The 115,343-nt window shown below is 68.3% G+C and carries 102 protein-coding genes, 1 tRNA gene, 2 pseudogenes and 1 riboswitch (2 of these 106 running past the window's edge); of the genes and pseudogenes, 46 read left to right on the forward strand and 59 right to left on the reverse strand.

Annotated elements, in window-relative coordinates:
- Positions 1-550: the 3' portion of a ribose-phosphate diphosphokinase gene (locus BM150_RS01715; protein WP_092923291.1), read on the forward strand. Its footprint begins 437 nt before the window's first position; 550 of the gene's 987 nt are visible here — the last part of the coding sequence; its start codon lies beyond the left edge, outside the window; its stop codon occupies positions 548-550.
- 101 nt (positions 551-651) lie between these two features.
- Here BM150_RS01715 and BM150_RS01720 read toward each other — a convergent pair whose 3' ends face one another.
- Positions 652-1,926: an Nramp family divalent metal transporter gene (locus BM150_RS01720; RefSeq protein ID WP_092922685.1), complete on the reverse strand. Its 1,275-nt coding sequence runs from the start codon at positions 1,924-1,926 to the stop codon at positions 652-654.
- Positions 1,927-2,254: 328 nt separating this feature from the next.
- On the opposite strand from BM150_RS01720, the gene BM150_RS01725 reads away from it, so the two are divergent.
- The 4 genes from BM150_RS01725 to BM150_RS01740 all read left to right on the forward strand — a co-directional run bounded on the left by BM150_RS01725 (position 2,255) and on the right by BM150_RS01740 (position 5,353).
- Entirely contained in the window at positions 2,255-2,884 is a 630-nt protein-coding gene (locus BM150_RS01725) for a 50S ribosomal protein L25/general stress protein Ctc (RefSeq protein WP_092922688.1), read from the forward strand.
- Positions 2,885-3,037: 153 nt separating this feature from the next.
- On the forward strand, positions 3,038-3,628 hold the full coding sequence (gene pth, locus BM150_RS01730; protein WP_092922691.1) for an aminoacyl-tRNA hydrolase: 591 nt from the start codon (positions 3,038-3,040) through the stop codon (positions 3,626-3,628).
- A gap of 392 nt (positions 3,629-4,020) precedes the next feature.
- Positions 4,021-4,701: a hypothetical protein gene (locus BM150_RS01735; RefSeq protein ID WP_092922694.1), complete on the forward strand. Its 681-nt coding sequence runs from the start codon at positions 4,021-4,023 to the stop codon at positions 4,699-4,701.
- A gap of 196 nt (positions 4,702-4,897) precedes the next feature.
- Positions 4,898-5,353 carry a hypothetical protein gene (locus BM150_RS01740; RefSeq protein ID WP_092922697.1) on the forward strand — a complete coding sequence of 152 codons (456 nt, stop codon included), beginning with the start codon at positions 4,898-4,900 and terminating at the stop codon, positions 5,351-5,353.
- Positions 5,354-5,426: 73 nt separating this feature from the next.
- On the opposite strand, the gene BM150_RS01745 is transcribed toward BM150_RS01740, so the two are convergent.
- The 11 genes and pseudogenes from BM150_RS01745 to metG form a co-directional block, all read right to left on the reverse strand.
- Complete coding sequence (locus tag BM150_RS01745; RefSeq protein ID WP_217641295.1) at positions 5,427-7,091, reverse strand: fatty acyl-AMP ligase; 1,665 nt, start codon at positions 7,089-7,091, stop codon at positions 5,427-5,429.
- A 193-nt stretch (positions 7,092-7,284) separates the two neighbouring features.
- Positions 7,285-9,099, reverse strand: a complete 1,815-nt coding sequence (locus tag BM150_RS01755) for an ABC-F family ATP-binding cassette domain-containing protein (protein ID WP_092922703.1) — start codon at positions 9,097-9,099, stop codon at positions 7,285-7,287.
- Positions 9,100-9,322: 223 nt separating this feature from the next.
- Entirely contained in the window at positions 9,323-10,279 is a 957-nt protein-coding gene (locus tag BM150_RS01760; RefSeq protein ID WP_175496650.1) for a 4-(cytidine 5'-diphospho)-2-C-methyl-D-erythritol kinase, read from the reverse strand.
- Between the two features lie 80 nt (positions 10,280-10,359).
- A complete protein-coding gene (locus tag BM150_RS01765) occupies positions 10,360-11,169 on the reverse strand; it encodes a MetQ/NlpA family ABC transporter substrate-binding protein (protein WP_092922709.1) in 810 nt (269 codons plus the stop codon).
- A gap of 223 nt (positions 11,170-11,392) precedes the next feature.
- Positions 11,393-12,079 carry a methionine ABC transporter permease gene (locus tag BM150_RS01770; RefSeq protein ID WP_092922712.1) on the reverse strand — a complete coding sequence of 229 codons (687 nt, stop codon included), beginning with the start codon at positions 12,077-12,079 and terminating at the stop codon, positions 11,393-11,395.
- Positions 12,076-13,095, reverse strand: coding sequence for a methionine ABC transporter ATP-binding protein (locus BM150_RS01775; RefSeq protein WP_092922715.1), 1,020 nt, complete (start codon positions 13,093-13,095; stop codon positions 12,076-12,078). Before BM150_RS01775 ends, BM150_RS01770 begins: the two co-directional genes overlap by 4 nt.
- A gap of 217 nt (positions 13,096-13,312) precedes the next feature.
- Positions 13,313-13,402, reverse strand: a riboswitch (SAM riboswitch).
- 201 nt (positions 13,403-13,603) lie between these two features.
- Positions 13,604-14,482, reverse strand: a complete 879-nt coding sequence (gene rsmA / locus BM150_RS01780) for a 16S rRNA (adenine(1518)-N(6)/adenine(1519)-N(6))-dimethyltransferase RsmA (protein WP_092922718.1) — start codon at positions 14,480-14,482, stop codon at positions 13,604-13,606.
- 373 nt (positions 14,483-14,855) lie between these two features.
- Positions 14,856-16,358: a resuscitation-promoting factor gene (locus BM150_RS24835; protein WP_092922721.1), complete on the reverse strand. Its 1,503-nt coding sequence runs from the start codon at positions 16,356-16,358 to the stop codon at positions 14,856-14,858.
- A gap of 569 nt (positions 16,359-16,927) precedes the next feature.
- A pseudogene (locus BM150_RS01790) lies at positions 16,928-17,179 on the reverse strand (transglycosylase family protein); the annotation flags it as partial.
- 362 nt (positions 17,180-17,541) lie between these two features.
- The gene (locus tag BM150_RS01795) at positions 17,542-18,396 is read right to left on the reverse strand and encodes a TatD family hydrolase (protein WP_175496634.1); all 855 of its coding nucleotides are present in this window, start codon (positions 18,394-18,396) and stop codon (positions 17,542-17,544) included.
- Between the two features lie 130 nt (positions 18,397-18,526).
- The gene (gene metG, locus BM150_RS01800; protein ID WP_092922724.1) at positions 18,527-20,320 is read right to left on the reverse strand and encodes a methionine--tRNA ligase; all 1,794 of its coding nucleotides are present in this window, start codon (positions 20,318-20,320) and stop codon (positions 18,527-18,529) included.
- A gap of 247 nt (positions 20,321-20,567) precedes the next feature.
- Here metG and deoC point away from each other — a divergent pair, with 247 nt between their 5' ends.
- The 3 genes from deoC to BM150_RS01815 are packed head-to-tail and all read left to right on the forward strand — an operon-like array spanning position 20,568 to position 23,879.
- A complete protein-coding gene (deoC, locus tag BM150_RS01805) occupies positions 20,568-21,548 on the forward strand; it encodes a deoxyribose-phosphate aldolase (RefSeq protein WP_092922727.1) in 981 nt (326 codons plus the stop codon).
- Complete coding sequence (locus tag BM150_RS01810; RefSeq protein WP_092922730.1) at positions 21,545-22,993, forward strand: aldehyde dehydrogenase family protein; 1,449 nt, start codon at positions 21,545-21,547, stop codon at positions 22,991-22,993. Before deoC ends, BM150_RS01810 begins: the two co-directional genes overlap by 4 nt.
- Positions 22,986-23,879: an aldehyde dehydrogenase family protein gene (locus tag BM150_RS01815; RefSeq protein WP_092922733.1), complete on the forward strand. Its 894-nt coding sequence runs from the start codon at positions 22,986-22,988 to the stop codon at positions 23,877-23,879. Before BM150_RS01810 ends, BM150_RS01815 begins: the two co-directional genes overlap by 8 nt.
- 69 nt (positions 23,880-23,948) lie before the next feature.
- On the opposite strand, the gene BM150_RS01820 is transcribed toward BM150_RS01815, so the two are convergent.
- Both BM150_RS01820 and BM150_RS01825 read right to left on the reverse strand, forming a co-directional pair.
- Positions 23,949-24,590, reverse strand: a complete 642-nt coding sequence (locus BM150_RS01820) for an HAAS signaling domain-containing protein (RefSeq protein WP_092922736.1) — start codon at positions 24,588-24,590, stop codon at positions 23,949-23,951.
- A complete protein-coding gene (locus BM150_RS01825) occupies positions 24,587-24,940 on the reverse strand; it encodes a PadR family transcriptional regulator (RefSeq protein ID WP_092922739.1) in 354 nt (117 codons plus the stop codon). The genes BM150_RS01820 and BM150_RS01825 overlap by 4 nt, the downstream gene beginning before the upstream one ends.
- 131 nt (positions 24,941-25,071) lie before the next feature.
- Here BM150_RS01825 and BM150_RS01830 point away from each other — a divergent pair, with 131 nt between their 5' ends.
- Genes BM150_RS01830 through BM150_RS01845 form a run of 4 tightly spaced genes read left to right on the forward strand, consistent with a single transcriptional unit; the run spans position 25,072 to position 27,708 of the window.
- The gene (locus tag BM150_RS01830; protein WP_092922742.1) at positions 25,072-25,749 is read left to right on the forward strand and encodes a hypothetical protein; all 678 of its coding nucleotides are present in this window, start codon (positions 25,072-25,074) and stop codon (positions 25,747-25,749) included.
- Positions 25,746-26,066: a transcriptional regulator gene (locus BM150_RS01835; protein WP_092922745.1), complete on the forward strand. Its 321-nt coding sequence runs from the start codon at positions 25,746-25,748 to the stop codon at positions 26,064-26,066. Before BM150_RS01830 ends, BM150_RS01835 begins: the two co-directional genes overlap by 4 nt.
- The gene (locus tag BM150_RS01840; protein WP_092922748.1) at positions 26,063-26,968 is read left to right on the forward strand and encodes an ABC transporter ATP-binding protein; all 906 of its coding nucleotides are present in this window, start codon (positions 26,063-26,065) and stop codon (positions 26,966-26,968) included. Before BM150_RS01835 ends, BM150_RS01840 begins: the two co-directional genes overlap by 4 nt.
- Positions 26,965-27,708 carry an ABC transporter permease gene (locus BM150_RS01845; protein WP_092922751.1) on the forward strand — a complete coding sequence of 248 codons (744 nt, stop codon included), beginning with the start codon at positions 26,965-26,967 and terminating at the stop codon, positions 27,706-27,708. The genes BM150_RS01840 and BM150_RS01845 overlap by 4 nt, the downstream gene beginning before the upstream one ends.
- Before the next feature lie 79 nt (positions 27,709-27,787).
- On the opposite strand, the gene BM150_RS01850 is transcribed toward BM150_RS01845, so the two are convergent.
- On the reverse strand, positions 27,788-28,369 hold the full coding sequence (locus BM150_RS01850; RefSeq protein WP_092922755.1) for an SMI1/KNR4 family protein: 582 nt from the start codon (positions 28,367-28,369) through the stop codon (positions 27,788-27,790).
- Between the two features lie 451 nt (positions 28,370-28,820).
- Between BM150_RS01850 and BM150_RS01855 the strand changes: the two genes are divergently transcribed.
- Entirely contained in the window at positions 28,821-30,077 is a 1,257-nt protein-coding gene (locus BM150_RS01855; RefSeq protein ID WP_092922758.1) for a primosomal protein, read from the forward strand.
- Positions 30,078-30,645: 568 nt separating this feature from the next.
- Positions 30,646-31,836 carry a coiled-coil domain-containing protein gene (locus BM150_RS01860; protein WP_217641297.1) on the forward strand — a complete coding sequence of 397 codons (1,191 nt, stop codon included), beginning with the start codon at positions 30,646-30,648 and terminating at the stop codon, positions 31,834-31,836.
- A 154-nt stretch (positions 31,837-31,990) separates the two neighbouring features.
- Here BM150_RS01860 and BM150_RS01865 read toward each other — a convergent pair whose 3' ends face one another.
- A complete protein-coding gene (locus BM150_RS01865; protein WP_092922761.1) occupies positions 31,991-33,286 on the reverse strand; it encodes a thymidine phosphorylase in 1,296 nt (431 codons plus the stop codon).
- Positions 33,287-33,338: 52 nt separating this feature from the next.
- Positions 33,339-33,731 carry a cytidine deaminase gene (locus BM150_RS01870; protein ID WP_092922764.1) on the reverse strand — a complete coding sequence of 131 codons (393 nt, stop codon included), beginning with the start codon at positions 33,729-33,731 and terminating at the stop codon, positions 33,339-33,341.
- A gap of 450 nt (positions 33,732-34,181) precedes the next feature.
- Here BM150_RS01870 and sdhC point away from each other — a divergent pair, with 450 nt between their 5' ends.
- The 4 genes from sdhC to BM150_RS01890 are packed head-to-tail and all read left to right on the forward strand — an operon-like array spanning position 34,182 to position 37,668.
- Positions 34,182-34,616, forward strand: coding sequence for a succinate dehydrogenase, cytochrome b556 subunit (gene sdhC, locus BM150_RS01875; RefSeq protein ID WP_092922767.1), 435 nt, complete (start codon positions 34,182-34,184; stop codon positions 34,614-34,616).
- A gap of 7 nt (positions 34,617-34,623) precedes the next feature.
- On the forward strand, positions 34,624-35,043 hold the full coding sequence (locus BM150_RS01880; protein ID WP_092625348.1) for a succinate dehydrogenase hydrophobic membrane anchor subunit: 420 nt from the start codon (positions 34,624-34,626) through the stop codon (positions 35,041-35,043).
- Between the two features lie 37 nt (positions 35,044-35,080).
- Positions 35,081-36,871 carry a succinate dehydrogenase flavoprotein subunit gene (gene sdhA / locus BM150_RS01885; RefSeq protein ID WP_092922770.1) on the forward strand — a complete coding sequence of 597 codons (1,791 nt, stop codon included), beginning with the start codon at positions 35,081-35,083 and terminating at the stop codon, positions 36,869-36,871.
- Positions 36,871-37,668: a succinate dehydrogenase iron-sulfur subunit gene (locus BM150_RS01890; RefSeq protein ID WP_092922773.1), complete on the forward strand. Its 798-nt coding sequence runs from the start codon at positions 36,871-36,873 to the stop codon at positions 37,666-37,668. The genes sdhA and BM150_RS01890 overlap by 1 nt, the downstream gene beginning before the upstream one ends.
- A gap of 427 nt (positions 37,669-38,095) precedes the next feature.
- On the opposite strand, the gene BM150_RS01895 is transcribed toward BM150_RS01890, so the two are convergent.
- Positions 38,096-38,326, reverse strand: coding sequence for an SCO4848 family membrane protein (locus tag BM150_RS01895; protein ID WP_092922776.1), 231 nt, complete (start codon positions 38,324-38,326; stop codon positions 38,096-38,098).
- A 165-nt stretch (positions 38,327-38,491) separates the two neighbouring features.
- On the opposite strand from BM150_RS01895, the gene BM150_RS01900 reads away from it, so the two are divergent.
- Positions 38,492-39,760 carry a D-alanyl-D-alanine carboxypeptidase gene (locus tag BM150_RS01900; protein WP_245755192.1) on the forward strand — a complete coding sequence of 423 codons (1,269 nt, stop codon included), beginning with the start codon at positions 38,492-38,494 and terminating at the stop codon, positions 39,758-39,760.
- Between the two features lie 34 nt (positions 39,761-39,794).
- Here BM150_RS01900 and yhjD read toward each other — a convergent pair whose 3' ends face one another.
- From yhjD to BM150_RS01925, 5 genes are all read right to left on the reverse strand, one after another.
- A complete protein-coding gene (gene yhjD / locus BM150_RS01905; protein ID WP_092922779.1) occupies positions 39,795-40,832 on the reverse strand; it encodes an inner membrane protein YhjD in 1,038 nt (345 codons plus the stop codon).
- Between the two features lie 60 nt (positions 40,833-40,892).
- Positions 40,893-41,957, reverse strand: coding sequence for a tryptophan--tRNA ligase (gene trpS / locus BM150_RS01910; RefSeq protein ID WP_217641298.1), 1,065 nt, complete (start codon positions 41,955-41,957; stop codon positions 40,893-40,895).
- A gap of 177 nt (positions 41,958-42,134) precedes the next feature.
- Positions 42,135-42,374: a hypothetical protein gene (locus BM150_RS01915; protein WP_245755193.1), complete on the reverse strand. Its 240-nt coding sequence runs from the start codon at positions 42,372-42,374 to the stop codon at positions 42,135-42,137.
- Between the two features lie 486 nt (positions 42,375-42,860).
- A complete protein-coding gene (locus tag BM150_RS01920; protein ID WP_092922785.1) occupies positions 42,861-43,373 on the reverse strand; it encodes a hypothetical protein in 513 nt (170 codons plus the stop codon).
- 143 nt (positions 43,374-43,516) lie between these two features.
- Positions 43,517-44,242: a hypothetical protein gene (locus BM150_RS01925; protein WP_092922788.1), complete on the reverse strand. Its 726-nt coding sequence runs from the start codon at positions 44,240-44,242 to the stop codon at positions 43,517-43,519.
- A gap of 181 nt (positions 44,243-44,423) precedes the next feature.
- Between BM150_RS01925 and BM150_RS01930 the strand changes: the two genes are divergently transcribed.
- A complete protein-coding gene (locus BM150_RS01930; protein WP_092922791.1) occupies positions 44,424-46,382 on the forward strand; it encodes an ArnT family glycosyltransferase in 1,959 nt (652 codons plus the stop codon).
- Between the two features lie 78 nt (positions 46,383-46,460).
- Here the strand turns inward: BM150_RS01930 and BM150_RS01935 are convergent, their stop codons facing one another.
- Complete coding sequence (locus tag BM150_RS01935; RefSeq protein WP_092923311.1) at positions 46,461-49,046, reverse strand: bifunctional FO biosynthesis protein CofGH; 2,586 nt, start codon at positions 49,044-49,046, stop codon at positions 46,461-46,463.
- A 201-nt stretch (positions 49,047-49,247) separates the two neighbouring features.
- Here BM150_RS01935 and BM150_RS01940 point away from each other — a divergent pair, with 201 nt between their 5' ends.
- Positions 49,248-50,717 (forward strand): S8 family peptidase, encoded by a 1,470-nt coding sequence (locus BM150_RS01940; RefSeq protein ID WP_092922794.1) that lies wholly within the window; start codon positions 49,248-49,250, stop codon positions 50,715-50,717.
- A 625-nt stretch (positions 50,718-51,342) separates the two neighbouring features.
- On the opposite strand, the gene BM150_RS01945 is transcribed toward BM150_RS01940, so the two are convergent.
- Complete coding sequence (locus BM150_RS01945) at positions 51,343-52,260, reverse strand: 1,4-dihydroxy-2-naphthoyl-CoA synthase (RefSeq protein ID WP_092923314.1); 918 nt, start codon at positions 52,258-52,260, stop codon at positions 51,343-51,345.
- A gap of 209 nt (positions 52,261-52,469) precedes the next feature.
- Here BM150_RS01945 and BM150_RS01950 point away from each other — a divergent pair, with 209 nt between their 5' ends.
- Positions 52,470-53,264 carry an alpha/beta fold hydrolase gene (locus BM150_RS01950; protein WP_092922797.1) on the forward strand — a complete coding sequence of 265 codons (795 nt, stop codon included), beginning with the start codon at positions 52,470-52,472 and terminating at the stop codon, positions 53,262-53,264.
- Between the two features lie 4 nt (positions 53,265-53,268).
- Here the strand turns inward: BM150_RS01950 and BM150_RS01955 are convergent, their stop codons facing one another.
- The 3 genes from BM150_RS01955 to BM150_RS01965 form a co-directional block, all read right to left on the reverse strand.
- Positions 53,269-54,048: a helix-turn-helix domain-containing protein gene (locus BM150_RS01955; RefSeq protein ID WP_092922800.1), complete on the reverse strand. Its 780-nt coding sequence runs from the start codon at positions 54,046-54,048 to the stop codon at positions 53,269-53,271.
- Between the two features lie 520 nt (positions 54,049-54,568).
- Positions 54,569-54,760 (reverse strand): hypothetical protein, encoded by a 192-nt coding sequence (locus BM150_RS01960; protein ID WP_092922803.1) that lies wholly within the window; start codon positions 54,758-54,760, stop codon positions 54,569-54,571.
- A gap of 45 nt (positions 54,761-54,805) precedes the next feature.
- Positions 54,806-55,603, reverse strand: coding sequence for an exodeoxyribonuclease III (locus BM150_RS01965; protein WP_092923316.1), 798 nt, complete (start codon positions 55,601-55,603; stop codon positions 54,806-54,808).
- A 233-nt stretch (positions 55,604-55,836) separates the two neighbouring features.
- Here BM150_RS01965 and BM150_RS01970 point away from each other — a divergent pair, with 233 nt between their 5' ends.
- Complete coding sequence (locus BM150_RS01970) at positions 55,837-57,486, forward strand: adenosine deaminase family protein (RefSeq protein WP_092922806.1); 1,650 nt, start codon at positions 55,837-55,839, stop codon at positions 57,484-57,486.
- A 176-nt stretch (positions 57,487-57,662) separates the two neighbouring features.
- Here BM150_RS01970 and BM150_RS01975 read toward each other — a convergent pair whose 3' ends face one another.
- Complete coding sequence (locus BM150_RS01975; RefSeq protein ID WP_092922809.1) at positions 57,663-59,807, reverse strand: MMPL family transporter; 2,145 nt, start codon at positions 59,805-59,807, stop codon at positions 57,663-57,665.
- A gap of 128 nt (positions 59,808-59,935) precedes the next feature.
- Between BM150_RS01975 and BM150_RS01980 the strand changes: the two genes are divergently transcribed.
- Entirely contained in the window at positions 59,936-60,463 is a 528-nt protein-coding gene (locus BM150_RS01980) for a MarR family winged helix-turn-helix transcriptional regulator (RefSeq protein WP_092922812.1), read from the forward strand.
- Between the two features lie 51 nt (positions 60,464-60,514).
- On the opposite strand, the gene BM150_RS01985 is transcribed toward BM150_RS01980, so the two are convergent.
- From BM150_RS01985 to BM150_RS02020, 9 genes are all read right to left on the reverse strand, one after another.
- On the reverse strand, positions 60,515-60,967 hold the full coding sequence (locus tag BM150_RS01985; protein WP_092922815.1) for a hypothetical protein: 453 nt from the start codon (positions 60,965-60,967) through the stop codon (positions 60,515-60,517).
- 31 nt (positions 60,968-60,998) lie between these two features.
- Positions 60,999-61,697, reverse strand: a complete 699-nt coding sequence (locus BM150_RS01990) for a WXG100 family type VII secretion target (protein WP_092922818.1) — start codon at positions 61,695-61,697, stop codon at positions 60,999-61,001.
- Between the two features lie 31 nt (positions 61,698-61,728).
- Positions 61,729-62,058 (reverse strand): hypothetical protein, encoded by a 330-nt coding sequence (locus tag BM150_RS01995; protein WP_092625317.1) that lies wholly within the window; start codon positions 62,056-62,058, stop codon positions 61,729-61,731.
- A gap of 123 nt (positions 62,059-62,181) precedes the next feature.
- Entirely contained in the window at positions 62,182-62,436 is a 255-nt protein-coding gene (locus BM150_RS02000) for a hypothetical protein (RefSeq protein WP_092922821.1), read from the reverse strand.
- Positions 62,437-62,568: 132 nt separating this feature from the next.
- Positions 62,569-63,105, reverse strand: coding sequence for a DUF488 domain-containing protein (locus tag BM150_RS02005; RefSeq protein ID WP_092922824.1), 537 nt, complete (start codon positions 63,103-63,105; stop codon positions 62,569-62,571).
- A gap of 276 nt (positions 63,106-63,381) precedes the next feature.
- Positions 63,382-64,521 carry an NHL repeat-containing protein gene (locus tag BM150_RS02010; RefSeq protein WP_217641301.1) on the reverse strand — a complete coding sequence of 380 codons (1,140 nt, stop codon included), beginning with the start codon at positions 64,519-64,521 and terminating at the stop codon, positions 63,382-63,384.
- Positions 64,522-64,535: 14 nt separating this feature from the next.
- The gene (locus tag BM150_RS24375; RefSeq protein ID WP_217641302.1) at positions 64,536-64,997 is read right to left on the reverse strand and encodes an SMP-30/gluconolactonase/LRE family protein; all 462 of its coding nucleotides are present in this window, start codon (positions 64,995-64,997) and stop codon (positions 64,536-64,538) included.
- Complete coding sequence (locus tag BM150_RS02015) at positions 64,978-66,825, reverse strand: flavin-containing monooxygenase (RefSeq protein ID WP_092922827.1); 1,848 nt, start codon at positions 66,823-66,825, stop codon at positions 64,978-64,980. The genes BM150_RS24375 and BM150_RS02015 overlap by 20 nt, the downstream gene beginning before the upstream one ends.
- Positions 66,826-66,984: 159 nt before the next feature.
- Positions 66,985-67,635: a TetR/AcrR family transcriptional regulator gene (locus BM150_RS02020; RefSeq protein WP_092922830.1), complete on the reverse strand. Its 651-nt coding sequence runs from the start codon at positions 67,633-67,635 to the stop codon at positions 66,985-66,987.
- 423 nt (positions 67,636-68,058) lie between these two features.
- On the opposite strand from BM150_RS02020, the gene BM150_RS02025 reads away from it, so the two are divergent.
- Positions 68,059-69,660, forward strand: a complete 1,602-nt coding sequence (locus BM150_RS02025) for a Na+/H+ antiporter NhaC family protein (protein ID WP_092922833.1) — start codon at positions 68,059-68,061, stop codon at positions 69,658-69,660.
- A 268-nt stretch (positions 69,661-69,928) separates the two neighbouring features.
- Positions 69,929-70,312 (forward strand): DoxX family protein, encoded by a 384-nt coding sequence (locus BM150_RS02030; protein WP_092922836.1) that lies wholly within the window; start codon positions 69,929-69,931, stop codon positions 70,310-70,312.
- 13 nt (positions 70,313-70,325) lie between these two features.
- Here the strand turns inward: BM150_RS02030 and BM150_RS02035 are convergent, their stop codons facing one another.
- A complete protein-coding gene (locus tag BM150_RS02035; RefSeq protein WP_092922839.1) occupies positions 70,326-71,123 on the reverse strand; it encodes a helix-turn-helix domain-containing protein in 798 nt (265 codons plus the stop codon).
- A gap of 49 nt (positions 71,124-71,172) precedes the next feature.
- Between BM150_RS02035 and BM150_RS02040 the strand changes: the two genes are divergently transcribed.
- On the forward strand, positions 71,173-71,604 hold the full coding sequence (locus BM150_RS02040) for a DUF2000 domain-containing protein (RefSeq protein WP_092922842.1): 432 nt from the start codon (positions 71,173-71,175) through the stop codon (positions 71,602-71,604).
- 154 nt (positions 71,605-71,758) lie between these two features.
- Here the strand turns inward: BM150_RS02040 and BM150_RS02045 are convergent, their stop codons facing one another.
- On the reverse strand, positions 71,759-72,625 hold the full coding sequence (locus BM150_RS02045; RefSeq protein ID WP_092922846.1) for an alpha/beta fold hydrolase: 867 nt from the start codon (positions 72,623-72,625) through the stop codon (positions 71,759-71,761).
- Positions 72,626-72,727: 102 nt separating this feature from the next.
- On the opposite strand from BM150_RS02045, the gene BM150_RS02050 reads away from it, so the two are divergent.
- Positions 72,728-73,207: a CGNR zinc finger domain-containing protein gene (locus BM150_RS02050; protein WP_092922849.1), complete on the forward strand. Its 480-nt coding sequence runs from the start codon at positions 72,728-72,730 to the stop codon at positions 73,205-73,207.
- A 49-nt stretch (positions 73,208-73,256) separates the two neighbouring features.
- Here BM150_RS02050 and BM150_RS02055 read toward each other — a convergent pair.
- Positions 73,257-73,331: transfer RNA gene (locus tag BM150_RS02055), tRNA-Val, on the reverse strand.
- A gap of 132 nt (positions 73,332-73,463) precedes the next feature.
- On the opposite strand from BM150_RS02055, the gene BM150_RS02060 reads away from it, so the two are divergent.
- Both BM150_RS02060 and BM150_RS02065 read left to right on the forward strand, forming a co-directional pair.
- Positions 73,464-73,898 (forward strand): acyl-CoA thioesterase, encoded by a 435-nt coding sequence (locus BM150_RS02060; protein ID WP_092922852.1) that lies wholly within the window; start codon positions 73,464-73,466, stop codon positions 73,896-73,898.
- A gap of 301 nt (positions 73,899-74,199) precedes the next feature.
- Positions 74,200-74,403 carry a DUF397 domain-containing protein gene (locus BM150_RS02065; RefSeq protein WP_092922855.1) on the forward strand — a complete coding sequence of 68 codons (204 nt, stop codon included), beginning with the start codon at positions 74,200-74,202 and terminating at the stop codon, positions 74,401-74,403.
- Between the two features lie 249 nt (positions 74,404-74,652).
- On the opposite strand, the gene BM150_RS02070 is transcribed toward BM150_RS02065, so the two are convergent.
- The 4 genes from BM150_RS02070 to BM150_RS02085 all read right to left on the reverse strand — a co-directional run bounded on the left by BM150_RS02070 (position 74,653) and on the right by BM150_RS02085 (position 80,422).
- Positions 74,653-75,552 carry a hypothetical protein gene (locus tag BM150_RS02070; protein WP_092922858.1) on the reverse strand — a complete coding sequence of 300 codons (900 nt, stop codon included), beginning with the start codon at positions 75,550-75,552 and terminating at the stop codon, positions 74,653-74,655.
- A 278-nt stretch (positions 75,553-75,830) separates the two neighbouring features.
- Complete coding sequence (locus tag BM150_RS02075; RefSeq protein WP_092922860.1) at positions 75,831-78,020, reverse strand: MMPL family transporter; 2,190 nt, start codon at positions 78,018-78,020, stop codon at positions 75,831-75,833.
- A 7-nt stretch (positions 78,021-78,027) separates the two neighbouring features.
- Complete coding sequence (locus tag BM150_RS02080; protein WP_245755195.1) at positions 78,028-78,621, reverse strand: TetR/AcrR family transcriptional regulator; 594 nt, start codon at positions 78,619-78,621, stop codon at positions 78,028-78,030.
- 580 nt (positions 78,622-79,201) lie between these two features.
- Positions 79,202-80,422 carry an NADP-dependent isocitrate dehydrogenase gene (locus tag BM150_RS02085; RefSeq protein WP_092922863.1) on the reverse strand — a complete coding sequence of 407 codons (1,221 nt, stop codon included), beginning with the start codon at positions 80,420-80,422 and terminating at the stop codon, positions 79,202-79,204.
- A gap of 290 nt (positions 80,423-80,712) precedes the next feature.
- On the opposite strand from BM150_RS02085, the gene BM150_RS02090 reads away from it, so the two are divergent.
- The 4 genes from BM150_RS02090 to BM150_RS02105 all read left to right on the forward strand — a co-directional run bounded on the left by BM150_RS02090 (position 80,713) and on the right by BM150_RS02105 (position 83,386).
- Positions 80,713-81,543 (forward strand): metal-dependent hydrolase, encoded by an 831-nt coding sequence (locus BM150_RS02090; protein WP_092922866.1) that lies wholly within the window; start codon positions 80,713-80,715, stop codon positions 81,541-81,543.
- A gap of 107 nt (positions 81,544-81,650) precedes the next feature.
- Positions 81,651-82,079 (forward strand): hypothetical protein, encoded by a 429-nt coding sequence (locus tag BM150_RS02095; protein WP_092922869.1) that lies wholly within the window; start codon positions 81,651-81,653, stop codon positions 82,077-82,079.
- Between the two features lie 99 nt (positions 82,080-82,178).
- On the forward strand, positions 82,179-82,373 hold the full coding sequence (locus tag BM150_RS02100; protein ID WP_092922872.1) for a DUF1918 domain-containing protein: 195 nt from the start codon (positions 82,179-82,181) through the stop codon (positions 82,371-82,373).
- Between the two features lie 167 nt (positions 82,374-82,540).
- Positions 82,541-83,386: a DUF4253 domain-containing protein gene (locus tag BM150_RS02105; protein WP_092922875.1), complete on the forward strand. Its 846-nt coding sequence runs from the start codon at positions 82,541-82,543 to the stop codon at positions 83,384-83,386.
- A 214-nt stretch (positions 83,387-83,600) separates the two neighbouring features.
- Here BM150_RS02105 and BM150_RS02110 read toward each other — a convergent pair whose 3' ends face one another.
- From BM150_RS02110 to BM150_RS02120, 3 genes are read right to left on the reverse strand one after another with little or no spacing between them, the layout of a single operon-like run.
- On the reverse strand, positions 83,601-83,894 hold the full coding sequence (locus BM150_RS02110; protein WP_092923320.1) for a DUF3017 domain-containing protein: 294 nt from the start codon (positions 83,892-83,894) through the stop codon (positions 83,601-83,603).
- Between the two features lie 13 nt (positions 83,895-83,907).
- A complete protein-coding gene (locus BM150_RS02115) occupies positions 83,908-84,759 on the reverse strand; it encodes a bifunctional methylenetetrahydrofolate dehydrogenase/methenyltetrahydrofolate cyclohydrolase (protein ID WP_092922878.1) in 852 nt (283 codons plus the stop codon).
- Positions 84,734-85,720 carry a DMT family transporter gene (locus BM150_RS02120; RefSeq protein ID WP_175496653.1) on the reverse strand — a complete coding sequence of 329 codons (987 nt, stop codon included), beginning with the start codon at positions 85,718-85,720 and terminating at the stop codon, positions 84,734-84,736. Before BM150_RS02120 ends, BM150_RS02115 begins: the two co-directional genes overlap by 26 nt.
- Before the next feature lie 443 nt (positions 85,721-86,163).
- On the opposite strand from BM150_RS02120, the gene BM150_RS02125 reads away from it, so the two are divergent.
- Positions 86,164-89,079 carry a glycohydrolase toxin TNT-related protein gene (locus BM150_RS02125; protein WP_092922881.1) on the forward strand — a complete coding sequence of 972 codons (2,916 nt, stop codon included), beginning with the start codon at positions 86,164-86,166 and terminating at the stop codon, positions 89,077-89,079.
- A 160-nt stretch (positions 89,080-89,239) separates the two neighbouring features.
- Here the strand turns inward: BM150_RS02125 and BM150_RS02130 are convergent, their stop codons facing one another.
- A complete protein-coding gene (locus BM150_RS02130) occupies positions 89,240-89,710 on the reverse strand; it encodes a universal stress protein (protein ID WP_245755197.1) in 471 nt (156 codons plus the stop codon).
- 940 nt (positions 89,711-90,650) lie between these two features.
- Here BM150_RS02130 and BM150_RS02140 point away from each other — a divergent pair.
- Positions 90,651-91,568 carry an SDR family oxidoreductase gene (locus tag BM150_RS02140; protein ID WP_092923325.1) on the forward strand — a complete coding sequence of 306 codons (918 nt, stop codon included), beginning with the start codon at positions 90,651-90,653 and terminating at the stop codon, positions 91,566-91,568.
- Positions 91,569-91,630: 62 nt separating this feature from the next.
- Positions 91,631-92,404, forward strand: a complete 774-nt coding sequence (locus tag BM150_RS02145) for a DUF1963 domain-containing protein (protein WP_092922890.1) — start codon at positions 91,631-91,633, stop codon at positions 92,402-92,404.
- A 79-nt stretch (positions 92,405-92,483) separates the two neighbouring features.
- Here BM150_RS02145 and purH read toward each other — a convergent pair whose 3' ends face one another.
- From purH to BM150_RS02175, 7 genes and pseudogenes are all read right to left on the reverse strand, one after another.
- Positions 92,484-94,058, reverse strand: a complete 1,575-nt coding sequence (gene purH, locus BM150_RS02150) for a bifunctional phosphoribosylaminoimidazolecarboxamide formyltransferase/IMP cyclohydrolase (protein WP_342752518.1) — start codon at positions 94,056-94,058, stop codon at positions 92,484-92,486.
- Positions 94,059-94,106: 48 nt separating this feature from the next.
- Positions 94,107-94,649, reverse strand: a pseudogene (gene purN, locus BM150_RS24995) (phosphoribosylglycinamide formyltransferase); the annotation flags it as partial.
- 334 nt (positions 94,650-94,983) lie between these two features.
- Positions 94,984-96,588: a cell division protein PerM gene (locus BM150_RS02155; RefSeq protein WP_092922896.1), complete on the reverse strand. Its 1,605-nt coding sequence runs from the start codon at positions 96,586-96,588 to the stop codon at positions 94,984-94,986.
- A gap of 149 nt (positions 96,589-96,737) precedes the next feature.
- Positions 96,738-97,700, reverse strand: a complete 963-nt coding sequence (locus BM150_RS02160; RefSeq protein WP_092922899.1) for a DUF5336 domain-containing protein — start codon at positions 97,698-97,700, stop codon at positions 96,738-96,740.
- A 221-nt stretch (positions 97,701-97,921) separates the two neighbouring features.
- Positions 97,922-98,806, reverse strand: coding sequence for a succinate--CoA ligase subunit alpha (sucD, locus tag BM150_RS02165; protein WP_092922901.1), 885 nt, complete (start codon positions 98,804-98,806; stop codon positions 97,922-97,924).
- A 13-nt stretch (positions 98,807-98,819) separates the two neighbouring features.
- Positions 98,820-99,986 (reverse strand): ADP-forming succinate--CoA ligase subunit beta, encoded by a 1,167-nt coding sequence (gene sucC, locus BM150_RS02170; RefSeq protein WP_092922904.1) that lies wholly within the window; start codon positions 99,984-99,986, stop codon positions 98,820-98,822.
- A gap of 164 nt (positions 99,987-100,150) precedes the next feature.
- Positions 100,151-101,926, reverse strand: coding sequence for a hypothetical protein (locus tag BM150_RS02175; RefSeq protein ID WP_245755199.1), 1,776 nt, complete (start codon positions 101,924-101,926; stop codon positions 100,151-100,153).
- 568 nt (positions 101,927-102,494) lie between these two features.
- Here BM150_RS02175 and BM150_RS02180 point away from each other — a divergent pair.
- On the forward strand, positions 102,495-103,361 hold the full coding sequence (locus BM150_RS02180) for a M23 family metallopeptidase (protein WP_245755200.1): 867 nt from the start codon (positions 102,495-102,497) through the stop codon (positions 103,359-103,361).
- A 436-nt stretch (positions 103,362-103,797) separates the two neighbouring features.
- Here BM150_RS02180 and BM150_RS02185 read toward each other — a convergent pair whose 3' ends face one another.
- Complete coding sequence (locus BM150_RS02185) at positions 103,798-104,319, reverse strand: GbsR/MarR family transcriptional regulator (protein WP_092922907.1); 522 nt, start codon at positions 104,317-104,319, stop codon at positions 103,798-103,800.
- A gap of 427 nt (positions 104,320-104,746) precedes the next feature.
- On the opposite strand from BM150_RS02185, the gene BM150_RS02190 reads away from it, so the two are divergent.
- The gene (locus BM150_RS02190; RefSeq protein ID WP_092923336.1) at positions 104,747-105,673 is read left to right on the forward strand and encodes an ABC transporter ATP-binding protein; all 927 of its coding nucleotides are present in this window, start codon (positions 104,747-104,749) and stop codon (positions 105,671-105,673) included.
- Complete coding sequence (locus BM150_RS02195; RefSeq protein WP_092922910.1) at positions 105,670-107,265, forward strand: ABC transporter permease; 1,596 nt, start codon at positions 105,670-105,672, stop codon at positions 107,263-107,265. The genes BM150_RS02190 and BM150_RS02195 overlap by 4 nt, the downstream gene beginning before the upstream one ends.
- 51 nt (positions 107,266-107,316) lie before the next feature.
- Here BM150_RS02195 and BM150_RS02200 read toward each other — a convergent pair whose 3' ends face one another.
- Complete coding sequence (locus BM150_RS02200; protein WP_092922913.1) at positions 107,317-109,803, reverse strand: UvrD-helicase domain-containing protein; 2,487 nt, start codon at positions 109,801-109,803, stop codon at positions 107,317-107,319.
- A gap of 280 nt (positions 109,804-110,083) precedes the next feature.
- On the opposite strand from BM150_RS02200, the gene BM150_RS02205 reads away from it, so the two are divergent.
- The gene (locus BM150_RS02205) at positions 110,084-110,392 is read left to right on the forward strand and encodes a chorismate mutase (RefSeq protein WP_092625234.1); all 309 of its coding nucleotides are present in this window, start codon (positions 110,084-110,086) and stop codon (positions 110,390-110,392) included.
- Between the two features lie 76 nt (positions 110,393-110,468).
- On the opposite strand, the gene BM150_RS02210 is transcribed toward BM150_RS02205, so the two are convergent.
- A complete protein-coding gene (locus tag BM150_RS02210) occupies positions 110,469-111,260 on the reverse strand; it encodes a 3-hydroxybutyrate dehydrogenase (protein WP_092922916.1) in 792 nt (263 codons plus the stop codon).
- Between the two features lie 167 nt (positions 111,261-111,427).
- Here BM150_RS02210 and BM150_RS02215 point away from each other — a divergent pair, with 167 nt between their 5' ends.
- From BM150_RS02215 to BM150_RS02240, 5 genes are all read left to right on the forward strand, one after another.
- The gene (locus BM150_RS02215) at positions 111,428-111,745 is read left to right on the forward strand and encodes a hypothetical protein (protein WP_092922919.1); all 318 of its coding nucleotides are present in this window, start codon (positions 111,428-111,430) and stop codon (positions 111,743-111,745) included.
- A 172-nt stretch (positions 111,746-111,917) separates the two neighbouring features.
- The gene (locus BM150_RS02220; RefSeq protein ID WP_092922922.1) at positions 111,918-112,655 is read left to right on the forward strand and encodes a PIG-L deacetylase family protein; all 738 of its coding nucleotides are present in this window, start codon (positions 111,918-111,920) and stop codon (positions 112,653-112,655) included.
- A 106-nt stretch (positions 112,656-112,761) separates the two neighbouring features.
- Positions 112,762-113,904, forward strand: a complete 1,143-nt coding sequence (locus BM150_RS23990; RefSeq protein ID WP_175496636.1) for a hypothetical protein — start codon at positions 112,762-112,764, stop codon at positions 113,902-113,904.
- An 18-nt stretch (positions 113,905-113,922) separates the two neighbouring features.
- On the forward strand, positions 113,923-114,702 hold the full coding sequence (locus BM150_RS02235; RefSeq protein WP_092922932.1) for a hypothetical protein: 780 nt from the start codon (positions 113,923-113,925) through the stop codon (positions 114,700-114,702).
- A 411-nt stretch (positions 114,703-115,113) separates the two neighbouring features.
- Positions 115,114-115,343, forward strand: partial view of a serine/threonine-protein kinase gene (locus BM150_RS02240; protein ID WP_092922935.1) — the 5' portion only. 1,318 nt of this gene lie beyond the right edge of the window; the window shows 230 of its 1,548 coding nt (coding positions 1-230); the start codon lies at positions 115,114-115,116; its stop codon lies beyond the right edge, outside the window.

The raw sequence follows: 115,343 nt of genomic DNA on the forward strand, positions 1-115,343 counted from the left end.
CTTCTTCGACGGCCCGGTGGACCACCTGCTGGCCCAGACCGTGCTCTCCGACTACGTCAGGGACGCCTACTCCGAGGAGCGGATCACGGTCGTCTCCCCGGACTCCGGCCGGGTGCGCGTGGCCGAGAAGTGGGCGGACAACCTGGGCGGCACCCCGCTGGCCTTCATCCACAAGACCCGCGACCCGACCAAGCCCAACGAGGTGGTGGCCAACCGCGTGGTGGGCGACGTGGAGAACCGGCTGTGCGTGCTGGTCGACGACATGATCGACACCGGTGGGACGATCGTGAAGGCCACCGAACAGCTGCTGGAAGCCGGCGCCAAGGACGTGATCATCGCCGCGACGCACGGCGTGCTGTCCGGCCCGGCCGTGGAACGGCTCTCCAACAGCGGAGCCAAGCAGGTGGTGCTGACCAACACTCTGCCGATCCCCGAGGAGAAGCGGTTCGAGAAGCTCACGGTGCTCTCGATCGCTCCGCTGATCGCCAAGGCGGTGCACCAGGTGTTCGAGGACGGCTCGGTGACCGGGCTGTTCAACGGCCAGGCCTGAGCGGCCGCCCCTGCGTGAACCCCCTGCGCGGCCGGGGGCGCGGCGATTTCGCGAGAATTTGACGCGCCCCGAGCACGGCGGACGACCGAGTCGACAAAGCCCTACCAGGAGACGTAGCCGATCAGCTTGTCCGCTGCCAGCACGACGAACAGCACCAGGCACAGTGCCAACACCGTGTTGGACAGCCATCGCGAGCGGTGGGCGGCGGGCATCCGCCCCGAGTTCAGCAGCACCAGCAGCGTCCCGGCCAGGAACGGCATGAACAGCGCGCCCAACACTCCGTAGGCGATCGTGAGCTGGAACGGCTTGTCCAGGAACAACAACGACATCGGGGGAACCGTCAGCCACAGCACGTACCCGCGGAACGGCCAACTGCGCATCCCAGCGGTGCTCCCGGGATCCGAACCGGTTTCCCCGCGTGACCACCAAGTACGCCACCAGTCGGCGAACAGCAGACTCACCCCGTTCCACACGCCCAGCAGGGATGTGAACGTCACCGCCAGGAATCCGACCAGGAACGGCAGCCGCGCCCACTGCCCGTAATCCGCGGCCAGTCGCTGGCCGAGTTCGAGCAGGCCGCGGTCACCATCGGCCATGCCCTGCCCCAGCAGCAGTTCGGATCCCACGATCAGCATCGCCACCACGAAGATGCCGGTGGTGATGTAGCCGACCGCGTTGTCGGTGCGCATGAACGGGATCCAACGCGGGGTGCGCCACCCCTTCGCCATGGTCCAGTAGCCGTAGGCGGCCATCGTGATCGTGCCGCCGACACCTCCCATCAGGCCCAGCACATAGGCCAGTGACCCCTCCGGCAGTCGGGGGACGATTCCGCCGCCGAGCGCGACGAGGTTCGGTCCGACCAGCACGGCTGTTCCCACCACGGCCACGAACATGACGCCGACCAGGATCGTCATCAGCCGTTCCAGCAGCCGGTACCGGCCCAGCCACACCAGAGCCAGGCCGACCACGCCGCAGATCATCCCCCAGTAGCGCACGGACAGCGCCGGGAACAGCGCGTTCAGCGGCAGGCCGGTGGCCGACATGGCGGTAGCGCCGTAGACGAAGCCCCACAGCACGATGTAGACGCCGAAGAATCCGGTGGCCCAGCGTCCGAGCGAGCGCCAACCGGCGAGAATGGTGCTGCCGGACCCGAGGTGCCAGCGTCCCACCGCCTCGCCGATCCCCATCTTGAAAACGGTGCCGAGCAGGATCGCCCAGAACAGCGCGTACCCGAAGCGTGATCCCGCCACCAGCGTGGCGACCAGATCGCCCGCGCCGACGCCGGTGGCGGCTGCCATGATGCCCGGCCCGACGCGCCGGAGCCTGCTGCGCCAGTCCGTGCTCGCTGGCTCACTCGCGGTGGTCTCGGCAGTCATGCGAGCCAACCTAGTATCGCGCGGCCGGGCAGGAAAGATATTGACAGCGAAACCTGTTCGGATCCGCCCCGGCACTTCACCCCGGCCGGTTAACCAGCCGGAACGGTCGCCGCATACAATGGCCTGGTTGCCTCGGCGAGGTCGGGTTCGAGAATCCGGCGTTATCGGCGTGGCGGCTGGTGGTCACCGGTGGCACACCGGTGCACCGCTCCGGCTCCCAGGGTTTCGGCAGAGCGTTCGGCGCCCCGACCGCCAGACCAGTCGCGCGTCGCGCCGCCGCAGGACAGCGACTGATGCACACCATCCCTGAGCCAAGGAGTACGTCACCGTGTCCGAAGTACGTCTCGCAGCGGAACAGCGCAACGAGTTCGGCAAGGGAGCCGCCCGCAGGTACCGCCGTGCGGGCAAGATCCCCGCGGTGCTCTACGGCCACGGTTCCGACCCGAAGCACCTCTCGCTGCCCACCGTGGATTTCGCCCGCGTGGTCCGCGAGAACGGCCGCAACGCCGTGCTGACTCTCGATGTGACGGGCGGCAAGAGCGAGCTCGCCCTGTGCAAGGAGATCACCACTCACCCGACCAAGAACTACATCGAGCACGTGGACCTGCTGCTGGTCAGGCGCGGCGAGAAGGTCACCGTCAACGTGCCGGTCGTGGTCACCGGTGAGGCCGCGCCCGGAACCCTGGTCGCCCAGGACGCGAACGAGATCCAGCTCGAGGTCGAGGCCACCCACATCCCGGAACAGCTGGAGATCTCGATCCAGGGCGCCGAGGCCGGCACCCAGATCCACGCCCCGGACGTGACCCTGCCGCGCGGCGCCACGCTGCAGAGCGGCGAGGACGTCCTGGTCGTAAACATCTCCGAGGCCCCGACCGAGGCCGAGATGGAGTCGGAGATCGACACCAGCGGTGCCGGTGTCGTCGAGGAGTCCTCCGAGGAGGAGACCGCGAACGAGTGATCGCCGATCGGTGACGCTTCGTCGGCTCGGTTTTCATACCCGTTCTCGACGGGCGTGTCGAGGCGTGACAAAGTTCCACCAGGACAACGGGTGTGGCCGCACGGATCGACTCGGGTGGCCACACCCTCTGGTATCGGCTGATCCGAGGATGTCGTGAGTACACGGGACAGTGAAGACGCGGACCGACTCGCACTGATCGTCGGGCTGGGGAATCCGGGACCGCGGTACGCGGGCAACCGACACAACGTGGGGTTCCTGGTGGCCGACGAACTGGCCGAACGTGTCGGCGGCAAGTTCAAACGACACAAGTCCGGCGCCGACGTCGCCGAGGGCAGACTGGACGGCACCCGTGTCGCGCTGGCCAAGTCCCGCTCGCTGATGAACCTGTCCGGCGGCCCCGTGGCGGGAGCCGCCCGGTTCTACAAGGTCGCTCCGGAGTCGGTGATCGTGATCCACGACGAACTGGACCTGGCGTACGGCACCGTTCGTCTCAAGCGGGGCGGTGGGGAGAACGGCCACAACGGGCTCCGCTCCATCAGCAAGTCGCTCGGCACTCGCGACTACCTGCGGGTGCGGTTCGGGGTGGACCGCCCGCCGGGGCGGATGGATCCGGCCGACTACGTGCTGCGCGACTTCTCGCGCACCGAGCGATCCGAACTCGGGTTCTTCGTCGATCGCTGCGCGGACGCGGTGTCGACACTGGCGGCCGAGGGCCTGGAGGCCGCGCAGAACGAATTCCACTGACGGTGTGCCGATTGCGCTACCGGGGTCCCGACTGCGCTGCCGGGGTTACACCGCTGTGCGATCCGAGCCACGCACATTTCACGAGAAATCGACGTCAACCGTGGGCGCACCACCACTCTCGCCGAGCCGGACGATTTCGCGAGAAATTTACGCCCCTCGCGGAACCGTTTCGGATCATCCGAGCGAACCGAACCTCACGTCGCTGCACGGACATCGTTCGTCCGGGGTGAGTCCTGTTCCGGGAGGCTCTCACAGGTAACCGGAAAGGGTCACGAGGGTTCTCGATAGTGGACCACTGCTTGCGGGAGCATCACGCCCTCACCAAGGTCTCGGTTGTCACAGGCGCCGTTCGGACTCGAATGTGAGAATAAATCGTGTTGTGGAATCGTCGTATGTTTCGTCGCGCCAGCGTCGGCATGGCCGGGGTGGTCGCCCTGACCATCGCACCGACCGTACCGGCGGCACTGGCCACGGCCCCGGCGACCCCGCAGATGGAGAAACCGAGCTCGACGAAGATCGTCGAGAAGCTGTCCTTCACCTCGTCCGGCATGGAACTCTCCCTGGGTAACCAGAATTTCGTGATTCCGCTGACAGGATCGGTCATCATGGATGGCGCTCCTCCTGTCACACCGGGGCAAACCACTGCCATCGATATCAGAAATCTGAAAGCGCACTCGGTTTCCCCCGAAGACGCATCTCCCCGGCAGAGTTCTCCGGCTCAGCGGGATCTGGGACGGGTTCGCGTCGAACAGAACGCCGGCGCGAACAGTTCGCTGACCATGACCCAGCAATTCCCGCCGAGATTCGTGCAGAGCATGCTCCTCGACTTGAACATATCGATCGAGAACCCGCCAGAAGGACTGCGGGAACAGGTGGATCCTCGTGGAACACAGCAAGGACCTCTTGTCCTGACCACGAAGAATCCGGCCCAACTGGTAGGCGAACTCAAGCAGTTCCCGCCCCGCGGCGCGGAGTACGAATCGCAGGAACCTGTCGAGCTCGTCCCGGAGGACGACCAGAGTACGACGATAGGCCGTGTTCTCGGCCTCCCCGTGATGGTTGATGTCCTCTGACCCCCACATCACACGGTGGTCCGATCTCCTGCCGTACCGTGGAGATCGGGCCGACGTGCGTATCGGGACCTCCCGAACTCGATCCGCCCGGGACGAGGTTTCCGTAGCGTGCGACCGGGCCCTCCCGAAGCCCGACTCGCACCTCGGTTCGGAAGACCGATGAACCGGTGCGTCGATCAAGGAGCGAGGTCCAACCGTGGAAGACCTCGCGAGCGAGTTCGCGACACTGCTGCTGGGCGGCACTCCGTGGCTGGTCCTCGGCAAGTTCCTGCACTGGCTCGCGACGGGACGGATCTCGCTCGCGCGACGCGGATCCAGCGGGGCGAGGGTCGAGCTCGTGGGCTGGCTGCTGCTGGCGACGCTGGACGCCCACACCGCCGCGCTGTGGTCCGGCATCGCCAACCAGCCCGAAGACGTGTGCGAACCGACCGCGTGGGAGCCGACACCCGGTCTCCGCATCGAGAGCGGTTCCTTCTTCGACTACCCGGTCACAACACGCTGCGTGTGGCCCGACGGGCACACCACGAGTCTGGTTCCCTGGCAACTCAACGCCGCTACCCTGCTGCTTTTCACAGCGACGATCGCGGTCCTCGTGCACACCGCCGTCCGCGCCCACCGCCACCGAGCCGTACGGCGGCACACCGTGCGGTAGACGCGAGTCGCGCGCCGTCCGAGTGGGAATCGACCGACCGGTTCCGTCCGCCGGGCGGACACCGCCGAGAGGGTCAGGACAGCAGCTCGGCACCGGCACCGCGCCGGATCTTGCCGGAAGGCGTCTTGGGCAGCGAACCCGGCGCGACCACGAGCACGGTGGAAGGACGCGCCCCCACCTCGCCGAATATCTTCGCGGCGACTTCCTTGCGCAGTCGGCGTTCCTCGGTCTCGTCGCCCGCGGAGCGGGACTCCACGATCACCGCGAAGTGCTCGCGACGCGTATCGGCTTCCCTGCGCACGGCAGCGGCGTTTCCGGCACGCACACCGGGGACCGCGCAGGCGGCCCGCTCGATGTCGGCGGGGTGCACGTTGCGACCGCCGAGCACGATCACTTCCTTGCGGCGCCCGCACACCACCAGCTGCCCGTCCACCAGGTACCCCTCGTCACCGGTGTCCAGCCAACCGTCCTCGTCGGTGGCCGCGACCGGCCCGTGCACCGTCAGGTAGCCGGGCGTCACGGCCGCGCCACGGATCAGCAGACTCCCCACGCTGCGCTCCGGCAGCGGCGAACCGGACTCGTCGACCACCACGACCTCCATCCCGGGCAGCGGCGGGCCGAGCTTCACGAACCCGCGTGCCCCGGACGTTCCCGCGTCGGTGGGAACGGCCCGCCGGTGCGACCGGAGCTCCTCCGAGTCCACGGTGTCAACACTCATCCCGGAGTTGGCGGGCGCGAACGAGACGGCCAGGGTCGCCTCGGCCATGCCGAAGGCGCACACAACGCTTTCCGGCCGCAGTCCGAATCCGGCTCCCGCCGCGAGGAACCGCTCCACCGTGTCGGGATCCACCGGCTCGGCACCGTTGAGGGCGAACCGCAACGTGGACAGGTCGAACTCACCCCGCTCGGCTCGTTCCATGCCACGTGCCGCGATGGCGTAGGCGAAGTTCGGCGCGGCGGTGACGGTTCCGCCGTACCGCCCGATCAGATCCGGCCACAGCGAGGGCCACGCCAGGAAGTCGGCCGGGGTGACCTTGACCAGCCGCATCCCCAGGGCCATCGGCACGGCCAGACAGCCGACCATGCCCATGTCGTGGAACAGCGGCAGCCACGAGACCGCCACGTCGTGCTCGGGGGACAACCGGGCGGCGGCCGTGATCGCGCGGGTGTTGTGGTGGAGATTGCCGTGCGTGATCCGCACCGCCTTGGGCTCGGCCGAGGAGCCGCTGGTCAATTGCAGCAGCGCGAGGTCGTCCTCGCCGGTGGGAACCTCCTCGGTCGGCGCGGTGTCCGCCCGCGAGAGTTCATCCAGTTCGCGGAACCGGATGCCCTGCTGGGCCAGCACCGAGGCGAACTCGCGGAACGGCTCGCCGAGCAGCACCAGCCTGGCATCGATCATCCGGGTGACGCGCAGTGTGTCGGCGGCCCAGACCTCGAGATCGGTGCGCGGCGTGGGCTGGTGCAGCATCGTCACCGAAGCACCGGCCAGCCAGACCGCCTGCACCGCGGGAACCACGGAATCCGGCCTCGCGGCGAGGACAGCCACCGCGTCACCACGGCGCACCGGCGGGAACTCCGCGGCGGAACGCAGCGCGGCCGACATCCGCAACGCGCGCTCGCGCACCTGCCACCAGCTCCGGCAGCTGGGAGCGTCCGGCTCACCGGTGACCAGTCCGCGAGTGCCGGGACCGTGATCCGCGGCGGCCGCGGCGGCCACCATCTCCGTGAAGTGGCTCACAGCTTCAGCCTACTTCGTGCCGGGACGAATCTCGTTACCTCCGTCGGTGGATCGCGCTGCGAAACTCCGTCCATCCCGCTTCCACCGCCCATCCACGCTTCCACCACGAGGTGTGCGTCGATTTCTCGCGAAACGGACGCACCGACACCGTCCTCGCGGCGTCGATTTCTCGCGAAATCGCCGCGCCCGGGGTTCACTCCAGGCTGTCGGCCAGCTCCATCCAGCGGGACTCGATGTCGTCCTTCTGCTCCCGCAGCTCCCGCAGCTGCGAATTCAGCTGCTGCAGCCGCTCCGGTTCGGTAGCGGCCTCGGCGAGCTGGTTGTGCAGCTCCTCCTCGCGCCCGGAGAGTTTGTCGAGCTGGCGTTCCAGCCGGGAAAGCTCCTTGCGCGCGGCGCGGTCCTCGGCACCGGACAGCCCGTTCGACTTGGCCTTCCCGCCCTGCGCGGCCCCGGTGGAGCCGCCGGAGTCCTGCTGCTGCTTGCCGAGCGCCTGGTCCCCACCCTCCAGCAGCGAGCGTCGCCTGTTCAGGTACTCGTCGATCCCGCCGGGCAGGTGGGTGATGTTGCCGTCGCCGAACAGCGCGACCACGTTGTCGCAGACCCGTTCCACCAGGTAGCGATCGTGCGAGACCACCACCAGGGTGCCGGGCCAGCCGTCCAGCAGGTCCTCCAGCTGCTGCAGGGTGTCGATGTCGAGATCGTTGGTGGGCTCGTCGAGCACGAGCACGTTGGGCTCGTCCATCAACAGCCTCGCCAGCTGCAACCTGCGGCGCTCACCGCCGGAGAGGTCCTCGACCCTGGTCCACTGCCTGCCCTTGCCGAAGCCGAACCGCTCGCCCAGCTGGGAGGCGGTCAGTTCGTACTTGCCGAGCGTGACCTGTTTGGCGACGTCCTCGATAGCCTCCAGCACGCGCCACTTACCGGGCAGGTCGTGCAGCTCCTGGGTGAGGTGGGCCAGCCGGACCGTCTTGCCCTCGACCCGCTTGCCACCGTCCGGTTCCCGCTCCCCTGCCAGCAATCGCAGCAACGTCGTCTTGCCGGAACCGTTCACCCCGACCAGACCGATCCGATCGCCCGGTCCGAGTCGCCAGGTCACGTTGTCCAGCAGCTTGCGCTCGGCGACCCGGAGGTCGACGTCCTCCAGCTCGACGACCGTGTTTCCCAACCGGCGCTTGGCGAACGAGACGAGTTCCACGGTGTCCCTGGGTTCGGGGACGTCGGAGATCAGGGCCTCGGCCGCTTCCACCCGGAACTTGGGTTTGGAGGTCCGGGCCTTGGCTCCGCGTTGCAGCCAGGCGAGTTCCTTGCGCGCCAGGTTGCGACGCTTCTCCTCGGTCTGCTGCGCGATCCTGGCCCGCTCGGCCCTGGCGTAGACCCAGTCGGCGTAACCACCCTCGTACTGCTCCACCCGACCGTCCACGACCTCCCAGGTGCGGTTGCACACCTCGTCGAGGAACCAGCGGTCGTGGGTGACGATCACCAGTGCGCAACGCCGCGACAGCAGGTGGTCGGCCAGCCAGCGCACCCCTTCGACGTCGAGGTGGTTGGTCGGCTCGTCCAGCACGAGCAGGTCGAGCTCGCGCACCAGTGCGGCGGCCAGCGCGACCCGGCGACGCTCCCCACCGGAGAACTCGGCGACCCTGTTGTCCAGGCCGAGCCCGGTGATGCCGAGCCCGTTGAGCACGGAGCGCACCTTGGGATCGGCGGCCCACTCGTGCTCGGCGGTGAAGCCCTGCGGGTCCAGTACCGCGTTGCGCACCGTCGCGTCGGTGGGAAGCTCGGTGCGCTGCGTCACGACCGCGCTGCGCAGGTCGCGGGTGTGGTTGACCCGCCCGGCGTCGGGTTCTTCGATGCCGGTCAGTATCTCCAGCAGGGTCGTCTTGCCACCGCCGTTGAGTCCGACGACCCCGATGCGGTCGGTCTCGGTCACGCCGAGCGAGACTCCGTCCAGCAGCGGCCGGACCCCGTGGCTCTTCTCGACCGATTCCAGGTTGATCAGGTTGGCCATCGAGTGTTGGTCACTCCGTCGACTTCGAGTATGCGCGGAACAGGCCGCGGACGTCGCGTCCGGACCATCGATTTCATTGCGCGGCGGATCTGTGCGCGACCGGGGCGGTGCGGTGCACGACCGGGGCGGTGCGCGAGCGGACAGGTGCTCGGTGGGGAGCACCGGCGGCCGAAGCTCCCGGTACTCGCTTCGCGGCCACGGCCGGCTCACACCCGCCTCGGACTCACGCGTGCACCTGCGGCGGAGTGGGTGGGCGATCGACGTGCTCGTCGCCGACCAGCCGTGCTCCCGGAACGGGTCCCTGCGCCACTCGCACCGTCCGGCAGACCCCGGCACCGGAGAGCTCGGCGGCGACGCGCACCGCCTCATCCCCGTCGGTACACAGGAAGGCGCAGGTCGGCCCGGAGCCGGACACGATTCCGGCCAGCGCTCCCGCGTCCACCCCGGCACGCAGCGTCCGCCGCAGTCCCGGACGCAGCGAGACCGCCGCGGCCTGCAGATCATTGCCCAGCAGCAGGGCGAGTTCGCGGGGATCGCCCGAGGCCAACGCCTCCAGCAGCGGTTCGACCTCGCCCACGCGGTTGTCCGAGTTGCGCCGCAACCGGTCCAGCTCGGTGTACACCTCCGGTGTCCCGAGTCCTTCGCCGTGCAGCGCGATCACCCAGTGATAAGTGTGTCGGGCCAGCACTGGCACCAGCCGCTCACCGCGGCCGGTACCGAGCGCGGTACCGCCCTGCAGGGCGAACGGCACGTCGCTGCCGAGTCGACCCGCTATCTCGGAGAGCTCGTCACGACCGAGTTCGAGCTTCCACAACGCGTTCAGCGCGAACAGCGTGGCGGCGGCGTCGGCACTACCGCCCGCCATGCCGCCCGCGACCGGTACCCCTTTGTTGATCGAGATGTGGACACCGGTCTCGTCGGGATCCCTGCCACTGGCACGGGCGAGTTCGAGCACGGCTCGCCAGGCCAGGTTGTCGGAATCCAACGGCACGCTTTCCGAACCCTCGCCGTGCACCTCGATGCCCGGCTCGTCGGAACTGCGTACCGTGATCTCGTCGGTCAGCGACAGGGCCTGGAAAACGGTCACCAGCTCGTGATAACCGTCCTGGCGACTGTCACCGACCGAGAGATGCAGGTTCACCTTCGCCGGGACCCGGACGGTGATCGGGGTCGGTACCACGGACAGCACACCCCCAGGGTACGTGTTCGTGCCACGCACGTTCAGGTGTGCGTGCGTCCGGGGCCCGGCGGGTCGTGCGATCAGCTCGCGGGGATGACGGACTTGCCGCCGTACTGCTCGTTGATGAAGTCCTTGACCTCCTGGGACCGCAGCATGTCGACGAGCTTGTCGATGCGCGGGTCACCCTGCATCTCGGAGTTGGTGACCACCCCGTTGACGTAGGGGTTGTTCTCGGTCGACTCCAGGGCCAGCGGGTCGTCCAGATTGGCCTTGAGCGCGTAGTTGCCGTTGACCACGGCGAACCGCACGTCCTGCAGCGAGCGCGGGATCTGGGCGGCCTTGAGCTCCTCGATCTGGAGGTTCTTCGGGTTGTTGACGATGTCACGGACGTCGGTCTCCTCGGCCGCGCCCTGCTTGAGCTCGATCAACCCCTTGGACTGGAGCAGTTTGAGCGCCCGCCCCCGGTTGGAGGGATCGTTGGGGATCATGACGCTGGCGCCGTCGGAGACCTCGTCCAGCGAGTCGATCTTCTTGGAGTAGATGCCCAGCGGCTCCAGGTGCACTGGGGCGACCCAGTGCAGGTCACCACCGCGCTCCTCCTTGTACTCCTTGAGGAACGGCTTGTGCTGGTAGTAGTTGGCGTCCAGCGACCCGTTGGCCGTGGCGGCGTTGGGTCTGTTGTAGTCGCTGAACGTCTCGATCTCGATCTCGAGGTCCCGCTCGGCGGCGAGGTTCTCCTTGACGAACTGCAGGATCTCGCCGTGCGGCTGCGCGGTGGCGCCGACCTTGATCGCCGCGTTCGGGTCGTCCTGCGCGGCCGACCCGCCGCCGCAACCCGCTAACGCGAGTGTGCAGGAGGCGAGCACCGCGGCGAGGAGCTTGGTACGCATCGAAGGTCCTTTCGGATCTCGGTTCGGCGGCGTTCACCGCCTCACCGGCCCACGAGGCCGGTCGGTTTCTTCGGTTCTGTCGGATTATTCGGTTCTGTCGGTTTCTTCCGGGCGATTTTCGATCCGGTGGAGGGCTCCCGGTCGAAGGCTCGACGTGTCCGGCCGCGGGAACTCACCGGGAAGGGCGAAAACCGCCGTGTCTCACACCCGGGGAACGGCGGGCTCAGACATTGGTGGCGGCACGCCTGCGGTCGACCAACTTGGTCACCCAGTCGGTGACCAGCTGCATCCCCCATGCCAGGACTCCGAGCAGCACCACCGAGACGTAGAGCACACGGTCGTCGTAGGCGTTGTAACCGTCCAGGATCGCGGTGGCACCCAGTCCGCCGCCCGCGATGGCGCCCGCCATCGCGGCATAGCCGATCAACGCGAGCATGGTCACCCCGACCGCGCCGACCAACGCCGCCCGCGCCTCGCTGAGCAGCACTGTCCACACGATCCGGAACTTGCCCGCTCCGGTGGTGACCGCGGCCTCCACGATCGCGGAGTCCACTTCGCGCAACGCGTTGGAGGTCAACCGCGCGAAGAACGGCACCGCGGCGATGGCAAGCGGCACGATCGCCGCGCTGCTGCCGAAAGCCTGTCCCATCAGCAGCCGTGTCAGCGAACCGACCACCACCAGCAGCACCACGAACGGGATCGAACGCGTCACGTCCACGATCGCGCCCAGCACCCGGTGTAACAGTGGTTTGGGGGTCAGCCCCACGGGTGAGGTCATGTGCAGCCAAACCCCCAACGGCAGACCACCGACCACCCCCACCAGGGTCGACATCAAGACCATGTAGAGGGTCTCGACAGTCGCGGGACGTACCAGTTCCAAGACCTCCGACCAGGGGGTCACGTCACTCACGCGGCAACTCCATCAACGCTCACGGGAGCGCGGCGCACATGCGCATCGCGCTCGATCATCCACTTCAGCGCGGACTCGGAACGTTCACCGGACAGCCCGACACGGAATTTGGCGACGGGCGTGTCCCCGAGCCGCGTCAGTCCACCGCCGAGAATGGACAGCTCCACCCCGAACCGGCTCGAAGCCTCGGGCAACAACGCACCCACGGCCGCGAAACCGACCAGCACCACCTCGGCGACGACGTCGTGCCCGCCGGAGTCGAGCTGCAGCGTGCTCGCCTGGTCGGTCTCGGGCAACAGGGTCGAACCGATCCGGCTGCCCGGCTCGGAAACGAGGTCCAGCACCTTGCCGTGCTCGACCACCCTGCCCTCTTCGAGAACCGCGACGTCATCGGCGATGCGTCGAACCACTGCCATGTCGTGCGTGACCACCAGCACCGTCACACCCAGCTCGGAACGAGCGCGCTCCAGCACGGTCAACACCGAGTCGGTGGTACCGGGGTCCAGCGCCGAAGTCGGCTCGTCCGCGAGCAGCACCGAGGGCTTCGCCGCCAGCGCACGCGCGACCGCGACCCGCTGCCGCTGCCCGCCGGAGAGGTGGTCCGGATAGACCGAGGACTTGTCGGCCAGCCCCACCAGGTCGAGCAGCTCGGCTACCCTGCTGCGGCGCTGGGCGGCAGGCACCTTCGCCGACTCCAGCGGCAGGGCGACGTTGCCGGCCGCCGTGCGCTGCCGCAGCAGCGAATCGCCCTGGGGAACCACACCGATCTGGCGCCGCGCCGCGCGGAGCTTGCTGCCCTCCAGCGAGACGAGATCGGTCCCGTCCACGCGGATGGCTCCGCTGTCGGGCTTCTCCAGCAGGGCGATGCAACGCGCGAGGGTGGACTTACCGGCACCGCTGGTCCCCACGACTCCGCAGACGGAACCGTCCGGCACCTGCAGGCTCACGTCGTCGAGCGCCGCCACGGGGGTGTTGCTCTGGGTGAAGGTCTTGGTCAGGTTTTCGACTGTGATCACGATCGAACTCCGCTTCAGCTCGCCTCGGCCGCGGACGTGCGAGGTCGCACGCGAAGACCGGGTGGAAAGGAACCAGGGGCCAGTACGGGATCAGACGTGGCGCCGACAGGCGGTAGTGGTACGCCGCCCGAGATCGACGACACGACGCTCCGTCAGGCCGAGGCGGATAGCCACGGGCAGCGTCTTGGCGCTTGCGGTGGAACTCAGAGACAAATCAACTCCATCGTTCCTGGCGGTAGCACCTGCCCGATCCGGGTGGTTGCTGCGGCGTCGTCGAGCCAGATCTCTCGGCCGCTCGGGATGGACTCCGCGGAAGAGTAAACATCATCGATTCCGCTGGACGCAAGTTGACATGAGTCACTTTCCACCGTTTGTCGTATTCGTCACTGGCACTCGTGGCGGAACGAAACGAAAAGAATGGTCACAACCGGTGTTCGGCCGAATACGAAAACCGCGACCGGAATCGAGCGACGGTGGGCTCCGGTCGGCGGGAACTTGGAATTGTCGATCAGGATTCGGTTTCCGCGAGCCCGGCCAGAGCGGCGAACTCGGTGATGTGGAGTTGTTCTCCCCTGGCGGCCGGATCGATCCCGGCCGCGCGCAGCAGCCGCTCCGCGCGTTCCGACGAACCCGCCCAACCCGACAGCGCGGAACGCAACGTCTTGCGGCGCTGGGCGAAGGCCGCCTCCACCACGGCGAATACGCGGTCGCGGTCGATCTCGGCTGGCGGCTCGTGGCGGGTGAAAGCCACCAGCCCGGAATCCACGTTCGGCACCGGCCAGAACACGTTGCGCGAGACCGAACCCGCACGCCGCACATCGGCGAACCAGGCGCACTTCGCACTGGGAGCGCCGTAACGGCGACTGCCCGGCCCGGCGGCCATCCGGTCGGCCACCTCGGCCTGCACCATCACCAGACCGTGCCGCAACGAGGGCAGTTCGGCCAGTAACCGCAGCACCACGGGGACCGCCACGTTGTACGGCAGGTTCGCCACGAGTGCCGTCGGCGCGCGTTCGGGACCGCCGAGCTCGGCCGCGCTCAGCCGCAGCGCGTCACCGTTGATCACCCGCAGTCGCTCGGCCAGCGTCGGAGCGTGCTCGGTAACGGTGGCCGAGAGGCGGTCGGCGAGCACGGAATCGATCTCCACAGCGGTCACCGCGCCTGCCGTGCCGAGCAGGGCAAGGGTCAGTGAGCCGATGCCGGGACCCACTTCGAGAACCACGTCCTCGGAGTCGATACCGGCGGTGTCGACGATGCGCCGAACGGTGTTGGGATCGTGTACGAAATTCTGCCCCAGTTTCTTGGTGGGACGAAATTCGAGCCGCTCGGCCAGTCCTCGAACCTCGGCCGGACCGAGCAGGCGGACTGCGGACGGCTGTTGCTCCACACCTTCGAAACTAGCAGGCCGAATTCCCACGACCGCGCCGGGACGGCGGGTGGGCGTCGATTTCTCGCGAAATCGCCGGGAGGCCGGGGCGGCACGGCGGAGGCGGGCGTCAAATTCCCACGAAATCGCCGCGCCACTTCGACGCGGGCCGAACTCCGACCACCCTCGCAGGGCGAACCCCGACCACTCACGCAGGCCGCACTCCGACCACCCTCGCGGTCGGCACCGCCGCGGGTTCCCCCGTACGGCTCTCGCGAGGACGCCGGAGACGTTGTGTAGCTACTACCCGATGTCTCCGGACCCGCAGCGAGAGCCGTACGGGAGGTTCCACCACGCGACCACCCCGGCAAACCGAGGTGGCAACGGTGTCGACTCAGGAAAGGCCGAGCTGGGAGGAGCAGGAGGGCCAGGCCCCGTACCCCCCTCGCGCGTCGCGCACCTTGGTGGCGATGGCGATCTGCTGTTCCCTGGTGGCCTGGTGCGGATACGCGGCGTACTGGTCGCCGCCGTAGGCGTCCCAGGTCGACTTGTTGAACTGGACACCACCGTAGTAACCGTTTCCGGTGTTGATGTGCCAGTTACCGCCGGACTCGCACTCGGCCAGCTTGTCCCAGACACCGCTGTTCGGCGGCTGCTTGCCACCGACGCGCACGACCTTGGGCTCGGCCTCGGTGACCACTTTCTCGCCGACGGTCTCCCGCTTGACCTCTTCGCCGTTGCGGGTGGTCACCCGGGTGAAGACGATCTTCTCCCCGGCAGTGCCCTGCTTTTCGACCCTGCGCTCGCCCTTGAACATCGAGTCGTCGACGATCTCCTTGACCGGCGGCTCGATCTTCTCCCGGACGTTGACGGTCGAGATGCCGGTGCGGTCGATCCGCACCTCGGCACCTTCGCTGATCCGCTGCTCGGAGCCGGGCGTGACCTTGTCGTTGTCGTCGACCTGAAGGCCCTGCTTGCGGAGCAGCTCCTCGATCGTGACGGCGGTGGTGGTCAGCTGCCTGGGCTTGTCGCCGCCGTCGACGATCGTGATGGACTTGGCGGTCTTGACCTCCAGGCTCATGCCCTCCTCGGGCACGGGCATGGTGCGCTTGGCGGAGACCGAGGCGCCGTCGGTGGGAACGCCGAGCTGACGCAGTGCCTGCCCCACCGTGACCGAACGAACCCACTCCTCCCGGGTCTGCCCGTCGACGGTGAGTTCGATCTTCCTGCCGCGGTCGAGCGAGATGGTCTCGCCGTGCTCGACCTTGGAACCGAGCGAGGGGCTGAGGGCGTCGTGCTTGTCGACCTCGATGCCCTCGTCCTCGAGCACCTCGCCCACTGTGGACTCGTAGGTGCTGACCTCGCGTTCCTTGCCGTCCACCTCGACGGTGACCGACTTGTCCATCGCGGCGGCCGCGCCGCCCGCACCGGTGATGGACAGGATCACGGCCGCCACCGCGCCCTTGAGGAAACGTCGTTTCCAGGTGCCGATCGCCTCGGACAGCTCCGGCGAGGGCGCTTCCAGGTCCTCGGAGGAGATCGAGTCGGACAACGGCAACGGCGGCATCACCGTCGTCTCGGCGTTGAGCAGCCTGATCAGCTCGTCGACCTCGAGGTCGGCGTCGGCCATCAGGTCCTCGACGTCGGGGCCGAGGATCTCGTAGAGGTCCTGCGGGGTGATGCTCAGTGCGCCCGGGGGAAAACTCGGGTGATCCTGCGCCGGGTAGGGCGGTATGTTCCCGGTCCGTTCCTCGGGGGGTTCCAGCACGCCGACGGCGGTGTGCCGCTCGCCGGGAACCGCCGGGGTGAACCAGTCCGTCCCGTCGAGTGTGTTCTCCCGGCGGGCGTGCTGCCCGTGGCCCGAGGGCTGCTCACCGAAATAGCCGCGTTCGTTCACAGGGTCGTTACCTCCCGAAGGCGGGAAAGACGCGCCCGAGACGTCCGGAGGGAAACCGCCCCTTCGGCTTCCGACCGGCACGCGCGAGCACGTTACCTTCGTGCTTCGTGTCCGTATCCGACTCCCGTAGCCAGCGCCGCCAGCCGACCGTCGCGCCCGTAATTCGTGTTCCGAGCGGCGAGGGCAGGCTACCCCGACGTACACCGGCGAAGACTGCGGGCGTAATCCGTGACCGTGGTCATCGGTTTACGAGTTCGAGACTCTAGCGTGATGATCCGCGTGCTGCCAAGGATCACGAAATCGCTGTGACCTGAGTTACCGACGCGAAATTGACTTTCCCAGCGCACAGGGCATCGGTGAAATTCACACGATCGAACCGAAATATGTTCGACCATTGGCCGTCACGCGCCATAACGCGCAGATCTCGACACCGCGCGTGATCGTCAGTATCGGGTTCCTCGCACTATCGAGTGTTACCGGTTCCCCGTACAGCGATTACCCGCCCCGCACTGGACTTCCCGCCCCACACGGGGCCGCGGAACGGCTCGCGGCCCCGCCGCGACGTCCCACTAGCGCGGCAGCCCCAGCCTGCGGGCACAGGAGGGCCATGCTCCGTAACCGCCGCGGGCGTCGCGCAACCGACTCGCGACCTCGATCTGCTCGGCGCGCGCGGCTCGGTGGGGATAACGCGCGTAGCGCTCACCGCCGTAGGCGGCCCAAGTGCTGCGGAGGAACTGCAACCCACCGTAGTAACCGTTTCCGGTGTTGATGTGCCAGTTACCGCCCGATTCGCACCGTGCCAACCGGTCCCACACCTTTCCCGGGGCGGTGCGCTGGTGCTCGGCTGCGACGGCGGGGGAACCGGCCCCCATGCTCGCGGTCAGGGCCGCCGCCAACAGGATCGCGCCGCGTGGAACGTGTCGAGTTGTCATGACCACCTTCTCGGCCGTGGTTCCGGGCAGCGGAACGTCCCCGTGGATCCCCTGTGACAGCAGCCCGCCCGAGCGACTCGGCCGAATCCCCCCGGAGGTTCCGAACGGGGTTCACGGCGCGCCGATCGAACCGGCGAGCACCGTCGAACTCCCCATCCCGGCTTCCACTTCGGACGGTAGGAGGACGCGGAGCGACCGCAAGCCGACATCACCTGGGCTGATCGAGAAGGTGGCCGGAGAGTTACCGAGACTCAGCCAGCTGCTACACGATCGAGTTGAAAAACTCGCTCGGTAGTGGCCGTCAGCGCGACCGCCAGTTCCGCGACACTCGTCTCACGCAGTTCGGCAAGGTCACGAACGGTGTAGTTTACGCAGTACGGTTCGTTGGGCCTGCCGCGAAACGGGTGCGGCGTCAGGAACGGCGCGTCGGTCTCGACGAGCATCTGCTCCACCGGCACGAGGGCCGCCGCTTCCCGGAGGCCGCGCGCGTTCGCGTTGCGGAAGGTGGCCGTTCCCGCGAACGAGAGCACGTAACCGGCTGCCACGCAGCGGCGGGCGAAGTCGGCGTCACCGGAGAAGCAGTGGAAGATCACCGTCTCGGGAGCGCCCTCCTCGTCCAGGATGCGCAGGATGTCCTCGTGCGCGTCCCTGTCGTGGATCATGAGCGGCTTGCCGATCCGCTTGGCGAGGTCGATGTGCCAGCGGAAGGCCTCCTGCTGCGGCTCCGGTGGGGAGTAGTCCCAGTAGTAGTCGAGCCCGGTCTCCCCGACCGCGACCACCCTGGGATCACGGACCAGCTCCGCCAGCGTCTCCCGCTCGTACTCGCCGAAGGCCTTGGCCCTGGTGGGGTGCAGCGCGACCGCGGCGTAGACCCGCTCGTCCCAGCCCGCGGCGGAGACCGTCCACTTCGCCGACTCGATGTCGTCGGCCACCGTCACCACCCGGCCGACCCCGGCAGCCTCGGCCCGGTCCACCACGCGGCGAACGTCCGCCGCCTCGACCGCACCACAGGCGTCGAGATGGGTATGCGCGTCCACCACCGGAGCGGGTAGCGCCTCCGGCTCCGGTGGCGGGGTTCGTTTGTCGCCCTTGCTCACTCCGCCCATTATTCCCCTGAGACAGCCGTCACATGGTCGCCCCCGCAGAGAGCCCCGCGGGAATCGACCACGGGGACGACCGGACGGCCGGAACAGGACGTGATGGGTGGCCGGCTCCCGCCCGGACGACGGCACCGGATCAGCTCTGGATCGGCGCCCACTCCGGGCCGGTCTCGGCCAACTCGGGGTCGAGCTTGCCGAACAGCGGCGTCGGCTTGCTCAGCGGTGTGCCGACCCCGATCGGTTTGGACTCCCAGCTGGCCTGCTCGGCGGCGTAGTCGCCGGTCAGGATCGGATAGGAGCGGTCGGAGACGTCCAGGTCGTCGACCTCCCGCAACTGCGGCTGCGCCGCCCACGTTCCCGTACCGCCCAGCAGCTCGTGCACCCGCTGCGCCGAGTGCGGCAGGAAGGGGGTGAGCAGGGTGTTGGCGTCCGAGACCAGCTGCAACGCGGTGTGCAGGATGGTGTCGCGGCGTTCCGGATCGTCCTTGCGCTTCCAGGGTTCCTGCTCGGACAGGTACTTGTTGGCCGCCGAGACGACCCGCATCGCCTCCTGGGTGGCGGCGCGGAACCTGGAGCGCCGCAGGTGCCCGCCGACCACGTCGAAGGCGTCGCGGGCCATCGTCTTGAGCTCCTCGTCGGCCGCCTCCGGAACGCGGGGTTCGGGAACGGCACCCACGTTCTTGGCAGCCAGCGAAACCGCCCGGTTGACCAGGTTCCCCCACTCGTTGGCGAGTTCGAAGTTGATCCTGCGGACGAACTCGTCCCAGGTGAAGTCGACGTCCTGGGTCTCGGGACCGGCCGCCGAGATGAAGTAGCGCAGCGCGTCCGGCCCGAACTCGCGCACGAAGTCGCGCACGTAGATCACCGTTCCCCGGGAAGTGGAGAACTTGGACCCGGTCATGGTCAGGAACTCGCTGGAGGCGATCTCGGTGGGCAGGTTCAACTCGCCGTAGGGACCGGCGTTGCCACCGCGATCCCCGGCTCCGTTGTGCCCCATCAGCAGGGTGGGCCAGATCTGGGCGTGGAAGGTGATGTTGTCCTTGCCCATGAAGTACACCCGCAGCGCCTCCGGGTCGTTCCACCAGGCACGCCATGCCTCGGGATCACCGGAACGCCTGGCCCACTCGACGCTGGCCGAGAAGTAGCCGATCACCGCGTCGAACCAGACGTAGAGTCGTTTCATCGACTGCTCGTCCCAGCCCTCCAGCGGGACCGGAACCCCCCAGTCGAGATCGCGGGTGATCGGCCTGGGCCGCATGTCCTCCACGAGGTTGCGGGTGAAGTTCAGGACGTTGGAACGCCAGTCGGTACGCGTGGACAGCCACTTGCCGAGGGACTCGGTGAAGGCGGGCAGGTCCAGGAAGAGGTGTTCGGTCTCCACGAAGCGCGGCACTTCCCCGTTGATCCGGGAGACCGGGTTGCGCAGTTCGGCCGCGTCGAGCTGGTTGCCGCAGTTGTCGCACTGGTCGCCGCGGGCGCCGTCGTGATCGCAGATCGGGCAGGTGCCCTCGATGTAGCGGTCGGGCAGGGTACGGCCGGTGGAGGGACTGACCGCTCCGGTGGTGGTCTTGGGGATGATGTAGCCGTTGCGGTACAGCGCCAGGAAGATCTGCCGCACCACCTGGTAGTGATTGCCGGTGGTGGTCCGGGTGTAGAGGTCGTAGCTGACCCCGAGCGATCCCATGTCCTCGGCGATCACCCGGTGGTACTTGTCCACCAGCTCACGCGGGGTGATGCCTTCCTTCTCCGCCTGGACCTGGATCGGGGTCCCGTGCTCGTCGCTGCCGGAGACCATGAGCACCTTGTTCCCGGCCATTCGGTGGTACCGCGAGAAGACGTCCGAGGGGACACCGATTCCGGAGACGTGACCGATGTGTCGCGGCCCGTTGGTGTAGGGCCAGGCCACTGCGGTAAGGACGGGGGTACTCATGGTTCACAGCCTACGTAAACCCGCGTCGGGAACTCGAGCGGGTTTGTCGCGTGACGACCTCACCACTTTCCGGAGTCGCGGCAGGGCAACCGGAACGCGCCACCGCCCGGCCCGCTCGGAGCGCCGCCGGGTGCGTCGATCGGGCCAGGCGTCGAGCGTCTCGGTGACGACGCGGAGCCACTGGGCTCGAACGCGGACCGCGCGGTGAACATTGGTCACGGCGGAGCGGCACCGTAGACTGCCCCGCATGGCCGATTCGCCGTCATCCAGCCCACCGAGCACGGGACCACCGGGCGAGCTGACCGAGGCCACCCGCGACGAAGCGGCGTTGACGCGTTTCCTGCGCGGGCTGCCCGGCATCGACGCGGTGGGGCTCGAACAGCGGGCCACCGCGCTGGCGGGGCGCGCCGTCAAGGGAGAGGCCAAGCTGCGCGCCATCGACCGCGCGGTGAGCATGGTGGACCTGACCACGCTGGAGGGTGCGGACAACGCGAGCAAGGTGCGTGCGCTGGCGGCCAAGGCCCGCACACCGGACTCGCGGTTCCCGGACGTCCCCCGGGTCGCCGCACTGTGCGTCTACCCGGATCTGGTCGCCGAGGCGGTGACGGCACTGCGCGGTTCCGGGGTGGGAGTCGCCTCGGTGGCGACCGCGTTCCCCTCGGGCCGCTCCACGCCGCGCGCCAAGCTGGCCGAGGTGGAGCTGGCGGTCGAGTCCGGCGCCGACGAGGTGGACATGGTCATCGACCGCGGTGCTTTCCTCGCGGGCGAGTACGGCCGGGTCTTCGACGAGATCGAACAGGTGCGGGCCGCGTGCGGACCCGCCCACCTGAAGGTGATCCTGGAGACCGGCGAGCTGGGCGGCTACGACAACGTGTGGCGGGCGAGCTGGCTGGCGCTGCTGGCGGGGGCCGACTTCGTCAAGACTTCCACCGGCAAGGTCTCCCCCGCCGCGACCCTGCCGGTGACCCACGTGCTGTTGCGGGCGGTACGCGAGTGGCGGGAGCGAACCGGGCAGACGCGCGGTGTCAAACCGGCGGGCGGAATCCGCACCACCAAGGACGCGATCCGCTACCTCGTGGCGGTGCGGGAGGTGGCGGGGTCCGACTGGTTGAGTCCCGACCTGTTCCGGTTCGGGGCGTCCGGACTGCTCAACGACCTGCTGATGCAGCGCGAAACGCAACTTCACGGCCACTACAGTGGCCCCGACCAGGTGACGGTGGATCTTTGACGGAGCCCGACGCGAATCCCCTGGAGTACGCGCCCGCCCCCGAATCCGCGACGGTCGCCGCGCTTCGGGAACGCTACCGCCCGTTCATCGACGGGGAGTTCACCGACGGCACCGGTGCGGTGTTCTCCAGCGTGAATCCGGCGACCGGAGAACCGCTGGCCGAGATCACGGGCAGCGCGGAGTCCGATGTGGACCGCGCGGTGGCCGCGGCCGACGAGGCGTTCCGGCGCCGCTGGGCGGCTATCAGCGGTACCGACCGGGCCAAGTACCTGTTCCGGATCGCCCGGCTGCTGCAGGAACGTTCCCGGGAACTGGCGGTGCTGGAGACGCTGGACACCGGCAAGCCCGTCAGGCAGGCGACGGAGTTCGACCTGCCCAACGCGGCGGCGTGGTTCCTGCACTACGCGGGCTGGGCGGACAAGCTGGACCACGCGGGATTCGGCCCCTCCCCCGAACCGCTCGGGGTGACCGGGCAGGTGATCCCGTCGAACTTCCCCCTGCTGCTGCTGGCGCAGCGGGTCGCTCCGGCCCTGGCCTGCGGGTCCACCGTGGTCGTCAAACCCGCTGAACGGACACCGCTGACCGCGCTGGTGTTCGGCGAGCTCTGCGAGCAGGCCGGTATACCCCCCGGCACGGTCAACATCCTGCCCGGCGACTCGGGTACCGGAGCGAGCCTGCTGGCACATCGCGGGGTGCGGCACGCGGTTTTCACCGGTTCCACCGAGGTGGGCGAACGGGTGCGGCGCGGCCTCGCGGGCCGGGGCAAGCGAGTCACGTCCGAGCTGGGCGGCAACGGGGTCAACATCGTGTTCGCCGACGCGGCGCCGGAGGAGGCGGTGCGGGGCGTGATCGAGGGCGCATTCTTCAACCAGGGGCGGGTCCGCTGCGCGGGATCGCGGCTGCTGGTGGAGGAGTCCGCGGCCGAGGAGTTCGTGGCACGGCTGCGCGACAGCATGGCGGAACTGCGGGTGGGTGATCCGATGGATCGCAACACCGATGTGGGGGCGCTCGGCTCGACGGCCGAGGTGGAGCGGCTCTCCGAACTCGTGGAGCGCGGCGTCGCGGAGGGGGCGAGTCGTTGGACCGTCCCGGCGACGCTGCCGCGGCGGGGCGACTTCATGGCTCCCACCCTGCTGACCGACGTGCAGCAGTCCATGAGCGTGGCGCGAACGGAGATTTTCGGCCCGGTTCTTTCGGTGCTGACCTTCCGCACCGCGCGGGAGGCCGTGACCAAGGCCGACAACACGCCGTACGGTCTGGCCGCGGGCGTGTGGAGCGAGAAGGGCTCCCGCGCGCTGTGGACGGCGCGCGGGCTGCGTACCGGTGTGGTGTGGGCCAACACGTTCCACCGGTTCGACCCGACCGCTCCGTTCGGTGGGCGCGGCGAGTCCGGGAACGGTCACGTCGGCGGTGCCGCGGGTCTGGAGGCCTATCTCGATGTCTGAAGACGAGGCGCGGGTGAGCACGCGGAAGAGGGTGACGGTGCCCAAGACCTACAAGCTCTACGTGGGCGGGTCCTTCGCCAGATCCGAGTCGGGCCGGGTCGTAGCGGTCGCCGACGCGGACGGGACGTTCCGGGCGAACGCGGCGAAGGCCTCGCGCAAGGATCTGCGCGACGCCGTGGCCGCGGCCCGCAAGGCGTTCGGCGGCTGGTCCGGTGCCAGTGCCCACAACCGTGGGCAGGTGCTGTTCCGGGTCGCCGAGATGCTGGAGGGGACGCGGGACCGGTTCACCTCCGAGGTGGCGGCGACCGAGGGACTGTCCGCGACGGAGGCGGAACGGGCGGTGGACACCGCCGTGGACCGAATGTTCTGGTACGCGGGCTGGACCGACAAGCTCGGCGTCCTGCGGGGCGGTGTCGGCCAGGTCTCCGGTCCGTACACCGTGCACAGCACGCCGGAACCCGTGGGCGTGGTGGGGGTGGTGGCGCCCCGGCGCTCCTCGCTGCTGGGCCTGGTCAGCGTGCTGGCCCCGGTGCTGGCGGCGGGCAACAGCGCGGTGGTGCTCGTGGATACGGAACTGGCGGTACCCGCCGTGAGCATGTGCGAGGCAATGGCCACTTCGGACGTACCCGGCGGGGTGGTCAACGTGCTCACCGGGGATCCCGCCGAACTGATCTCACGGCTGGCTTCGCACTCCGATGTGGACGCGCTGGATCCGGGCGGAGCGGACGAATCCCTGCGGGGCGAGCTGGAAGAGACGGCCGCCGGGAGCGTCAAGCGGGTACTCGACGCTCCGCTCGTGGAACCGGACTGGAGCACCGCGCCCGGTACGGGACGGTTGCGTGCCTTCACCGAGCTGAAAACGGTGTGGCACCCACTCGGGGAGTGACCCCGGCGCTCCGCGATTTCGCGAGAAATCGCGGAGCGGGCGGTCGACCGGGAGGACCGCCCGACACGCTCAGGAACCGCCGACGACACCGGGCCTGGGATCCACGATCCGGTTACCGCGTATGGTCCGGACCAACAGGGCAACCATCCCGAGCAGGAACACCGCGGCGAGGGCGAAGGCGATCCAGCGCGGCATCGTGACCAGCACCGGCTCGGCGCCGACCGCCCGCTCGATCCAGTTCGCCACGAACGGTGCGAGCACCAACGTCGCCAGCGCACCCAGCCCGAACCACACTCGCCGCCCGACGCCGTGGAGCTCGGTCGCGGCACGCATCGCCAGCAGCAACGGCACCACCAACAGCGCCAGCAGGGCGACGATCCCGACGAGGCTGCCGGTCGTCAGCGTGACCTCGCTCGTGGTCGCGGCGGAAGTCGCCAACTCCGCTCCGCACAGCGCCAACGCGGCGACCAGCAGCACACCCGGGCGCAGCACGGCCCGCCGAGGGGAACCACCGACCGCGCCGAACTCCTCGGCCACCCGCGCCGCGTACTCCCCCGGCGTGCCGAACGCCTCCACCGGGGCCTGCCCCGTTTCGGCCACGTAGGACTCCACCTCGGCCAGCACGTCGCCGACCCGGTCACCCGGCACCTCGCGCATCCGCAGCGCGAACATCAACTCGTTGCGGTACTTCTCCGACGATTCCGCGGTCATGAACTCATCCCCCGTTCGAGTACAGCGGTGGCGTTCTTGGCGAACTCGGTCCACTGCGGCCCGTGTTCGGCCAGCACCGCACGTCCCTGCTCGGTGAGCAGGAAGAACTTCCTGCCCGGCCCACCGGAACCCGCACGCCACTCGCTGCGCACCAGCCCTTCCGAATCGAGGCGGTTGAGCAGCGGATACAGCGTTCCCGGTTTCATCCCCGGAAGTCCGGCCTCGTCGAGACGCCGAACCAGCGTGTAGCCGTAGTCCTCCCCGCTCTCGGCCAGCAGTGCGAGCACGGCGAGATCGAGCACCCCGCGCAGCCACTGCGTCTGTCGTTCCACCGGTTTCCTCTCCGACACGACTAGAAACTATCACTGACTAGTGTGTCTCGCAAAGTAGTAAATCACGAAGCATACTGGTAGACGCTTGACTTTGCGACGCAAAGTAAGTGAAACTTTGCGCCACAAAGTTCGGATACAGGGGGCAGGAAATGAGCGAGGAACACACCTCCGGCACCTCGACTCCGTCACCGGCGGAGATGCTGGCCATCACCGAGCGGCAGCAGCAACGCGCAGAGCGAGCCCTCGACATCAACCCCGGACTGCTGTTCGGCGTGTGGGGCGCGGCATGGGTACTGGGATTCGGCGAGCTGTACCTGACCATCGGGGACGATCCGGTACTGCTCGTCCCCCTCTGGCAAGCACTGGGAATCTTCTTCGGATGCCTGGGTGTGGCGGGCTTCATCACCGTCTGGCACCTCGCGAGCAGCCTGCGCGGCCTGCGCGGCCCCACGCAGAAGTCCGGGGCGATGCACGGCTGGTCCTGGACGCTGGGCTTCGTCGGGCTGGGGGCGCTGATCGCCGCCACCTCGCGGATGGGCATCTCCGATGACGTCTACGCCATGCTCTGGGCCAGCGGCTCCGGCCTGCTGGTGGGAGTGCTCTACCTCAGCGGCGGCGCGCTGACCGGGAGCTGGACGCAGTACGGCGTGGGGCTGTGGATCCTGGCGATCAACGCGGCCGGAGCATTCACCGGCATCCCGAACCACTACCTGGTCATGTCGCTGGCGGGCGGCGGTGGTTTTCTGGTGGCAGGAACGGTGCTGACGCTGCGTGCTCGCGCGAAACCGTCCCCCAGTCACGAACGCCTGCCCGGAGAACCGGAATGAACCCTGCCGACGTCCGACTCGATCCGGTCATCCACGCCCAGGCCAGGCTGCGGGTGATGACCACTCTCGCGGCACTGCCCACCGAGGACAGGATCGCTTTCGGCCGGCTGCGGGAACTGCTGGACATGACGCCGGGAAACCTGATCACTCACCTGCGCAAGCTCGACGAGGCGGGCTACACCGACAGCACCAAGACGGGCCCAGGTCGCGGCACCACCTACGTGTACCTCACCGAAGCGGGGCGCACGGCCTTCGACCAGTACATGCGGCAACTGCGGGCTCTGTTGGAACCGGTCACCGACGAGGGGGACTCTTGACCCGATACCAAGCACGTGCCGTCGGCTTGTCACGCCGATTCGGTTCGCTGCACGCGCTGGACAACATCGACCTCGACATCTCTCCCGGAGAGTTCCTGGGACTGCTGGGCCCCAACGGAGCGGGCAAGACCACCCTGCTGAGCCTGCTCACCGGCCTGCGTTCTCCCGGTGCGGGCCGCGTCGAGCTGTTCGGTGGTGATCCCCGCCAACCGCGCAACCGCGAACGGCTGGGAACCACCCCGCAGGAAACCGGCCTGCCGGACACACTGCGCGTGGGCGAGATCGTGGAGTTCGTCGCCAAGCACTACCCGGAACCGCTACCGGTCGGTGAACTGCTGGAGCAGTTCGGACTCAGCGAACTCGCACGCAGGCAGGCCGGTTCGCTGTCCGGCGGACAGCAACGACGGTTGAGCGTGGCGCTGGCCTTCGTGGGCGATCCCGCCCTGGTGGTGCTCGACGAGCCGACCACCGGGCTGGACGTGGCCGCGCGCGACTCGCTGTGGGACGCGCTGCGCCATCACCATCAGCGCGGAACGACACTGCTGTTGACCAGCCACTACCTCGCCGAGATAGAGGCCCTGGCCGAGCGGATCGTGGTGATGGACCGCGGCAGGGTGCTGGCCGACGGGCCGCAGCGGGAGATCAAGTCACGGGTGCACACCCGGACCGTGACCGTGCGGGGAACGAACCTGCCGGAGCTGCCGGGGGTGGTGCGCTCCGAACTCGCCGACGGAGCGCATCGACTGTTCACCCGCGACTCCGACCAGCTGGTCCGCGACCTGGTGCGCAGCGGAGCGGACTTCGAGGACCTGACCGTGACAGGGGCTTCGCTGGAGGAAGCGTTCACCGCGCTGACCGCCGAGGCGAACCCGATCGACGAGCACGCCGGGGGAAGAGCATGAGCGCCGTCCTGCTGTACACGCGGTACCAGTTCCGCGAAACGATCCGGATCCCGATGGCCGCGCTGGGTACCCTCGCGTTTCCCACGCTGTTCATGTTGCTGTTCGTCGTCTCCAACCGCTCCGTCTCCGGCAACGCCGTGGCGGCCACCGAAGCGGCGGGGCAGATGTCGATGTTCGCGGTGATCAGTGCTTTCGTGTTCAACCTCGGCGCCGGGGTCGCCGAGGACCGCGCCAAGGCATGGCACAGCTACCTGCGGACGCTGCCCACCGGCCCGCTGGCGCAGCTCGGCGGCAGGTTGTGCAACGCGCTGTGCTTCGCACTGCTGTCGCTGATACCGGTGGGGCTCACGGCGGTGCTGTTCACGGCGGCGGAGGCTTCGGTGGTCGAGGTGGGCACGACGGTGTTCGCACTGGTCCTCGCGGGCGTACCGTTCGCCTTCCTCGGGCTCGCGGTTGGGTACTCCATGCCGCTCAAGGCGGCCATCCCCACTGTCCAGCTGACACTTTTCCCACTGGCGTTCGCGGGTGGCCTGTTCCTGCCGCCGAGCGTGTTCCCGGACTGGCTGGACAGGATCTCGACGGTACTTCCGACCAGGGCCGCCCGCGAGCTCGTACTCGGCGCGCTGACCGGAGGCGGGCCGCCGCTGACCGCGTTGGGCATCGCTGTGGGCTGGACGGCCGCGCTCGGTGCGCTGGCGGTGTTCACCTTCCGACGCGACGAGGGCAGGCGGTTCCGCTGAACCGGATCCGCTTACCGCCCACCCGGGTGCGTAAATTTCCCGCGAAATCGCCGCGCCCCGGGTGGGCGGTTCGGTGGGTTCAGCGGATCTGCCAGTCCAGTCTGCCGTCCTCGGTCACCGTCGGCCTGCTGTAACCGGCGGAACCGCCCTCGGTCAGCGCGCGGTGCACGTCGGCCAGCATCGAGGCCAGATCGGCCCACAGCGGTGGGCCGACACGGCTCATCTCCTGTTCCCACTCCAGTACACAGCCGCGTAACGGCCCGGGACGCAGGTCCACCACCAGTTCGTCGGCGAAGCCGTCACCCGCGATCGGAATCCAGGCCGGATGGAAGCTGCTTCCCGCCGAACCGGCGTAGTAGTCGCAGGCGGGTCGGTGCCACTTGGCCGCCCAGGTCTCACGAAACTCGCACCAGACCCGCCACGCTCCCGAGGCGCCGTAGGGCGTGTAGAACGGCGGCAGCACATCGGTCAACGATCCGGATTCGGTTCCACCGCAGCAGGACCACCACTCCTTGAGCTGCTGGGGAAGCGTGAGCTCGAACTCCGATTCGAACGCGGCCATGTCCGGGGGCGGTAGTGCCTGCTTGAGTTCGGAGGCGGTCGTCGGCGCGTACTCGGCGAGCCAAAGTGTGATTTTGGTCCACAGCAGCGTGACATCCATTCACCTCATGATCGGCGCGGAAACCGCTGAACGGTACCGCCAACCGTGAGGTGGGGACGGTCCGTTCGGCGTGTTCGATCACGGTCGAACCGACCGCCCGATGCGGGAAGGAGTGTTGGGCCGAGCGGTTCCACGGTTCCACCGCCCGGAGGAGAGCGGGCGGTCACTACCCGAGGTCTCCGCACCCCGGAACGAGAGCCGGCCGGAGGTTCCGCCGAGAGCCCCCGACAACCCGATCGGAAAACCTCGATGAGGTAGCTTGGGGTTCCTTGCTTCGATGCGTCCCCGGCTCGGGAGCTCGGTGCGCCGAGCGTTCGGGCACCACCAGGGCGAGCCATTGAACAGGGGCTCCGGTGCGAGTCGGCTACACACGGTACGACACCGTATCGGCAATCGAACCCCCATCCAGTAGGCTTCGGCAGCGTCCGCTTCGGCGACCGGAGGTAGCAAGATGGCGCAGGACATCGTCCCGATCGAGCTCGGGCTGCCGCAGGGCGATCTGGTCACCCTCTGGGCTCCCCGATGGCGCGAGGAAGGCGAGGAGTGGGAGGCCTTCCTCGGCCACGAAGAGAATCTGTACGCGTTTTCCGACCCGGCACACCTGGCCGCCTTCGTGCGATCCGGCGCGGCCAACGACCTGGACGATCATCCGGCCTGGCACGTGGTACCCGCCCTCTCGGCCGTCGACCTCAGCCCGGACGAGGACCATCAGTACGACCTGGTCGGTGTTCCGGAACTCATCGCCGAGCCCCCGGACACCTGGACCATCAACGAGCTCTCCGAGATCGTCGAGATGGCGCGTTCGCTGGCCGAGGTCTGCGAACTCGACACGGTCACCGAGGTGCTGCAGGACGCCGAGGGATTCGATCTGCTCGGTGAGGGCACCCTGCCGTTCAGCGGCAAGGAGGGGCAACGGCGCTGGAACCGGATCTGCCGCGTGGTGGCCGACCGGTGGGACGAGCTGCTGGACGCGATCGACGGTGTCGTGACGAGTCCCGAAGTGGATGCCACCGCCGTTTCCGAGGCCGAGAACGAGCTGGCCGAGGAGCTACCGGACGAGGAGGACGTCGAATCGGACTCGGCCGCGGAATCCGACCACGAGGAGTCCGAGGAGACCGAGGACAGCGGGGACGCCGAGGACGACGAGCGGGAAGAGGGCTTCTGGCGCGAGATCGGTATCGATCCGATCAAGATCGTCACCGGTGGCCGCGAGTACTACTCACTACGCTGCTTCCTGGGTGAGGACCCGGTCTTTCTCGGCTCGGACGGCAGCATCGACGCCTGCACCTCGCCGAGGGCGCTGGCGCGCTACCTGGCCGAGGACAAAGTGGACAACACCGATCTGGCGCGGGTCGCGACGTGGCAGACGGTCAAGAACGCGGCCACCGCGGGTGAGCTGGAGATCGACGTCGAGCCGGACAACACCTACGTGCTGAGCGGACTGGACGACGACCTGGCCGAGGGACCGTCCGAGATAGATCCGAACCAGCTCGACCTGGCCGAGGAGCTGCTGACCGACGCTGCCTCCTGGGCCGGGGACGAGAGCGTGGAGAACGCGCTGGGGTCCTCGGAACGCCTGGGTTGGATGCTGTCCTACGTGCTGCGCCCCGATCCGAACCGGCTGCCCCCCACCCCACCGTTCGACCAGGAGGTGGCCGCGTGGCGCGAATTGGTGGAGAACTTCGAGGCTAGACTGCGGGTGCACTGAGCGGAGTTCGCCGACCCGTTCGCCCGTGGCGCGGTTGTCGAGGTCTCCCACCGGTTCTCGCTCCGAGGAACCGGTGGTGAGTGGACACCCGCGCCACCGGGTTCCCCGATCGTTGGAGTGCACCGCGGGCGAACCCGCGGCGGTGCGAGGACCGGCGTGCTCGTCCCGTCGCCGGAAGGTGGCGGGGGCACGCGCCTCGCTCGGCGAACGACTCCAACCACACGAACGACTCCGCGCCATACTTTCGGGACGGCGACCCGGTTCACCATCAGCTCGTCGGGACCGCTTGTTCGCTCTGCTGTTGAGCCCGCGACCACTTTCGTGCAAGAATCGATCACGCTGCGCGATCACAGCTCGTCGGAGATGTCGGGACAGGGGATCGTACAGCGCGAATCGGGTTCACGATCGCCCTGGCGGAAAGCCGCGAAACTGGCGCAATTACTCCGTTCGAGGGAACAATCGCCACCGTATTCGTGGAAAATGCCGGGGGGCGTATGCCCAACGGACCCCCTACTCGCTACGCTCCAATAGTCCTCTCCCTCCCCCTCGACGAAGGACGACCTTTGCCGTGAACGAGAACAGCCAAGACACGGTGTCGTTCGACCGTATGCGGAACATGCTGACGCGGGCAGCGGAGATCCGCGAAAGCGAACAGCAGCAGATCTTCGACGCTCTCGACGAGATCAACGCCCGGATGTCGCCGCTGGAGTCCCTCGGCTCCGTACGCAAACGGCTGTCCGAGCTGCCGGATCGCACCGAAGTCAGCGTGCTCGCCGAACGACTCGACGAGGCACTGTCCAAACTGGAAGCCCAGGAGAACGCGATCTCCGGCCTGAACAGCCAGGTCGAAGGTCTCGCCGACAAGCTGGCCAAGCCGTTCGCGCAACTGGACGGCAGGCTGGACGGCATGGCGGGACGTTTCGACGGCGTCACGGGCCGCATGGACGGTCTGGAGGACAAGCTCTCCCACGTCCACAATCGACTCGAAGAGCTGGGTCAGCACCTGGACCAGCAGGACACCCGCCTGCAGGAGGTTCCCGGCTCGGTCCAGGAACCGCTCAGGGAGCGTCTCGACCAGATGGAGACCAGCCTGCGCGGTCGGTTCGCCGAGATCGACGAGGGTGTCCACGAACACCTCGACGGCACCAGGGAATCGTTGCAGCGCTCGGTGAGCGACGCGGCCCAGGAAGTCCGCAACGGCATCGGCGAGACCCTGTCCGAGAACGCCGAGAAGGTCAACGGCAAGCTCGACGCGCTCGCGGAGCGTCCGGCGGTCGACCCGACCGAGCGCCTGCAACAGCTCGCCGACCGACTGGAATCGCTGGCGAGCCGACTGGACCAGGTGTCCGGCCGGATCGACTCGGTCGAGGAGAACGTCAACACTCGCCTCGACTCCGTCGAGAGCGGTGTCACCGAACGGATCGGCGACGTCGGCAGCACCCTCGGCGAGGACCTCTCGCAGCTGCGGGGCACCCTCTCCGAGCGTCCGGACTCGGAATCGCTGGACTCGCTGGTGCGCAACGCCAACGAGGAGAGCGAGCGCAAGCACGCCGGCCAGCTGGACGAGGCCATGGCCACCTTCGCCGAACTGATCCTCGGCGGCGGTGCCCCCTCGAACAACAACGCGGTCTCGCCACCGACGACGCTGCCCCGGCAGCAGCAGCAGCGTCGCAGTCGCTCCAAGAGCGCCAAGCGCGACTCGGACAAGGCGAGCGGTTCGGACGAGCTGGACGACGACTACACGGCCGACAGCGCCTGATCGCACGCGAGTACCGACTTCCGCCGGAGCACGCACCGGGCAGCCCCGTGGCATGCCGCAGGAGCGCCGCTCCGGCGATGTCGGCACAGTGAACGGGGATCGACGGGGACCACACGGTGTGGCGCCCAGCGGGTCGGAAGCGGCCCCTCGGGTGTCACACCGCCACGTCGGAACCGGTCACGCGCTCCAGCACCACCGGCTCGGTCCGGACCTCACCTTGGGTGATCTCGTAAGCACCGTGCAGTCGACGTGACGCGTCCTCGATCGTGCCCGGCTCGTCGGTGTGCAGTTCGAACAACGGCTCGCCCCCGGACACCCGGTCACCGGGTTTGGCCAGGCAACGTACGCCCGCGGCGTGCCGCACCTCGTCCTCCTTACGTGCCCGGCCCGCACCCAGCAGCCACGCGGCGGCACCGACCGCACGGGCGTCCAGCGTGGCGAGATTTCCGCTCTGCGGCGCGCGCAACGTGTGCACGTGCGCGGCGACGGGAAGGTCCGCGTCGGGATCACCGCCCTGCGCGGCGACGAGAGCACGCCACTTCTCGTACGCCGCCCCGGACGCCAGCACTCCGGCTGGATCCACATCGGACATGCCGCTGCTCGCCAACATCTCGCGGGCAAGCGCGAGCGTGAGCTCGGTGACCTCGGAAGGCCCCTCCCCCCGCAGCACGCTCACCGCCTCGGTGACCTCCAGGGCGTTCCCCACCGCCACGCCCAACGGCGCCGACATCGAGGTCAGCAGCGCGCTGGTGCGCACTCCGTTGTCGTTGCCGGTGGCGACCAGCGTCCTGGCGAGTCGTCGCACCCGCTCCGGTTCGGTCAGCAGGGCGCCCGAACCGCACTTGACGTCCAGTACCAGCGAGGCGGTGCCCTCGGCGAGCTTCTTGCTCAGGATGGAACCTGCGATCAGCGGCACCGACTCGACCGTGGCGGTCACGTCCCGCAGTGCGTACATCCTGCTGTCGGCGGGGGCGATCCGTTCCGTTGCGGCGCAGATCACCGCTCCCACCTCGTCGAGGTTGCGGTACAGCTCGGCGGTGCCGAGCCGAGCGCGCCAGCCGGGAATCGACTCCAGCTTGTCGAGCGTCCCTCCGGTGTGCCCGAGACCGCGGCCGGACAGCTGCGGCACGGCGGCCCCGCAGGCCGCCACCAGTGGTGTCAGCGCGAGGGTGATCTTGTCCCCCACACCGCCGGTGGAGTGCTTGTCCACCGTGGGGCGGTCCAGGGCGCCGAGATCGAGCATCTCACCGGAGGCGGCCATAGCCGCCGTCCAACGGGCGGTCTCGGCGTCGTCCATCCCCCGCAGCAGGATCGCCATCGCCAGCGCCGACATCTGTTCCTCGGCGACCTCACCCCGGGTGTAGGCGTCGATCACCCAGTCGATCTGCGCCGCCGAGAGCCTGCCCCCGTCCCGTTTGGCGCCGATGATCTCCACGACACTGTGCGGCATGACACGCTCCAGTTCGGGCGTTGGTGCGGTGGGCGGGAGACTACCGGCCGATTCAGGGCGGCGGCGCGAAGGGATGCGGCAGCAGCTGCCGCATGGCCAGGACGCCCTCCTGGGTGTCGACCAGGCACTCCGGCCCGCCCATCTCGTTGAGCAGTTGCCTGCACCGGCCGCAGGGCATGAGCGGGTTGCCCTGCCCGTCCCGAACCGAAACGGCGACCAGACCGCCACCCCCGCTCATCCGAAGCTCGCCCACCAACGTGCACTCGGCGCACAACGTCACACCGTAGGAGGCGTTCTCGACGTTGCACCCCACCACCACACGCCCGTCGGTACAGTTCGCCGCCGCGCCCACGGCGAGCCCGGAGTAGGGGCAGTAGGCGTGCTCGGCGGCGAAGGTGGCGGCTGCCCGCAGGGCGGGCCAGTCGACGGAGTTGGGTTCGACCAAGTTCCCCGATCACCACCCGTGCTCACTCGTTCGGGCACTACTCAACGTAATCACCCTTCGTTCGCGTCCCAATCGCACCGCCCACCGCTCAAAAAGTGAAATATGTCAATGACGAACAATGGCGGACCTGCGCACACCGCTCGACACGTGCGTTAATACGATAAGGGTGACGCTAATCTCGGACCAGCCGGTTGACACCCACGCCACAGCGAGGCGTCTACTCGGGGCGGAACGGATCTACATCGATCAACCTACCCCCGGTAGTTGTCTGCTCGATCACAGCGGGCACATGCGAGTAGGACAGCCGGCGGGCGCGGGTCTAGCATCCGATGGGTCAAGGGTCCGTTCGGGTAATCGGCGCGGGCGCAGGGTGCTGCGGTTACGGGCCGTTCTCCGCGCAGCATCCGGAACGGGCCCAGAGTCCACCAGCGACGTTGGAGGCCTTCCGTCATGGCCAGCACAACCGCCACCGCGGCGGAGGGACGCCCTCGCGGGGAAGCACCTCGTGCCAAGGGCACCCTCTATCGCGGCGACCTGGGCATGTGGTCGTGGGTCGCCCACCGCATCACGGGCGTGCTCACCTTCTTCTTCCTGTTCGTACACGTCCTGGACACCGCGTTGGTGCGGGTCTCACCCAACGCGTACGACACGGTGATCGAGACTTACAAACATCCACTGATGATCGTGTTCGAGCTCGGGCTGCTCGCGGCGGTGCTGTTCCACGCGTTCAACGGAATCCGCGTGATGCTCGTCGACTTCTGGTCCAGGGGACCGAGTCTGCAGCGACCGATGCTGTGGACAGTCCTGGTGCTGTGGCTGGTGTTGATCATCCCGGCCGCCATCAGCATGATCACCCGCGCCGCCACGGAACTGTTCGGGGGTTAGTACGACCATGACCACTACCGAAGCACCACTGTCAGTCGACAAGCCGCGTTCCCCCGGGCGTCCCGCGGCCAGGCGCAGCAACTTCGAGCTCTACAGCTGGGTCTTCATGCGGCTGTCCGGGGTCGTGCTGCTGTTCCTCGTCCTCGGACACATGCTGATCATGCTCTTCCTGGACGGCGGGGTGCACCGGATCAACTTCGCCTTCGTGGCGGGCCGCTGGGCATCACCGTTCTGGCAGCTCTGGGACCTGACGATGCTGTGGCTGGCGGGTCTGCACGGCGGCAACGGGCTGCGAACCGTCATCAACGACTATTCACGTTCCGACCGTACCCGCTTCTGGCTGAAGATGCTGCTGTACTGCTCGATCGTGCTGACCGTGGTACTGGGAACGTACGTGCTGTTCACCTTCGATCCGAACATCAGCTGACGCGCGGCCCAGCAGGCGACGAGCCAAGGAGACCACCATGCAATTCCACAAGTACGACGTGGTCGTCGTCGGCGCGGGCGGCGCGGGAATGCGCGCCGCCATCGAGTCCGGCCAGCGCGCCCGCACCGCCGTACTCACCAAGCTCTACCCGACCCGCTCGCACACCGGTGCGGCCCAGGGCGGGATGTGTGCCGCACTCGCCAACGTCGAGGAGGACAACTGGGAGTGGCACACCTTCGACACCATCAAGGGCGGTGACTACCTGGTCGACCAGGACGCGGCCGAGGTGATGGCCAAGGAGGCCATCGACGCGGTGCTCGACCTGGAGAAGATGGGACTGCCGTTCAACCGCACCCCCGAGGGCCGCATCGACCAGCGGCGCTTCGGCGGGCACACCAGGGACCACGGCAAGGCACCCGTGCGGCGCTCCTGCTACGCGGCCGACCGCACCGGCCACATGATCCTGCAGACGCTCTACCAGACGTGCATCAAGCACGGCGTGGAGTTCTTCAACGAGTTCTACGTGCTCGACGTCAACATGACCACCGACGAGGACGGGCAGCAGCGCTGCACCGGGGCCGTGGCGTACGAACTCGCCACCGGCGAGATCCACGTCTTCCAGGCCAAGTCGGTGATCTTCGCGACCGGCGGTTTCGGCAAGATCTTCAAGACGACCTCGAACGCGCACACCCTCACCGGCGACGGCATGGGCATCGTCTACCGCAAGGGGCTGCCGCTGGAGGACATGGAGTTCTACCAGTTCCACCCGACCGGTCTGGCCGGACTGGGCATCCTCATCTCGGAGGCGGTGCGCGGTGAGGGCGGAATCCTGCGCAACGCCGACGGCGAGCGCTTCATGGAGCGCTACGCCCCCACCATCAAGGACCTCGCACCGCGCGACATCGTGGCGCGGTCCATGGCGATGGAGGTGCTGGAGGGCCGCGGCGCCGGACCGAACAAGGACCACGTGCTGCTGGACGTCACGCACCTCGGTGAGGACGTGCTGGAGAGCAAGCTGCCGGACATCACGGAGTTCTCCCGCACCTACCTGGGCGTGGAGCCGTTGCACGAGCCGGTCCCGGTCTACCCGACCGCGCACTACGCGATGGGCGGCGTTCCCACCAACATCGACGCCGAGGTGCTCGGCGACAACGACAACGTGGTTCCCGGCCTGTACGCGGCGGGCGAGGTCGCCTGCGTCTCGGTGCACGGCTCCAACCGGCTCGGCACCAACTCGCTGCTGGACATCAACGTCTTCGGGCGTCGTGCCGGTATCGCGGCCGCGGAGTACGCCCAGCGGCACGAGTTCCTCGAACTACCGGAGAATCCGGCTCAGCTGGTCGAGGGAATGGTCGATCACCTCCGCACCGCGGAGGGCGGCGAGCGGGTCGCCAACATCCGCACCGCGCTGCAGGAGACGATGGACGCCAACGCCTCGGTCTACCGCACCGAGGAGACCCTCAAGCAGGCGTTGTCGGACGTACAGCTGCTCAAGGAGCGCTACGGCCGCGTAGCCGTGCACGACAAGGGCAAGCGCTACAACCACGACCTGCTGGAAGCGGTCGAGCTGGGCTTCCTGCTCGATCTCGCCGAGGCACTCGTCAACTCCGCGTTGGCGCGCAAGGAATCACGTGGCGGACACGCACGCGAGGACTACACGACCCGCGACGACACCAACTTCATGCGGCACAGCATGCAGTACAAGCAGCTGCCCGATGAACAGGATCCGAACGCGCCGCTGGGCCTGACCGGTTTCCTCTCGGACATCCGCTTGGACTACAAGCCCGTCACCGTAACCCGGTACCAGCCGATGGAGCGTAAGTACTGATGACCGCCCCCACCACCGACGCGAACAGCGACACGGCCGCCGTCGACCTGCCCTCGGACGCTCCCCCGATCCCGGAGGGCGCGACGATGGTCACGGTCAAGATCGAGCGCTACAACCCGGAGGTCGACGACGACCTGCACTGGGAGTCGTACCGCATTCCGGCGCTGCCCAGCGACCGCGTGCTCAACCTGCTGCACTACATCAAGTGGTACATCGACGGCACGCTGACCTTCCGGCGTTCCTGCGCGCACGGCGTGTGCGGTTCGGACGCCATGCGGATCAACGGTGTCAACCGACTGGCGTGCAAGGTCCTGATGAAGGACATGTTCGCCAAGAAGGGCGAGACCACCATCACGGTGGAGCCGATCAAGGGCCTTCCGGTCGAGAAGGACCTGCTGGTCAACATGGAGCCCTTCTTCGAGGCGTACAAGGCGATCAAGCCCTACCTCGTCGCCACCGGTAACGACCCGACGCGGGAGCGGATCCAGTCGGTCGCCGAGCGGGAGCGGTTCGACGACACGACCAAGTGCATCCTCTGCGCGGCCTGCACCACCTCGTGCCCGGTCTACTGGTCGGAGGGCTCCTACTTCGGGCCGGCGGCGATCGTCAACGCGCACCGGTTCATCTTCGACAGCAGGGACGAGGCCGCCGAGGAGCGGTTGGACATCCTCAACGACATCGACGGGGTGTGGCGCTGCCGCACCACGTTCAACTGCACCGACGCCTGCCCGCGTGGCATCCAGGTGACCAAGGCGATCCAGGAGGTCAAGCGGGCGCTGATGTTCCGCAGGCGCTGATGCCGAGGTTCTGAACGGACTCTCCGTGGTGCCGCGTTCCGGTGGGCGGTCGATCTCGCGCGAGATCGGCGGCTCGCCGGGACGTGACGCACGGGGGTGATGGTCCGTACGGTCTTCCCCGGCCGGGAGACCCCGTACCTCGTTGTACGGGGTCATTGGACGTGTGTGCCGCGGCGAGTGGGAACACGACGGCGCACACTCCCGGGCCCCTGGACAGCGGGCGATCGCCGACGCTGCCTCGGCGCACGGATACGCGGAGCCACCGGCCCGGTGGCGTTCGTGACCCCGCGCGATCACGATAGCCGGATTCGTGACCGACGTCTCCTCCGGCTCACGAAGCCGGACGTAAATCACAAATCCCACCTCGGCCGAGCGAGTGAGTCCGGTCGCACGAGTCCTCCGCTGCCCGCCGGGCCGAGGCGGTGCCTCAGCTCCGTCGGCTCGCGCGGTAGGCCCGCAGGCCGTAGACACCGATCACGGTTCCCAGCACGAGCGAGACCACCGCGATCACCACGTGCACCCACAGGAACGCCGTCGGCGCCCCGTCCGACCAAGACTGCTCGTCACCGAGGATGTTGCGGAGGAAGGTGGGCCACAGCAGCCAGGACCAGACCCCGAAGGCCAGCAGGAACAGCGCCATACCACGGGTAATTCGCACGTCCCCAGTATCTACTGTGCCCGCGACCACAACGTCCTCGGGCACACCCCGCCTCATCCAGCACATCCGACCTCATCCAGCACATCCCGCCTCCTCCGGCGCACCCGAGTTCCTCGAACACTCGGCGGATTCGCACCACCTTGCGAGTGGCCTAGGGTGGTCCGCGTGTCCACAGCAGCCGCTCGCCCACCGGTCCGACTCGCCACGGCAGTGCTGGCGGCGATCCTGTCGACGGGACTGTTCGTGCCCGCGGGCGCGGCAGCGACGGACCGGACGGGGGCGAGCTGTCCGAACGCCACGCTGCCTCCCTCACCTGTGGACAGCTCGGAGGTGCCCGCGCCGGGAGACCCCACACCGAAGCCGCTTCCGGTCCCGGAGGAACCGATCGGCGGTCCCGGTATGGGGCACTGCGGCGTCGTGATCCCGCCGGGAGCCCCCGCACCGCCGAAACGGGTGAGCTCGGCCACCTGGATCGTGGCGGAGCTGGACAGCGGGAAAGTGCTGGCTGCCAAGAACCCGCACGGCAGATACCGTCCCGCCTCGGTGATCAAGATCCTGACGGGACTCGTCGCCGCACGCGAGCTGGAGCTCTCCGACACGATCACGGCCGCCGAGTCCGACGCCGCTGTGGAGGGCAGCGCGGTGGGGTTGGAACCGGGTGTCGAGTACACGGTGCGCCAGGTGCTGACGGGGCTGATCCTGCAGTCGGGCAACGACGCCGCGCACGCGCTGGCACGAAAGATCGGCGGCACCGAGGAAACCGTGCGGCGCATGAACGAGCTCGCGGAACGGCTGCGCGCCCGCGACACCAGAGCCGCCACCACCTCCGGACTCGACGGTCCGGGCATGAGCACCTCGGCCTACGACATGGCACTGATCCTGCGCGCCGCGCTGAACGAGACGGAGTTCGCGCGCCCCGCGGGCACGGTACGGACCCGGCTCCCGGCACCGTCCGGGCAACCGCCGGTGCGCATCGCCAGCGACAGCGATGTGATGCGCGACTACCCCGGAGCGGTTTTCGGCAAGACCGGCTTCACCAACGACGCACGGCACACCAGGGTCGTCGCGGCGGATCGGAACGGTCGCACGCTGGTCGCGGTGCTGCTGCGTGGCGAACACCGTCCGGTGGACCTGTCCGAGCAGGCTGCCGCGCTGCTCGACTACGGCTTTCGCCTGAACGGGGACCGAGTGGTCGGGAAACTGGTCGAACGACGCACCCCCGAACCGAGTCACACCTCCACCGCCGACACCGCGGTCGAAGCGGCGCAGCCGACGTCGGAGCCGGAAAGCGACCGATTCCCACGCACGGGGGTCGGTCTCCTGATACTGCTGGTGGTGGCGATGCTGCTGCTCGTGGCAGCACTGCGACTCCAGCGCGCTCGCAGGCGGGGCGAGAACGCCTCGCGGCGGGACGATTCGGAAGACAGCGTCTGACGGCCGGTTGCCGCGACCTCAGCTCGCCACGCCCTCAGCGCCGCCCGCGCAGCAGCCAACCGAGCAGGGTTCCGAGACCGAACACCCCCACGGCCGCTCCCGTGCCGCGTCGGGGCGGCACCACCGGACGAATCACGGCCGGTGGCGGCGGCTCCACGGCCGCCACGGGCTGGTTCTCCCTGGCGGAGGCGGTCCAGGCGGTGACGAACAGCAGGAACCGGGAAGTCAGGTAGGCGAACACCAGCAACCCGAGGATCGGGCCGAACGCGGCTGCCGCCGGTGAGCCGCTGAGGCTGTTCAGGTACACCACACCGACCTGTTTGAGCACCTCGAACCCGACGGCGGCGAACAGCGCGCCCCACACCGCGCTGCGCAGTGTCACGGGTTGCCTGGGGAGCCGGGCGAGCACCCACAGGAAGACGAACCAGCTGGCCGCCAGCGACAGCAGCAGGGCCAGCAGCCACAGCACGATGCCCACCCAGGCATTGTTCTCGATGCCCGCCAGCCGGAACAGCATCCTGCCCACCCCGCCGCCCAGCGCGCTGATCCCGAACGAGACCGCCATAGCCACCCCGAGACCGACCAGCGAGAGCAGATCGGCGAGGGTCCGCTTGAGAAAGGACAGGGCTGTCGGCCCCTGCCCCCACTGGGCGGTGAGCGCCTCACGCAGGTTGGTCATCCATCCCAGACCCGAGTACAGCGCCGCCAGCAGGCCGATGATCCCGACCGCGCCCGCCTGCTTGATCGCCTCGTCGACGATGTCGTTGATCAACTGGCTCAGCTGCGGGCTGGGCACGGCTTCGGAGATGGCCGACTGGAGGCGTTGCAGCAGGTCGGGATTGCTGGCCAGCACGAAACCGGCCACCGCGAACACGATCATCAGCAGCGGCACGAGCGCCAGCACGCTGAAGTAGGTGATCGCGGCCGCGTAGTAGTCACCGTAGTGGCTCTGGTACCGCTGCGCCGCCCGAACCAGCCGATCCAACCGGGGGTAACGCGCCCGCAGCAGCTCGAACCTGCCGGGGCTCGGCTGCTCCCGGGCGGTGCGTGCCGGTTGACTACGGTCGACCACCTGCTCCTACCTCCGCGGTGTCGCTCGTCGGTGGCAGCAGATTACCCCGAAAGGATCAGTTCAGCCCGCCGGAGGTAGGAAACCCACGCGATCGTAGGCGTCTCGCAGTGTCCGCGAGGCCACCGCCCGAGCACGCTCGGCACCACGCCGCAGGACCTTGTCGAGCTCGGCCGGATCGTCCAGGTACTCGGCCACCCGCCGCTGGAAGGGGGTGAGGAAATCGACGAGCACCGCGCCGAGGTCCTTCTTCAGGTCGCCGTAGCCGCTTCCCTCGTAGGCGGTCTCCAGCTCGGCGACGGACCTGCCGGTCATCCCCGAGTAGATCACCAGCAGGTTGCTCACCCCGGGCTTGTTCTCCGGGTCGTAGCGGATGTCGCGCTCGTTGTCGGTCACCGCCGAACGCACCTTCTTGGCGGTGCGCTTGGGGTCCTCCATGAACTCCACGACGCCGGAGGGGATCGACTTGCTCATCTTCGAGGTCGGGTCCTGCAGATCGAAGATGCGGGCCGTGTCCTGGGGGATGTGCGCGTCGGGGACGACGAAGGTTGGGCCGAACCGGGAGTTGAACCGCTGCGCGAGCGTGCGGCTGAGTTCCAGGTGCTGGCGCTGGTCCTCACCGACCGGCACCACGTCGGTGCCGTAGAGCAGGATGTCGGAGGCCATCAGCGCCGGATAGGTGAACAGCCCGACGCTGACGTGCTCGTCGTCCTGCCGCGCGGACTTGTCCTTGAACTGCGTCATGCGGGATGCCTCGCCGAAGCCGGTCAGGCACTCCAGCACCCAGCCCAGCTGGGTGTGCTCCGCGACGTGGCTCTGCACGAACAGCGTGCTGCGTTCGGGATCGATCCCCAGCGCCAGCAGCTGGGCGGCCGCGTTGCGGGTGTTGGCGCGCAGTTCCTCGGGGTCCTTGGCGATGGTGATCGAGTGCAGATCCACCACGCAGTAGAAGGCGTCGTGGGTTTCCTGCAACGCTATCCAGTTGCGCAGCGCTCCGAGGTAGTTACCGAGCTGGAAGGAGCCGGCCGTGGGCTGGATGCCGGAGAACACGCGGGGACGCGCGGCGGTCCCGCCGGATTCGGTGGTCACGGAGCCGGACTCGGTGGTAACGGAACTCTCGGTGTGCACGTAGTCGATTCTGGCAGAACCGCGTCCACGGCAGTCGGGCGAGGGTGGCGATCCGCGCGCTCTCGCGAGGCCCCCCGACGTCGCGTAGGTCGCCACCCGATGTCGCAGCCCCGGAACGAGAGCCCGCGGGAGGTTCCGCCGAGCGAGCGCCCCGACAGCGCGGCCGGAAAACTTCGATCAGCTCCGCCGCTGGTTCTCGGGCTGGACCGGGACCTTCTTGCGCCGCAACGTACCCGCGACCATCCCGATCACGCCGATAACGACGGCGCCGAGGCCCACCGGAGTGCTCAACGCGTCGAGCGGGGTGGCCTGCGCCCGCACCGTTCCGGTGGCCGCCTGCGCCGGAGCACCGGTGATCAACAGCGTCATCGCGAGCATCGACGACCACGCGCCTGCGCGCGCCACAAGTCTACGCACGAGCCGTGCCTTTCTGGTCGGACTTCGATCGTTGTATCCCACTGGAACGCCGCGCGTTCCAGTGCCGTCACCCGGGCGAGTTCCCGGGCGCCCACCGGTTCGCGTCCGGTGCCGAGAACGTCCCACGATCGTGCGGTGCCAACGGAGAGCGTATTGGTCGACACACGAACGGCGACAACGGGGCCACACACCACAACCGGTCATCGGACCGGACACCGGCCCGCCCCGGTTCCCGGCCACACCCCGTGGGACGCGTGGGGGGAAGCCGGGGTTGCGAGGGAACCCGAAAACGGGAACCGATACGTTGCGAACGCGAATGAAAGCGTTCGGTGGTCAGAGTGCGGTCATCGACCGCGTCCGGAACAACCGGCAGTCACCGCACCGCCCCACTCGCGAGAGCTTCTCGGAATTCAACGAGCGGGCAACACGGATTTCAGGAAAAACAGCGAACGACGAAACGCGGAGAACAAATATCCGAAAGTATATTCACAACTTCGCGAAACTCACACCACGCCAGGTCCAACCGCAATCGGTGACGGCTTTCCGGAGCGGATTCTTCATTTCCGAGGTCGAAAAGGTCGCCTGACGTTCCCAGCGTCGTTTTCCGTCCTCACCTTTCTTCAGTGCCCACACGGCTTTGACGCTCTTGGCCTGTCCTCGTTCGAACTCGGCTCCGTGCACGACCTGTGGAGCGCCACGAACCCAGTCGATCGTCCACTTGTGATCCGTGGAGCGGATCTCCCGCTGCTCCGGATCGAACCGCATCAGGATGCTGTAGAACTCCCGCTCACTGAACACCTTGAAGTGCTCGTACCAGTGGGGGTTCATGACCCGCCACTCGCACACCAGGTCCACCCCGTCAGGTCGTCCGTCCCGCACCTCGAATGAGGCGTCGGGCCGGTTGACCGACATGAGCGCCTGATAGACCTCTTGTGACGAACGCGGTTGAACCCCCTGATCGGGCCGCTTGGTACCGGTGAACCAGTCGAACAACCCCATACTCACCTCCCGCCGACGACAGTCGGTCGCTCACCCTACCGAGTGAGTGCACCGTTCCGCCGGAGAATCGACGAAAAATCCGCCCACCCCGAAGAACGGGATGGGCGGAAATCACGCTTCGTGCGAAGCGTCCCCCGAAGGCCTCAGTTGTCGGGCGAATCACCGCTGCCGGTTCCGGAACCACCGTCGGGCACGTTTCCGGAACCACCTGAATCGCCACCCTGGCCGTTGTTCCCGCCCCGGCCGGGAAAACCGCCGTTTCCGGTGCTGTTGCCCGAACCGTTCCCGGACCGCTGACCACTGATCGCGGTAGCCGTCGCGGCGTTCCCCGACAACGTCGCGACGACCGTGACGGACCGCCCCCGCTCCAGCTCGTCGAGCGAGGTCTGACCGCTGTCGACGACGGTCTCGGAATTCACGGTGTAGTCACGGCGGTAGTCGTCACCGCTTCGCACCGTGATCTCCGCGTCGCCGACGGCGGTGAGCGTGCCGCGCTGCAGCCGCTTCGTGCGGTAGGTCCCCTGCTCGGTCCGCACGGTGAACTCACCGTGCATCGCGTCCGACAACACGGCCCCGGACCCCGTGACGTTCCCGTTCCCCGTGCTGCCCGGTTGACCCATTCCCCCGAATCCACCACCGCTGCTCCTGCTGAAGGCGGCACCACCTCCGGGACCGCCCGACCGGCCCGAAGCGAAGCCGGAAGTGATCGCGGTAACGGAGACACTGCCCACGACCCCGACAGCGAGCGCGATCGCGACCGCGGCGAGCGTACGCCGTGGCCCCCAACGCGCGGGGCCTTCCGCACGGCGGGGCGGTTCCGACTCGGCGGTTTCGCGCCACTCCTCGTCCGCCGCGGCACTGTCGGTCATGCTCTGCTCCCAACTCACGACTGGTCACGGAACCGTGGGTTTCACCATGCCGTGCGCGGCTGGGCACCTGCCGGGAGCGAGGTGAGAATTCGCCGGGAACCGGATCCGGGACGGCGATACTCGGCGAACACCAAGGAAACACTCGGACTCCCGTAAGCTCGCGCTGCCAGGCTCGATCACGATGGACACACTCCTGGCAGGGCGACAGCCGAGCCCGTCCCCGACCGAACCGACCCGGCTTTCACGCCCGTGGCGAGCACTTCGCGGCCGTTCGTCCGACCCGGCATGGGTACGCCCGGCACTGCTGCTCCTGCTCGCGGCGGCGACACTGCTCTACTCGTGGGGACTGGGCTCCTCGGACTGGGCCAACGGGTTCTACTCGGCCGCGGTGCAGGCGGGCACCCAGAGCTGGCAGGCGTGGCTGTTCGGCTCCAGCGACGCGGCCAACGCGATCACCGTGGACAAACCGCCCGCCGCGCTGTGGCCGATGGTGCTCTCCGCCCGGATCTTCGGACTGAATCCGTGGAGCATCCTGCTGCCGCAGGCATTGGCCGGGGTACTGACGGTGGGACTGCTCTACGCCACGGTGCGCCGTTGCGCGGGCCCGACAGCGGGGTTGATAGCCGGTGCGGTGCAGCTGCTCACCCCGGTCGCGGTGTTGATGTTCCGCTTCAACAACCCCGACGCGTTGTTGGTGCTGTTGCTGGTGGCCGCGGCGTACTGCGTGGTGCGCGCCACCGAACGGGCGAGCCCGTGCTGGCTCTCCCTCGCCGGAGTCGCCATCGGATTCGGCTTCCTGACCAAGATGCTGCAGGCGTTCGTGGTACTGCCGGTGTTCGCGGCCGTGTACCTGCTGGCGGCACCGACCGCGTGGTGGAAGCGGCTCTCGCACCTGGCGACGGCGGGACTGAGCGTGCTGGTCTCGGCGGGTTGGTACATCGCGCTCGTGGAGTTCTGGCCCAGTTCGAAGCGCCCCTACATCGGAGGGTCGCAGCACGACAGCCTGTGGGAACTGACCGTCGGTTACAACGGACTGGGACGACTGACCGGTGAGGAGACCGGTGGGCTGGGCAACACGAATTCCGACATGGGCTGGAACCGGCTGCTGGGAGCGTCGATGGGCGACCAGATCGGCTGGCTGCTGCCCGCGGCACTGATCCTGCTGGCAGCCGGGCTCTGGATGACCCGACGGGCACCGCGCACCGACCCGACCAGGGCGAGTCTGCTGCTGTGGGGTGGCTGGCTGGTGCTGACCGGGGTGATCCTCAGCTATGCCAACGGCATCATCCACTCGTACTACACGGTGGCGCTGTCGCCCGCGATCGCTGCGCTCGTCGGAGTCGGCGGCACCATGCTCTGGCGCGATCGGGAGGATCCGAGAGCGCGGATCACGCTGGCAGGAACCGTGCTGATCACGGTGACGGTCGGCGCGCTGCTGCTGCGGGGTGACACCGAGCGGCACCAGTGGCTGGTCCCCGCGGTGATCTTCCTCGGAACGGCGACGGCCTGTCTGCTGCTGGTGGTGAGTCGGACCTCCCGCGCCGTGACACTGCCTGCCGTGGCCGCGGCGCTGGTGGTTTGCCTGACGCTGCCCACCGCCTACTCGGTCGCCACCGCGGCCACACCACACAGCGGAGCACTGCCCGCTGCCGGTTTCGGCGGTTCCGGCGGCTTCGGAGGCGGCGGGGGCGGCACACCGTTCGGCAACGGTGGCTTCGCAGGGGGCGGCAGCCCCGGTGGTGGCCCCGGCGGTGGTAGCGGCGCGTTCGGCATCAGCACGCCGGGTGACCAGCTGCGCGAGCTGCTGCTGGAGGACGCGGAGTCCTACACCTGGGTGGCCGCTACCACCCGCTCCAGCAACGCCGCCGGATACCAGCTGGCCACCCGCCGACCGGTGATGGCTATCGGTGGTTTCAACGGAACGGATCCGTACCCCACCCTCGCGAGGTTCCGGGAGCTGGTCGAGTCCGGACGGATCCACTACTACATCGCCGCCCCGATCCGCGGCGGCACGGCCGTTTTGAACAGGGCCTCCGACAGCGGCGCCACCGGGACGGCGGACCGGATCGGCCAGTGGGTGGAGCGGAACTACGAGGCGCGAACCGTCAACGGAACCACCGTCTACGACCTGAGCGATTGAGCGCGATCGGTCCGACGTGACCCCGTGGAACCGGGCCCGTCCACCACCACCGGAACGGGCGGGACCGGTTCGACCCGGTCAGCCGAGCGGTGAAACTCCCAGCGACATCACGGGAACGGGACCGTAATCGGTGCCGCGTTGCCGTGCCCGCCTCCCGGCGGCGGCGGAGACCTCGTCCAACTGCTCGATGGTTCGCTGGGAGCCGTGCTCGGAACCGGCCATCCTGCTGATGGTCTCCTCCATCAGCGTTCCGCCGAGGTCGTTCGCGCCGCCGCGCAGCACCTCGACCGTGCCCTCGTCACCCAGCTTGACCCAGGAGCACTGCACGTTGTCCACCCTGCCGTGCAGCGCCAGCCGTGCCATCGCGTGCACCGCACGGTTGTCCCTGCGGGTGGGGCCGGGGCGTGCCAGCCCCGCGAGATAGATGGGCGCGTTGCGGTGCACGAAGGGCAGCGCGACGAACTCGGTGAACCCGGCCGCGCCGTTCTCGCGCGCGGTGTCCTGCACACCGGCCAGCGTGCGCAGATGCCCCAACCAGTGCTCCGGGGTGTCCACGTGGCCGTACATCATGGTCGACGAGGAACGGATTCCCAGCCGGTGGGCGGTGCTGACCACGTCGATCCACTCGGCGGCGGGCAGCTTGCCCTTGGTCAGTATCCAGCGGACGTCGTCGTCGAGTATCTCGGCCGCGGTGCCGGGGATGGTGTCCAGCCCGGCATCGCGCAGCTCGGTCAGCCACTCCGCGACGCTCACGCCCGCCTTGGAAGCGGCGCTGACTATCTCCATCGGACTGAAGGCGTGCACGTGCATGTCGGGGACCCGGTTCTTGACCGCACGCACCAGGTCCGCGTACGCCCCGACCGGCAGTCGGGGATCGATACCTCCCTGCATGCAGACCTCGGTGGCACCGGCACGGCGGGCCTCCTCCGCTCGGTCAGCGACGTCCTCGGGCGAGAGCCGGAACGCGTCCGCATCGCGTTCCCGCTGTGCGAAGGCGCAGAACCTGCATCCCACGTAGCAGACATTGGAAAAGTTGATGTTGCGGTTGACCACGTAGGTGACGTCCTGCCCGACCACGTCGGCACGCAACGCGTCGGCGAGTCGTGCCATCTCGTCGAGCGCGGCGCCGTCGCAGGTGAGCAGTGCCATCGCCGCGTCGGTGTTGCCCGGTTCCAGCAGTGCCGCCGGGTCGTGCTCGGCCAGTCGGAGTCCCGCCGCGACATCCGAGTCGAGCCGCTCCGGCTCCCTGGCGGCGGGCAGCCTCTCCCGCAGTTCCTCCCAGTCACCGTAGACACTGTCGAAGTCACTACGGCGGTCGGCGCTGCGTCCCTCGGTGTCGATAGCGCTGTTGAGATCGGTACGGCCGATGGATTCGAGACCGCCGTCCGGCTCCTGCCAGTCCCGACCGACCGGTTGCGCCTCCGGGTCGGCCATGCCCTCCGAATCGGCCAGCTCGGCGACGTGGGTGGCGATCCTGGGATCCAGCCAGGCGGTGCTGTCGCCGGCCAGACCGGCACGCACGTACTTCGGGTACGCGGTCAGCCGCTGCCGCAGCTCGAACCCGCCCGCCGCGGTCTGCTCCGCCAGTTCGTCCACCCTGGGCCAGGGCCGCTCCGGATTCACGTGATCCGGCGTCACGGGTGAGACACCGCCCCAGTCGTCGATCCCCGCGCGCAGCAGCAGGCCGTGCTCGTCCCCCACCAGGTTCGGTGGGGCCTGCACGCTCACCCCGGACGGCATGAGCAGCCGGGCGACGGCCACCGTCGCCGCGAGTTCGTGCAGATCCGCGTCCGGCATGCCGCGCATGGCCGTGTCCGGTTTGGCCCGGAAGTTCTGCACGATGACTTCCTGCAGATGACCGTACTGCCTGGCGCTGGCACGCAGTTCCAGCAGCGAATCGGCCCGTTCCGCGATCGTCTCACCGATTCCGATGAGGATTCCGCTGGTGAACGGCACGGCCACCCGGCCCGCGTCTGCGAGCACCCGGAGCCGTACCGAGGGTTCCTTGTCCGGACTGGCGTAATGCGGATTGCCGGGCCGGCTCCACAGTCGCTCCGATGTGGTCTCCAGCATCATGCCCATGCTGGGGGCCACCGGTTTCAGCCTGGTCAGCTCCGACCAGCCGAGCACGCCGGGGTTGAGGTGCGGCAGCAGACCGGTCTCCTCCAGCACCGCGATCGCGCAGGAGCGCAAGTAGTCGACCGTGGACGAGTAGCCGCGTTCGTGCAGCCAGTCGGCCGCGTCCTGCCAGCGCTCCTCGGGACGGTCACCGAGGGTGAACAGGGCCTCCTTGCAACCGGACTCGGCCCCTCGTCTGGCGATGTCGAGAACTTCCTCCCGTTCCAGGAAGGGCGCGGACACCTTGTGCGGCACCGTGGCGAAGGTGCAGTAGTGGCACCGGTCCCGACACAGTCGGGTAAGCGGAACGAAGACCTTGCGGCTGTAGCTGACGATGCCGAACCGTCCCTCTGCGCGCAGATGCGCGTCGCGGACCCTGCCCGCTGCTTCCATCAGTGCCCTGAGGTCCTCACCTCGAGCGTGCAGCAGCACTGCGGCCTCGGTGCTGTCCAGCGCCACCCCTTCGGTAGCTCTGCGCAGCGCACGACGCATCGCGGACGGGCTGGGGGCTGGTTCGGGCGGTGGCACTTCGAGATCGACCGACACGCCAACACCGTAACCGTCCGGCGAACACCGCCACACCGAGAACAACGGCGCGATGCGTCACAGTACCTACTCGCGGTGTAACTCGATTACTCCATAAAGGTCTATCCACTAGCCGTATCGGGGCGCAGACTCCCACATTCAGTAACCCTGTTCACCTGTTCGGGAGGCTCGGTGTCACCCAAACCTCTGAGACTCAAACCATTGCGGACTATCGGCTCCGCACTGGCCCTTACCCTGCTCGCGCCCGCGGTAGCCGCGGCCGGACCATCGGACTCCGCCGGCACCGGAGACCCTGCCCACTTCATCGTGGTCGGACCCCAGCACGGCGGTCTGGAACGCACCGCCGATTCGGTACGCGCTGCCGACGGTGAAGTCGTGCAGAGCTGGCCCGAGATCGGCGTACTGCTGGCCACCTCGCGCGATTCGCGGTTCGCCGAGGCCGTACGTGGTGATCCCGGCGTACGAGCCGCGGGGGCGAGCCGCAACCTCGCCGAACAGCTCCCCGAGAACAGCGGTGAGTCCGACTCGGAGACGCTGGAGAAGCGTCGGGGCACCCTCGCAGCCGACACCGCGTCCCGCTCGAGCGAGGACGGCGAGGAACCGCTCGCCGCCGAGCAGTGGGACATGCGGATGATCAACGCCGACGAGGCCCACGAGAACTCCGACAGCGGCAAGGGCGTGACCGTGGGCGTGCTCGACTCGGGCATCGACCCGGACCACCCGGACCTGGCGGCCAATCTGGACACCAGCCGGTCGGTGGGCTGCACCGAGAACGGCACACCGGACCGTTCCCGACAGGCCTGGGCGCCGACTACCAGCGGACACGGTACGCACGTCGCGGGTACGGTCGCCGCCGCGAACAACGGTGTGGGTATCTCCGGGGTCGCCCCGAACGCGACGCTGGTGTCGATCAAGGTCGTCAACGACGAGGGCTTCATCTACCCCGGCTCGGCGATCTGCGGGTTCATGTGGGCCGCCGAGCACGGCATCGACGTGACCAACAGCTCCTACTTCATCGACCCCTGGTACCTGTGGTGCCAGCGTGACCGCGACCAGGCGGCCGTCGCGGAGGCGGTTCGCCGCGCGGTGAACCACGCCAGGGGCAACGACGTGCTCAACGTCGTCGCGGCGGGCAACAGCAACTGGAACCTGTCGAAGCGGATCCACGACACCAACAGTCCCAACAACGGCGGCCCCACCGAGGATCGCTGGACGGGCAACGGGTGCCAGGTGCTGCCCGGTGAGCTGCCCGGCATGGTGACGGTTTCGGCCGTGGGACCGGAGTCGAGCAAGTCCTTCTACTCCAACTACGGCATCGGTTCGGTGGACGTGGCCGCACCGGGCGGCGACAGCAAACAGACCGCCGACACACCCTCCGGCAACGGCAGTGTGCTGTCCACGCTGCCGGAAGGCGAGTACGGCTTCTACCAGGGCACCTCGATGGCCTCGCCACACGTCGCCGGGGTCGCCGCCCTGATCCGGGCGGAGCACCCGAGGTGGGACGCGAGGATGGTCAACGCCGCCCTGCGCTGGCAGGCCGACACCGTGCCGTGCCCGAAGAGCTACGACACCGACGGTGACGGCGAGGACGACGCCAAGTGCCGCGGCGGCAGGACCGGGGCCGGTTTCTACGGTGCGGGCATCGTCGACGCGCTGCGGGCAGTGCGCTGACGAGCGGAGTTCGACCGAAAAAGAGCGCTCGCGGGGTCTTCTCGGACTTGCTTCCGGGAAGACCCCGTTCGCGTCCGGGCCCGCACCGACTTCCGAAGGGGCGACTCCCGAGGCGAGCTGTCGCCGCCCCTCCACCGAGGTCCGTCGCGGCGTTCGCGGCGCTTTCCCGGGGAGCCGAAGTTCACCGGCGGGTTCGTCGCGGGGGCGCAGCCGTCCGGAAACGGACACCGGTTCGGGCGCTCTTGTCCGGACAGATGCAGAAGTGCATCCCGCAAACGGGACATCTCGGGGGCGTGCGGTGTTGCGGCATACCGACCTCTCCTCACTGCGCTGCTCGAGTTCCGAGCCGCTCGACATCCACGTGTACCGCTCGTCGTCCGGCTTCCCGAGGACTTCGGCCACGGCTCACGAACGACCTTGATCAACGGTGCCACCGGCGGACGGAACGGATCGCTGCTCCGTTGGGACGCGGACGGTACGGCGGAGGTTGCACCGGCGGGGCGTGGTTACACGGACATGGGTTCGGACCGAGTCTCGGACGGGGATTCGGACGGGGCTCGGACCGTACCCCGGCGTCAATTTCTCGCGAAATCGCCGCGCCCACGGCCGCGGGACGAAGCAACGGTCAGTAGTACCAGGGGAACTCCGACCAGTCCGGGGTCCGCTTCTCCAGGAACGAGTCGCGCCCCTCGGCCGCCTCGTCGGTCATGTACGCGAGCCGGGTCGTCTCCCCCGCGAAGACCTGCTGGCCGACCAGTCCGTCGTCGATGGCGTTGAAGGCGTACTTGAGCATGCGCTGCGCGGTCGGGGACTTGCCGTTGATCTCGCGGGACCACTGCAACGCCGTCCGCTCCAGCTCACCGTGGGGAACCACCTCGTTGACCATCCCCATCCGGTGGGCCTGCTCGGCGTCGTAGGGACGGCCGAGGAAGAAGATCTCGCGTGCGAACTTCTGTCCCACCTGACGCGCCAGGTAGGCGGAACCGAACCCACCGTCGAAGCTGCCGACATCGGCGTCGGTCTGCTTGAACCGCGCGTGCTCGGCGCTGGCGAGCGTGAGATCGCAAACCACGTGCAGGCTGTGCCCGCCCCCGGCCGCCCAACCGGGAACCACCGCGACGACGACCTTGGGCATGAACCGGATCAGCCGCTGCACCTCCAGGATGTGCAACCTCCCCGCCCGGGCGGGGTCGACGGTCTCGGCGGTCTCCCCCTCGGCGTACCGGTAACCGGAGCGCCCCCGGATTCGCTGGTCACCGCCGGAGCAGAAGGCCCAACCACCGTCCTTGGGGGACGGACCGTTCCCCGTGAGCAACACACAACCGACGTCGCTGGTCATCCGGGCGTGGTCGAGCGCGCGGTATAACTCGTCGACTGTGTGCGGGCGGAAAGCGTTCCGTGACTCGGGGCGGTCGAACGCGATGCGGACGGTACCCTTTCCCGGGCCGTCCTCGACGCAGCGGTGGTAAGTGATGTCGGTGAAGTCGAAACCCGCCACAGGCTGCCACACGGCCGGATCGAACAGTTCGGAGATAGGCTGCATGTGTGTCGTCACGACCACGACGATAAGCCACCGCGTCCGTCAGGGGTCCTTCGGTCACTCATCGAGACCGTCCGATCACTTGTCGACCGCGAGTGCTCCCTCGTGGGAACCGGGACTTGCGCATCCACCAACGGAACTTCGTAGTATCGCAAAATCGGGCTGATCCCGGGCACCGGCCGGAGCGGAAGCACTTCGCGAAAGGAAAACGAATGCCACTGTCCCGCATCAACGGACACGACCTGTACTTTGCGGACACCGGGGGCGACGAACGTCCCGCCGTACTGCTGGGGCACGGCTTCTTCCTGGACCACACCATGTTCACCGCGCAGGCCGACGCTCTCGCCGCCCGCGGCTACCGCGTGGTGACCTGGGACGCGCGTGGTCACGGCGACAGCCCGGCCGGGGACGAGCCGTTCACCTACTGGGACATCGCACACGACCTGATCGGCCTGATGGACCACCTGGGCATCCAGGACGCGGTCGTCGGCGGCCTGTCGCAGGGTGGGTTCACCGCGCTGCGCACGGCACTGCTCGCACCGCACCGGGTCACCGGCCTCCTGCTGCTGGACACCGAGGCGCACCCACTGTCCGATGCGGATCACCGCGACTACACCGCCCTGTTCGGCGGACTGGCCGAGCAGGGCGCCGTGGACGAGCTGCTCGTTCCGCTGTCCCAGCAGATCATCGGGGACCACCCGCAAGCGGCCCACTGGCGGGAGCGCTGGAAAACCCGCCCGCTCCCCCTCGGCTCCCCCGTGCGTTGCCTGCTCGAGCGCGACGACATCACCGCGCGCGCCGGTGAGATCACGTCCCCCACACTGCTGCTACGCGGTTCGAAGGACGTCTCCATCCCTCGGGAACGTATGGAGTTCCTCGCGTCCGCCATCCCGCGGGCGAGTTCGCTGCACGAGGTGGAAGGGGCGGCCCACGCGCCACCCGTGACCCATCCCGAGGAAACCACGTCGCTGCTGCTGTCCTTCTTGGACTCCCTGGGGACTCGGTAACGCCCTAGCGTGCCGGAATTCCCAGGTAGAGCTGCATTTCCTGGCTCGGGTCCGGAATCGGGTAGACCTGTGCCAACAACTCGACCCGCCGCCCGCGATCGAGGTCGTGGACCAGGAAATGCGGCTTGTGACGCCCCAGGATCACCTCCTGCAGACCCCACATCCGCACGAACTCCGTCGATCGCGAGAGCATGTCCAGAACCTCGTCGAACACCGGGTTGCCGGGCCTGCGCGCCATGAGAGCACGTAACCAGGCCACCGTCAGCCGCGCCTCGTGCTCCCACTCGACCATGACAGCCTTGGACTCCGGCATGAAGAAGAACCAGGTCAACACGTTGCCGACCTCGGTGATACGCCGAAACACCCGGCGGTACTCCGTGTTGGAGTACAACACGTTCCAGCCCTCGTCGACGTAGGCGGCCAAACTCGGATGCAGCCCGTCGGCCGCCTCGCGCTGCACCGACGTCACTTCCTGTCGTCGCACGGGTTCCGCTTGGTCACCGCGCTGAACGCCGGCCAGGTCGTGGAGGTGCTGCCGTTCCACCGAGATGCTCCCGAGAGCATCGGCCAGGCGATCCACCACCGCAGCGGAGGGATTGTCCGCGTGGCCCTGTTCCAGCTTCTGGACGTACCCCACGCTGGCGCGCGCGGCCGTCGCCAACTCCGCCCGGTTCATCGCCGGGCGCGGTGTGCGGTAGGCCGGGTCGGGCGCGAACGCGGCCGGTGGAGCACCCGATCTCAGGTGGCGTAAATAGCTACCGAAACTCGGCGGTTCGATGATCACATCACGATTCTATGCCGAGACTCGCCGTGCACGGTGACAGATTGACTACCAAAAGTGACCGAAATGGGGAGCGTGCGGCGCGAGGCCGCTCCCGAACGGACCGCTCGACCTCCACGAGGCCCACCTCCGCGCCCTCCCGGCAGGACGGACACCCACTGTGGCCGGTATTACTCGCAAGGATATCCCCGACGGGGATATCCCCACTGGTCACAGTTGTCCGCCGGAGCCGCCACCGCCCAGAATCCAACACGTGGCAGGCGAACACGACATCCGGCGGAGCTCCGACCACCAGGAGGGCCGCCCAATGGGGTACTCGAACCGACCTTCGATCGGCGAGGTACACGGGGTCACGGGTGCCGCGGAAGACCTGCCCCTGGGGAAAGGTCTCGGCACCATGTCACTGTCGAGGCCGACGGCCGGGGAGTAACAGCTCCCCGGCCCTGGGGGATCCTTCGGCGCGGTTTCGGACGTGTTCACACCTCGGGAACGCATCCGCTGCTCGCGGGCACATCACCGTGCCCTACTGATCCAGGAGATGCCGCAGTGCCTTGTCCAACACGGGTAGCTTCTCGTTGAGAACCTGCCACACCAGAGCAGCGTCGAAGGAATCGTCGACGGCCGAGCCGAAAGGGTCGAGGCGACGTATCGCGAGCGTCGAGCACAACTCCCCGATCTGCTGTCGCTTCGCTTCGACCAGCTCGTGCACGGCCATCACTTCCCGACCGCATCATGCTCGCGTAGCTACGCACGGCACATCTCACATGTTGTAGCACACGGTAACCGGTGCGTGATCGCTCCAGCGCTTGTCATAGCTCGGAGCCCGCTCGACCCTCGCCTCCGATGCGCACTCCGCCAGCCGCTCGGTGGCGACGTGATAATCGATTCTCCAACCGGAGTCGTTGTCGAAGGCCTTGCCCCGGTACGACCACCAGGAATAGGGGCCGGGACCCTCCGGGAACCGGCGGCGCACCACGTCCGCGTACTCCGCCTCGTCGAACACCCTGCTCAGCCAGGTACGCTCCTCCGGCAGGAACCCCGCCGACTTGCGGTTGTTCTTCCAGTTCTTCAGGTCTATCTCCTGGTGCGCGATGTTCCAGTCACCGCAGACCAGTACTTCCTTGCCCCGCTGCCGCGCCCGGTCGCGCAACTGGTGCAGGTACGGCAGGAACTCCGCCATGAAGCGTTCCTTCTCGTCCTGCTTGGGTGTGCCCGCCTCCCCGCTCGGCAGGTACAGGCTGCCCACCACCAACCCGTCCAGCTCCGCCTCGGCGTAACGTCCGCTGCCGTCGAACTCCTCGGAGCCGAATCCGATTCTGGTGACCTCGGGTTCGGTACGGCTGTAGATGGCGACCCCGCTGCGTCCCTTGTCCGCGCTCGGCGCCAGCAGCGTGTGCCAGCCCTGTGGCGCACGCGCGGCCTCCGGAAGCTGGTCGTATTCCGCCCGCGTCTCCTGCATGCAGACCACGTCGGCGTCGGTGGCGGCCAGCCACTCGACGAAGCCCTTCTTGGCGGCGGCACGCAGGCCGTTGACATTCACCGTCGAGACAGTCAGCACGCGGCCGAGCATAACCACCGCCCGCTGCCGCGCTACCCCCGGCGGCCGTTCCGATTCGTCCGCACGGCCGGACCCGGTGCCGACGAACGGACAACTTTCGGGGGCTCGACTTTCCTCCCACCGGATGAAAATCCGTCCTCCGGACTGGTCGCGGAGATCATGATCGGGGATCGTCGGCGAGTCGTGTGTGTCCTGCACGGCCCAGAGAACGACTTCCCCAGGGAGAATCTTTGATGAAGCCGCTCGGTGGGAGCGCACGCTCCCGGACGGCAGGAAGACGCCGACGCGCCACCGGCGCGGGAGGCATCACGCTCGCGGTGCTGCTCACCGCCGCCTCGCTTCCGATGCTGGTGGCGCAACCGCGATCCGCCGAGGCGGAGACCACGCCGGGTGAGAAGGCCCCGGCGTGCGCCCCGTGGGACCGGGAGTGCCGGGTGAACCGGTACCTGGACCGGATACGCGACCGCCCGGAGAAGCTCGACGATTTCCTGCGCGGAATGCCGAAGGGAGGTGACCTGCACAACCACCTCTCCGGCTCGGTGTCCACCGAGTCGTTGATCCGCTACGCCGCCGAGGACGGACGCTGCATCGACGCCGAGACCATGCAGTCCTCCCTGGCCCCCTGCACCGAGGGACAACGTCCCGCCTCGGACGCGATGAGCGATCCGAAGTTCCGCGAGCGGGTGATCGAGACGTGGTCGATGGCCGGTTTCGAGCCCGGCGGCGAGGAGTCGGGGCACGACCACTTCTTCGCCACCTTCGGCAAGTTCTGGGCGGCCACCGAGGGACGCGACGGCGACATGCTCGCCGAGGTGGCGGGTGACCTCGCCGAGCAGAACCAGTTCTACCTCGAAACACTGCTGTCCAGGCAGTCCGAGGCCCGCGGGAAGCTCGTGGAGCGCGTCGGTTTCGACCCGAGCTCCGAACGGGATTTCCGGCGGCTGCGCACAACGCTGCTCCGCGAGGGCATGGCGGAGGTCGAACGCGCCGCGCGGCGTGCGACGGATCGGGACTTCGCGCGCTACCGCGAGCTGTTGAACTGCGGCACCCCGAGCGCCCGGCCCGGATGCGATGTGGAGATCCGGCTGGACTACCAGGTGGCGCGGGCGAACTCCCCCGCGAGCGTGTTCACGCAGTTGCTGCTCGGGTTCGAGCTGGCGCAGAGCGATCCGCGATTCGTGGGCGTCAACATGGTCCAGCCCGAGGACCACGAGATCTCGCTGCGGGACTACACCCTGCACATGCGGATGATCGACTATCTGAGCGGGCAGTACCCCGGAGTGTCGGTCACGCTGCACGCCGGTGAGCTCGTTCCGGGGCTGGTCAAGCCCGAGGAACTGACCTACCACATCGACCAGGCCGTGCGGATCGCCGGAGCCGACCGGATCGGCCACGGGATCGACCTGGTGCACGAGGACGACTGGCGGGCGCTGGCCGATCACATGGCCGCACGCGACATCGCGGTCGAGGTGCCGCTGACCAGCAACTGCCAGATACTGCGGGTCTGCGGCCCGGAGGAGCACCCGCTGCCCGAGTACATGGCGCACGATGTTCCCTTCGCACTGGCCACCGACGACCCCGGTGTCTCCCGCAGCGACATCACCGCCCAGTACCAGCGGGCCGCCACGGACTTCGGGCTGAGCTACTCGCAGCTCAAGGCCAGTGCCCGGACCTCGCTGGAACAGGCTTTCGTGCAGGGGGAGAGTCTGTGGGCGGCGCCCGAGTCCCGGCGGATGAAACCGGCGTGCGCCTCGGACACACCGGGCTTCGGCGAGCCGGACGCGGCGTGTGCCGAACTGCTGTCGAACAGCGCGAAGGCGAGGTCGCAGTGGCGGCAGGAGGCCGCGTTCCAGGCGTTCGAGACCTACTACGCGTACAAGTAAGTGACAGTCCCGCGATGAGCAGCACTTCGTCGACCCGGTTCTCCGTCGCGCTCGCTCGGCGGAACCTCTCGCGGGCTCCCGCTCCGACGAAGCCCGACATGGAATAAGTGGCTCCGGTGGCGACCGCCGTCGGTGTTGAGTCCGCTGTGGACCAACCACGGCGGCGGTCGCCGCTCTCACCTGTCCGTGCCCGTCGTCTGTCGGTCCCGGCGCCCCAAGCGAGCGGGCCACCAAATGGTTCTGCCGATGTCCAGGGACAGCGCGGGTACCAGCAGCGAACGTACGACCAGCGTGTCCAGCAGCACCCCGAACGCCACGATGAACGCGAGCTGGGCGAGGAACAGGATCGGCAGCACCGCCAGCGCCGCGAACGTGGCCGCCAGCACCACTCCGGCAGAGGTGATCACACCACCGGTGACCGACAGCGCACGCAGCACACCGGTCCGGTTGTCCGAGCGACTTACTTCTTCCCGCGCTCGGGTCATCAGGAAGATGTTGTAGTCGATCCCCAGGGCGACCAGGAACACGAAGCCGTACAGCGGGACGACCGGGTCCGCGCCCGGCATGTCGAAGACGTGGTTGAACACGAGCGCGGACACGCCCATCGTCGCGGCGAAGGAGAGCACCACGGTGGCGAGCAGCACCAGTGGGGCGACCAGGGCGCGCAACAGCAGCGCCAGCACCACGAGGATGACCAGCAGCACGATCGGAATGATCAAGGAGCGGTCGCGCTCGGCGGTCAGCCGGGTGTCGAGCTGGATCGCGCTCGTTCCGCCTACCAGCGCGTCGGCACCCGCGACGGGGTGCACCGAGTCGCGGATCCGCCGCACCGTGTCGAGGGCCGCCTCCGAGTCGGCGGGATCGGTGAGCACGGCTTCGACGAGTACCCGCCCGTCGACCACCTTGGGTGTGCCCGCCGCTGTCCTGGTGACCGAGACTTCGGCCACCCCGGGAACGTCAGCGGCTCGCGTCACGCGTTCGGTGCTGTCGGCGTCGGCGATGATCACGGTGGGGGATCCCGACCCGGCGGGGAAGTGCTCGGCGAGCACCTCCTGACCGGCGACCGATTCGACCGGTGTCAGGAAGACGTCCGACTGCGCGGTGCCGTCGGCCCGCAGCTGCGGCAGTCCGAGCGTGCCGACGAGCAGCACCACCGTGGTCCCGATCCAGATCGCCCGGGGAGTCCTGCCCACCAGGGAGCTGATCCGCTCCCAGAACGCCGCGCGACGCGGTTCGGACTCCACCGCCGCGTCGTCCTGCCCTGCGGTTTCCCGTGTGGGTGGGAAGGGCCAGAAGGCGACGCGGCCGGACAACGCGAGCACGGCGGGCAGGAAGGTGATCGAGGCCAGCAGCGCGGCGGCGATGCCGATGGCCGCCACTGGGCCGAGGCTCTTGTTGGAGTTCAGGTCGCTGAACAGCAGGCACAGCAGGCCCAGGATGACCGTGCCCGCGGAGGCGAGGATCGGCTCCAAGGTGGCGCGCCAGGAGCGCATGACGGCCCGGTACTTGTCGGGGGTCGCGCGTAGTTCCTCCCTGAACCGCGCGACGAACAGCAGGGCGTAGTCCGTGGCGGCGCCGACCACCAGGATGAACAGGATTCCCTGGCTCTGACCGTTGAGGGTGAGGACGTCGCCCGCTGCCAGGAGGTAAACGGCGAGGCTGGCGACGCCGAGCGCGAAAACCGCGCTGAGCAGTACCAGTACCGGCAGCAGCGGACTGCGGTAGACCAGGATCAGGATCAGGAGAACCACCCCACCGGCGACGAGCAGCAGCAGCCCGTCGACTCCGCTGAACGCCTCGGCCAGATCGGCCGACTGCGCGGCGGGGCCGCTGACCAGGGTGGTCAGCCCGGCGGGTGAGCGTTCCAGGAGGGCACGCATCTCCGAGACCGCGTTCGCCGGTTCGGCACCGGAGTCGATCGAGACGATCACCTGCACCGCCTGGTCGTCCTGTGGCGACGGGATCGGGGGTGAGACGCGCTCGACTCCTTCGATCGACGCGATCCGCTCGGAGATCCCGGTCAGGTACTGGCGGTCGGAACCGGTGATTCCCCGGACGCGCTCGGCCACGACGAAGGCGGGTATGCGCTGTCCACCGGAGAACTGCCGCTGCAGCTCGTTGACCTTGGTGGCCTCGGCGGAGGCGGGCAGGAAGGTGGAGCTGTCGTTCTCGGAGACCTCGGCCAGCTTGCCCGCGAACGGCCCGCCGATGCCGCCCAGAGCCAGCCAGGCGATCACCAGCAGCGCGGGGACCAGCCATCGCAACCGCCGCGCCTTCGGGGGATGCTGGTCCTCGTCGGAGGAGTGACCGGTGGAGATCATGGGGATCCTAGTCGTCGTCGAGGGTTCGTGGGGAAGCACGAGCCCCGCGGAGCATTACTAGCACCATAGAATAATTCGATTGTCGAACTACTGCGACGGCAGGGGCGACACGGAACGAAGGAGAAGCGATGACCTCGGCGAACGACCAGGACAGCGAGGCCCCGGCGGGAACGGACGAAACCGGCACCACCACCGGTTACGAGGGCAACGTGGTGCTGGGCAAGCTGCTACGACAGCTCAACGTCGAGCTCGACCGGTTCAACGTGCTGTTCGGCGATGCCCACGGTCTGCACCAAACCGACCTGAACGCGCTCGTCACGATCCTCGACGCGGCCAACCGGCAGGAACCGATGACACCGAGCAGGCTCGCGGCCACCCTCGACATGAGCGTTTCGGCCACCACGGCACTGCTGGAGCGGCTGGAGTCACTCGGCCACATCACCAGGGAGCGCAGCAAGGTCGACCGGCGCAGGGTGGACCTGGACATCCACGACACCGCCAGGCAGGTCGGTGGTGAGTTCTACCGGCCGCTGCTGCGGGAGCTCGGGGGCGCCTGGGACGGGTTCAGCGCCGAACAGCGGGAAACGATCAGGCAGTTCCTCCTCGCCACGATCGATGCCACGGAACGTGCGCGCGAGACGTTCTCACCGCGGTGAGGAGGCGGAGCGAGCGAAGCGGAACTCGTACCGCTGCTCGCTCGGGGTCTCCTACCAGCGATCGTCGCGCAGGAAACTCTGATTCTCGAAGTATTCGTCGTCGGAGATCGGCTCCTCGGCCGGAGATTTCTCAGCAGGGGTTTCCTGCGGCAGATAACGCTCGACGGGTTCTCCCTCGACCGCCGCACGCAGCAGGCGACCGCCTTCCTCGAAGGAAGCGTAGTAGGCTTCCGTCCATTCGGGATCGCACTCACCGCGTTTGATCTCGCCCCACGTAACCTCCCCCCGGTCCACCATGAGCTGGAGTCGACGCAACTCCGCCCCTGCCTGCCCGGAGCGGTAGTACTCGGTGATCTCCTCGTTCTGCCGTTCGGTCAGGGGCGGATAGTTCTCGCGCGCCTCCCGCAGGGAGCTCTCGTGTTCCTGCCTCATCCGCTCGAACTCGGCGGCGCCCTGTTGATAGCGGTCTTCGACCGCGCGCAGCCGCTCCGAAAAACTGCTCACCTTCGACCCTTTCCGGAGAGTTACGAACTAACTAGGAAGACGGTGCCACGTACCCCGAGTCCGGAAGCTCCACATTCACTACCGGAGTTTTGTCGTCGGCGATCTCCTGGACCGACTGGAAGAACTCGTTGGCGTATTTCACCAGGTTGATGAAAGCCGTCACCACTTTGCGGACGTCATTGATCAGTTTGACCGTGTCCCAAACCGCCTTGATGGCTTTGCCCTGCCCGTAGACCGGTATGGAGAACGAGGAAAGCGCCGCAGTGACGATACTCGCCACCGTCAAGATAGTCTGAATGACCATGTCAACGGTCTGCTGGGCGTTCTCGGCCAGGTCGATCAGTTTGTCCCGGATCGCGATACAGGCGTCGTGGTTCTGCTCGAACGCGGAATTCCACTGCCCCATGTGATTCTCGAAGGCCGTGGCCGCGCTTCCCTCCCAGAACGGTCCGAGCGCACCCAATCCGGATTCGAGGTTCTCCTTGAGATCGAGGTTCGCCTTCGCGAGATTCTCCCAGGTGTCGCGAAGGCTCAGCAGTTGCCCCCAGTTGCCGCCAACCCATTCGAGCAATTCCTGGGCCGGGCTCCAGCCGACGATGGTTTGGAAAGCGGAGTCGATCTCCCCGATCGCACCCAATGCTTCCTGCGCCGCGGCGCGAACCTCGGCCCCGTAGTCTCCCGGGGTGGTTAATCTCCTCGTAGGATCGACCACATCGGCGTATCCGGACATGATTTCCTCCCCAGTTCCGATCGAAAGAACTTCAGCCGTTCTCGAAGGAGCCGCCTCGGTAGCTCCGATCGAGGGTGGCCGAAGCCGAATCGTCGTGCGAACGGTACACCCGCTCCGACTCCTGCAGCGCACCACCGGTTCGCTTCAGACCACTGGCCATCTTTTCCAGAATTCCCAGCTGCCAGGCGACGAGCGGTTGGTACCCCTCGGCGATACCCGACAGAAGTCCCTGCATTTCCGATGTGTCGGAGCCGGGACCCGCCATGTAGCCACGGGCGGATTCCACGTGCCCCGCGTTCCTTTCCAACTGTTCCGCGTAACCCGTTAGGGCCGACAACTCCACCCGGAACTTTTCACTCATTGGGTTCACCCCCCCTCACGAGACGGCTGCGCTGAACCGACGTTTCCCGAGGGCGCGAAGCGGCGGCGAACAAACGGCGCACACCGATCGTCCCACCACGCTCCACCCGACGGGCCGATCGGACTACGGAGTGACGAGCACATAGGCACCCAACGGCAGTAAGAACACGGCGAGCACCGAGAGTGGAATCCCGATCGCCCGCTTCGGCCACACCGCCAGCACCGCCAACACCGCAGCCAGCAGGAACACTCCGGCCGCGAGGAGAGTCCGCCCGGAAAACGTCCCGAAAACGATCACCGCGACGGCGACCACCGAACCGACGATCCCGGTGAGTACCGCCCAGTCACGCCGCGAGGTCGGTATGATCAACCAATCCAAGAACCCTCTCCCAGCACTCGTTTTCCGGTTCGGCGCACTCTAGCACTCATCGCACCGCAGAAACCGGAGAACGCGAATACCGGAGGAAACCGATCCGGGAGGACGAATGAGAAGTTCGTCCCGGAACTGCGCTCAGAAACGCAGCTGCCCGCCGTCGTAGACCAGCAGACCGTCCTCCCGCGGCCGCACACCGTCCATCGTGTGATGCTCGCGCGGACCGCCGTCGTGCATCAGGTGCACGACCTCGACACCGCGAACCAGCGTCGCGTAATCGGCGATCATGCGGCGATGGCAGCGCCACCACACGCTCTCGGAACACATCACGGCCGTCCGGCGATCAGCGGCTTCCGAGAGCAGCTCCTCGACCGCCTCGCCGAATTCCTCGGTACGCATGTGCGCGGCGTAGGCGCGGAACCCCTCGTTCCTGCAGGCCGTGTCCGGTGATTCGGCGGGCAGCTTGCGGAACCCGCCGAGCCGCTTGTCCCAGCGATAGTCCACTGCTGCCTCGGGCAGCCACTCCCGGAGCTCGGAGTGGTTGAAATCGGGATTGTGCCTGCTGCCCGGAGCGGTGCGCACGTCCACCACGGCCTCGATCCCGGCCCCGTGCAGCAGCGGGACGAACCCGGCACGGGTGCTGGTGCCGTGCCCGACCGTGATCAACCGCGTCATTCCCCGAAACCGCCAGTACTTCGCCGAGTCCGAACACTTCTGTCGGACATGCTCTCCGATACTTCTCGGCGCGGCAGCGCCGAACCGCCACGCACGCGGTCGGCGCCACCGCGGACTCCCCGTGCGAGGGGCTCCGCTGAGTAACCATCCCGGCGATCCGAGCGGGAAAGTCGGATCACTCCTGTTCGGGGCTACCCAGCCGCCCGGCCCGAACCGCTGCCACCACGCCACCGTCCACGAGCAGGTCGGTGCCGCTGCCGACCAGCGCTTCCCCGCTCACCACTCACCCGTTCCCGCGGCGTCGATCTTCAGTAGCCACACGCTTCCTTCGCCGTTGGCGGCCAGCAGCAACGAGCCGTCGTCCCCGGCGACCGCCAGATCGACGAACGAACTCGGACGGCCACTGCCGTCCGGTTCACCGTTCGAGCCGGTGCCACTCACGCCGGGAAGCGTCTCCACGGCCAGCTCGCCTACCGCGACCGTGCTCGTGCCGGTAGCGGGACCGAACCGCCGCAGCCTGCGGTGTTCGACCTCGACCACGAACAGTTCGTCGCCGCTGACGGCGATCCCCTGCGGCGCGCCGAGCCCGTCCAGCACGACCACCGGCTCCTCGTCCAGGCGCAGTACTCGCCCCAGCCGGTCGTCACTGACGTAGCAGCGCCCGTGGTGGTCCAGCGTCACGCCGACCGGATGTTCCAGCCCTTCGGCGAGCACCGTGACCGAATCGGTTTCGTCGACGGCCAGCACCTGTCCCTTCTCCGGGGCCGCGAGCACGACGCGCCCGCTCGAGTCGGCAGCGATTCCGGCGAGCTCACCGAGGCCAGCGGCACGTCCACGGGAGACTCCCCGCACGGGGTCGTACGCGTAAAGCCCACCGCTGATGTCGACGAGCTGCAGCACATCGCCGGTGGCGACCACGTTCCGCGGCAACCCGGGAAGCGTTCCACCCACCACGTCCACCTGGTCGATCCCATCGGACTCCGACACGCTCGACAGTCCGAAGTGGTCGGCCGCGTAGACCCTGCCGGCGGGGTCGACCGTGATGCCGAACGGCCCGTTCAGTCCCGGCGGCAGGACCGTACGGGTGCGGCCTCGCTCACCGAGCTCGGTGATGCTTCCCCGGACGAAGCTGGACACGAACATGCGGTCGGCCCCGTCGAACGCGGCGTTGTCCAGGCCGGGAACACCGGTGACCGTGCTCGAAGTCCCACCCGTTTCCGGATGGACGTGCGTGATCGTTCCCGCAGCGTCGCAGGAGAGCACGAACAGCTCCCCCGCCCGGTCGAAGCGCACGGCGACCGGGATGGGCACCCCGCTCACGACGAGCTCGGGCTCGCCTCCCTCGGGGGAGATCCGCAGCACCTCGTCGGTCATCATGTGCGGGTAGTACAACCGACCGTCGGGGCCGAACCGCATCGCGTTGCCGTACGTCAGCCCTCGGTGAGCAGCACCGGTGAGCCACCGTCCGGGAAGAGCTCGAACAGCCTTCCGCCGGAGCGCATCTCGTTGACGAAGAGGCGGTCACCGAGGCACGTGATCCCGTTCGGGGCGACCACGGCATCGGTGACGAGGTCGAACTCCCCGTTCGGGGAGCGCCGCCACACCCGCCCGGGTGCCAGGTCGGCGATGTACATCGTCCCGTCGGCACCGAACGCGATGTCGTCCGGTGTGCGCAGCGGACCGCCCGGCGGGACCACGAGCTCGACCTCGCCGGAGTCGATGTCGACCGCGCTGATCCGCCCGGTGAGGAACTGCGCCACGTACAGCAGCCCGTCGGGGCCGAAGGCGATGCCGTTCGCCCCCCGCAACCCGCTCGGCTCGTTCAACCGCACCGGTCGCGAACGACCGGTTCCCGGTTCCGGCGCTTCGAGGTCAGTTCCGTTCGTCGGCATCGTTCTCCCCGGTCCGGACGAGCACCTCGGTGAATCGGTCGTTCTCGCGCCGCTGCCGCAGTGTTTCGGCGAATTCGAGCTCGTCCGGTCGGTAGAAGCTCCGCACGACCGAGGAGTGGCCCTCGTTGTTGTAGTAACCCGGCGTGCACTCGTCCAGTGCCCGGTCGACACCGGCCTTGCGCCCCATCTCGTCGACCCACTCCTGCTCGGCCGCCTCGGTGGGTTCCACGTAGGCCGCGCCGCGCTTGGCGGACTCGGTGATCATCGCGGCGATGTGGACGGACTGGTCGTCGAGCACGTGGGTGAAGTTGGGGGCCACACCGTTCTGCGAGGGCCCCATGCAGAACAGGTTGGGGAAACCGTGGCTGGTGAAGCCGTGCAGGGTGCGCATGCCGTCGCGGAAGTGCCGGGGCAGCGTCACACCGTCGCGGCCGTGGAGCGCGAGCCCGCTGGCCGCCGGGTGCGAGCCGCCGACCTGGAAGCCGGTGGCGAAGACGATGCAGTCGACCTCGTACTCGACGCCCTGACTGACCAGTCCGCGCTCGGTGACGCGTTCCACGCCGCGCCCGTCGGTGTCCACCAGCGTCACGTTGGGGCGGTTGAAAGCCGGGTAGTACTCGTCGTTGAAGGTGGGGCGCTTGCACTCGTAGCGGTACCAGGGCTGCAGGGCACGGGCGGTCTGCTGGTCCTCGACGATGGACTTGACGCGCTCCCGCACCTGGTTCATCTTGCGGAAGTCGGCCACCTCCCGCACGAGCTCGTGCTCCTCGGTGGTGAGCTCGTCCCTGCCGGTCTCGTCCGCCACCGCGTTGTAGTGATGGGCGAGGTCGCTCCACCGGTCGCCCACCATGTCCTCGGCGGTCCGATCACCGCCGAGTACGGCGAGGAAGTCGTCGCGCCTGCGGTCGTGCCAGCCCTCGGGCAGATTCGCCGCCCATTCCGGGTCGGTCGGACGGTTACCGCGTTCGTCCACAACGGATGGTGTGCGCTGGAAGACGTAGAGGTGGCCCGCGTCCCGGGCCAGGTCGGGCACGCACTGGATCCCCGTGGCGCCGGTACCGATGACCGCGACGCGCTTGTCCGCGAGCTCGTGCATCCCGCCGGTCTGGTCACCTCCGGTGTAGGAGTAGTCCCACCGGCTGGTGTGGAAGGTGTGCCCGGTGAAGTCGTCGATCCCGGGAATGCCCGGCAGCTTCGGCCTGCTGAACGGGCCGCTGGAGAAGATCACGTACCGGGCGGTCATCTCGTCGCCCCGGTCGGTGGTCACGTTCCAGCGACGTAGGGACTCGTCCCAGGTCGCGCCGGTCAGCTCGGTCTGGAAGCACGCGTCCCGGTAGAGGTCGAACCTCCTGGCGATGTTGACGGTGTGCTGCCGGATCTCCTCGCCGCGCGCGTACTTCTCGGTGGGGACGTAACCGAGCTCCTCCAGCAGCGGCAGGTAGATGTAGGACTCGATGTCGCAGCGCACCCCGGGGTAGCGGTTCCAGTACCAGGTCCCGCCGACGTCGCCGCCCTTCTCCAGCAAGCGGATCGAGTCGAACCCCGCCTGGCGGAGTCGTGCCCCGGCCAGCAACCCGCCGAATCCGGCACCGACGATCAGTACTTCCACGTGGTCGGTGAGCGGTTCACGGTTCGGCTCGGCCTCGGCGTAGGGGTCCGCCACGTAATAGCTGAAGTCACCGGTCGGTGCGATGTACTGGCTCGCGCCGTCCGAGCGGAGACGCCGGTCCCGCTCGGTCCGGTACCGGGCGCGCAGTTCCGCCGGATCGAAACCGAGCCTGTCCGGATCCAACAGCTCAGCTTCGAGTGACCGCTCGTCGTTGGTCATGCGTTCGGTCCTTGCAGCTCGGAATTCTCATTTCTGTGCCGACCAGGGACGCTTCGGGGAATCGGCCGCGCCGTCGGACCGGAGGCCCGGAATCGATTCCGACGGATGTCGTGTTCACGCGGTCACGGGAACCGCTCGGAGTCACCGGGCGCGGGTCGATCACGGCTGACGCGTCACCGGGGCCGACCAGAGGCCGGTGAGCGCGTCGACGAGGCCGGTGGCGAACTCGTCCCAGCTCGCGTGCGGAGTGGGCACGCCCTCGGCGAGAGCGCGTTCCCGTTCGACGCACATCTGCCTGGTCAGGCACAGCGCCATGTTCCAGCGTTCGGTCCGCACGTTCTCGGGCAGCTCGGGCAGACACCGGTTCATCCCTTCCAGGGACAACCGCAACGAGTCGGAGCGCAGCGACTCCCCGGCGATGATCTCGTGGAGCACCGGATCGACCATCACCTGCGCTGCGAACCGCGCGTACCACGACGGGGTACCCAACGACTCCAGGTACAGCGTCATCGGCCGCACCAGACAGGACACCCAGTCCCGCAGTTCGGTGGAACCCGCGGGCTCGGTGAACATGTTGGCCCGGATGTACTCGATGCGTTCCCCGTGGTGGTGCGCTATCGCACGCACCAGCTCGTTCTTCGTGCCGAAGTGATACCCGACCGCGGCACTGTTGCCCAGCTCCGCGACCTCGCTGATCTGACGGTTGGACACCGCGCATATCCCGTGTTCCGCGAACAGCCACTCCGCGGTGCGCAGGATCGATTCCCGCGTCGCCACGCCACGCTCGACCCGAGCCGTCCGTCTCGTCATGGTCACCCTCGCAGCCACCGCGCCCCGACTCCTCCGAATCCCCGTGAGTCCTGGCGCCACTCTTTTCAATCAGTCAATTTAATCAGTTGATTGAAATCAGTCAAACGACTGATTGATAATGTGTTCCGGAGCACAATCCGACCGAGCGGTTCCGCGGCGACCACATTCGCCGGTGACCGGCGCACAATGATCAGCACACTGTGCGCAACGAAGTACGATTATCCGTTGGGACGAAGCAACGAACGACTATTTGTCGCTCGATCGAGTAAAGCTACCGTATGTCACACCCACTCGCGGTGACCGGATTCATGCACCGTGTGTTGGGGTGCCCAGCGTGTGCTGGGAGTACCCAGCGGCTCCGGACAACCTCCGATACCGGTCTTCCACAACGGAAAGCCTCGGCCACCGCCCGAAAGGAACCAGATGACCGCGACGTGGCTGTCGATCCTGCCTCCGCTGCTCGCGATCGCCCTGGCGCTGTTGACTCGGCAGGTCATCCCCGCGCTGCTGGCGGGGATCTGGCTCGGGGCCTGGCTGCTGGAGGGTGCCACGTTCACGGGGCTGGGCACTTCGCTGCTGGACACGGTGGGGGTGTACATCGTCGACGCGCTCGCGGACCGGGACCACGTGATGATCGTCGTGGCCACCATGATGATCGGCGGGCTGGTGGGGGTGATCCGGCGCAACGGCGGCACCGACGGCATCGTGAAACTGGTGACGCGCTGGGCCGCCACACCCCGGCGGGGCCAACTCGCGACCGGCGGCCTGGGGCTGGCGATCTTCTTCGACGACTACGCGAACAGCCTCGTGGTGGGCAACACGATGCGCCCCATCACCGACCGACTGCGGATCTCACGGGAGAAGCTCGCCTACATCGTGGACTCCACCGCCGCACCGGTGGCCGCGTGCGGTCTCTTCACCACCTGGATCGGCTACCAGGTCGGACTGGTCGACGACGCGGTCGGCAAGATCGGGCTCGAACAGAGCGGCTTCGCGGTGTTCGTCAGCTCGCTGCGCTACGCCTTCTACCCGGTGCTGGCCGTGGTGCTCGTCTTCGCCGTCGCCGGCAGTCGACGCGACTTCGGCCCGATGGCGCGGGCGGAACACCGTGCCCGACGGTCGGGCACGGTGCTGCGCCCGGGCTCGAACCTGGGGTCCGGTGCGGACACCGAGACCGAGCTGCGCCCCGAGGAACGGACCCCACGCCGCTTCCTGAACGCGCTGGTGCCGATCCTCGCCCTGGTGGTGACGACCTTCGTGGGGCTACTGGCCACCGGCAGCGGCAGCACCGTCCTCGAGATCATGGGTGCCGGGGATCCGTTCGCCGCGCTGGTGTGGGGTTCGTTCGTGGCACTGCTCGTCGCGGCGGTAATGAGCTTCGGGCAGCGGCTGCTGTCCCTGGGGCAGTTCGTGGACGCGTGGTTCGCCGGGATCAAGTCGGTGTTGTACGTGGTCATCATCCTCTCGGCCGCCTGGGCACTTTCCTCGCTGACCGAGAAGCTCAAGACCGCCGAGTTCCTGGCGGGCGCCCTCAGCGAGACGCTTCCCGCCCCGCTGCTCCCGGCGATCCTGTTCGTGCTCGCGGCAGCCGTCGCGTTCGCCACCGGGACGAGCTGGGGAACCATGGGGATCCTGACTCCGCTCGCGGTACCGCTGGCCTGGTCGCTGCTGCAGGCACAGGGGGCCGAGACCGCGGGTGGGCACCCGATCATCTACGCCAGCGTGGCCACCGTGCTGGCCGGAGCGGTGTGGGGCGATCACTGCTCACCGATCTCCGACACCACGGTGATCTCCTCACTGGCCTCGCAGTGCGATGTGGTCGACCACGTGCGCACCCAGATTCCCTACGCCCTCTACGCGGGCGCGGTCGCGGTGGTCATCGGACTGCTGCCGATCGGGTTCGGGTTCCCGTGGTGGGCCTCCTTCCTGGTCTCGATCGCGGTGCTGCTGCTCGGGCTGCGGCTGCTGGGCAGGCGCGTGCCGGACGATGCGCGGCGTCCGGAAACCGAGGAAGCGGGCGCCTGAGGGCATAGCCCTGGCGCGGACCGGCAGCGGGAGCATCGATCACGGCGACGTCCGCGGGCCAACCGGCCGTGCCGCTGTTCCCGAGGGTCACGCGTGTCGGTGAATCGTCGGACACCGCTCGCGGCGAACTACCCGTCCACCCCGGAGCGTCCAACCCGGACATCCCGAATCGGGACGAATGCGGAAAACCACTCGTATCATGCGGGTGAGTTGTGGCAGGTTGCGACCAGTTGACGTGTGTCCCCACTCCCGCACGGAGCGAAACCCCATGAACCTGGCACTGTGGATCGTCGCAGGACTGCTGGCCGTCGTCATGCTCGTCGGCGGCATCACGAAACTGTTCGTGCCGAAGGAGAAGCTGGCCGCGACCTCCAACGGAGGGTGGACCGGCGACTTCGGTGTCGGCTTCGTCAAGACGCTCGGAGCGGTGGAGGTCCTGGCCGCCGTGGGGATCACACTGCCCGCCGCGGTCGACATCGCGCCGGTGATGGTGCCGGTGACCGCCGTCTGCTGGGTGTTGCTGATGATCGGCGCGATGATCACTCATCTCCGCCGTGGCGAGCGGACCGCCGTCGTCGCGAATCTGCTCTACCTGGCGATGGCCGCCTTCGTGGCGTGGGGCCGCTTCGGCCCCGAGTCCTTCGGCGCTTGACCCCGACACGGTCCTACCCGCCGGAACGAGCGAACCGCGCCGGGCTCGTGCCGATCACCCGCTTGAAGTGCCTGCCGAGGTGGGACTGGTCGTGGAATCCCGCCGCCGTGGCCACGAACCCGGGTGCCATCCCGTCGAGCAGCAACCGGCGGGCGAGATCGACCCTGCGCCCGGTCAGGTACTGGTGCGGCGGGGTGCCGAACTCCCCGCTGAAAGCCCGGACGAGGTGGGCGGGGTGGGTGTGCAGCAGGTCCGCCGCCCGCCGGAGCGTGATTCCTTCGACGAGGTGTTCGTCCAGCAGCTCGCGCAGTCGCACGGCGGGTTTCGCGTGATCGCCCGGTTCCGCCGTCCGGGTGCGCTCGCCCAGGTGGCGGCGCAGTCGCTCGGTGACCAGGGTCAACCTGCTCTCGGCTTCCAGACTGTCGCCGGGAAGCAGCAGCGAGTCGTGCAGCTGCCGAATGCGACGCAGTAGCAGCGGGTCGTCGATGGTGGGCGCGTCCACCGCGAGTCCCACGAGATCGTCGCCGAGCTGACCGGGATCCAGGTAGAGCACCCGCTTCCTGAGCCCCCGCGGGGTGACGGGCGTGCCGTTGTGCGGAACGTGCGGCGGCAGCAGGGTGACCAGGCTCCGCAGCGCGCCGTGCTCGTGGCGGTGCAGGTCGTAGCGCACCGTCCCGTCGTCCACCAGCAGCAGCGTCCACGAGTCGTGGGCGTGCATCGGATAGGCGTGCTCGACGAGGTGAGCGTGGTAGGCCTCCACGATCCCGGGCACGGGTGGACGCCACGCCGCCACTCCCGAGCTGGTGACCATGCAAAGACTGTACAAGACCCGGTGGCGGGCGGCGGGTCACGATCTCCCCATGACAGTGGAGACTTCCCCCGTCCGGTTCGACACGAAGATCGCCGTGCTGCTGCGCGAGGACCTGGCGACCTGGCAGCGGCTGAACGTGACCGCGTTCCTGGTGAGCGGACTCAGCACGAGGAGCCCGGAGGTGATCGGCGAGCCGTACCGCGACGCGGACGAAACCGAGTACCTGTCGATGTTCCGGCAGCCGGTGCTGATCTTCGAGGGCAGCGGGGAGGTGGTGACCCGAGCGCACTCCCGCGCCGTCGAGCGGAACACGGCCGTGTCGGTGTTCACCTCCGAGCTGTTCGGCACCGGCAACGACCGGGACAACCGCGCCGCCGTCCGAGCCGTTCCGAGGGAGAAGCTCGATCCGGTGGGAGTGGGCGTGTACGGATCGCGCAACGTCGTGGACAAGGTGGTCAAGGGAGCGCGGATGCATCCGTGACTCCCCGACCACCGGCCGTGCGAATCGATCGGTGACCGAGAGTGGGCACGGAGTCCCTCCCCGTTGAACCGGAGCAACCGGACCGATCGGAAGACCGGCCGGGAGACACCTTCGGCCCGGTACCGCTCCCGGAGGCGCTACCGGGCCACCCTGGTCAACCCAGCACCCGCCCGAGGAAGCCGCGCAGGTAGCCCGCGACGACGTACAGATGGCTCTCCAGCAGGAAGTGACCACCGTCGATCAGGTGTACCTCCGCGTCCTCGGCGTCGCGGGCGAAGGCCCGCGCACCATCCGGGCCGAAGATCTCGTCGTTGCGTCCCCACACGGCGAGCACCGGGACATCGTTGGTGCGCAGGAATTCGTGCAGCAACGGGTAGAGCGGGCGGTTGTTCGGGTAGTCGCGGAACAGCGCCAGCTGGACCTCGTCGTTGCCCTCGCGGGAGACGAGGGCGAAGTCGTGCTCCCAGGTGTCCGGACTGACCACGCTCGGATCGGGCACGCCGTGCACGTACTGCCAGCGGATGGCGTCGTGGCTCAGCGCGGCGCGGACCGCCGGTTCGGTCTCGGGGCCGGGATTCGCCGCGTACGCCCAGACGTCGGTCCAGAACGACTCGACGAAACCGTCCTCGTAGCCGTTGCCGTTCTGGGTGACCACGGCGGAGATCCGTTCGGGGTGTTTGAGCGCGAGGCGCCATCCGATGGGAGCGCCGTAGTCCTGGACGTAGAGGGCGTAGCGGCTCAGGCCCAGTTGGTCGAGGAGTCCGTCGGTGAGTTCGGCGAGGGCGTCGAAGGTGTAGTCGAACTCCGCCACTCCGGGGGCGGCCGAGCGGCCGAAGCCGAGGTGGTCCGGCGCGATGACGTGGTAATCCCCTGCCAACAGCGGGATGAGTTCGCGGAACATGAAAGAGCTGGTCGGGTAGCCGTGCAGCAGCACGATCGTGGGGGCGCCGGCCGGCCCTGCCTCGCGGTAGAAGATCTCGTGGCCGTCGACGGTGGTGGTCCGGTGGTGCACCGAGTTCATTTCTAACCTCTTCAAGTTTTTTATGTGGTTAGCTTTGGCTATGGAAGCACGGTTGAGCTAACCTGTCAAAGGACTTGAACCAGTTAGAGAGAGCGACACCCGATGGACGCGCTGCTGGACCTGCTCAACAGCAGGCCACTGGTGAACGGCGAGGAGCAGGACGCGCTCCGAGATCCCGCCGAAGGCAAGCGCTGGGCGCGGGAACACGGTGGCGAAGGCAGCCTCGAAGAACTGGCGCTGCTGCGCCGGACGCGGGACGCCCTGCGGGACGTGGTGTCGGGGAAGAGCTCGCCCGAGACGTTGAGCCCGCTGCTCGAAGGGGTATACCGAACCCCGGAGTTCACTTCGGACGGTCTGCGGTGGACTCTCAGCACTCCCCCGCACGCGCGGCTGGCCGTCGAGGTGGTCCTCGCCTGGGCCGCCACCGAGGAGGAACTTCCGGGCCGACTACGCCCCTGCGCCAACGACGAGTGCAGGCTGTTCCTGCTCGACCGCAGCCGCGCCAACCGCGCACGCTGGTGCTCGATGGCTGTTTGCGGCAACCGCGCGAAAGCACGGCGTCACTACGAGCGCACCCGCTGAGTCGTTCCGAGTCCGGTAACGTCGATCGAACGGACACCCGGAACCGGGATGGTGCGCGATGCTGGGTTTGAACCAGCGACCTCTACCGTGTCAAGGTAGCGCTCTCCCGCTGAGCTAATCGCGCTCGGACATTCGGACGGCGGATGCTCCGTTCGGAGCATTGCCAGCTCGTTGCCGAACACGAAACATCGTACCGGTCGTGACGGTCGTCCTTGACACGGGGTCCACCCTTCACCGACGGGTTAGGCTGCCCGGCGTGTCCGACTTTCCCGATCCACCCCCGAAGCGCGCCGACTTCAACGTGTTGTGGCCGATCACGACCCGTTGGGGCGACAACGACTCCTACGGCCACGTGAACAACGTGGTGCACTACTCGTGGTTCGACACCGCCGTGAACGGCTGGCTGATGCGGGCCACCGGAACCGACATCCGCGAGCTGCCCGCGATCGGCATGGTCGCCGAGACCGGCTGCCGGTACCTCTCCGAGCTGAGCTTTCCCGACGACGTCGAGGTGGGGATCGGGCTGCGGCGGCTGGGCAACTCCAGCGTCACCTACGGGCTGGCGGTGTTCGGCAACGGCAGCGAGCAACCCGCCTCGCTGGGACGGTTCGTGCACGTCTACGTGGACCGCGAGACCCACACCACCCTTCCGGTACCGGAGGAGATCCGAGCCGCGCTGCGCTCGCTCTGACCGCTCGCGGAACTCGTTCGGCGGCGAGTGCCCGGCCGGTGCGGTCGAGTGGCTCCGGAACCCGAGCCGGTTCCCGGGAAGTGCCGCACCGGACCTCGACGAAGCACCGGGAGCCGGGGCACGACGGGGAATCGGGGCACGACGGGGAATCGTATTCAGTCGAGTTCGCGTGCGCCGTTCGATCCCGGCCACACCACGCGGGCACCGATGTGACTGCCGAATTCGTGCGGTCGCGCTGAGTCCCCAAAAGACTGTCGAAGCAATCGATCGACGCATCGAGGAACTGAGCTAGGAGCAGCACATGCGCGAAACGCGGAATCACGACGAGCCGAACTGGCACAAATCCAGCTTCAGCGCGGGCGCGGAGAACTGCGTCGAGGTCGCCTACGACGCGACGGGCTGGTGGCTGCGCGACTCCAAGAACCCCAACGGCCCCCACCACCACTTCACCCACACCCAGTGGACCAACTTCCTCCACCACCTCCACCACGACCGACTCGGCTGAACCTTCCGGCCCGCCTCACGGAGCCGTCGATTTCTCGCGAAATTTACGGCGCCGTTCCTCCGCGGCGCGGCGATTTCGCGAGAAATCGACGGACCGGGACTGTCGGTGCCGCGTGGTGGAGTGCCCGCATGGCAGCGAGGTTCAAGGCGATCGCGCTGGAAGCGAAAGACCACCAGGTACTCGCCGACTGGTGGTGCACCGCGATCGGCTACCGCCGCAGGGACGAACCCGGTTTCACGCTCGCCCTTCCTAAACTGCCCTCCTTCGGCGCGCCCCGCGCGCCACCAGACCGAAGCTCGCTGCGGCCAACAGCGCGAACAGCGGAATGTCGACCTCGTAACCGGAGAACACCCGCCACCGCTGCCAGAGCACCCACAGCCCCACACCTGCGAGCGCGGCCAGCGCGACCGAAAGCACGAGAGCCGGCAACAGCAACAGCGCGGGCCGGGCGGGACCGGTGAACCGCATCATCCGGACCAGGAACCACACCTCTAGCAACGCGAGCACGGCGAGCACGCAGTGGATGGCGACGATGAGGCTCGCGGGCTCCTGCACCGAGGACATACCGATCCCGAATCGCGCGAGCCAGTAGTACATCCACAGTGTCCAGAAGATAAGCACGAAGTTGATCCCCAGCATCTCGGCGGTGAAGACCGCTGTCCTGGCGGTGGGCCGGGGTGCTTCCGAATCGAGGGAGCCACGGAGCGCGAAGCGCACCACCACGGCGTGCCCGAGCGCGGCCAGTGACGGGAGCAGCAGGAGCCGCGTCAGCCAGTCCGCGCTCGAGCCCCACATCGAGCTCACCAGCCCCGGGGGCAGCACCAGCACCGTCGAGACAGCGATACTCAGCAGCGTGGTCGGCACCGGACGAGGCACCCCGCACATGCGCAGCACGCGGGTCATGAACCACAGGTGTCCCACCGCCGCGGCGGCGATGAAACCGTAGAGGAACCCCCGGATGAGCAGTTCACCCAAGCCGGGCTGCGAGGAGGCCGCCACGTCGAGAAAGGTGTCCTCCCTGCTGAGCCTGTACAGTCCCCGAGCGAACATCACCAGGTTGAACCCCAACAGCGCGGCGGTCACCACCGGCCCCGCCGGGGCGGTACCGGGTCTCTCGGGGTCGTCGTCGGAAATGTCGTGATCGCTCATCGCCGCCACCGGAACAGAGCGTGACGCGGCGCGAACAGAGCGAAACTACTCAGCAAGTCCCTGAGATCCCGGGGTGCGGCCCCGGGGCGAAGTGAATTTCGCGCGAAATCGACGCGACCCGGGCGGGGTCGGAGCGGAGCTCCGGAGAAACCGGACCGGAAAGAGAGTGGCCCGGCGCCGAACCCCTCGGCGCCGGGCCACCCGATCACTCACCAGCCGGGCTCGGTCTCACGGATCGAGCGTCACGACCGGTATTCGACTAACGGCCGGTGTCCGGCTCACGAACCGATCCCGGCCCGCTGCTTCTCGTCGGAACCGCTCTCATCGTCGGTCTCGCCGCTGTCGGTGATCGCGTTGCCCTCGACGTCGAGGGCGGGCAGCCACCCCAGCCAGCGGGGCAGCCACCACGCGGCCCTGCCGAGCAGCGCCAACGCCGCGGGCATCAGAACCATGCGGACCACGAAGGCGTCCACCAGGATGCCGATCGCCAGGGCGAAGGCGATGGACTTGATGGTGGCGTTGCCCGCCGGAACGAACCCGGCGAACACCGAGAACATGATCAGCGCCGCCGCGACCACGACCGGCGCCGCCTGTCGGAAGCCGCTCACGATCGCGTCGCGGGCCGCGTGTCCCTTGTGGTAAGCCTCGTGCATCCGGGACACCAGGAAGATCTGGTAGTCCATCGCCAGTCCGAACAGGATGCCGATCATCAGGATCGGGGTGAGGCTGATAAGCGGCCCGGTGTCGTCGAGGTTGACCACATCGCTCAGCCAACCCCACTGGAACACCGCCACGGTCGCGCCGAGCGCGGCTCCCAGCGTCAGCAGGAAGCCGAGCACGCCGACCAGCGGCACCAGGATCGAACGGAACACCAGTACCAGCAGGATCAGGGCCAACCCCACGACCAGCACGAGGTAGATCGGCAGCGCCTGGTCCAGCGAGTGCGCGACGTCGACGCTGACGGCGGTGGTTCCGGTCACGTAGCTCTCGGCACCGTTGATGTCGGCCAGCTGGTCACGCAGGTCACCGACCAGTTGCTCGGTCTCCGCGCTGGCGGGGCCGGACTTCGGGATGACGGTGACCATCGCGGCGTTGCCCTCGGCGTTGGGCGTGGGCGGTGTGACGGTGGCGACGTCGTCGAGTCCGGCGATCGCCTTGGTGGCTTGCTGCGCGGTCCGCGGCGCGTCACCGCCCTCGAAGTAGGCGACCAGCGGGCCGTTGACGCCCTCGCCGAAGCTGTCGGCCAGCATCTGCTGCGCTCGGGCCTGCGTGGTGCCCTCGGAGGGGGTCTGCACCAGCGTGGTCTGCATGGAGGCGGCCGGGATGGCCACCGCGCCGAGCGCGACGAGCGAGATCAGTAGCGCCGGGATCCGACCGCGGGTGACCGCACGGATCCAGCCGGGGTAGACGGCCCGTTCGGTCTTGGCGTCGGTCTCGGCCGGTGCGGTGCGCTGCTTGCGCGGCAGCACGAGCCGTCCCAGGTAGCTGAGCACGGCGGGCACCAGGGTGATGGCCACGAGTACGGCCACGACGATGGTCGCCGCCGCCGCCACACCCATCTGGGTGAGGAAGGGGATGCCTACGACCGAGAGCCCGACCAGCGCGATGAACACGGTGAGTCCGGCCGTCACCACCGCGGAACCGGCCGTGCCCACGGCGGTAGCGATGGAGGTCCTGATGTCGTTGCCCTGCCGCAGTTCCTGCCGGTGGCGGTTGATGATGAACAGGGCGTAGTCGATTCCGACCGCCAGCCCCAGCATCGTCGCCAGGATGGAGGTGGTGGACTGCAACTCCATAAAGCCGGTGGCGATGCTGACGCCGAGCGCGCCGATCCCCACACCGACACCGGCGGTGATCAGGTTCATCCCGGCGGCGACCAGCGAGCCGTAGGTGAGGCTCAGGACCACCAGCGCGGCGATGACGCCGATCGCCTCTCCCGGACCACCGACGGACGGGGTGGCGGTGACTGCCTGGCCGCTCACCTCGACGGTGAACGCGCCCTGATCGGCCTGCTCGACGGTGTCCAGCATGGCCTCGCGCTGCTCGGTGGTGATCTCACCCATGCCGCCGTCGTAGGTGACGGTGCTGTAGGCGGTGGTCCGGTCGGGGCTGACCGTGGGAGCGTTCGGGTTCAGCGGGTTGCTGGCCGAGACCACGCCGGGCTGCTCGGACAGGTCGGCGACGAGACTCTTGACCTCGGCGGCGTTGGCGGGAGCGGTGATTCGCTGACCGTCCGGGGCCCGCATCACCACCCGTGCGGTCGCGCCGCCGCCGGTGTCGAACTCCTGCTGGAGTTTGTCCTGGGCGATGGTGGATTCCTGCCCCGGAATGGAGAAGCTGTCCGAGGTGGGGCCGGAAAGCGTCGCGGCGCCCACGCCACCACCCGCGAGCGCTATCAGCCAAATCACGACGACGAGCAACCGGTGCCGTTGCGCACCGGCGCCCAGCCGGTATAACAGGCGTGCCATGTAGAAGTCAGTCCTCCAGCTGGTCGGAACCGGTCGAAGAAGTGCCGGGACGGAAGTGGCCGAGGGTGTCGAAACAGGTCGCGATGATCCGGGGGCGCCAGGTGGTCTTGTCCCCCTTGTGGTTGGCCATGAGGCTGAGCACGGCCAGCGCGCTCAGCGCGCCGATGACTCGGACGAGTCGTTCCGAACCGTGGTCCGCCGGATCGAGGGCGAATATCTCGTGGATGAGCACGTCCTCGGCGTCGAGCGCGTCGGCGTGATCATCGGGAGCGGTGATGGGCCGCAGGGCCAGGCTCACCAGCCCAGCTCGTTCCAGGGCGACGTCGGTGAGCAGCTCCAGCGCCCGCCGATCGCGTTCCGGGCCGGGCGAGAGCCGAGCGACGTCGGCGAGCACCAATCGGGCCTGCGCCCGCCCCGTCTCCAGCGCGGCCTCGTGGATCGCTTCCTTGCTCGGATAGTGGTGCAGCAGCCCGGCCTTGGACAGCCCGACCGCCTCGGCCAGCGCCTTCAGGGATGTCTGGGCGAACCCGTGCTGTGCGAACAGCTCGGCGGCACGGTCGAGGATCTCCTCGTCCACTTGTTCCCGGAACGGTCTTGTCACGTCATCGACGGTACCTGAGTTACCGACCGTTTCGGTCGGTAAAACTACCGGATCGGTCTGTGACGCTGCTCGCACCGCCGAACGGCGCAGCGACATACCGCCGAGCGGCGCGGCGGAACGCTGCCGAACATCGGGGCGAAAACCCCGAAGACCCGGTTCTTGCCCGGAGAAGACCCGGTTCCTCTCCCGAAAGCGGGGTGACCGCTTTACCCGGCGGGGTGTTCACCCCCGAGGGGCCGTCGATTTCTCGCGAAATCGCCGCGTCGGCGATCGGATACAGCACCGGAGAGCGCCGGAACCGGGGCCCGGGCCGGAGGCAGGAGTCAGAGGCCAACGGGGTGCGGGAGCGGCGGGGATCAGGGCCGGAGCCGGCAGAACCACGGGAGCCACGAAAAGGGCGCCGCCCCACCGCACGGTTGTCCGCGCGGCGGGGCGGCGCCCCATGACCCTCCGGCCCCGAGCTTTCGGCCCCGGGGCCTTCCGGCCTCCTGGCTTTACGGCCACCACTACCTTCCGGCGTGGCCGGGCGGCGTCAATTTCTCGCGAAATCGCCGCGCCCGGGTGAGCACGAGGGCGAACCTCAGCGCTGGGCCATCTTCTTCTGCAGGTTCTCGTCCAGCGTGTTCAGGAAGTCCTGCGTGTTCTGGTGCGGCTGGTTGTCACCGACCAGCAGCGCGAGATCCTTGGTCATCTTGCCGCTCTCGACGGTCTCGATGACGACCTGCTCCAGCGCCTTGGCGAACTCGACGACCTCGGGGGTCGAGTCCAACTTGCCGCGCTGCTGCAACCCGCGCGTCCAGGCGAAGATGGAGGCGATCGGGTTGGTGGAGGTCTCCTGACCCTGCTGGTGCCTGCGGTAGTGCCGGGTGACCGTCCCATGGGCGGCCTCCGCCTCGACCGTGCCGTTCTCGGTCATCAGCACCGAGGTCATCAGGCCGAGCGAACCGAAGCCCTGCGCGACCGTGTCGGACTGCACGTCACCGTCGTAGTTCTTGCAGGCCCAGACGTAGCCGCCCTCCCACTTCAGGGCGGTGGCGACCATGTCGTCGATCAGCCGGTGCTCGTAGGTGAGCCCGTTGGCCTCGAAGTCGGCCTTGAACTCGTTCTCGTACACCTCCTCGAACACGTCCTTGAACACGCCGTCGTAGGCCTTCAGGATCGTGTTCTTGGTGGACATGTAGACCGGGTAGCCCCGCTCCAGGCCGTAGCGGAAGGACGCCCTGGCGAACTCCTCGATGGAGCGGCGGTAGTTGTACATGGCCATCGCCACGCCACCCTGCTCCGGGAAGTTCGCGACCTCGAGCTCCATCGGCTCGGAGCCGTCGGCCGGGGTGTAGGTGACGGTCACGGTGCCGGCGCCGGGAACCTTGAAGTCCGTGGCCTTGTACTGGTCGGCGTGGGCGTGCCTGCCGATGACGATCGGCTTGGTCCAGGTCGGCACGTAGCGCGGGATGTTGGAGATGACGATCGGCTCGCGGAAGATCACACCGCCGAGGATGTTGCGGATGGTCCCGTTGGGACTGCGCCACATCTTCTTGAGCCCGAACTCCTCGACACGTGCCTCGTCGGGAGTGATGGTGGCGCACTTGACACCGACGCCGTGCTTGGAGATCGCGTTGGCCGCGTCGACGGTGACCTGGTCGTCGGTGGCGTCCCGGTGCTCGATCCCGAGGTCGTAGTAGTCGAGGTTGATGTCTAGGTAGGGGTGGATCAGCTTGTCCTTGATGAAGGACCAGATGATCCGGGTCATCTCGTCGCCGTCGAGTTCGGCGACGGTGCCCTGTACTTTGATCTTGCTCATGGTGGCGGGGTGCTCCTCTCACACGAGAAACGCAAACGGTACAAGCGTACTGCTAAACGGGCCGACTGTGAGCCCCACCCTTTGCGAACGGGATTCACAAAACGCCCCCCGCAGGCGTGCGTCGCAGCGCTACTCCCTCGCACAGGTGATACAGCCCCACGGAAGAGTGAGCAACAACACAGTCGAATCGACGTCACCCCGCCCATCGAGCCGGAACAGCGCGAGTCACGCACAGTCCGGCGATCACACCGGCTAAGCTCGCCCGCGAGCCGTGACCTTGGAGGGACTTCTTGGCGACCGGACCCACCCACGCGATGAGCGGGCTCGCGGCCTGGGCCGCCGTGACCGCGCTGGCGGGCGCGCACACCATCGGCCAACTCTCCCCCAAGACATGGGTGGTGGGGGCGACGCTGGCCACCGGCTCCGCTCTCCTTCCGGACATCGATCACCCGTCCTCCACGGTCGCGCGCACGTTCGGCGCGGTCTCGCGTGGTGTCTCCTCCGCCATGAGCGGGCTGAGCGGATTCCTGTACAGGCTGACCCGCACCCAGCACGACAGCGACCGGGCGGGTACTCATCGCGGCTTCACGCACACCGTGGTCTTCGCGATCCTGGCCGGTCTGACCACCACGGCGATCGTGCAGAGCAGCAACGGCACCGCCGTGGGCATCGTGATGTTCGTCTTCGCGGGTCTGACGGTGCGGGGACTGCTGAACAACTGGTCGCCGCAGAGCGACGCGCTGCTGATCGCCGCCGTGTCATTGGTGCTGACGATCGTGTGCTGGGCGTGGGCGGGCGACCAGCCCCACGACGCCGCCGCCTTCGGAATGGCGGTGATGATCGGCTGCGTGGCGCACTTCATCGGCGACGCCATCACCGAACAGGGCTGCCCCATGCTGTGGCCGCTCCCCTTCGGCGGTCAGACCTGGTACCCCGTCGCGCCGCCGAAGGCGCTGCGGATGCGGACCGGCGGCAAGGTGGAGCTGGCGCTGATCGGCCCGGGTCTGACGATCGTGGCGGTACTGCTGTCCACCGTGGTGCTCTACCGGGTGGGCGCGGTTCCGTGGCTCGAACAGCTCGGGCTGCCTCCGAGCGTCATGGCGTGGATCAGCCCGCGCTGAGTCGATCCGGACGAATTCGACGCCGACAGCCCCGCAAACCGCTCGTAAATCGGTAGGCTGCGGATGCGGCGGACCGCTCGGCAGTCCGCGCCGACGACGGAGGAACCATGCGTATTCGCGGCAAACTGGCCGTACTGGCAATCTCCCTCCCCTTGTTCGCCGGTGTGGCGGCATGCGGCGAGCTGCAGGAGGCCCAACAGGGAGTCGAGAACGCCCAGCAGGGCATCGAGAGCGCCCAGCGGGGCATCGAAACCGCTCAGAACTGCGCGAAGGCCACCGGACTGGTCAATTTCGTACCGAACTTCTCCGACCAGCAACAGCTCCGGGAACAGGCGAGCTCCAAGGCCGAGGAGATCGGCAAACTCGCCGAGCAGACCTCGGACCAGGCACTGAGCGACGCGCTGCGGGACGTGCAGCGGTCGATGCGGCAGGTCTCGTCCGGCGAGGTCACGATCGAGAACAGCGCCGAGTGGACCCAGCACAAGCTGCGGCAGACCGAAACCGTGCTGCGAATCTGCTCCGGCACCACCGGCTGACCCGGCGTCTCGAATATGCGGTGGTCAACGGCCCGAAGCACTGCGCGCCGTGTCCTCGGTCACCTATCCTGGGAGCGCGTTCCACAGGAGGTGACGACGATGAAGGCGACCACGGGAGAACGACTCCACATGCACAGCAGGACCATCGAACAGCCGGACCGGGTGGGAGTCATCCTGGAAGTACGCGGTGAGAACGGGAACCCGCCGTACCTCGTACGGTTCGACGACGGCCACGAGCGGCTCGTCTATCCCGGGACGGACTGCGAGGTGGAGGGACACCCCGCCGGCGCGTGAGGCGGGCACCGGGCACCCTCGGCTTCCGCGGGAGTTCGAGGGCGCCCCGAGACATCGCACCGAACTGCGCGACCCACGGGGCGAGCCGGAATGGCACACTGATCGCCACAGCGACAGTCCCGACTCGCCGCTAGCGGCGTGGGACCGCTTGGTGAGGAGGCAGTGCGGTGCTATGGGAAGAGCGGCAGGGTGAGACCACTGCCGACCCGATGGCGATGCTTCGGATCGGATTCGCGGGCAACCGGGAGTTGCCTGCCGGAGAGCTGCTGACCGAGCAGTCGACCAGGATCGGCGACGGGCAGGACCCCGGTCCGTTGTGCTGGATAAGCAAGGAACCTCCCTCGGCGCAACTACTGGCCACGCTCCGCGCGGAGAGCGACACCAACGGCCTCTGGCCGCTGCTGCTGGTCGACGACACCGAGATCTACGGGGAGCGCTGCACCGTGGGGGTGGTCGCCCCGGAACCGCGCGCGCACATCGACAAGTGGCACGTCGAGCAGGTCATGGACCGGATCTGGGACGGGCTGTGCCAGGTCGACTCCGACCTGGGGCCCGCCTACGACCTGGAGAGCCTGGCCCCGTTCGACCACACCTGCCCCGGCCCCGCGCCCGCGGGCGACCTGCTGGCGGACGCGAACGTGCTGGCCAACCAGCTCACCCAGCGCCTGCTGAACGAGCAGACGCGGCTCGGCCTGGTACCGGCCCCTCGCGGATCGGACGTTCTCACGGTGCTCGGCTGGTCCGGGGCCACGAATCACGTGTCTCGCTGTGCCGGGCTGTCGGCGATGTTGCGCAGCTGGGAGGAACGTTTCGGGGCGCGGGTGCTGCGCCTGGGGCCGGATCGGCTGGATCTCAGCGTCGCCGCGCCACCCACCCGACGGGAGCACGCTGCCGCGGTGGCCGCCGAGCACTGGACGTTCGCCCCCGACCGGGTCATGCAGGACAGCGGCAGCATCGCGTCCTACGCCGAGGAGATCCGGGGCGGACGCCAGTGGTCGTTCTGGTGGGACTGAGCGACCGTGGTGCCGCGGTTCCGGAACGGGAGTCCGCGGGAGGTTCCGGCTACTCGACTTCCGGGCGGCGTCGATTTCTCGCGAAATCGCCGCGACGCTGGGCGAAGGCCCCGGGCCGGTCAGGCCGAACGGCCCTGGTCGCGGCAATTTCTCGCGAAATGTACGCGAGGTGGGTGGCCGACCGGGCGCCGCAGTGAGAGGACGACAGCCCGAATCACCCGGAGAGCGGACCACCTGTGATCGTTATGGCCACGAACACGATCAACAGCCCCAACGCGCCGTAGAGCAGCACGTCCACCACCCGGCTGCGAATGGCGAGCAGACCGACCCGATCGGCGGGAAGCGAACCGCGCAGCACGGCGGCGAGCAGCAGGGCTCCCCCGAGCAGGGTGGCACCTTCACGCCAGTGCGACATCGCCACCCGCAACCCGCCGAACAGGACGAGCAGGATCACGAGCGCGAAGCACAGCCGCGCCGAAACGCGCTTACCGCCGAACCGGTCGATCATCGCCACTGGCACTTCAGTTCGCGGCGCGCTCGGCGGCCTCGACCACGTTCGTCATCAACATGGCGCGCGTCATCGGCCCCACACCGCCGGGGTTCGGCGACAGGAAACCGGCCACTTCCGCCACGTCCGGGTGCACGTCCCCCAGCGGACCGGAGTCCCCGCGAGTGACACCCACGTCGAGCACCGCCGCACCGGGCTTGATCATGTCCGGCGTCACCAGCCCGGGCTTGCCCGCCGCGGCGACCACGACGTCGGCCCTGGAAAGCTCGGCGCCGATGTCCTTGGTCCCGGTGTGGCACAGCGTCACGGTGGCGTTCTCGCTGCGCCGGGTCAGCAGCAGCCCCAACGGCCTTCCCACGGTGATCCCCCGACCGAGGATCGCCACGTGCGCACCGTTGAGCTCGACCCCGTAGCGGCGCAGCAGCTCGACGATCCCCCTGGGAGTGCAGGGAAGCGGTGCGGGCTCGCCGAGCACCAGCCTGCCGAGGCTGACCGGGTTCAGCCCGTCGGCGTCCTTGCGGACGTCGACACGTTGCAGCAACGCTCCGGTGTCCAGGTGATCGGGAACCGGCAGCTGCACGATGTATCCGGTGCAGGCCGGATCGGCGTTGAGCTCGTCGACGACGCCTTCGAGCTCGGCCTGCCCGGTGTCGGCGGGCAGCTCCTTGCGGATGGAATTGATCCCGACACGGGCACAGTCGTTGTGCTTGCCGCGCACGTAGGAGTGCGAGGCCGGATCGTCGCCCACCAGGACCGTAGCCAGACCCGGTGTACGACCCTGCTCCGCGAGCGCGGCCACCCGCGGCCGCAGCTCGTCGTAGATGGCGTCCTTGGTGGCCTTACCGTCGAGAATCGTGGCGCTCACGATTGGCTATCGTCGCAGACCGCGCGCGGGGAGACACTCCGCCCCTGCCCATGGAGGCGACCACGACCGCGAGCAGTGCCAGGCAGATCCCGAGAACGGTGGCGAGATCGACCCGGGAGCCTGCCACCGGCAACAGCAGATCGAGCAGCAGGGCGCCGGACAGCTGTCCGAAGACGATGCCCATGCTCAGCAGCAGCACGCCCGTGTAGTGCACGAGTACCGCCGAGCCCGCCACAACGAAGATCCCGATCGGCCCACCGATGTACATCCAGGGCGCGGCTGGCCATTCCGACGGCAGCCCGTGCAGCACGCTGTCCACGGCGAAAGCGAGGAGCAGCACGGTGGTGCCGGTGCCGAAATTCAGGGTGGCGGCCGACACGGCCGAGCCCGCGGTCTGCTTCACCAGACCGTTCATGGCCTGCTGCCAGGCCACGCCGACCCCGGCGACGGCGGGCAACAGCACCAGCCAGCTGGCGTGTGCGGCACCGAGCCGCGCCGAGACGGCCATGACCACGGCGGCCAGCGCCAGCACGGCACCGGCGACCCGGTGGGTCGTGAAGTAACGCACCACTCCGGCTCCGAGCCCGAGCCGGTCCACGATCAGCCCGCTGGCGATCTGCCCACCGACGGCTCCGACGGTGAACAGCGCGACGCCGAGCAGATTCGCGGCCACGCTCTGGCTGAAAACCAGGAACGCGCCGCAGACACCGCCGAGGCACTGCCAAGGCCGCGGCCCGGTGTCACCGCGCACCGCACGGGCCAGCCGCCCCATACCGCGTCGCGCGTTCGAGTTGACGAGCGTGACCACCAGCAGCAGCACCAGGCCACCGCCGAACGAGATCACCGAGGCCGCCAGCGCGTCCTCCAGCCGGGTGCCGAGGACTCCGTTCACCCGGGACTGCGAGGCGAGCAGGAACCCCACGCCCGCCGCGCCGAGCAAACCGAACACGCGGGGCAGCATCCGCCTCACGCGAGCGGGGGAACCGGCGGTTGTTTCGGTAGGCACGGAAACGACCGTATCCGGCCGTCGGACGAGGGACCCGCCGTTGTGACTGATCCGGCCTCTGCCGCACCGGGGTCCGGGAGACATCGGGAATTCCCCGGTCGGGAACGCGCACCGCGTTCCCACCCATCGGGAAGAATGTCCACCAACGACTGGGCGCGCATCGCTGTTCACCGCGCTCGCACCCCGCTCGGAAGGCCGTCGTTCCGCTCCCGAACGGACCGGATGCGTTGCGCGGCAACGGACACGGGAGACGGAAATCCGTACCGGGACCGCACGGCAAGCCGCTCGACCCGACCAGGCGAAACACCGGAACCGGGGGACATCGCCGGGGGCCGATCGAGTAACGTCGAGGTGGGGTGGAGTCGGAGGGCCCGGTTGAGAGGGGGAGGATGACACCCATGTCGCGCCCGACAGCGATCAGCCCGGAAGAGCAGGAACAAATAGCACGCAGGATCGGGGTCCTGCTGCTACAGGAGGCCCCCGAGGACTGGCAGCAGATAACCGTGGAATACCGCGCCACGGGTGAGTACCACGACCTGCTCGCGGAAGTGACCCTGCAGGACGGCGATAGCCGAGCGTGGGAGCCGCCGGAGGAACTCAACGGGATCTTCGGGCATCTCCGTGAGGGCATGTACCGGCCCGACGTCGGCACCTGGCTCAGCGCACTGTACACAGTGGAGCGTCCGTCGAGCTACCGCATCGACATCAACTTCGACGAGGAACCCCAGTGGCAACAGCCGCTGCCCGCCGAGGCCTACGTCGACGAACTGAACCGCTACCCGCGCTCCGAGGACAACATCCCGGACTGGATGAACGCCAGGCTGGGGCGCCCCGCGAACACGGACGCCGCGGCAGGTGAGCAGCAGGTACCGCCGAACGAGCCGGACTCCCCCACGCCGCCACCACCGGGTGCGGAAACCGCCGGAGCCGCGGACGAGCCGACCGAGCATTCCGGCCTGACCGTGGCCCGCGTGTTCGACGACGTCGACGAACAGGGGCGGCCGCTGGTGCACGACAGGCCACCGCTCGCACCCCAGGAGAGCGAGCCGTTGCGGCGTTACCTGGAGAACGCCCCGATCGTGCTGGCGGCCGAGTACAACATCGCAGACCGGTTGGACCCGAACCGACCGGAAGCGATCCCGGACAGCTGGCACAGTGACGGTTCCTGGGTGTGGCCCACCGAGGTCCCCTACTACCTGTCGCAGTACGGCGTGCCGCCGCAACCCGAGCTGCTGCAGCACATCCGCTCCAACGGTTTCCGGTTCGGGGAGCTGGCCCCCGGTGTGATGGAGGCGGCGGAGGAAGCCGCACGCGCCGCCGAAGAGGCCGAGCAGGCGGCGGAGTTCGACGCCGCCGAGCAGGACCTCGGCTACGACCAGCGGCTCAGGGAAGAGGCCGACGACCGCCCGACCGGCTCCACCGAGGCCGTGACGGCGATGCCCGCCGAAGACCCACGCCCCCTGGAATCGTCCTTCGGCGAACACCCGGTGCACGGCGAGGGCGCGGGGCTGTACGACTACCCGGTGCTGGGGGACCCGAACGCCGGGACGCAGGCGACCGCCATGCCGGAGCCGAGCACCGGGACGCCCTTCGAGCACGAGGACTCCCCCGAACCACGGGAGCACGAGGCCGACTTCGGCGGCGGGAACCTCGACAGCGGGAACCTCACCGACGACGAATTCACCGGCGAGTACGGTAATGAGCAACAGCTGGAACCGGAGCCGTTCGGCGAGGCGGTCACCGCTTCCCGGCACGGCATGACCGACGAGTCCGAGGAGAACCCCGAGATCATCTTCGGTCAGCTTCGGCAGCGACTCGACGAACTCGGGCTGGACACGGAGGAGTACCGGCTGGGGCAGCGCTCCGAGTCGGTGTGGTCGCTCTACGACGAGGGCGCTGACTGGGTGGTGACACCGCCCGGGACGAACGACGAGCCGATGCGGTTCGCGCGACCGGAGCAGGCCTGCGCCTACCTGCTGGGAAGTCTGCTGCTCAACGAAACCGACGACCTGACGGGTGCGGCGCCGGAATCCCGCGCTCCGGACGCGCCGGAGAGGACAGCGGTGACGGAGGCGGCACCCGAGGAGACCGCGCCGGAGGAGATCGCGCCGGAAGGGACGGCGGCGGATACTGCCGACCAGCCACTGTCCACGGCGACACCACTCGACTCCGAGACGCCGCTTTCCACCGATGGAATCTCCGCCGAACCAGCCGTGACCGATCACGCGGTGGCGGACGAGCCGCGACAGGCGGAGTCCGGTCCGCTCGGCGACCTCCCCAAGCGCGCATCCGGCACGGAGAGCGGGAGCGCGACGGCTCAGGAGGGCAACTTCCTGTTCACCGCCACCGAGCAGTGGCAGGACGAACCGCACGAACCCGCGGCGGACTCGGCGGCGGAGGCACCGGCACCACCGTCGGAGGAGGAGCCCTCACACCCGGCGATGGAGCCCCCCGCCGGGGAGACACCTACCGGCGAAGGGGATCCCGGCGCGACCCCACCGCCGGGGCAGATGCCCCCGCCGTTGCCGAAGCGTCCTGCTCGTTCCGACCAGCCCGGCCCCGCTCCACAACCCGGCGCTCCGGGACAGGCAGGCCACTCCGGACAGGCCGAGCCTCCGCAGTACCCGACGGGACCGCCGTCGGCCCCGCAGCCGAACCAGGGCGCACCCGGCCAGGAGGGACAGCGCCCGAGTCCGATGCCGCCGGGAGGGGCTCCGCCACCACCGGGAGCTCCGACCCCCCCGCGACCGCAACAGCCCGGTGTCCCAGGTGGGGCGATGGGCCAGCCCGCCGCAGGTGGGCACGGCCAACCGCCCAGCGGCCAGATCCCCGGTGGGCAACCGCCCGGTGGACAACCGCCCGGTGGGCAACCACAGGGACCGCCGAACGGGCAGGTCCCCGGTGGACAGTCCCAGGCGGGTGCCGCGCAGCAGGGGCGTCCCGGAACGGATCAGCCGATCCAGCCGTTGCGCGGTGAGCCACCGCTGACCCTTTACCGGAGCAGGCAGAACACGGTGCTGCAGCCGGGGACCGAGCTGGACCGGTTCGGCGATCCGGACGGCAACGTCACGTACGCGATCCGCACGCCCTACAACCAGCGTTCGCTGCCGCCGCAGTGGGCGACCCGGAACTACTTCGCCTACCGGGTGCAGCGGCCCGTGCAGGTGCTGTCCGGAACCGCTGTGCCGTGGTTCGAACAGCCCGGCGGTGGAACGGCCTACGTGCTGCCCGTCTCGGTCAACGAGCTGCTCGGCGACGGCACGCTGGTAGCACTGCAGGGCAACGAGGCCGCACGTCCTCCGATGGAAGGCTGACGCCTCGGTTCACGCGGTGTGACAGCGCGTCCGGTAGCCCGGCCCGCGGGCTCCGCGGGCCGGGCTACCGGATCGCTACCCGAGGTCGGGCCTCCCGGAGCGAGAGCGGTGGGAGGCTCCGCCAAGCGCGTAGCACGACAACGCGACCGGAGAACTCCGCTCAGGGAACGACGACCACCGGCCGCACGGCCTCCACGACCAGCGTGGCCGGCACGGTGCCCAGCAGACCACCGCGTCTGCGGGAACGGCCCACCACGATGAGGTCGGCCCGGTACTGTTCGGCCACCTGCTCCAGGCCGACGGCGGGATCGCCGCGGTGGTGCACGAAGTCCCAGTCGATGTCGACCCACTTCAGGTGGTTGACGATCTCCTGCTTGAGATCCTCCACGAGCCCTTCGGCGGCTTCGCTGGCCACCGCCACCCCCATAGGTGACCAGTAGGCGACTCCGCCGACCGCCTCGACGTAGACGAGCACCAGACGAGCTCGTTCCCGCCGTGCCAGCCCGGCCGCCCAGGCGGCGGCGTGAAAACTCGCCGGGCTGCCGTCGAGTCCCACGACTATGCCGCCCAGCCCGTCCTTGCCGATCTCGAAACTCGGCTCCGGATGTTCCTTGGAGTCGCCTTCGGCCACGCTTGGATGGTAATTGCCGGACGCGCCCGGTTCGGCGCGGTGCGACACACTCGCCCGGCGGACCGGCCCACCGCTGGGACCGACATCGATCGATCGAAACGGTCGGCAACCCCGACACACCGGACGATCATGCGGAATCACGCGATATTCGCAGCGCAGGAGACTGCCGTGCCGCGCGGGAAGCACGATCGTGGCGCTGTTCCGCGCGCCACGAAGGAGAGTTCAGCGATCGTTCGACGGCGGTAAAGGTATCGACGGATCGCGCGAAACACGCGGAACCACGGTGTGGGCGACCACCCGCGGTGCCCGCAACGGCGACGGGGCCTCCGGAGAAGTGGGGAAGAACACACCTGATTTGGTGCGGTGTGGCCACCCCGATCTACTCCCCGCGGCCGAGAAGAACTCGGCGCGGGTTCCACGCGGAGGTGCGGCGAGAAGCACACGTCCGCTGTGGACGGACCGTCACGAACACCCCGGCAGTCGTGACGATCCGCCCCGCGGAACGGCGACACCGCGACGGAGACGAGCTCTCGCGTGCCCGCACCGGGCTCCCGCTGCCCGGCACGGCGGTCACGCGAGGGAGGCGTTCCGCTCGCCTCGTGTCGAAACACGACACCGCGTCGTGGCGGTGGCCGACCCCCGACGCCGGCCACCCGTCACCGCGTTCGAACCGACCACGTTGGAACCACCCCGCGGTCGAACCCCTGTTCGAACGACTCCAGTAAACCGCCCCCGAAGCACCACGTCAATACGTTCATTCGAACAGGTGATCGAACAGCCTGTTCGATCGTGCGACCGTCGAGTGCGCGGCGGTCGAAAGTGAAGCCGTCGGGTGTGCGGCCCGGGGGGAGCCTGGTTTTCCGCGCCGGAAGAAGGTATGGAGTACGGCACGACGTGCATCGCACGAGTGACGAGAGCGGTGCCGGAAGGCGGGAGGAACATGTCCGAATCGGACAACTACCTGGTGATCGGTTCCAGCGGCTTCCAGGGAGCCGCCGTGGCGCGGGCACTACTGGCGGTGGGGCACCGGGTTCGCGGTTTCGCACGGGGCACGAGCACGCCGGCTCCGCGAGCTCCCGAGCCGGTAACCGTCCACGGCGATCTGGCCGATCCGGACAGTGTCCGCGCGGCCTTCCGCGACGTCACCCACGCCGCGGTGCAACTTCCGCTGCACTTCGACGCACGGCTGATCGAGACCTACGCGCACAACGTCGTGACAGCGGCCCGCGAGGCGAACGTCCGCCGACTGGTCTACAACACCAACACCCCGGTTCCGGACACCGACACCTCGTACGCGGCCTACGACACCAGGCGGATCGCGGAGGCGATCCTCCGCGACAGCGGATTACCCGTGGTCACCCTGCGTCCACCGGTGTACCTGGACAACACGTTCAGCCCCTGGAACGGTCCCGAACTGGCCGGGGAGGGCGTACTGTCCTATCCGCTTCCCGCCGACCTGCGAGTCTCCTGGCTGTCGCACGACGATCTGGCCGCGGCCACGGTCGCCGCGCTGCACCGCGAGGGCCTGGAACAGGCCACGCTGCGCATCGGCGGGCCGGAAGCGGTCACCGGTGCCGAGCTCGCCGAGGAGTTCTCCAGGGGAATGGGCCGACCGATCGTCTTCCGGCCGCAGGAGGTCGGCGAGTTCGAGAGCAGGCTCGGCCGGGTGATCGGCCCGGAGGCCGCTTCCGGCGTCGGGGGTATCTACCACTGGCTGGCCGGGGAACCGGATGCGGAACTGTTCGTCGCCGATCACGACATCGTGCGGCGCGAGCTCGGGATCACCACGACACCGATCGCACGGTGGGTCGCGGCCCAGCCCTGGCACGTCTGGCTCCAGGGGACCGGCACCACCTGACAGCGGCGGTTTCGACTTCGGAAAATCCCGATTCCGTCGGGGGTGAATGCGAAAGTAACTTCATGATCGAGCGGGAACGACGACGCGAGCGCATGACCCGGAACCTGGCCGAGCACATGGACACCTCGCTGGCCGAACGGATAACGGCGTTCGCACGCAGCGGGGTCGCGGTGGACACGAAGAGCGGAACCGGCCGACCACTGGGACTCTCCCGCTTCGGCGGCGACGCGTTGCTGCCACCCGGAGCAGCGTGGCCGGGCGAGAACACGGCACACCCGCTCGAACTGGTCGCCGTCATCGATATGGCCGCCGTCGGCCCGATGGACGCCGACGGACTGTTTCCGCACCACGGTGTGCTCAACTTCTTCGTCGAGCAGGACTTCGACGACTGCGAGGTAATACACGCCGTCCCCGATACCGCCGTGGCGGTCTCCCCTCCCGAAGAAGCGACACGCCACGCGGAAAAGGCGCTGTACGGACGCACCGTCCTCACGGTTCCCGAACCTGACGACCTCGAACGCCTGGCGCCGGACCTGGTACGCGAGCTCGCGAACCTGAGATCGAGCGACCAGCCGGGCCGGGGACTCCTGGACGACTACAAGGAAACCGCCGAACAAACGAAGGAGCCCTTCGGTAACCAGATCGGCGGCTGGCCCGGCTGGGCCCAGGGAACCATGTTCGACGGAACCGGAAAGCAGCACCTGCTGTTCGACCTGCAGGGCGACGGCATGGACCTGACGTTCGGGGACGCCGGTTCCCTCTACTTCATCGTCGAGGAGCGGGATCTGCGCTCGCGCGACTTCGGCAGGGTCCACGCGGAACTGGCTACCCTCTGACGCACCCGTCGGCGGTTCGGCACGGAACCGCCGACGGGCCCCAACGAATCGCCCTCCCGAAAGAACGGGAAAGGACGCGTCAGTGCGCGAAGTGCCTGGTCCCGGTCAGGTACAGCGGAACACCCGCCGCCCGGGCCGCCTCGGTGACCTCCTCGTCCCGCACCGAACCGCCCGGCTGCACGACCGCACGCACCCCGGCGTCCAACAGCACCCGCAGACCGTCGGGGAACGGGAAGAACGCGTCCGAGGCCGCCACCGAACCCGCGGCGCGCTCCCCGGAGCGGGAAACCGCCAGCCGAGCCGAGTCCACCCGGTTGACCTGTCCCATGCCGACACCGACCGTGGCCTCGTCGTCGGCCAGCAGGATGGCGTTCGACTTGACGGCTCGACAGGTGCGCCAGGCGAACTCCAGATCCCGCAGCGTGGCCTCGTCGACGGGGTCCCCGCAGGCGAGTGTCCAGTTCGACGGGTCGTCGCCGTCGGCGTCGATCTCGTCGGCTCCCTGCATCAGCAGTCCGCCCGAGATGGCCCGCATCTCGACACGCCCCGACTGCGGCGGCTGCGCGGTCAGAATGCGCACGTTCTTCTTGCGCTGCAGCACTTCGAGGGCTCCCTCGGCGTAGCCGGGGGCTACCACCACCTCGGTGAAGACCTCGGCGATCTGCTCGGCCATGCCCACCGAGACCTCGCGGTTGCTGGCGATCACACCACCGAAGGCGCTGACGGGGTCGCACTGGTGCGCCTTGCGGTGCGCCTCGGCCACATCGCCCGCGTCGGAAACGGCGATACCGCACGGATTGGCGTGCTTGACCACCGCCACGCAGGTTCGCCGGTGATCGTGGGCGGCGCGCCACGCCGCATCGGCGTCCACGTAGTTGTTGTAGGACATCTCCTTGCCGTGCAACTGCGCCGCGGCGGCGAGCCCCACGGCCTCGCCACCAGAGACGTACAGCGCCGCGGGCTGGTGCGGGTTCTCGCCGTAACGCAACGCGCTGCGGCGTTCCCACGTCTCACCCGCCCAACCGGGGAAGGTCTCGCCCTCGGGAGCGGTGCGGCCGGTCATCCAGCCGGCGACGGCCACGTCGTAGGAGGCGGTGTGCCGGAACGCGGCTGCCGCGAGCTCGGCGCGCTCCGTCTCGTCGAAACCGCCCGCGCGAACCCGCTCGACCACCCACTCGTAGTTGTTCGGATCGACCACCACGGTCGTGTTCGCGTGGTTCTTGGCCGCTGCCCGCACCATCGCCGGGCCACCGATGTCGATGTTCTCCACGACCTCCTCCGGCTCCGCGCCGGAGGCGACCGTGCGGTTGAACGGATAGAGGTTGACGACCAGCAGATCGAAGGCGGCGATGTCGAGCTCGGCGAGCTGTTCGACGTGCTCCCGCTTGCGCTGATCGGCCAGCAGCCCGGCGTGCACCCTGGGGTGCAGGGTTTTCACCCGGCCGTCCAGGGCCTCCGGAAAACCGGTGAGCTCCTCCACCGGCGTAACCGGAACCCCGGCGGCCGAAATGGTCCGCGCGGTGCCCCCGGTGGAGACGATCTCCACACCGGCCGCGTGCAGCCCCGTGGCCAGCTCAAGCAGGCCGGCCTTGTCCGAAACACCGATCAACGCGCGATGCACGGGTCGCCGTTGTTGCCCCGAGTTAGCGGTCACCCCGATACTCACCTTTCGTCCCCGCACGGTCCAACCGTGCACTGCCAGCCGTTCCAGCGTTCGCACCAGCGTTCGCCGCTCCACGGCCTTGATCCGCTCGTGCAGGCTCTCCTCATCGTCATCGGGCAACACCTCGACCGCCTGCTGCGCCAGGATCGGACCGGTATCCACCCCCTCGTCGACGACGAAGAGGGTACAGCCGGTCACCCGGACGCCGTAGTCCAGCGCGTCCCGCACCCCGTGCATTCCCGGGAACGACGGCAACAGCGCCGGATGGCTGTTGAGATAGCGTCCGCCGAACCGAGCCAGGAATTCGGGGCCGACGAGTTTCATGAAGCCCGCGGAGACCACGAGATCCGGCTCGTGAGCGGCGCACTCCTCGGCCAGTGCCCGATCCCAGTCCTGGCGACTCGAAAACTCCGGGAGTCGACAGGTGAAGGTGGGGATTCCGGCGCTCTCGGCACGCTGCGACCCCGTGATACCGGGGCGGTCCGCCCCCACCGCCACGATCCGAACGGGATAGTCCGGATCGGCGGTGGCGTCCAGCAGCGCCTGCAGCAGACTGCCGGATCCGGAGACCAGAACGACCACGCGGACTGGCCGGGACGGTCGGAAACTCCTGACCGGGGACTGTGTTTCCGTCGAACTGTCGTTTTCCGCGGCGGTTGGGAGTGGGGCGCTCAGTGTGCACTCCTGATGACGGCCTGATGGATGTCGCGCTGACGAAATGTCACACGCAGACTAGGCGCCCCGCCCACGATCACGACCGGCAGGTCCCGATACGAGTGGCTCAGCACTCAGGATTCGAGCACGAGTTGTGCACAGCCGTGCGGAAAGCGACACCACCGCCATCCCGGAACGCGCCCCGTCCTGCCCTGAACTGGAGTTTCGTCGCAGGCCGTCCGGGAGCGAGCCGGAGCTCCGGTCATCCCGACTGCTGGGAGGACAACTCCGTGATCGGCTCGGAGAACTCATCGTGATCCCACTCCGGGAAGTCGGACGCGGGGGCCGCGAACGTGTCCCCGGAGAACTCGGGGGCCGCGGTGGCATGCTCCCGTGCCCCCTCTCCTTCGGCTTCGAGCAGCTCCCCCTCCTGGCGTGGGAAGCCCTCCCACTGGTCCTCCCGCTGCTCCGGTACCCACGGTCCGGACGAAGCTCCGGGATCATCAGCGGCGGATTCGCCGATCTCCTCGCCTTCCTCCGCTTGCTCGCCTTCCTCCGCTTGCTCCTCCTCCGGGAACCGTTCGTTCTCGGCGGCAGGTTGCTCGGCGGCCGGATCCTCACCGGTCTTCGAGTCCGACTCGACGAGCCAGGCGTCGGTTCCGGAGCCGGACGAAAGATCGGCGTCGTCGACGAGGTCGGTGTCGCGTCGTCCGACCAGCCTGGAGGTCACCAGGGCAGGGACCGCCAGCCAGACGAAGGTGGTGGCCGACAACAACAGCGGACGCAGTGAGACCGGACCGTACTCACCGCCGAACCGGCCTCCGGAGAGCACAGCGGGTACCGAGACCGCCAGTGTGGTGACCAGTACGGCCAGCAGCACCAGGTGTTGCCTGTCCCGGCTCCGCTCGGCCAGGTTCCTGCAGCTGTGCCCGAGCAGCACGCCCAGCGCCGCAGGCAGGAGGAAGACCACGGGTGTCCAGTTCGGGAGTCCGGCGGGGGGAACGACGGCGAACACCGGCAGTTCGGGTGGCAACGCGTCCGTCGCCGCTCGGAACGGCGTGCTCACCGAGGCACCGAACGAGACACCGGTGCCGGTTACGAACGCCCAGCACCCCAGGATCGTGTTCGGCAGGTACAGCAACGCGAGCAGCACGGCACCCGCGGCGTCACCGATACCGGCCAGCTCGACCGACCGCTCGTACAACCGCGGCAGTGCGAGCAGCACGGCCGCCCCGCACACCGCCGCTCCGGTTCCGATCACAGCGGCGGTACCCAGCAGTCCCTTGCGCACGGCACGCCAGGCGTCGGACGGGACGTACTGCCAGAGTTGGTAGAGCATTCCACAACGGTCGGCGAGTCCCAAGGTGGCGGCGCAGGCGGCGACCAGGCCGCAGCAGCAGAACGCCTGCCAGGGACGGGCCTGCACCGGAACCTGCGTTCCGGCCAGCGCGATAGCCAGCACCGTGCCGAACACCGCGTGGCTCAGCGACATGACCAGAATCACTGGCAGCGCCTGCTCCGGTTTGCGCAGCCGGTTGCGCCGCGCCACCCGACGCGAAGCGCGGGAGACGAGCAGAGCGCAGAGCAGGGTCGGTAACAGCGGTAACGCGCTGAGCGGAGCTCCGGTGATCAGCAGTGGCACCTGGAACGCGGCCAACCACCCGGGAATCGCCGCCAGCAGCACACCGGCCGGGACGAACTCGGCGTCCGCGGCGGTGGAAACCACGAACGCCAGCAACGCGGCGACGAGCAGGTAGCAGCTCAGTATCACCGAAAGCGCGGAGAGAAGTGCCCCACTGATCGCGCGGCACCACTGCCGAGTGGAGGACTCGGCGGTTTCGACCGTGGGGGAATCGAGTGCCGTCACGCGGTCGAATGTGACAGCGTGCCGGGCTTCCCGAAGTCACGACGCGCCGCTTGCTCACTCTTTCGGGCGACTGCCGCGAGTCGCGAGCACTCGCGGGTCGCGCCGCCCGCCGACACCCTGCCGGCGGGCGGCGCGAAACCAACCACTGCTCACGAAGGTGGGTTCTGGTTGGGGTGCGGCATCTGCTGCGTCCCCTGCGGCCCACCGTTGGTGTCACTCCACTGTTCCTGCTGAGCCTGCCCGGAGTGCTCCTGAACAGGCTGGGAGGACTGCTCGTGGGGATTCGCCTGCGCGAACGAACCGGGCTGAGCCGGGTTCTCCTGCGAAGCGGGCCCACCCTGCGGCGGCTGGGAATAGGGGTGTGCGGGTTGCTGGGGCGGCTGCCCCGGAACGAAGCCACCCGCCTGCTGTGAGTTCCAGCCGGGCTGGGGTTGGCCGTGCTGCGGCTGGCCGGGCTGGGGCTGGCCCTGCTGCGGCTGCGGACCGGTGTACGGCTGCGCCGGGTAACCCGGTTGCGGGCCGCTCTGCGGGTTCCAACCACCCGACTGCGGTTGACCGGGCTGGGGCTGGCCGGGCTGCGGCTGGCCGGGCTGGGGGTGTGCGGCACCGTAGGGTCCGGGTTGCTGTCCCGGATACGGCGGCTGCACCTGCTGCGTGGCGGCCTGCGTCGCTCCCCTGCCGAACGAGGGTGCGGTGACGATCTCCTGCTCCAGCAGCAGCAACGCGATCACCGCAGCCGCCTGCAGCAACGACAGCAGCATGAACACGATGCCCCAGCCTGCGATGGAGCCGCTCGAGCCCGACACCCCGGCGACGATGACGTTCTGCAGCATCGACAGCGCCGTGTAACCGGCCAGCGGGGCCGCGACGAACAGCACGTTCGGCCCCTTGGGTAAGAACCGCATGGCCGCGAGCAGCGCCACCACGACGAAGCCCAGCCCGGGAAGCCCGCCGAGCAGTGAGTTCATCGCGGGTGCGAAGAAACCGAGAATCCAGCCGAGCGCTCCGATACCTGCCGCGGCGAGGGCGAGAATCGACTTCACGTCCGGTTGGGAGCCACCGGCTCCACCCGGCTGCGCCGGTTGCTGGGGCGGCGGATAGGGCGCGGACATGGGAACTCCATCCTGACCGGGAATCGTGCGAATCGGCTCCGCTCGCGAATCGCCCGTCGCGAAGAAACGGCGGCGGAGCGCGGGAGTTCGACGTTACCGAATCGCGTCTTGACGGTCACGAGCGCGGCACACCACCGGCGAGCGACCAGGCGCGGAAAGACTTCCGCCCGGCCCCCTGGAACGGGAACCGGGCGGAAGCGGCCTGCCGTCGCGCGGGTCGATCAGTCGTTGATGATCGAGCGCATGAGCTTGGCTGTCTCGCTCGGCGTCTTGCCGACCTTGACCCCGGCGGCCTCGAGGGCCTCCTTCTTGGCCTGGGCCGTGCCGGAGGAACCGGACACGATCGCACCGGCGTGGCCCATCGTCTTGCCCTCGGGGGCGGTGAAGCCCGCGACGTAACCGACGACCGGCTTGCTGATGTTGGCCTTGATGTACTCGGCCGCGCGCTCCTCGGCGTCACCACCGATCTCGCCGATCATCACCACGGCCTCGGTCTCGGGGTCGTCCTCGAACGCGCGCAGCGCGTCGATGTGGGTGGTCCCGATGACGGGGTCGCCGCCGATGCCGACACAGGTGGAGAAACCGATGTCACGCAGCTCGTACATCATCTGGTAGGTCAGCGTGCCGGACTTGGACACCAGACCGATCTTGCCGCCGGCGGTGATGTCCGCGGGGATGATTCCCGAGTTGGACTTGCCCGGAGAGATCACGCCCGGGCAGTTCGGCCCGACGATGCGGGTCCGGTTGCCGGTGGCATTGGCGTGCGCCCAGAAGTAGGCGGCGTCGTGCACCGGGATTCCCTCGGTGATGACCACCGCGAGCCCGATCTCGGCGTCGATCGCCTCGATCACGGCGTCCTTGGCGAACTTCGGCGGTACGAACACCACCGACACGTCGGCGCCGGTCTCCTTCATCGCCTCTTCGACGCTTCCGAACACCGGCAGCTGGTTGCCCTCGATCTCGACGGACTGCCCGGCCTTGCGGGCGTTGACACCGCCGACGATGTTCGTACCGGAACGCAGCATCCGAGCGGTGTGCTTGGTGCCCTCCGAACCGGTGATGCCCTGGACGATGACCTTACTGTTCTCGTTGAGGAAAATTGACACAGCGGATCGCCCCTTATTTGCCCGCAGCCAGCTCGGCGGCCTTGTCGGCCGCGCCGTCCATGGTGTCGACCAACGTGACCAGCGGGTGGTCGGCCTCGGCGAGAATTCGCCTGCCCTCCTCGACGTTGTTGCCGTCGAGGCGGACCACCAGCGGTTTGGTGGCCTCGTCGCCGAGCATCTTCAGCGCCTGGACGATTCCGTTGGCGACCGCGTCACAGGCGGTGATACCGCCGAAGACGTTGACGAAGACGGACTTCACGTCCGGGTCGCCCAGGATGACGTCCAGCCCGGCCGCCATGACCTCGGCGGAGGCTCCACCGCCGATGTCGAGGAAGTTGGCGGGCTTGACGTTGTCGTGATCGGCACCCGCGTAGGCAACGACGTCCAAGGTGGACATCACGAGACCGGCACCGTTACCGATGATGCCGACCTGCCCGTCGAGCTTGACGTAGTTGAGGTCCTTGGCCTTGGCCTTGGCCTCCAGCGGGTCCTCGGCGCCCTCGTCGACGTACTCCGCCTGCTTGGACTGCCGGAACGAGGCGTTGTCGTCGAGCGCGACCTTTCCGTCGAGCGCGATGACCTTGCCCTGCGGGTCCTTGACCAGCGGGTTGATCTCGAACAGCGTGGCGTCCTCGGCGACGAACGCCTCCCAGAGCTGGACCACGATGTCGCTGACCTGGTCGGCGATCTCGGCCGGGAACTTCGCGGCTTCGACGATCTCCCGTGCCTTGGCCTGGTCCACACCCTCGATCGGGTCGATGGGGATCCTGGCCAGTGCCTCGGGCTTGGTAGCCGCTACTTCCTCGATCTCCATGCCGCCTTCGACCGAAGCCATCGCCAGGAAGTTGCGATTGGCACGGTCCAGCAGGAACGAGAGGTAGTACTCGTCGGCTATGTCGGAGGCCTCGGTGACCAGCACTCGGCGGGTGGTGTGGCCCTTGATGTCGAGCCCGAGAATCGCTTCCGCCTTGGTTCGGGCCTCATCGGGGTTCTCGGCCAGCTTGACACCGCCGGCCTTACCCCGTCCCCCGGCCTTGACCTGCGCCTTGACGACGACAGGTCCGCCGAGTTCTTCCGCCACTGCCTTGGCCCCGTTGGGATCGGTGGCCACGGAACCGGGCAGTGTCGGTATTCCGTGGGCGGCGAAGATCTCCTTCGCCTGGTACTCGTACAGGTCCACGCGACTCTCCTGCGACGTCGGTGTCGGACTCCGGTAACCATATCGACCTGCGAGAACGATCGGGGCGGCGCATCCGGTGAACTCGCTCACGCGGAACGGTCCCGAAACCGGCGATTTCCGCCGTGTTCACCCCCGACACCATCGCCGGAGCGGTCAAACTCACATCATCCGGTGGGACGGGCGGCCAGCACCGCCGTGGCGGCAGCGGCCACCACGGCCCCCAGCGCGCTCCAGAAACCGAGACCGAACGAGAAGCCCTCGGTCATGGCTGGCGCCGCGAGCGGCGCCAGCAAGGCGCGGAAGGACAGCACCACAGCGCATCCCGCCAGCAGTGCCGCGGCCCGTTTCCCCCGGGAGACCGGCACCAGCACCAGGGCGACCAGCACCACGAGCAGCGCGGTGAGCAATCCCCACGAAGCGATGCCGAACCCGTTGAACAACCCCGGTGAGACGTGGTCGGGCGTGCGGAACACCGGGAAGCCGAAGGCGGCCACGACCAGCAGACCGGTGAGCGCTGTGGGCGGCAGCAGCGAACGGCTGGGGGTGATGTCGCTGAGATCCACCTCGTCGCGCTCGATGGCGCCCGCGACCGCGGCGGACACCGCAGCGCAACAGGTGAGCACCACGGCGGCGACGGTGCACCACACGCCGTGGGGCACGAGTTCCAGCCGGGTGCCACCGGCGAACCGCAGCACGGTGTCCAGGTCCGCGGCGGCGGTCAGCGGGAGGATCGCCCATGCGGTACCGAGCACGGGGCGCGGGGCGACCAGGCCGGGGCGCAGCAGCGGAAGGCTGAGCGATAACTGCACGATCCCGGCCAGCAGCAACGGCAGCAGGTTGTAGTTGTCCCCGAAACCGATCACGCGTTCCGGGGCACGCAACTGCGGCACCAGCGCCGCGACGACCGCGAACGCCCCACCGAGCGCGCCCAGGGCTCCGGTCAGCACGGCGAGCCGGGTGTGGGCGGGTAACGAGATCTCGGAGGGGTTCGCCTCCGACCGCGCGACGGTTCGCCCCACCGGAACCGACAACGCGCCGAGTCCGATCAGTGCCACCAGGCCGAAGCCGAGTCCCCACCCGATCAGCAGCTCGGAGTCGGACAGCACTGCCAACAGCACCGGCACCGTGGTTCCCGCCAGGTTCACCGCCAGGCCGACGAGGCCGCCCCGACCGACCTCGGGTTCCGCCGAGCTCACCGCGAGTCCGGCGGCGACCGGGATCACGACGGCGAGCAGCAGATCGCCCGCGAACACCAGCGGCGGAGCGTCCAACAGCCCGTGGGAGACCACGAACGGATCCAGCGAACGGAACGCGGCCGGCAGCGCCCCGCCCGCTCCGAGCGCGGCGAAGCACAGCACGAGCACGAACAGCGGCTGTCTGCCACCACCCGTGCCACTCGCGGCGCGCGAGGTCTCACCGGTGGATGCGCGAAGGGCCAGTATCCCGGCGAGGAACACCACGGCGTAGCCGGAGAGCAGCAGCCAGGTTCCGGGTGCCGGATCCAGCGGTCGCAGGCTCTCCCGCAGCAGCAGTTCGGGCCGGGACACCAGCCCCGGTTCGACGAGAAGCTGTGCCGATCCGATTCCCCTGGCGACGGCCACGGCGGCCGTGACGAGCAGCACCGCACGCGCGGCGCCCGACCTGCGCGTGCGCAGGAAGCCGAACGCGGTAAGAGCGGGCAGGACGCCGAGCACCAGCAGCGGGGCAACGGAGGGATAGGCCGATGGCACGGCGGGGTTCACGACACCGAACAGCGGTGCCGCGCCGGAGGCGATCGCGCCGAGAAACGCGAGCAGACAGGCGAATCGCAGCCCGGGAAGGGGATTCGCACCGAGGGCGAAATCGTCCGATGTGGCCGCCGGGGACGACCGGTCCGCACGTTCGGGATCGGGGGTGGCGCCGGACTCGACTCCGGTTTCACTGCCGGGACGGGCGTTCACGTCGCGACGCTAGCAACTCGCCGCCGCTGGGCCGGGCATACCCCGAATAACGCTGCGAACACGGACGAATCGAAAAGACTAGCCCAAGAACACGACAACTCACCTGAACAAGCGACACAACGAGGTCGATTAAACACTGAAGGTGTCATTTTCGCGAAGCCGTCACCCGTAAGACCTGGTTTCAAACGCCCAACACGGACATGATTCGATGTGACTTATGACACCGAAAGCTTCGGAGAGGCAACCCCCGGAGGTCCACTGTGTCCGGAAGCGAGCCGCGTGGCGGACACCGAGGCGGGCGTCGAAATCGCAGGCAACGGCGATACGCACGCCAAGGAGCGAGTCCGGTGTCCCGGAAGTTCCACGGCGACCCGCTCCACGACACCGGAAAACGGGACGGAATCGATATCAAGATCGGGATTTGCCCCTGGGGGCATTCCTTGGTTAATGTCCCGACGTCCGTTGTCACAGTCAGATCACGAACAGGGACACTTCCCGGTTAACCCCGACCGGTCCGGGTCCCCCGCCCGGCCCAGTGATCCGGCTCCCCGAGACGGAAGGTCAAGCATTGACTCGACACCGCTCCCCCGGCGGTCAGCACAACACCCCGGTTCAACAGAACACCTCGGACGAAGAGTCCACATCGGATAAACCGCGCCGACAACGCACCCCGACCCCACCGTCGGTACTGCGGGGCCGGATCGTGGTCGCCGCCGTCGCGGCGGGCGCCTTCGCCGCCGCGGGCCAGGCCATGGCAGCCGAGCAGGACCAGTCCGACACCCCGCAGGAGGACCAGACCCCGCTGGCCTCCGGGCAGAACGCGGCGGCGTCGTTGGGCTCGGTCACGGACGGCTCCAAGAGCGGAACGACCGAAGTCGGTGGAACGAACAAGAGCTCCGACGGGACCAGCGTCGGCGGTGCGGTACCGGCACCCGAGATCCTGCCGGTGGCACGAACCACCGACACCAATGACGAGGTGCGCAAGCTCGCCAAGAGCCAGCGGGTGGAGCAGGCCCGTGAGGAGGCGCTGCGCGAGGCTCGTCAACCCGATTACTTCGCCCCCGCCGCGGGCACGTTCACCTCCGGCTTCGGCGGCCGCTGGGGCACCACCCACTACGGGATCGACATCGCCAACAGCAAGGGCACCCAGATCGTCTCCGTGGCCGAGGGGACCGTGATCGAGGCGGGACCCGCCAGCGGCTTCGGCCTGTGGGTGCGCGTGCAGCACAACGACGGCACGATCAGCGTTTACGGCCACGTCAACAGCATCACGGCGAACGTGGGCGAGCACGTCGAGGCCGGTGAACAGATCGCCACGATGGGCAACCGGGGTTTCTCCACCGGCACCCATCTGCACTTCGAGATCTGGAACTCCTACGGGACGAAGATCAACCCGCTGCCCTGGCTCAACGAGCGGGGCGTCTACGTCAGCTGACCGAAACTCTCGTCCGTTGTGGACGAACCACGGCGACCCGTTCGCGAGGGGCGACGCCGCTCCTCGCGAACGTGCGTGGTCTGCTCGCCGGCCCTCCGCGCTCGGCACCGCACCGGAACGGACACCGTGCGCGGTCCCGTGGTGTGCTCCTGTTCCCCGTTCACGCTCCCCGTCCGGGCGGCGTCAATTTCTCGCGAAATCGCCGCGCCGTTACGGCGGCATGGCCCCAGCTCCGTCAATTTCTCGCGAAATCGCCGCGTAGATCGCTACTCAAGAGCGGTCCAACGCTCCCGAGGCCCCGAGTCACGTAACGGCTACCCGACCACCGCGCCAGAGCGACCGCCCCGATGACACAGCGACCGCTCCGGCGACACAGCGAGAGCCGCACGAGAGGTTCCGCCACTCGACGAGCCGAGGAAACCGGACGGACGAAACGTTACTCGACGTTGTCGCCGTACCGCTGCTGTCGCCACTTCGTCATGATTCGGGGTAGCTCGGCACGCAGGAACTCGAAGAACCTGCGGGTCTCGTCGAGACGCGCGCCCGCCGTGGTGTGCGGCCCGAGCGTGTCGGTGCCCGCTCGGAGCGTGTCCTCCCACTGCAGGAACTGGTCGTCGCGCTGCGCGAACGCCTCGTACCACATGTCGTCGCGCACCTGGTAGTGATCGTGGCGCTTGCCGGGCTCACGCTCGCGCGAGAGCAGCCCCACGCGGATCAGGTAACGCACCGCGCCGGAAACGGCGGCGGCGCTCACCTGCAACGAGCTTGCCAGTTCGGCCGCGGTGCACGAGCCGTCGTCATCGACGAGCATCCGCGCGAACACGCGGGCGGGCATGCGGGGAAACCCCGCCTCGGTCAGGTTGAGCGCGAACCGCTCGACGAACCGAGCCACCTCCCGCTCGTCACGGCCTGTCGCGTCCACCGGTTCCGGTGCGGGATCGGGTGCTGTCTCGGACATCCGGGACCTCCCGCACTCGTACCACGCATCAGTCGAGCGACTGATTCACATATTTGCTAAATTTCACAGCTCCGTGAAAGCAGTCTATCGCAACGATTCCGCCCCTCGGGAATCCCGCCCGCCGGCTCGCGAACCCGGCCGCCTCGCGGGCGCGGCCCGCTGACCAATCCCGGTTCGGCTCCACGACGGCGGGCAGGACGCGAAACCGGACGGCTCCGGTAGCACGATTCATTCTGTTCACAGATTTATGAACGTTGTGTACCATGTAAAACGTGGTACGCACGATCGCCAGCACCGGATCCGACAGGGCGGACCGCCGCGTGAAGCGGTTGTACTCCTCCCGCGCGGGGGAACGTACGGCGGACTCCGATCCGCCGCGGCTGTGAAAGGCAGCCGAACCGCCCGAATCCGTCCCGAAGGAGTCACGTTGAACTCCGACCCCACGGCCGTGACGATCTCCGGCCTGACCAAGAACTTCGGTCCGACCCACGCGCTGGACGGACTGGACCTGAGCGTGCGAACCGGCGAGGTGCACGGTTTCCTCGGCCCGAACGGCGCGGGGAAGACCACCACGATCCGGATCCTGCTCGGGCTGCTGCGCGCCGACTCCGGCGAGGCGAGACTGCTCGACGGCGACCCGTGGCACGACGCCACCGAGCTGCACCGCCGCATCGCCTACGTTCCGGGCGACGTGACGCTGTGGCCGAACCTCTCCGGCGGCGAGGTCATCGACCTGCTCGGCCGGTTGCGCGGCGGTATCGACCAGCACCGCAAGGAGGACCTGCTGCGCCGGTTCGACCTCGATCCGCGCAAGAAGGCACGTACCTACTCCAAGGGGAACCGGCAGAAGGTCGGTCTGGTGGCCGCGCTCGCCTCCGAACCCGAGCTGCTCGTGCTGGACGAACCGACCTCGGGGCTGGACCCGCTGATGGAGGAGACCTTCCGGGAGTGCGTTCGGCAGCAGCAGCGCGAGGGACGCACCGTGCTGCTGTCCAGCCACATCCTCTCCGAGGTCGAGGCGCTTTGCGACCGGGTGACCATCGTCCGCTCCGGGCGCACCGTGGAGTCCGGCACCCTGGCCGAACTGCGGCACCTGACCCGCACCTCGGTCACCGCGGAACTCTCGGCGGCACCGGAGGGGCTGGCCGAGCTGTCCGGCGTGCACGACCTGGAGATCACCGGCACCCACGTGCGCTGCGAGGTGGACACCCCGCACCTGGACGGGGTGCTGCGCGAACTCACCGCGGTCGGGGTCCGAAGTCTGACGAGTCAGCCCCCCACCCTGGAAGAGCTGTTCCTGCGGCACTACGAACAGCGGTCGGAGACCTCCACCCCCGAAGGAGCGAACCGATGAGCACGTTGCGCGGAACGGGAGCGCTCGTCCGGCTGATACTTCGCAGGGACCGGGTACGCATCCCGGCATGGATCCTCGGAGTGGCGGTGTTCCTGCTGGGCAGCGTGGCCACCTTCCCGGTGGCCCTCGACTCCGCCGCCGACCGGCAGGCGCGGGCCGCCCTGATGAACAACCCGGCCACGGTGGTGCTGACCGGCCCCGGTTTCGGCCAGCGGGACTACACCTTCGGCGCGATGGTCGCCAACGAGATGGGCGGGATGACGGCGGTGCTCGTCGCGCTGATGAGCATCCTGCTGCTGGTGCGGCACAGCCGCCACGAGGAGGAGAGCGGCCGGGTCGAGCTGCTGCGCGCGGGAGTGGTCGGCAGGCACGCCCCGCTCACGGCGGCGCTGGTCACCGTCATCGGCGTGAACCTGGTGCTGGGAGCCCTGCTCGGTTTCGCACTGCCCGTGGTGCTGCCGGAGCTGAGCACGGCGGGCTCGCTGTTGTTCGCGGCGGGGCTGGCCATGGTGGGCACGGTCTTCACCGCGGTGGCGGCGGTGACCGCACAGCTCATGGAGCACGGCCGAGCGGCGGTGGGAGCGGCGGCCTCGCTCCTCGCGCTGAGCTATGCGCTGCGCGGCGCGGGCGACCTGGGCGACGGCACGCTCTCCTGGCTCTCCCCGATCGGTTGGTCGCAGCGCACCCGGGCCTACGTCGACGGCACCGGCTGGCCGCTGCTGCTCGGGGTGGCGCTGACGGTGCTGCTGCTGTTCGGAGCGTTTCTGCTGCGTTCCCGGCGCGACGAGGGAGCGGGACTGGTGCGGGGTCGCTCCGGTCGTGCGACCGCCTCGGCACTGCTGTCCGGCCCGTTCACGCTGGCACTGCGGCTGCAGCGCGGCGTGCTGACGGGCTGGACGATCGGTTTCGTGCTGTTCGGCGCGTTCGTGGGCGCGATAGGTGAGCAGGCAGCGGTGTTCGTGCGGGAGAACGAGATGGCCCGGCGCTACTTCGAGCAGGCGGGCGGAGCCGACTCCGCCGAGACGATGATCGCCACCTACCTCTCGCTGATGGGCATGGTGGCCGGTGGGTTCGCGCTGCAGTCCGCCGGGCTGCTGCGTGCGGAGGAGTCGGCCGGGAGGGTGGAACCCCTGCTGGGTGGCACCCCGCTGAGCCGGTCGCGCTGGGCACTGTCCGGTCTGGCGGCCACGCTGTGCGGCAGCGTGCTGGTGATGGGCGGGGCCGGGCTCGGTGCGGGGCTGGTCTACGCGGGAACCAGCGGCGATCCGAGCAACGCCGCCCGGATACTGGGTGCGGCGCTGGCCTACCTGCCCGCGGTCTGGGTACTGGCCGGGCTCTCGACCCTGCTGTTCGGGGTGCTGCCCGGAGCCACCGGCCTGAGTTGGCTCGTCCTGACCGGGATCGTCTTCGTGGGGATGTTCGGGCCGCTGCTACGAGTGCCGGATCGGATCTCGGACCTCTCGCCGTTCGCCCACGTGCCGATGCTGCCCACCGAGGAGTTCACCCCGGTACCGCTGCTCGTGCTGGCAGCCACGGCGGTACTGCTGACGGCGATCGGAGTCGCCCGATACCGGCGTCGTGACACTGCTTGAACCGTCTCGACGTCCCGGACCTCGCGGCCGAACCGCGAGGTCCGGGACGTTCTACAGCTTCACCAGCGGCACGCTGCCGATGAGCATGAGCCGGATGGTGCCCGAGTCGCCGAAATCGATGTTGGCCGTGGCGCGCGCCCCTTCACCGTCGGTGGAGAGCACCGTGCCGAGGCCGTACTTGTCGTGGTTGACCCGGTCGCCCGCCTCGAGCTTGATCGGAACGGAGTTCTTCCAGCTCGACGCGCCACCACCGCGGGAACCGCGATCCCCCGAGCCGGAGGGACCCCCCGTCCCGATCTCCGAGCCACCGCGACCGCCCCAGCCGCCGCGTTCGCGTGGTGCGGAACGCTCCGGTTCCAGCTTGCGCCACTCCACGAGATGCTGCGGAATCTCGGTGATGAACCGCGAGGCCGGATTGGTGACCGGTTGCCCCCAGGCGGAGCGCATCAACGCGCGGGAGAGGTACAACCGTCGCCGGGCGCGGGTGATACCGACGTAAGCCAGCCTGCGCTCCTCGGACAGCTCCTGCGAATCCCCCAACGCCCGCATGTGCGGGAAGACGCCGTCCTCCCAGCCGGTGGCGAACACGACCGGGAACTCCAGTCCCTTCGCGGTGTGCAGTGTCATGAGCGTGACCAGGCCGTCGCTGTTCTCCGGCAACGCGTCGGCGTCGGCCACCAGCGAGACGCGCTCCAGAAAGGCACCGATCGAGTCGTCGGGCAGCGGGTTGTCGTCCTGTTCCGCGTTCGCGGAGTCGCCGTCACCGGAGACCTCGCCGGCTGAATCACCGCCGCCGGAAGCACCATCCGATGTGGACTCCGACTCCCCGGCCGGGCGCGTGTCGCCGAACTCCCGGGCCACGCTGATCAGCTCGTCGAGGTTCTCCACCCGGGAGGCGTCCTGCGGGTCGTCGCTGCTCTCCAGCTCACCCCGGTAACCGGTGCGTTCGAGCAACGTGCGCAGCACCTCGGCCACGTCGTTGTTCGCGGCCACCTCGCGCAACTCGTCGAGCAGTTCGGTGAAACCGGCCACGGCGCGTGCCGCACGCGAGTTGAGCTGCCCGATCTCGCCCCGTGCCGCGTGTCGTAGCGCGGCACCGAACGAGATGCGCTCCTGCTCGGCGTACTCGGCGAGCACCGTCTCGGCACGCTGTCCGATCCCGCGCTTGGGGACGTTGAGAATCCGGCGCAGGCTCACGGTGTCGTCGGGATTGTCCAGAACCCGCAGGTAGGCCAACGCGTCACGGACCTCGCGGCGCTCGTAGAACCGCACCCCGCCGATGACCCGGTACGGCAGTCCCAGCCTGATGAACACTTCCTCGAACACCCGGGACTGGTTGTTGGTGCGGTAGAAGACGGCGATGTCGTTGAAGGTGGCCTCTCCCGAGTCCACGAGCCGGTCGATCTCGGCGGCCACGAACGCGGCCTCGTCGTGCTCGTTGTCGCCCACGTAACCGACGAGTGGTTCCCCCTCGCCCGCCTCGCTCCAGAGCCGCTTCTCCCTGCGGCCGGTGTTGGAACGGATCACGGAGTTGGCCGCCGACAGGATCGTCTGGGTGGAGCGGTAGTTCTGCTCCAGCACGATCGTGTCCGCCTCGGGGTAGTCCCGCTCGAACTCCTCGATGTTGCGGATCGTGGCGCCGCGGAAGGCGTAGATCGACTGATCGGCGTCACCGACCACGCACAGCTCGGCGGGCGGAACCTCGCTCGCGTCCGACTCGGTACCGACCAGCTCGCGCACCAGCGCGTACTGCGCGTGGTTGGTGTCCTGGTACTCGTCGACCATGATGTGCCGGAACCTGCGGCGGTAGTGCTCTGCCACGGCCGGGTGATCACGCAGCAGCGAGACCGTGCGCATGATCAGGTCGTCGAAGTCCATCGCGTTGGAGTCCGCCAGCCGACGCTGGTAGGCGGCGTAGACATCGGCGACCTTGCGCTCCAGGTCGCTGCCGACACGTTCGGCGGCCGTCTCCGGATCGACGAGTTCGTTCTTCAGGTTCGAGATCTGCGCCGCGAGCGTGCGCACCGGATACCGCTTGGAGTCCAGTTCCAGGTCCCTGGCCACCAACGTGACGAGCCGCCTGGAGTCGTCGGCGTCGTAGATCGAGAAATTGGTCGAGAGCCCCAGCGTTCTCGCTTCACGGCGGAGGATGCGCACGCACATCGAGTGGAAGGTGGAGACCCACATCGCGTTGGCGCGCCTGCCCACGAGCTCGGCCACCCGTTCCTTCATCTCGGTGGCGGCCTTGTTGGTGAACGTGATCGCCATGATCTGGCCGGGGTGCACACCACGCTGGTCCAGCAGGTGCGCGATGCGGTGGGTGAGCACCTTGGTCTTGCCCGATCCGGCCCCGGCGACCACCAGCAGTGGTGTACCGCTGTGCAGTACCGCGCGGCACTGCTGCGGATTCAGCTCCGAGACCAGCTGTTCGCTGGAAGGCAGCGGCGCGGCCCTCGCCGGGCCGTCCCGGCCATCGGGAGGGGGCGTCCCGTCGGATCGGACGGGACCGTCGGCTGCGGCGTCGAACAGGGTGCTCATCGGTAATTCAGAGTACCGTTCCGGAACCGGCGTACCACGGGCAGCCGAGACCGGACACCGCACCGATATCACTCGTTCGAACCAGAGAAGGAGTGGTGGTGCGACCTGGTTCGTTGTGGCAGACTGACCGCGTGCTTACACGTAGTCGCCAGTTTTTCTACGGGCCCGGGACTCCGGCGTCCGTAGCTGTGTAAGCTCCAAGAACGATGCCCCGGAGTTCCGAACCCGGGGCGGTGGCGCATCCGGGGCGGATTCCGGGACCGACGACCCGGAGGAAGAGTTGAGCGCGACCGTGGACAGCGATCAAACCGGTGCCGAAAGCCCCGACCCCGAGTGGCCCGCCGAGAACGGTTCGGTCGAGGAACTCAGGGACGAGATCGACTACCTCGACGAGGAAATCCTGCGCCTGATCAAACGTCGGGCCGAGGTGTCCCGCCAAGTGGGCGCGGCACGAATGGCCGAAGGTGGCACGCGCATCGTCTACAACCGGGAAATGGACGTGCTGGCGCGCTACCGTGAGCTGGGATCCGAGGGACGGGAACTGGCGATGATCCTGCTCAGGCTCGGTCGCGGCAAACTGGGGCACTGACCGGCACTTCCGAACGGGTTCGGCCGAACGGTCGCTCGGTGGAAACCGGCGGGCGTCCGAGCGGTCCGGCCGGACCTCAATGGGCCGACCAACCACCGTCCATCGAGAACGAGGACCCGGTGACCGAGATGGCGGAAACACCGCACAACCACGCGGTCAGCTCCGCCACCTCCACCGGATCCACCAACCGTTTGACCGGCGTGCGCGCGAGCAGCACGTCCTCGATCACCTGCTCCCGGGGAACGCGGTGCCGCACGGTGTGCTCGGCGATCCGGCGTTCGAGAAGCGGAGTACGCACGTACCCCGGACAGATGCAGTTCGAGGTCACCCCGTAACCCGCCGCTTCGACGGCCACGGTCTTGGACAACCCTTCCAGGCCGTGTTTGGCGGTGACGTACGCGCTCTTCAGGGGTGCGGCACGAATACCGTGGACCGAGGAGATGTTGACGATCCTGCCCCATCCGTTGTGGTACATCCCGGGCAGCGCCGAACGGATGATCCGGAACGGAGCCTGCACCATGACCGCCAGCAGCAGTTGGAACATGTCCGGCGGATACTGGTGCACCGGAGCCACGTGCTGCAGCCCAGCGTTGTTGACCACTATGTCGGTGTCCTCGCCCAGCTCGGCGACGGCATCCGGTTCGGACAGGTCGACGACGGTGTACCGCGCCCCTGTCTCCTCGGCCACCCTTTCCACCGATTCCGGGACGCGGTCGACGAGCAGCAACCGGGCCCCGGAGACCGCCAGTTTCCGCGCGACCGCCGCCCCGATCCCGCTCCCCGCTCCGGTGACGAGCGCCCGTTTGCCCGTCAGATCCACCGCGACGTCGGCGGATGGCCCCGCCGCGGCAGCCGAACTGTCAGCCATACCGGCAACTTAAAGGTGGTCTCGCCCGCTATCCAACATCCGTACAGGGGCAATTCGCTGCGGAATCCGACGGTGGCCGGGTTTTTTCGACGGTGGCTGGGCTTTTCGGGTACTACGCTGTCGATCGGATATGGCAGAACCGGCCACGATTAGGGGAAGGTGGACACATGGGCACGATTATCGACGTGATCGCGTTCGTGGTCACTCTGCTCGCGTTGTTGGCAGCGCTGGGCCACGCTGGGTATCTGACGTTGTTGTCGACCGCGGCGCGGAAACGGCCCGGCGGACAACCGGCTGCCAAGTTCGCCCGGAAACGGGCTCCCGTGGCGGGTACCGCGCTCGGCCTGGGACTGCTGGCCGTGCTGTTGTCCACGGGGGGTGTGGTCCCGGACGTGTTCGCGATCCTGCTCGGTGGTGGCGTGGGACTCGGTTCGACGCACGCGTTGCGGAGCACCCAGCAGGACTTTCGTGGTGGCAGGTACTGATCGGAGCTCGCCGCGCCCCGCATGAGGGCGTGCCCCGCATCCGGGCCGGGACCGCCCTCCCGCAGCCGCCCGCTCTCGCCCGGAAGTGGACCTCGAACGAACTGCCATGATCACTGATCGTGTCTTTCCGACCCGTTTCCGAGATGTCGGCGGGGCTGCCTAGGCTGTCCCCGTGATCGATTCACCGAACCCGTCCACCGGCGCCCCGGAACGCGTTCTCGTGGTGACGGCCCATCCCGATGACGTCGACTTCGGCAGTGCGGGAACCGTCGCGGGCTGGACGGCGGGCGGCACCTCGGTCAGCTACTGCGTCTGCACCGCGGGCGAGGCCGGAGCTCCGGAGGACGCCTCGCGGGAGCGGGTGCGACAGCTGCGCATCGCGGAGCAGCGACGTGCCGCCGCACGGGTCGGGGTCGACGACGTGCGTTTCCTCGACCACGAGGACGGCAGACTGTCTCCGGACCTGACGTTGCGCCGCCGTATCACCCGCGTGATCCGCTCCGTGTGCCCGGAAATCGTCGTCACGCACTCCCCCGAGATCAACTGGTCCCGCATCGCACTGGCCCACCCGGACCACCGTGCCGTTGGTGAGGCCACCCTGGCGGCGGTGTATCCGGACGCGCGGAATCCCTTCGCACACCCGGAGTTGCTCGACCGGGAAGGACTGCGGCCGTGGACGGTGCGGCAGCTCTGGATCACCGAATCGCCGGAGGAGCGCGCCAATCACGCGGTCGACGTGACCGACCGGTTCACGGACAAGATCGCGGCGCTGTCGGAGCACGCCTCGCAAGTGGCGGATTCACGGGATCTCGCCGCGATGCTGCGCGAGCACTTAGGCGACAACGCGCGACGACACGGACTGGCGGAGGGCCGGATGGCCGAAGTGTTCCAAGTGGTCAACACCGAGTGAGTCGGCGCGGGAAGTCCCGGACGGCACGGCAGAAGGGCGAGTCGCGATGGACGGTGGCGGGCCGAACCGCTACCCGGGCGAAGACGGCGAGGTCGGGGGTACCCGAGTGAACCACGGTGGTCCGGAACGCCGCTGCGTCACCGGAACGAACCGCGTCACCGGAACGAACGACACGGCCGCGCCGGACGCACCGCCACGATCCCGTTGCCCGGAGGAACCGGCGGGCGGGCTGTGCGAGTTCGGACTCGGCATGATCCCGGCTTCGATCACTCCGCCGCGCACCTGGCGGCGGGCGGCATGGTTCGTGGTGGTGTCGGCGGCAGCGGCGTTGGGGGGAATCGTGCTGGTAACAGCGGTGGTGATGAGCAACGAACCCGCTCGGTTGGCCACGTCCCCCCGGGACCTGCCACGGGCCGGGGAGTACCCACCGCTGTACCGATCGGACGAGAACCCCGCCGGTTCGGGAGTCGCATCCACCGCCGACGACAACGGTGCACCGGAACCGAGCTTCCCCCGGGTGTCGCGACAGCCGACGGCGACCGGACGAACCGGCGACGGTGTTCCGCCCGTGCACGACCCCCTGGCCGGTACACCACAGCGGAGTTCGACAGCCGCGCCGTCGGCGTCATGGCAGAGCACGGCTCCCACGCGCGAGCCCCCCGCCGGCGACACCTCGGGGGAGGACCTCGCGGGGGAGAGCACTTCGCAGGGCACCACCCCGGTGAGTGCTGCCCCGGTGAGCGACGATCCGTCGGGCATCGCTTCCGCCGGTACCCTCCAGCAGAGCGCGACCCCCTGGCACACGACCGCGTCCGCCCCCGCGGAGCGCCCGACGCAACAGAGCCCGACACAGCAGGGAGCGACACAGCAGGGCACGACACAGCAGGGCACGACACAGCAGCACCCGATACAGCAGGAGCAGGGCACGACGATGCCGTCGTCCGTGATGCTCGACCTCACGGAACGCTACTTCCGCACCCTCGATTCCGGGGAGCCGTACCTGGCGCACGGGCTGACGGCCGGATCGCCGCATCGCACCGGTTTGACCGGTCTGCGACGTCGATACGCGGAGCTCGGCTCGGTCGAACTCGTTAACAGCACCGTACGTGGTGACGGCACGGTGAACGAACTGCGCGTGAACCCCGGGGGCGGTGAGCCGACCACGCGTTACCGGCGGCTGGAATTCGACGAGCACCCGCGGCGAGTGATCTCCGACGAACCCGTGGACGATCCGCCCGGGAACCGCTGACAGGTCGGGAGGAACGACATGTCGGAATCGGCACGAAGCGGGGAACCGTTCGAAGAGGTGTGGCCGGTGGAACACCACGGCGAGGCGGCGGAACCACGGTCCGTCGACGGCGCGGCGAGCTCCGAACACCGAATCGCCGGGACCGGGACGGGAACGGTCCAGCTCGGTGGGCGTTCGGTGTTGTGGACGGCGGGAGCGTTGGGGGCGCTGCTGGCGATGGGGGCTACGGCGGCTCTCGGGGTGGTGTTGTCGGACTCGACGCCGCCTCGTTCGGAACGGAAGACGCCGAACCGCACGGGGTTGCCGATAACGGGTGCCGCGGCGCTGCGGGTGGATCTGCTGCTGGAACGAGCGGGTCGGTCGAGAGCACTGCCGGGAAGCTCCGCCGCACGGGCGGGCCTCACGGACGAGTCAGCCGTGACGAGCTCGGCCGACGGCCGCGGCGGCGGTTCGCGGCTCGGTCCGCCCGGGGAGACGTCGGTTCCGTCGGTGCGGGTGGTGCGCGAGTTCTACAGGCTGCTACGGGCGGAGCCTGCGAGCGCCGTGCGGCTGCTCTCGGTGAGCATGACCGAGGCACAACGGGCGGACATCGTGCGGAGCTGGCGCGCGCTGCGATCGATTCGCTCGGACGAGATCAGCGTGACCACGAGCGGACGAGTGGTGTCGACGGTCGCGGCACGCGACGCCACGGGAACCAGAATCGCACTCCGCTACTCCTTCGCGGTCGACGACGGCGCGGATCCACGCATCCCGCGCGTCCGGCTGGACGCGGCGCGATTCCGGGATCCGGAACGGTAGGACACCTGGGCGACACCACTTCCATGACGAAGAACACCGGTAACCGCGGGACGGCCGTACCGGCGGCTCTCCCGGGCCGGTATTCTCACAACGATGCGGCAACGAACTGCCACGTCGCCGGAATCCCGGGGACGGTTCGGGGCGAACCGCTTCGCCGACGGCACGAGCGCAGGGACGGTCACGCGGCCTCGAAGCGGTCGAAGACTTCCCCGCTCCGCCGGTTCCTCGGTGGGCTAGGCTGCCGTGTCACGGTCGTTCGGTTTCCGTGACCGAACGCGGTCGCACAGTGAACGTGTACATGTCGGAGGGCCACGCGGGGCCCGCAACAATCCACCGATCCCGACGACCCGGTGAACCGGTGTCCCCGGTGACGAGGTCGACCGGGATCGAGAGCAGTACGGGGAGACGTCGGTGAGCGACGAAGGTCGCCTGGTCGCCGGACGCTACCGAGTGCAGCGGCGCATCGGAAGCGGCGCAATGGGCGTGGTGTGGGAATGCGTCGACGAGCGCCTGCACCGCACGGTCGCGGTCAAACAATTGCTGACCCAGCCCGGTCTGGACCCGACCGAGGCGGAGGAAGCGCGACAACGGGCGATGCGCGAGGGACGTATCGCGGCACGACTGCAACATCCGCACGCTGT

Source organism: Actinopolyspora alba (assembly GCF_900112765.1).
GTDB classification, from domain to species: domain Bacteria; phylum Actinomycetota; class Actinomycetes; order Mycobacteriales; family Pseudonocardiaceae; genus Actinopolyspora; species Actinopolyspora alba.

Coding starts and splice junctions, on each gene's coding strand:
- sdhC (WP_092922767.1), top strand. CDS start 34,182: ATGGCCAGCACAACCGCCACCGCGGCGGAGGGACGCCCTCGCGGGGAA.
- BM150_RS02075 (WP_092922860.1), bottom strand. CDS start 78,020: ATGGCACGCCTGTTATACCGGCTGGGCGCCGGTGCGCAACGGCACCGG.
- BM150_RS01845 (WP_092922751.1), top strand. CDS start 26,965: ATGAGCGCCGTCCTGCTGTACACGCGGTACCAGTTCCGCGAAACGATC.
- BM150_RS01995 (WP_092625317.1), bottom strand. CDS start 62,058: ATGAGTGAAAAGTTCCGGGTGGAGTTGTCGGCCCTAACGGGTTACGCG.
- BM150_RS01820 (WP_092922736.1), bottom strand. CDS start 24,590: ATGACCGCGGAATCGTCGGAGAAGTACCGCAACGAGTTGATGTTCGCG.
- BM150_RS02195 (WP_092922910.1), top strand. CDS start 105,670: ATGAGCACGTTGCGCGGAACGGGAGCGCTCGTCCGGCTGATACTTCGC.
- BM150_RS01865 (WP_092922761.1), bottom strand. CDS start 33,286: ATGCCGCACAGTGTCGTGGAGATCATCGGCGCCAAACGGGACGGGGGC.
- BM150_RS01765 (WP_092922709.1), bottom strand. CDS start 11,169: ATGCGTACCAAGCTCCTCGCCGCGGTGCTCGCCTCCTGCACACTCGCG.
- BM150_RS02035 (WP_092922839.1), bottom strand. CDS start 71,123: ATGGTCACCAGCTCGGGAGTGGCGGCGTGGCGTCCACCCGTGCCCGGG.
- BM150_RS01990 (WP_092922818.1), bottom strand. CDS start 61,697: ATGTCCGGATACGCCGATGTGGTCGATCCTACGAGGAGATTAACCACC.
- BM150_RS01980 (WP_092922812.1), top strand. CDS start 59,936: ATGACCTCGGCGAACGACCAGGACAGCGAGGCCCCGGCGGGAACGGAC.
- BM150_RS01830 (WP_092922742.1), top strand. CDS start 25,072: ATGAGCGAGGAACACACCTCCGGCACCTCGACTCCGTCACCGGCGGAG.
- BM150_RS02110 (WP_092923320.1), bottom strand. CDS start 83,894: ATGATCGACCGGTTCGGCGGTAAGCGCGTTTCGGCGCGGCTGTGCTTC.
- BM150_RS01795 (WP_175496634.1), bottom strand. CDS start 18,396: ATGGGCGGAGTGAGCAAGGGCGACAAACGAACCCCGCCACCGGAGCCG.
- BM150_RS02095 (WP_092922869.1), top strand. CDS start 81,651: ATGCGTATTCGCGGCAAACTGGCCGTACTGGCAATCTCCCTCCCCTTG.
- BM150_RS02010 (WP_217641301.1), bottom strand. CDS start 64,521: ATGCGGTTCGGCCCCGACGGTCGGTTGTACTACCCGCACATGATGACC.
- BM150_RS02120 (WP_175496653.1), bottom strand. CDS start 85,720: ATGCTGCCCCGCGTGTTCGGTTTGCTCGGCGCGGCGGGCGTGGGGTTC.
- BM150_RS01735 (WP_092922694.1), top strand. CDS start 4,021: ATGTTTCGTCGCGCCAGCGTCGGCATGGCCGGGGTGGTCGCCCTGACC.
- BM150_RS24375 (WP_217641302.1), bottom strand. CDS start 64,997: ATGCCGACGAACGGAACTGACCTCGAAGCGCCGGAACCGGGAACCGGT.
- BM150_RS02005 (WP_092922824.1), bottom strand. CDS start 63,105: ATGACGCGGTTGATCACGGTCGGGCACGGCACCAGCACCCGTGCCGGG.
- BM150_RS02030 (WP_092922836.1), top strand. CDS start 69,929: ATGAACCTGGCACTGTGGATCGTCGCAGGACTGCTGGCCGTCGTCATG.
- BM150_RS02020 (WP_092922830.1), bottom strand. CDS start 67,635: ATGACGAGACGGACGGCTCGGGTCGAGCGTGGCGTGGCGACGCGGGAA.
- BM150_RS01755 (WP_092922703.1), bottom strand. CDS start 9,099: ATGGCCAACCTGATCAACCTGGAATCGGTCGAGAAGAGCCACGGGGTC.
- BM150_RS02065 (WP_092922855.1), top strand. CDS start 74,200: ATGCGCGAAACGCGGAATCACGACGAGCCGAACTGGCACAAATCCAGC.
- BM150_RS02125 (WP_092922881.1), top strand. CDS start 86,164: ATGTCGCGCCCGACAGCGATCAGCCCGGAAGAGCAGGAACAAATAGCA.
- BM150_RS02185 (WP_092922907.1), bottom strand. CDS start 104,319: ATGTCCGAGACAGCACCCGATCCCGCACCGGAACCGGTGGACGCGACA.
- BM150_RS01880 (WP_092625348.1), top strand. CDS start 34,624: ATGACCACTACCGAAGCACCACTGTCAGTCGACAAGCCGCGTTCCCCC.
- BM150_RS01960 (WP_092922803.1), bottom strand. CDS start 54,760: ATGGCCGTGCACGAGCTGGTCGAAGCGAAGCGACAGCAGATCGGGGAG.
- sdhA (WP_092922770.1), top strand. CDS start 35,081: ATGCAATTCCACAAGTACGACGTGGTCGTCGTCGGCGCGGGCGGCGCG.
- deoC (WP_092922727.1), top strand. CDS start 20,568: ATGGCCGATTCGCCGTCATCCAGCCCACCGAGCACGGGACCACCGGGC.
- BM150_RS02025 (WP_092922833.1), top strand. CDS start 68,059: ATGACCGCGACGTGGCTGTCGATCCTGCCTCCGCTGCTCGCGATCGCC.
- BM150_RS01835 (WP_092922745.1), top strand. CDS start 25,746: ATGAACCCTGCCGACGTCCGACTCGATCCGGTCATCCACGCCCAGGCC.
- BM150_RS02070 (WP_092922858.1), bottom strand. CDS start 75,552: ATGAGCGATCACGACATTTCCGACGACGACCCCGAGAGACCCGGTACC.
- BM150_RS01720 (WP_092922685.1), bottom strand. CDS start 1,926: ATGACTGCCGAGACCACCGCGAGTGAGCCAGCGAGCACGGACTGGCGC.
- BM150_RS02100 (WP_092922872.1), top strand. CDS start 82,179: ATGAAGGCGACCACGGGAGAACGACTCCACATGCACAGCAGGACCATC.
- BM150_RS02050 (WP_092922849.1), top strand. CDS start 72,728: ATGGACGCGCTGCTGGACCTGCTCAACAGCAGGCCACTGGTGAACGGC.
- BM150_RS01815 (WP_092922733.1), top strand. CDS start 22,986: ATGTCTGAAGACGAGGCGCGGGTGAGCACGCGGAAGAGGGTGACGGTG.
- BM150_RS02200 (WP_092922913.1), bottom strand. CDS start 109,803: ATGAGCACCCTGTTCGACGCCGCAGCCGACGGTCCCGTCCGATCCGAC.
- BM150_RS02015 (WP_092922827.1), bottom strand. CDS start 66,825: ATGACCAACGACGAGCGGTCACTCGAAGCTGAGCTGTTGGATCCGGAC.
- BM150_RS02210 (WP_092922916.1), bottom strand. CDS start 111,260: ATGGCTGACAGTTCGGCTGCCGCGGCGGGGCCATCCGCCGACGTCGCG.
- BM150_RS01930 (WP_092922791.1), top strand. CDS start 44,424: ATGGACACACTCCTGGCAGGGCGACAGCCGAGCCCGTCCCCGACCGAA.
- BM150_RS02160 (WP_092922899.1), bottom strand. CDS start 97,700: ATGTCCGCGCCCTATCCGCCGCCCCAGCAACCGGCGCAGCCGGGTGGA.
- BM150_RS01855 (WP_092922758.1), top strand. CDS start 28,821: ATGGCGCAGGACATCGTCCCGATCGAGCTCGGGCTGCCGCAGGGCGAT.
- BM150_RS01925 (WP_092922788.1), bottom strand. CDS start 44,242: ATGACCGACAGTGCCGCGGCGGACGAGGAGTGGCGCGAAACCGCCGAG.
- metG (WP_092922724.1), bottom strand. CDS start 20,320: ATGAGTACCCCCGTCCTTACCGCAGTGGCCTGGCCCTACACCAACGGG.
- BM150_RS01975 (WP_092922809.1), bottom strand. CDS start 59,807: ATGATCTCCACCGGTCACTCCTCCGACGAGGACCAGCATCCCCCGAAG.
- BM150_RS02235 (WP_092922932.1), top strand. CDS start 113,923: ATGTCGGAATCGGCACGAAGCGGGGAACCGTTCGAAGAGGTGTGGCCG.
- BM150_RS02215 (WP_092922919.1), top strand. CDS start 111,428: ATGGGCACGATTATCGACGTGATCGCGTTCGTGGTCACTCTGCTCGCG.
- BM150_RS01950 (WP_092922797.1), top strand. CDS start 52,470: ATGCCACTGTCCCGCATCAACGGACACGACCTGTACTTTGCGGACACC.
- BM150_RS01890 (WP_092922773.1), top strand. CDS start 36,871: ATGACCGCCCCCACCACCGACGCGAACAGCGACACGGCCGCCGTCGAC.
- BM150_RS02045 (WP_092922846.1), bottom strand. CDS start 72,625: ATGAACTCGGTGCACCACCGGACCACCACCGTCGACGGCCACGAGATC.
- BM150_RS02085 (WP_092922863.1), bottom strand. CDS start 80,422: ATGAGCAAGATCAAAGTACAGGGCACCGTCGCCGAACTCGACGGCGAC.
- BM150_RS02140 (WP_092923325.1), top strand. CDS start 90,651: ATGTCCGAATCGGACAACTACCTGGTGATCGGTTCCAGCGGCTTCCAG.
- BM150_RS01970 (WP_092922806.1), top strand. CDS start 55,837: ATGAAGCCGCTCGGTGGGAGCGCACGCTCCCGGACGGCAGGAAGACGC.
- BM150_RS01945 (WP_092923314.1), bottom strand. CDS start 52,260: ATGCAGCCTATCTCCGAACTGTTCGATCCGGCCGTGTGGCAGCCTGTG.
- BM150_RS01920 (WP_092922785.1), bottom strand. CDS start 43,373: ATGGGGTTGTTCGACTGGTTCACCGGTACCAAGCGGCCCGATCAGGGG.
- BM150_RS02040 (WP_092922842.1), top strand. CDS start 71,173: ATGACAGTGGAGACTTCCCCCGTCCGGTTCGACACGAAGATCGCCGTG.
- BM150_RS01850 (WP_092922755.1), bottom strand. CDS start 28,369: ATGGATGTCACGCTGCTGTGGACCAAAATCACACTTTGGCTCGCCGAG.
- BM150_RS02145 (WP_092922890.1), top strand. CDS start 91,631: ATGATCGAGCGGGAACGACGACGCGAGCGCATGACCCGGAACCTGGCC.